Here is a 115,343-nt window from a genome sequence, read left to right on the forward strand (position 1 = left end):
ACTTTTGGGACACCTTTTTTGCCAACGGCGCATTTTTCAATAAAAACGCGCCACTTTTCAGGAGAATTGCGCCTTTTCCTGCTGCTTTACGTTACTTTGTCACACGGACGCTCCATTTCGAGAAGTCCGGGTTTTCTTTCTGAATCATTGACGCCGGGAAGACGAATGTCCATGGTTTTGTTGTATTGGCTTTTACTTCAAAATCGCCGACGTTGAATTGACCTTGTGCGACTAGTTCGCCTGTCGCATCAATAAGCTGCAACGGCAGCTTTTCAATGTTTACGTTCCGGTCGTATCCGTTACGGATTAACAAAGAAATCGTTAAATTTCCGTTTTCAAGCGTTGCTGCACTTAATCCAGTAAAGTTCAACTCGTTTTTAGCCGGGTCGCCAAGTTTTTCAACGATTTTTTTTAAATTTTCTTTTTGCTCATCTGGCAGTGTCTTTTCCCATTTTTCATCAAGCTCCAGCTTATGTTTGCGGGACGTTAAGTCAAACGCAATCGACCAGTTTTCTTTGCCAAGCTCTACTTGTTTGTTGAGTGACGCGGAAGGGAATAGGAACGTCCACGGGCGGCTTGAATCAGCCGGCAAGGAACCAAGTTCTTTCAGCATGAATGTATCCCGCGCTTTTAGTTCGTTTTTCTCATTTAGCAGCAGAAGGGGTACGTCTCCGAGTGTGATATCCCGTTCAACAGTATTGCGGACGAAAGCGGAAACTGCGATTCCGTTTGGCTGCTCGTTCCATTCAATGCCAGATAAAGAAAGCTGGTTCCGCTTTAATGGCGGCAATTCATTATTTAAAAAGCGCAGAACGTACATTTGCTCCTGTGAAACTGCTTGGGATGGGTGAAGAGACAAAGCTGTTGTCACTTCTTCCTGGCCCGCTTCCGCTTCCACGCCTGTTACTTCGCCGGCAGAAACAGCCGTTTCAAGCCCGTCATTTTTTAATGTATCATCATTTTTGCCTTTTCGTTTAAAGAAAGAAAACATAGGTTAATTCTCCTTTTTTGTTAGTTCCGTCATTAAAACGGCCGTTTTGGCAGAAATAGAACGAAGCAGGTCGCGGTAAGACGTTTGGAATAGCTGCAAGCCTTCACGTGCGTAAATACGCATCGGATCTTCCTGCTGGTAGTGGCGCAGGCCGATGCCTTCTTTTAAGCGGCTCATTTGTTCAAGGTGATGAACCCAAATGGCATCGATATCTGCCACCATAATCCGTTTCACCAATTCATCCCACTCCGGCTCATATTGGCTGTCGATCCATTCTACATAATCGAATAAAACGGGTTCGACTGCGTGATCGACCTCTTTTTGGCTTGATGCTTCTTCTGGGATCGGTACCGTGCGTCCGCCAAACATTGCCTGTAAATGTCCAGAAAGCCTGTCAAGCGGCCATTCTTCCGATGCGATGTCTTCCTGGCAATGATGATCAATTTCTTCACGGGAAGAACGCTTGATCATATCCGTGAGCCGTTCTTTTTGTGATTCAGCATCAATAATCGCATTGCGCAAACCGAAAATGACACCCCGCTGCTCGTTAATGACATCATCAAGTTTTAAATTATACTCACGCATGGCGTAATTGGAGCCTTCCACAATCCGCTGGACACGATCGACGAATTCATGCATTTTTTTATTTTTCACGAGTCCGTCGTCTGCTGTCTGCAATTTTTTCTCGAGCTTGGCAAGGTCATCTTTTGCAAATCGTTGAAACATCGTATCTTGAAGTGAAATCAAAAATTCGCTTGAACCCGGGTCACCTTGCCGTCCAGCCCGGCCTTTCAGCTGGTTGTCAATCCGTCTGGACTCATGGCGTTCAGTGCCGAGCACGTGAAGCCCACCGAGTTCTGGTATACCGTCACCAAGCAAAATATCGGTGCCGCGCCCGGCCATGTTTGTCGCAATCGTAATATGGCCTCGCTGGCCGGAACGGGAAATAAGCTCTATTTCCTGCTCGACACTTTTCGCGTTTAAAATTTCAAAAGACAAGCCGGCTTCTTTAAAGTAATCGGCGATCTTTTCAGACTGCAAAATAGAGGTTGTCCCGACTAAAACGGGCTGTCCTTTTGCGTGGCGCGCAGCAGTTTCTTTTGTCACGGCCGCGTATTTTTCTTCCGATGTCCGGTAAATCCGGTCCGGCATGTCCACACGCTGTACCGTTCGGTTCGTTGGTACTTTAATAACCTGCATATTGTACACATCAAGCAATTCTTTTTCTTCTGTTTTCGCTGTACCGGTCATGCCGGATAAAAATGGGTACATGCGGAAGTAGTTTTGAATCGTGATCGAGGCCTGCGTTTTATTTTCATCGGTTACTTCCAAGCCTTCTTTTGCTTCAATGGCTTGGTGCAGCCCGTCTGAAAGCGTCCGGCCTTCCATCGTCCGGCCGGTAAACATATCAACGAGTAAAATCGCCCCATCCTTTATGATGTAATCCACGTCCCGTTCGAACATGACGTGTGCCCGGACCGCCTGAATCATATAATGGTAAAGCGTCTGATGCTCAAGCTCATATAAATTGTCAACGCCAAATGCTTTTTCCACTTTTTCAATGCCGTCGTCTGTCAGGCTGACGGCTTTCGTTTCATCATCAAGGTGATAATCTTCATCACGGACAAACCGTTTAGCCACACGAGCACCAATATAATGAAGATCCGCTGCCGGCGGCATTTTGCCCGCGACAATAAGCGGTGTTTTCGCTTCATCAATTAACACGCTGTCTACTTCGTCGATAATCGCAAAATGATACGGGCGCTGGACGCGCTGCGTTGGGTGCCACACCATGTTGTCACGTAAATAGTCGAAGCCAAATTCCGTTCCGACCCCATATGTAATGTCCGCGTTGTACGCTGCTTGTTTTTCTTTTGAGTCCATCAGCGGCAAATTCAAGCCGACTGTTAAGCCAAGAAATTCATGAAGCGGTCCGATTGTGTCGCGGTCGCGGTTTGCCAGGTATTCATTGACCGTAATGACGTGAACGCCTTTGCCTTCGAGCGCACGCAAATAACTCGGAAGGGAAGCGACGAGTGTTTTTCCTTCACCGGTTGCCATTTCGGCAATATTTGCATCTGATAAAATAAGTCCGCCAATGAGCTGAACATCATAATGACGCATGCCAAGAATACGTTTTGCCGCTTCACGTACAACAGCAAACGCATCTATTTTTATATCATCAACGGATGCGCCGCCAGCAAGACGTTCTTTAAATTCGGCTGTTTTGGCACGCAATTGTTCATCTGTTAAAGATTCTATTGCTGCTTCCTGTTCATTAATAGAAGCGACTAGTTTTCGATATGTTTTTAGCTGCCGGTCAGCAGCATCTTTTTTTCGAAACAATGAGACCATTCTTTTCACTCCCCAGAATACGTTCCATGGGCCCGTCTTGGACGGTTCACAAAGGCATGATAACTGAATGCGGTGCATGCAGTCACCCATCTTTATCTTAACAGAAGATAGGATGAAAGAAAATATAACGTCTTTTTCATGTTTATGGTGGATATAATGATGGTTTGCCATTATAATGTTGAAGTTGAGAACAAATAAAATAATGACGTTCATCATATAAACTATGCTTCTGACTGACAGAGGGAGGATCTTATGGTTGTTGCTTTTATTATCTGTGTACTGGCTTCTTTAGCCCTTACGCCACTTGTGAAAAAATTTGCCATTGCCATTGGGGCCGTTGATAAACCGAATTATCGGAAAGTGCATATGCGGATTATGCCGCGCATGGGAGGTCTGGCGATTTTTATCAGCTTCCTGATCGGTATGCTGGTCTTGCAGCCGGCTGCTCCGTATGATTTGCCGCTGATGAATCCCGCGATTATTCTCGGAAGCTTTATTATTATTTTGACAGGTGTCTTTGATGACCGTTTTGAGCTTTCAGCGAAGGTCAAGCTGGCTGGGCAAATTGCCGCAGCGCTTGTTGTAGTCGTATACGGAGATGTCCGCTTGGATTTCTTTAACTTGCCGTTTGGCGGAACGATTGAATTCAACAGCTTTTTAAGTATTCCACTGACAATCATTTGGATTGTCGCGATTACAAATGCCATCAATTTAATTGATGGATTGGATGGATTAGCGGCAGGGGTATCAACAATTGCATTGTTTACCATTAGTTTTATGGCCTTTTTAAAAGGTGATGTGTACGTTATGAGCGTGGCGCTTATTGTCGCGGCGAGCACAATCGGCTTTTTAAAATACAATTTTCATCCTGCTAAAATTTTTATGGGCGATACTGGAGCGCTATTCCTCGGGTTTATTATTTCAGTCGTCTCACTCCTCGGCTTTAAAAATATTACCGTCGTGTCGTTGATTATTCCAATTATTATACTCGGTGTTCCGATTTCTGATACGATTTTTGCGATTATCCGCCGGAAGCTGAACAAGCAGCCTATTTCTGCACCAGATAAATCCCATCTTCACCATTGCCTGCTTCGGACTGGCTATACGCACAAACAAACTGTTTTAATCATTTATATGATTGCGCTGATGTTTGGTCTGGCGGCAATCATCTTCTCGATGGCGACCATTTGGGGTGCTCTTATTATGATGGCGGTTATTACGCTTGCGATCGAGCTCTTCGTCGAAAGTGTCGGCCTGATCAGCAATGACTACAAGCCGCTTTTAAACTTTGTGAGAAGCGGAACGAAAAAGAATCTATAGAATAAAAGAAATGCCGCTCCGTTACATCGGAGCGGCATTTCTTTGTTTTATTCACCTGTGCTGTACGATTCGTCTTCTGTATCACTTTCTTCTGATTCCGTGCTGCTATTTTCTTCATCAGAATATGAAGAGGATGTTTCAATACCAAGGTGTTTCTGTAATTTGCCTTTAATAACTTCAAGTTCTGTTTCATCCGCACGGTAAATGTAAGCGCCTGAGTTTAAGAAATCGTCCGTTCCGGGAAGGGTAAGAGATTCATAACTTAATCCTTTGTCATTTTTACCGTAGTCAATTAAAGACTTCATTTCGCTGAATGTCATATCAGTGCGGAGATTTTCACCGATTGCTTCTAATATTTCATCGTACTTCGTAACAGAATTCACAGAAAGAGCTTTTTTCACGACTTTCTGCAGTATTTGCTGTTGGCGTTTGCCTCGCTCAATATCACTATCGTTCATACGGGTGCGGGCAACTGCAAGTGCTTCTTGTCCATTCAGCACTTGGACACCTGGTTCCATATTAACGTAATGGACATCACTAGAGTCTTTTACTCTGAATTCATACGGTACATCAAACTTAATGCCGTTTAATGCATCTACTACATCTACAAATGCATAAAAGTTCATGCGGACATAGTAATCAACCGGCACGTCAAGTAATTCTTCAACCGATTCAATGGTAGCAGTTGGTCCGCCCACAACATGCGCGTGGTTAATTCTGTTGTAATCGTCTTCTGCTGGTATATATGCATACGTGTCACGCGGAATGCTGAGCATTTTAATTGTTTTATCTTTAATATTTAAAGTTGCTAAAATTAGCGCATCTGTACGAGTATTGTCTCCGTAATTACGTTTGAGGTTGTCATCAATCCCCATAAATAAAATAGACACGTTGTCTTCTAAAGGGTGAACGTCTGCATCACGCAAGTCCGACTTTTCACGTCCGTCATTCATATACGATTCGGAAAAAACGGTTTCGGCTTTTTTATACAAAAAAGCGCCGTAGCCTGCTCCTGTGAAAAGAACGAGCAGCAAGGGAAGGATGAGTGTGAAAAAAACAATCCGGCGCTTTTGCGTTTTTTTACGGCGCCGACCCGTGCGTTGAATGGGTGAACTCATATATTTATCTCCTTTAAATGTAATGTTCAAATTTCGAACCATTTATTATTTTACTATGAAAGGATCAATTCGTTCAAATTATTTTAAAATTCGACGTTTTTTTCCATATATAAGACGCCGCCTTCTGTAAAATCAGCTTGCCCATTTGTCAGGTCAATCATCCAGTCATGAAAGGTTTGTACATGTTCTTCTTCAACAAAGACATCCACGTCAACGTGTTCGCCGTAACGGATTTCTTTTATTTCATAAACCGATGCATGCAGCTCGTTTTCAATTTTGCCAAGCCATGTGTAATCAATCGAGGCCGTCACGACTTTCATCAGACGGCGTTCGACAATGCCGGCTGCGTTCAAGCCTTCGGATGCTGCTTTGCCGTAAGCACGGATCAATCCGCCCGCCCCGAGCTTAATGCCGCCGAAGTAACGTGTAACTACAATTACTGTATTCTTTAATTCCCGTTTTTTAATGACTTCAAGAATGGGCAGGCCGGCGGTGCCGGACGGCTCACCGTCATCATTTGCTTTTTGGATATTGTCGTGTTCACCAATGAGGTAAGCGGAGCAATTATGGGTAGCATCTTTATGTGCCTTTTTTATTTTTTCAATAAATGCGATCGCTTCTTCAGCTGTTTCTGCCCGAGAAACATGGGCGATAAAGCGGGATTTCTGAATGGTGATTTCGTTTTCACGGTTTATTTTAACTGTTTTATAATAAAGCAGCAATGATTTTTCCTCCTAAAGATAGGTTTAGCTTTCGAAAATTAGGGTAATCAGTAGTGATAATCATCGTAAAGGAAAAAAGTCTGAATGAAAAGAGACATGCTTCGAAATACTTTTAAACGAATCGTAAATAAACTTTAATATTCGTTCATTAATCTAATGATATAATGAAATAGTCCTTTCCGTGTGAGGTTTTCACCGGGTCTTTTTTGAGTTATTTAAAATGAACCATGTATTATTTCCACCATCGAAAGACACAGTAGTATGAAATATGAGCTGTACCTTTCGTATAGGTCCAGACCATCAAATTGGGAAGGAAATTGCTTATGTCGATACGAAATTCAGATACGAAACTTCTTGATACAATTTTGGATAAAATGGTGGAAACGGTCGATCAAAGCAAGGACCAGATTTTTTCAATTGCAGAACAAAGCAGAGTAGATTATGAAACACTTATGACAGAGCTTGAACTCATCAAACACCAGATTCATTTTGCCATTATTGAACAAGAAGAACTGGAACGGAAAGCAAAGATGGCCCGTAAGCGGTTATCAGAAGTGAGCCGTGACTTTTCGATTTATTCAGAAGAAGTTGTGCGTCAAGCATATGAACAGGCGCATGATTTGCAAATGAAGCTGCTCGTTTTGCGGCAAAATGAAAAACAGTTAAGCGAGCGCCGCAATGACCTCGATCGACGCTTGTTATCGGTACATAAAACGATTGAGCGGGCAGAGCATCTAGTCTCACAAACCGCGGTTGTTCTAAATTATTTAACACAGGATATGAAGGCATTTGGCCGTGCACTTGAAGATGCCCAATCAAAACAGGCATTTGGCCTGCAGGTGATGGAAGCGCAGGAAGAAGAAAGAAAACGCTTATCGCGTGAAATTCATGATGGACCCGCACAAATGATGGCGAACGTCCTTATGCGTTCTGATTTAATTGAAAAGTTGTACCGCGAGCGGGGCGTGGAAGCGGCATTTAACGAAATCCGCGATCTGAAAAAAATGGTTCGATCTGCGCTTTATGAAGTACGGCGTATCATTTACGATCTGCGTCCGATGGCGCTTGACGATCTCGGTTTGATCCCGACATTGAAAAAATATTTGGCCACTGTCAGTGAATACAGCCGCTCTAAATCGGCTGCACCTGATATGAAATTTGTAAATATTGGCCTTGAGAAGCGGCTTCCGTCCAATATGGAAGTAGCGTTATTCCGGCTTATTCAAGAGTCGGTCCAAAACGCACTAAAGCACTCGGATGCATCCGTCATTCAAGTGAAACTGGAAATTAAAAAAGAACAAGTATTAGCTGTCGTGAAAGATAACGGCAGAGGATTTGACGCAAACGAGAAAAAATCAGGCTCTTTTGGCATAATGGGAATGAAAGAGCGAATTGACCTACTGAGTGGAGATATTACCATTCATTCGAAACCAGGTGAAGGGACCGCTGTTTTAATTAGTGTCCCAATAATCAAGCAGCCATTGACTTAGAGGAGGAACAAGGATGACAACTAAAATTATTATTATTGATGATCATCAGTTATTTCGTGAAGGGGTAAAGCGTATTCTTGATTTTGAAGAAACGTTTGAAGTGCTTGCAGAGGGAGATGACGGAACAGAAGCGCTTACGCTCGTCGAAGAGCACAACCCGGACGTTGTCATTATGGACATTAATATGCCGGAAATGAATGGCGTTGAAGCAACGCGCAAGCTTGTTGACAAATACCCGGATACGAAAATCATTATTTTATCGATTCATGATGACGAAAACTATGTTACACATGCACTGCAGTCCGGTGCGCTTGGCTATCTGCTGAAAGAAATGGATGCGGAAGAACTAGTAGAAGCGGTTAAAGTAGTGGCAGATGGCGGTTCCTATTTGCATCCACGCGTCACACATAACTTAATCGCGGATTACCGCCGCTTGTCCAATGATGATGGCAAAGGAAAAGGATTCCAGCAAGCGGAAGTTGTACGTCCGCTTCATTTATTGACACGCCGCGAATGCGAAGTGCTTCAGCTGCTCGCTGACGGAAAAAGCAACCGTGGCATCGGCGAGGCATTGTACATTAGTGAAAAAACCGTCAAAAACCACGTGAGTAACATTTTGCAAAAAATGAACGTAAACGACCGGACGCAAGCCGTAGTCACAGCCATTAAAAAAGGCTGGGTGGAAGTTCGCTGATGCAAAAAGTCCCTTCAAGGGGCTTTTTTTTGAATGGACATAACGATGTGAAAATTAAAAAAAACGGTTCGCGCCGGTTGAGCGTGAACCGTTTTTCTTTTACAATGAAAGACATAATACAAAAAGGATCAAAGGCGGCAAACGCGACATCTTGTCGCACCGCCTTTGTGACCCGCATCATGCGGGCCCGAGAGGACGTGCAAAAACGTTGACATATAAATGGGTACCCGCGCTTCTTTTAATGGGTGCACTGCTGGGCGCCTGCGGGGAGGAAAAAAGCGACGAGGCCGCAAACTCCACATCAGATGGTGAAACGCAAAGCTCTACACAAGAAACGCATACGGCCGAAGAGGAAAAAGCAGGCGGAACATCAGTAAAAGCGCCGATTGAAGAAACGGAAAATGTACCGAAAGAGGAAAGAGAAGCGATTCTCGCCGCACTCAACCAACAAATTCAATCGTTTAACGAAAAAGACATCGATGCATACATGGCGACCATTTCTAAAACGCCGGAATCATTTGATTATGAAGAAGAAAAAGCATACATCGAAAAAGTGTTTCAAACATTTGATGCCACGATGACGCCAGAAAATACAAAAATTATTCAATACGATGAAGACAAAATGACGGCCAATGTATTCATGAATATGGAATCGACATCGAAAGACTTAAGTTCGGGCAAGGAAGTAAGCCAGAAGACCCGCCAGATTATGGTGTTTCAGAAAGAAAAGGACGGCTGGAAGCAAGTTTCCCTTTTTGCCATGGAATGATATAGTGAAAAGAAAAGAGGTTATTAAACATGACAAAAGAAATGAATGTAGAAAGCTTTAATTTAGACCATACGAAAGTAAAAGCACCGTACGTCCGTCTTGCGGGTGTAAAAGAAGGCCAAAATGGCGACAAAATTTTAAAATATGATATTCGTTTTTGCCAGCCGAACAAGGAGCACATGGAGATGCCGGCGCTTCATTCCCTGGAGCACATGATGGCGGAATTCAGCCGCAACCATTCAGATAAAATCGTTGATATCAGCCCAATGGGTTGTCAGACCGGCTACTATATTGCGGTGATCAATCACGAGGACTACGACGATATTTTAACCATCATTGAAAAAACATTAGAGGATGTCCTTGAAGCAACAGAAGTGCCAGCGTGCAACGAAGTGCAGTGCGGCTGGGCAGCGAGCCATAGTTTAGAAGGCGCGAAAGAGATCGCGCGCGATATGCTTGCGAAACGAAGTGAATGGACAGAAGTATTTGCCGGGTAAGCCATGTGCCGACAAGCGGATAAAAGCATTTGCCTTTTATCCGCTTTTTTTATTAGCTAAAAACGTATATGTTTTGGAGATTGTTCAGCTTCAGGCGGCCAGTCCCTCGGTCATAAGCCGTCACAGCTGTGTGGCAAAGAGCGCCACCCTGCTGTCCGTCTTACGCTTTTCTTACGATGTCCAGCTCCAGGCGCCGTCGGCTCGAGGTCATAAGCCAAGCCCTTCTGGAGGCAAAGAGCGCCTCCGTCAGTGCTCGTCTTATGCTTGTCGCCGATAGGCAGGCGCCTTGCGCTTTTCTAATAAAAAGGGGGCTTTTTTTGTGATGAATGAGGCAGTTAGGCGAAATGTATGGCAGCGGTTCGTGCGGGAGGGAGTCTTGGATGCAGCGCGGCTGCAAAAACGGATTGAAGAGTCATGGTACATGTGCCAGAAAAAAGGTGTCAATCCGTATGACGGCAAAGGAAGCGACATTTTAACGACCGATCAGCTGCACCAGCGGCTTGAAAAAAATGACCGGCTGACGTCTATTGCGGGACCGATTATGGATAAAGTGATCATGTCCATCCAACAGGCGAATACGATGATCTTGCTTGTAGATAAAGAAGGGTATATCTTGGCTGCATGCGGTCCGGACCCGACGTTAAAAAGGGCGTCGGAAATCAATTTTGTTGAAGGATCGAAATGGACGGAAGATGTTGTTGGGACGAATGCAGTTGGAACCGCTCTCAGAACTGGCGAAGCGATTACCGTTGTGGGCACCGAACATTATTCTGTCGCCTCACAGCACTTTTCTTGCTCCGCCGCCCCCATTCATGCGCCCGACAGGACACTTCTCGGCGTCCTCGACATGACGAGCGCACTGGCGGATTCCCGCCATGAGCATATGCTGGCCGCCGTCTGTACAGCAGCTTTTGCGATTGAGCAGCAATGGGCGTCACTCGAGAAAATGGACGAGCAGTCACTCATCATGGCTGCGTCTTTTTACCGTCAGCACACCGCTCCAATGGCTGCTGTGTCCATGTTAGGTTCTGTAGTCTGGATGAATGAAGCGATGAAAGAGAGATGCCAGATGACTGTACCGTTTTTGCTGCGTGAACTGCCGGAAAACGCCTGGAAGCAAGGTGTAATGCGGAATGTATTCGAGGAATCTGGTTCACTTCAGATTGGGCAGCTCATTCAGTTTTCCAATGTGAAAAAAACACCGGCCAGCTCCGGCTGGATTAATACGTTTCATTACAACGGGGTGATCGGCACAGCAGAATCGTTCCAGCACGTTCTTTGGCAGGCGGAACGTGTCGCAAAAACAGATGCGGCGGTGCACATATACGGTGAAACCGGCACGGGGAAAGAAATACTGGCCCGGGCGATTCATCGAAATAGCAGCCGTAAAAACGGTCCGTTCGTTGCAGTAAACTGCGGTGCCATTCCTGCTTCATTAATGGAAAGCGAGCTGTTTGGCTATGAAGGAGGCGCGTTTACCGGAGCAAGCCGGAGCGGCTATCAAGGGAAAATACGCGATGCGGATGGCGGAACGCTGTTTTTAGATGAGATTGGGGATATTCCGGAGCAGATGCAAATTTCGCTGCTGCGCGTGCTGCAGGAACAGGAAGTCATGCCGGTTGGCGCATCTAAGCCGATTCCGGTCAATCTCCGGATTATTACGGCGACTCACCGCAATTTAATTGAACTCGTTAACGAGCGAAAAATGCGGGAAGACTTGTTTTACAGAATTTATGTTTTTCCGATTGAATTGCCTCCGCTTCGTCAGCGGCTTTGTGACATGGAACGATTCATTGCGGATTATAAAAAACGAACGAATTGGAACGGCAGTGTGCCGGAATCATTGATTCGTGTCTTTAAGCAGCACTCGTTTCCGGGGAATTTCCGTGAGCTGTTCAATATTCTCGACCGCATCCGCATTTTGTACGGTGATCACGTACCGGCGGATGTAGCCGCTTCTGACTGTATGATCTCACTGGAACGGGAATGTGAGAAACAGTGGACAAGCCGCCAGGAAATGGAACGGGAAGAATTGATGCAGGCGCTTAAAGACGCAAAAGGCCATGCCCCAACCGCCGCTAAACAAATGGGTATGCCGCGCAGCACATTTTACCGGAAGCTGAAACAATATGAGATGAATTGAGACAGATCAGGATAATGATGAGAAAAGAAGACACGGAGAATCCATAAACCCTTTGTACAGCCTTCCTTTTAGGTTGGCACGCTGATTGCATTAAAGAAAAAGAAAGCGTTTTCTATTTAATCAATCAGTGAAAGGGAGAGGATGACGGTGTCACAAACGCAAACAAATCAAGCAGCGGTTTCAAAAGAAGAAGCGACATGGATGTTTCAAAAAATGCTTGAAATACGCCATTTTGAAGACCGGGTTCATGAGATATTTGGGACAGGGGTTTTGCCGGGATTTGTTCATTTGTATGCCGGAGAAGAAGCCATTGCGGTCGGTCTTTGCTCGCATCTGGATGACAACGACTACATTACGAGCACACACCGCGGCCACGGTCATTGTATTGCCAAAGGATGTGACTTGGATGGCATGATGGCGGAGATTTACGGGAGATCAACCGGGCTTTGTAAAGGAAAAGGCGGCTCCATGCACATTGCCGACATAGAAAAAGGGATGCTTGGTGCCAATGGCATTGTCGGCGGCGGATTCCCGCTGGCAGTCGGTGCCGGACTAACGCATAAATTAAAAAAAACAGGCGGCGTCGCGGTTTGCTTTTTCGGAGACGGTGCCAACAACCATGGAACGTTCCATGAAGGCATAAACATGGCGGCGATTTGGGATTTACCGGTCATTTTTGTTGCGGAAAACAATGGATTTGGAGAAGCGACGCCTTTTCATTACGCGTCCAGCTGTAAATCGATTGCAGACCGGGCGATCAGCTATGACATTCCGGGTGAAAGAGTGGATGGAAAAGATGTCATAGCGGTTCGGGAAGCAGCACAGCGGGCGGTCGAGCGGGCCCGCAACGGTGAAGGACCGACATTAATCGAATGTGTGACGTACCGGAATTATGGTCATTTTGAAGGAGACGCCCAGACGTATAAAGGCGAAGAAAAAGTGAAGCATTTAAGTGACTTAGACGCCATCAAGAAGTTTTACACGTATCTGACCGAGCAGGGCATTATGACAGAAGAAGAACTGGACCGGATGGATGAAGAGGTACGAGGTGCGGTGGATCGTGCCGTTGAATTTGCGGAAAAAAGCCCGCATCCGCTTCCGGAGCAGCTGCTTGAAGATGTCTATGTGTCGTACAAAACAGAGGGAGGTGCGGTATCATGACCCGTCAATTAACATTCTCACAAGCAGTGAATGAAGCAATGGCCATTTCAATGAGAGAAGATCAGGATGTGATTTTGCTCGGGGAAGATGTTGCAGGCGGGGCAGCCGTCGATCATTTGCAGAACGAGGAAGCATGGGGCGGCGTTATGGGTGTCACAAAAGGGCTCGTGCAGGAATTCGGGCGCGACCGGATCATTGATACGCCGATTTCGGAAGCGGGCTACGTCGGGGCAGCTGTCACAGCTGCGGCCACCGGCATGCGGCCGATTGCGGAGCTTATGTTTAACGACTTTATCGGCAGCTGTCTTGATGAAGTGATGAACCAGGGCGCCAAGCTGCGCTACATGTTTGGCGGCAAGGCGAAAGTACCGCTGACGATTCGGACGATGCACGGAGCCGGATTTCGCGCTGCTGCCCAGCATTCCCAAAGCTTGTATTCATTCTTCACTCATATACCAGGTATTAAAGTTGTTATCCCATCTACACCGTATGACGCAAAAGGACTTTTGCTCCAGTCCATTTTTGATGATGACCTCGTTGTCTTTTTTGAAGACAAAACGTTATATACGATGAAAGGCGACGTACCGGAAGGGTCTTACCGCATCCCGTTCGGAAAAGCGGATATTAAGCGAAGCGGGGAAGATGTGACGATCGTCGCGATCGGCAAAATGGTGCATACGGCAATAAAAGCGGCAGACGAGCTGTCGAAGAACGGAATAGAAGCGGAAATCGTTGATCCACGCACACTGTCTCCGCTTGATGAAGACACGATTTTATCGTCTGTGGAAAAAACGGGCCGGCTTGTTGTCGTGGATGAAGCGAATCCACGCTGCAGCGCGGCAACTGATATTGCTGCACTTGTGGCCGATAAAGGCTTTGACTACTTGGATGCGCCGGTGAAAATGGTAACGGCACCGCATACGCCGGTTCCATTTTCACCATCGCTTGAAGATATTTACTTGCCGACGCCGGATAAAATAGTGAAAGCCGTTCAGCAAATGACCGGCAGCGAACTTGTCATGTAAAAGGAGGAGTTATGATGGCTGTAAAAGTGATTATGCCGAAGCTTGGGATGGGGATGGAAGAGGGAACGGTTGTCGAATGGCTGAAGCAGGAAGGCGACGAAGTGAAAAAGGGAGATTCCGTTGCTGTCATCAGCTCCGATAAAATTGAAAAAGACGTCGAAGCACCGGAAGATGGGGTGCTGTTAAAAATTCAGGCTTCTTCAGATGATGTCGTAAAGGTGGGCGAGGCGATCGGGTTTGTCGGTGCCCCAGGAGAAGAACCGGATGCAACCGCTGCTCCGCAGGCTGAGCTTCACCAGGAAGCGCCGGATATGCCGACAGAAACGCCGCAGTCGATTCAGCAAACCCTGGAGCCAGTCGCTGCAAAAGCAGAGAAAAATGGCGGCAGAACCCACATTTCACCAGCAGCCCGCAAGCTGGCAAAAGGACATAACATTGATGTGACGGGGATTCCGGGCACGGGACCGAACGGCCGTATTACCCGGTCAGATGTGGAACGGCATATGAACCATGAACCACAGCCGGCTGCTATGGCGAACCCGGCACCGGAAGCAGATGTGGAGCCGATGTCATCTCGTTCCTCCGCAGTTGGAAAGCCGCTTGCTGGCATGCGTAAAGTCATTGCGGAGCGCATGCTTGACAGTCTGCAGACGACCGCTCAGCTGACTATTACGATGAAAGCGGACGTAACCGATTTAATGACAATCCGCAAACAAATGAATGAGTCACTGGAAGAAAGCGGCGTGAAGCTGACACTGACCGATTTTGTTGCCAAAGCTGTGATCGCGTCGCTGAAAAAACATCCGGCGATGAATGCGACACTCCAAAACGGACGGCTCGCGCTGCACGAACGCGTTCATCTTGGCATCGCGGTGGCGCTTGACGGAGGCTTAATGGTGCCGGTCATTAACGACGCATGCTGCTGGTCGATGAAGGACTTATCCGAACGGATTCGCTCAAATGCCGATGATGTCCGGAGCGGCCGCGTTCAGGCCGAAACATTAAAAGGATCAACATTTACCATTACGAACCTCGGAAACTACGAAGTCGAGTACTTTACACCGGTGCTCAATCCGCCAGAAATCGGTATTCTCGGCCTTGGACGTGTGATGCCGGAAGCTGTTTTTGTTGGGGATGACCTGCAAAAACGAATGATCCAGCCGCTCAGCCTGACATTTGACCACCGCGCAATCGACGGCGCGCCGGCTGCTGCCTTTTTACAGACAGTGAAAACATTGCTTGAGCAGCCGTATCGGATGCTTGCCGAATAGTGATGGAAGCCCGCTCTTTAAGCGGGTTTTTTTGAATGAAAGTCATAAAAATTGAGTAAAAACGGACAGGGCTGTTAAGGAATGATAAAAGTTAACTAAAACAAGACAGGATTGTAACGAATTAAAAAAATTACTTGGCTATAAATCAATTATTATTCCCCAGTGCTTACATCAACATTTCCCCTGCTTTTTCATACAAAGAACTCCACCGAGTAGCACACCTTTGCTATTTTAATTTTTTCCGGAAATGCGTCCCATTCAGAGTGGTCATACGAATAACTACTTTGCTTCCAAGAAGATTTAAATGATTAGTTGTCTTTTGTAAAAAGAAAATGCGTAAGGAAATCTAACAAATTTCCATTTAATATTTTAAAAATAAGTTATATTTTAAAAAATTAATCGATTTAACCAGTAATATTTTTTTGTTGATTACTATACAGTCTGGACGGTTAGTTAAAATAACATTTTGTAATAATTGTTTGAGAATGAGTTATTTTCAGAAAAAAGTTTATTTGTATATTTATCTTAAATTTTTTTAGTAATTACTATACAGTCTGGACGGTAATTTTTAAAAGAAAATTAAGAATTTTGTGATTATTAATTTTCTTTTTATATAAATCTAAATAATGGGAGGGATTTATTTGGTATCGAATAAGGAGATGACTCAAGAAAGAAAAGTCGAGGTTCGCGGAATTGATTTTATTCCTGAAAGTGAACGTAATTCTAATCCTCTGAATGTATTTTTTGCTATCGGCGGTGCTCAGCTTTGTTTTCCCCTTATGCTTATTGGTGCTCTTCCAGTAGCCTTTGGACTCGGCTGGTGGGATTCATTTTGGGCTCTCACTATAGGTTTAATAATAGGTTCTGTGTTAGTAGCTCCAATCGCTTTATTAGGGCAAAAAACTGGAACGAACGGAATTGTTAGCAGCGGTGCTCACTTTGGCATAAGAGGAAGAATGATAGGCGCTCTTTTAACCATCTTTGTAGCTCTTGGATTTTATGCTTTGACAGTTTGGACTGGTGCACAATCTATTGTATATGGTGGCAACCGATTGTTTGGATGGTCTGAAGGAAACGGAATCTTAGCCGTCGGGGCCTTACTCATAACAGTTATTACAAGTATAGTAGCAACCTATGGCCATTCAGTTGTTTTAATCATTGAAAAAGCCGGAACATGGATACTTGGTGCCATCCTTATATTAGCTGTCTTTGTATTTCTGCCCCAGTTTGATGCTTCCTACCAAGGCGGAAATTATCTTTTAGGAGGATTCTGGAGCACATGGTTTTTATCGGTCAGTATTGGCTTGTCGCTGCCGATTTCGTTAGTCCCTTTCATTAATGACTACGCCAGGTACATTCCAACTAAAACCAGTGCCCGATCTATTATGTTGGGAACCGGAGGAGGAATCTTTGTTGGCTGTTGGATTTCAATGGTTGGTGCATCATATTTAATGACAATGTTTAAAAGCATGGAAACCCCATTTGTACAAGGAATTATGGAGATTTCCCCTGTGTGGTTTATTTTCCCATTATTATTAGTCGGGTTAATTGGAAGCCTTACACAGGGAAGTTTTGCTTTATATGGTGCCGGCCTTGGATTAGAGACTCTCGGATGGGGGTTAAACCGGATTGTAACAACCATTATTATTAGTGCTGTAGCCATGTTATTAGTTTTCCTAGGGGTGTTTGTTTATGATATCTCCAATGTGGTGAATGCATTTGTTACGCTCATTATTGTGGCTATCTCACCGTGGCTTGCTATCAAATTAGTTGGATATTATTTATTCAAAGGCCAGTATTCCCCTTTGGAACTGCAACGTTCAGAAGGAGGAATTTACTGGTATTCTAATGGATTTAATATTCCTGCAACTGCCTCCTGGGTTGTGGCAGTAATTGTCGGTTTATTATTTACGAGCACAAGTGTTTTTGTCGGTCCATTTGTTAACTTAGTCGGTGGTATCGATGTTAGTTTCATTTCCTCTGCAATTGTTAGTGCAGTCTTGTATTTTATTTTTGTCAAAAACTCTCTCCCGAAAGAAGCAGAAGTTAATACTATTGAGCCAAGCACAAAAAAAACAATTTGAGAGGGGGGATTCAAAAAAGGAAAGGACTTTAACTGGAATTCACAGAAAAAGAAAAAGCAATTATAGCTAACTAACGAGGTGAATCATGGAAAAAATAAGATTAATGCCTAAAGATCATTGGGATTGGAGTATACCTGTTCCTTTCTCACAAGGATGGAAAGTTGGGAACATGGTTTTTGTAGGCGGACAAATCTCTGCTGATGCAAAAGGCAATATTATAGGTGTTGGAGATATTGAAGTTCAAACCCGAAATGTTTTTGAAAATATTCGCAAAGTGTTAAATGAAGCAGGGGCGGATATGAAAGACATCGTGAAGCTCAATACCTATTATGTTTTTGATGGAGACGAAAAGGAAACGACAGAGTTTTGGGAAAAGATGACCAAAGTGCGGATGGAGTACTTATCGGATCCTGGTCCAGCGGGGACAGGCATTCGGATTAAAGGATTAATGTGGGAAGACCTATTAATAGAAGTAGAAGCAATAGCGATCATAAAGGAGGAAAAATAAATGATTAAAAATCCGATTCCTTGGCCAAATGGCGCAAAATGTGCTGTAGCGATCACCTTTGATGTAGATACGGACAGCATTCTTCATCTAGACCACCCAGATTCTGCAGATACAAAAATTTCTTCGAATTCATGGCTGAAATATGACGAGATTGCTATCCCGCGTATTCTGGATATGTATAAAAAATACAATATCAAACAAACCTTTTTTATACCGGCCTGGTGCATTGAACAGTACCCTAATTATGTTGAAGCGATTTTAAAAGACGGACATGAAATAGCTCATCATGGGTATTTACATGAACACCCGAATGAAATGTCCATAGAAGAAGAATTGTATTGGCTTAAACGCAGCATAGAAGTAATCGAAAAACATACAGGGAAACGGCCAAGTGGCTGGCGGGCACCCTGGTGGAATTTCTCTAAACATTCCGTTGACTTATTAGCGCAGGAAGGATTCTTATATGACTCGTCATTGATGGCCGATGATATTCCGTATCTTTTAAAAGGCAAGTCGTCGAACGAAATCATTGAATTGCCCACTCATTGGGGAATGGACGATTGGCCTCAGTATGCCCATAACCCGGATTTTGGCTACTCCATGCCAATAGCCTCTCCGGACCGCGCAATGGAAGGATGGATCGCTGAATTTGAGGCAGCGTGGGAGTATGGCGGCATGTGGGTTTCTGTTTGGCATCCTTTCCTTTCAGGCAGGCTGGCACGTTGTGCCAGAATCGACAAGATGATTCAATATATGCAGGAAAAAGGCGGCGTCTGGTTTGCGACGATGGAGGAAATTGCTCTTCACGTGAAAAAGTGTGTCGATGATGGAACATACAATCCTCGTACGGTTCATCTTCCATATTACGATGGACGTATTCCTGAACTGCAATCAACTTTAGTGGAAGGGGCAAAAAAATGAGTGTAATTGCGACGACAAGTAAACTTATAGACGTATTGAGTAAGGGATCAGAGCCACATTTAATGACCGGAGAGCAATACAAAGAAAGCTTACGGGACGGCCGCCGGGTCATTGATGCTCAGGGAAATGAAATTGCAGATGTAACCACGCATCCCGCATTAAAGCGCGGAATTGACAATTTAGCGAAAATTTATGATTCACAATTTGACCCTGAAACGAGGGATATTACAACTTTTATCAGCCCGGAGGATGGAAAACGATACAGCACCGGCTGGCTGGTTCCGAAAACAAAAGAAGATTATCAAAAACGGCGTGAAATGCTGCGTTTAAGTACGTATAGCACTTTAGGTGTTTTTGGCCGCCCGAATGATTATGGTTCAATGATGGCAATGGGATTCCTTTCGATTATTGATAAAATCGAAAAAGAAAATGCAGAATATGCAGAAAATGTTCGCAGGTTCGTTGAATTCAGTCAAAAACACAACGTGATAAGTGCTGACTTGATTCCGGATGTACAAACCGATAAAAATTTACCGCCTGCGCAAAAAAAGGGCACGTTAAGAGTAGTGGAAGAACGCCCTGATGGAATCGTGCTTTGTGGCGCAAAACCAGTGGGATCTGTCGGTGTACAGGGCCACTTTGCGACCGTATCGACTGCTACTTCTGCTAATCTGGATCCTGATGCGGCACTCTGGTGTGCAGTCCCGATTAATTCACCGGGCCTGACTTTAGTGCTGCGGGAGCCCGTTACTTCTCCGGACTCTACATTTGAAGACCATCCCATTGATTCATTTGGTGAGGAGACAGACAATATGATGCTTTTTGATCATGTTTTTTTGCCCCGTGAATACGTTTTTAGTCTCGGTAATTTAAAAATGCTTGGATTGTACAGAGAATCCGGCGCCTTATTTCACTGGCATATACTAGGACGTCTCATGTACCGTTCTGAAATTTTTGTAGGGGCCGCGCAAACGATGGTTGACATTTTGGGCACGGATTCTTTCCAGGGAGTACGGGATGGGGTAGCAGAAATAATCACCTATTCTTCAACATTAAAAGCAGCAATTATAGCAGCAGAAGAAGAATCAGAGATGTGGAATGGAGTGCTGGTGCCGTCAACCAGATTTTTAACTGCTGGAAGATTATATTCAATCGAAAACTACCCGCGAATCATGCATATTCTCCGCGATTTAAGCGGGCAGGGATTAATCAGCCGCTTTCCAAGCAAGGTTTGGGATCATCCGGAAATTGGGGCTGTATTGGAAGAATATTTACCAGGAGCCGGTGTAAGCGCACGCGAGAAAAATAAATTCTTTAACTTCCTGTGGGATCTTTCATGCAGCAGTCATGCAAGCCGCGTAGCTTTATTTGAAAATACGAATGCTACAAACGGTCCGGTTATTCGTTCTGAACTTTACAGATCCTATGATCGGTCAGAACCTGTTAAATTTATTCGTGAATACCTCGATCTACCAGATGTAAACCGTGAAGTTAAACAACTTTATGTTCATGATTTAAAGTAAATTAATTGAAAAGTTTGAAAAATAATAGAGAGACAGGTCTATCACGATGAAGGATGACCTGTTTCCAAGATTTTTTATTTGTTAAGAAATAGAATATAGCGGAGGGTGATGATTGATGCAGAGGCATTTTTCGATTAATTTTATAAGTTTTCCCTTTTACTTAAGTCAAGCAAGGTTTCAAGAACTTGTTGGCGAGATGCTCCTTCTACTGGGGAAAACCCAAGCATATCGGTAAACCACAGTCCTTCACAAGCTAAGCGCACTATGGTTGCGATGATTAAATTGTCACTCTCTTTTTCGATGTTTTCAGTCCAACCATCATAGGTATTACGCCAGGTCTCGATTAACTCAGGATTAGCAAGCAATATAGACAATAAACCAGGACTGATTAAATCTTTTCGCCCGAATTCATCAAAGGTTGTATGTATGAACGCTTGAAACCATTGACTAGAATCAGCCGTGTCATCACTCAGCAGCTTTTCTTCGATTTCTTGATTCGATCTCTTCAACATGTCGTCGATCATTGCCTGTATTAAAGCTTCTTTTGATGAAAAGTGATATAGTAATCCGCCTTTGCTGATCTCGGCTTCTTTCGCTACCTTTTCAATCGTGAGATGTGTAACGCCTTCTCGTGCTACAAGCTCACGAGCTTTTATTAATATTTTTTCACGAGTTAATAATGCTCTACGGTTATTCATTCGTGTCCTCCATAACAATTGCCTATTTATTCGACTGTATTCTACATTATTTTACAAAAAAAGTCAAATGGTATGTTATTTTCTTTAAAGATTCCATAAAATTTGTTCTGAATATAAACCGATGAAATAAATAAAAATATTATTTTAATCCATTTTTATAAAATTATGTATTTTTTTATTGACAACTAAACAGTCTGGACGGTATAGTTTAATAGAAAATAATGAAATTTCAGATAATTTTAGTTAACTTGAAAGTAAACTACTAATTATTTAAAAGGAAGTGGTAAAGAAACAATAATGAGGTAATGAAAATTTAAATCGGATGATTAAAACAACAAAAAATCAATGAGGTGAATTTATGGAAAAGCAAAGAATTATGCCTAAAGAGCATTGGAATTGGAGTATGCCTGTTCCTTTCTCGCAAGGATGGAAAGCAGGAAATATGATTTTTGTAGGTGGACAAATTTCCACTGATGAAAATGGTAAAACAATCGGAGTTGGAGATATTGAAACTCAAACACGAAATTGTTTTGAAAATATACGTAAAGTATTAAACGAAGCAGGAGCCGATTTGAAAGATATCGTGAAACTCAATACTTATTATGTTTTTGATGGGGATGAGAAAGAAGCGACAGAGTTTTGGGAAAAGATGACCAAAGTGCGAATGGAATACTTATCGGATCCTGGTCCAGCCGGGACTGGAATTCGCATCTCGGGTTTTGCTTTCGAAGACCTATTAATAGAAATAGAAGCGATTGCTGTTATGCCAGATGAAAAATAATAAAGGAGGAAAAATAAATGATTAAAAATCCGATCTCTTGGCCAAATGGCGCAAAATGTGCTGTAGCGATCACCTTTGATATGGATACTGACAGCATCCTTCATCTGGATCATCCGGATACAGCCGATACAAAAGTATCAACAGCATCCTGGTTAAAGTATGATGAAGTGGCTATTCCTCGTATTCTGGATATGTACAAAAAACATGACATACAACAAACATTTTTTGTACCGGCCTGGTGCATTGAACGGTATCCGAAAACGGTGGAACTTATTCTTAAGGATGGGCATGAACTAGCCCACCATGGATATTTACATGAACACCCGAATGAATTATCTGCGGAAGAAGAGTTATATTGGCTTCGCCGAGGAATAGACGTCATTGAAAAATTTTCAGGGAAACGGCCAACTGGATGGAGAGCTCCTATGTATAATTTTTCTAAGCATTCCGTTGATTTGTTGGCGCAGGAAGGATTTTTATATGACTCGTCATTGATGGCCGATGATATTCCGTATCTTTTAAAAGGCAAGTCGTCGAACGAAATCATTGAATTGCCCACTCATTGGGGAATGGATGATTGGCCTCAATACACACACAATCCGGATTTTGGCTACTCCATGCCGATAGCCTCGCCGGACCGCGCGATGGAAGGATGGATCGCTGAATTTGAGGCAGCGTGGGAGTATGGCGGCATGTGGGTTTCTGTATGGCATCCTTTTACCTCAGGACGCTTAGCCAGGTGTTCTAGAATCGACAAGATGATTCAATATATGCAGGAAAAAGGCGGCGTCTGGTTTGCGACGATGGAGGAAATTGCTCTTCATGTGAAAAAGTGTGTGGATGACGGAACATACAATCCGCGTACGGTTCACCTTCCTTATTACGATGGACGCATTCCTGAATTACAATCAAATTTAGTAGAGGGGATAAAAAAATGAGTGTAATTGCGACGAAAAGTAAACTTATAGACGTATTGAGTAAGGGATCAGAGCCACATTTAATGACCGGAGAGCAATACAAAGAAAGCTTACGGGACGGCCGCCGGGTCATTGATGCTCAGGGAAATAAAATTGCAGATGTAACCACGCATCCCGCATTAAAGCGCGGAATTGACAATTTAGCGAAAATTTATGATTCACAATTTGACCCTGAAACGAGAGATATTACAACTTTTGTCAGTCCAGAGGATGGGAAACGATACAGCACGGGCTGGCTGGTTCCGAAAACGAAAGAGGATTTAAAACGTCGACGTGAAATGCTGCGTTTAAGTACGTATCATACTTTTGGTGTTTTTGGCCGCCCGAATGATTATGGTTCAATGATGGCAATGGGATTCCTTTCGATTATTGATAAAATCGAAAAAGAAAACGCAGAATATGCAGAAAATGTTCGCAGGTTCGTTGAATTCAGTCAAAAACACAACGTGATAAGTGCTGACTTGATTCCGGATGTACAAACCGATAAAAATTTACCGCCTGCGCAAAAAAAGGGCACATTAAGAGTAGTGGAAGAACGACCGGACGGGATTGTATTATCTGGAGCAAAACCGTGTGGATCTGTCGGTGTACAGGGCCACTTTGCGACCGTATCGACCGCTACTTCTGCTAATCTGGATCCTGATGCGGCACTCTGGTGTGCAGTCCCGATTAATTCACCGGGCCTGACTTTAGTGCTGCGGGAGCCCGTTACTTCTCCGGACTCTACATTTGAAGACCATCCTATCGATTCAAATGGCGAAGAATTAGATAATATGATGATCTTTGATCGTGTATTTATCCCGAATGAATATGTATTCAGCCTGAGAAACACGAAATTGTTAGGGTTATACAGAGAATCTTGTGCTCTATGTCATTGGCACATATTAGCCCGGTTGATGTACCGTTCTGAAATTTTTGTAGGGGCCGCGCAAACAATGGTCGACGTTCTAGGCACGGATTCTTTCCAGGGAGTACGGGATGGAGTAGCGGAAGTAATATCCTATTCTGCATCATTGAAAGCCCATATTCTAGCAGCTGAAGAAGAAGCAGAGCTGTGGAATGGGGTGTTGGTGCCATCTACAAAATTCATTACTGCAGGAAGATTACAGTCTATCGTTCATTATCCACGAATCATGCATATTCTCCGCGATTTAAGCGGGCAGGGATTAATCAGCCGCTTTCCAAGCAAGGTTTGGGATCATCCGGAAATTGGGGCTGTATTGGAAGAATATTTACCAGGAGCCGGTGTAAGCGCACGCGAGAAAAATAAATTCTTTAACTTCCTGTGGGATCTTTCATGTGGCGCTCATGCCAATCGTGTAGCTTTATTTGAAAATACAAACTCCACAAATGCACCGGTAGTTCAATCTGAACTTTACAGATCCTATGATCGATCAGAACCTGTTAAATTTATTCGTGAATATCTCGGTCTGCCAGAGGTAAATCGTGAAATCAAAAAGCTATACAAGGTTGATTTAAAATAATAATCCTTGAATGTCGCCACTATGATTTTAGTAAATAGAGGAGTGGAAAATATGCAGCAAGTTTCAGAATTATTTAAGGAAGCAATGGGACGTTTGGCTGCTGGAGTGACTTTGGTTACAACAGAAATAGAAGGACGGCCATGGGGACTGACTGTTAGCGCATGTTGTTCTGTATCGATGGAACCTCCATTGCTATTGGTTAGTTTGCTGACTAAAAATGCAAGTACAGAAGCGATTAAAAAGCAGCGGCGGTTCGGAGTCAGTCTATTAGCCAGTGATCAAACGGCAGCAGCAAAAGCAGGGGCTAAAGCTGGTGCGCCCAAGTTTTTTGAAGAATTTGTTGAATCTGATCCAATTGGAAAAACATATGTCGTCAAAGATGCGCTGGCACATGTTCATTGCCAGGTAGAAAATGTTGTTGAGGCTGGTGATCATACTATTTTTATTGGCCTGGTTGAGCATGTGACTGCAGGAGACTTAAAGCAGCCTTTGTTGTATTTCCACCGTCAATTTGGAAGCTTTACAAATGAGCTAGAGCAAAAAGAAATCGTTGTCTAAAATTATTATTTTTTGATTAAAGGGCAGAAGAAGAGCTTAATTTAAATCTTCTCTTGTCCTTTTCCTTTAAGAAGTTCCAAACGAAATTTAATAGAGATTTAATTCATTTCAAAATATATTGTAAGGGTGTGAGGAAAATGAAAGTACATTATTTGTCTTACCCTTTAGATTTATCAGCTGCTTATATCCCTTCTGCCATTTCCATAGGGTATTTTGATGGTGTTCATCTAGGCCATCAGGAAGTAATACAGACTGGAATTCAAGTTGCAAAAAACAAAAATTTAGCAAGTGCGGTTATGACTTTCCATCCTCATCCAAAAGAAATACTAGGTAAAGGAGATTATTCAAGTTACATAACCCCGTTAGAAGATAAGCTTGAAATCCTCAAAAATATGGATGTAGATATAGCATATATTGTCCAATTTAACCCTGCCCTTTCCAAAGTAAAACCTCATGATTTCATCGAATATTTTCTAGCTCCGTTAAAGATCAAGCACATTGTTGTAGGGTTTGATTACAAGTTTGGATTTAAAGGAACGGGTACTCCTGAATTTCTTAAATTGCAAAGTGAAAAGCGGTATGAAGTAGATGTACTAGAGCCGGTAAAGCGTTATGAATTTAAAGTGGGAAGTACGTTAATCCGTGATTATTTAAAGAAGGGGAAGATATCATTTGTTAATGAATTATTGGGAAGACCTTATTCTTTTAAAGCAGCGATAAAAGAAAATAAAAAGCTTCGTTCAGCTGGTTTGAAAATCAATGCACAAAAATCCTATTTATTGCCTAAAGAGGGGACATTTCAGGTCAATATTTATGCATTAGGAAAATTTTATACTGGATTACTGGTGATCAAGCCGGATGAAAAAGAAAATCTTCTATTGTATCTTGATGATTTTTATCAAATAAATTTAAACGATAGAGACATTAGAGACATTCGTGTTGAAATTCAAGCTTCTGTCAAAGGAGATCAATATCACAATCAGTTGAAAGAGTTGTCTGAATCACCGCTTATCATTTAACTCATATTTATAGACCCTTTGAATTATTAGCAACATATAAATAATTTATGAAAGAAAGGAGCATATTGCTATGAAAATAGAACAGTTATTTAAGAGGCTTGATGAAGTATACCCGGAGTTAGTGGAATTACGAAGAGATCTTCATATGTATCCAGAACTTTCATTTCAAGAAATAAATACTCCCAGAAAGATTGCAGATTATTTGAACGAACTCGGGCTTGAAGTGAAAACGGAAGTTGGAGGCAGAGGGGTTGTGGGGATTTTAACAGGGGGTAAGCCGGGTAAGACAGTGGCATTACGCGCTGATTTTGATGCATTGCCCATTCAAGATGAAAAGAGTGTGGAATACAAATCCCGCGTCCCCGGTGTGATGCATGCCTGTGGTCATGATATTCATACGGCGGCATTGCTTGGAGTAGCAAGAGTACTGAGCGAAGTAAGAGAAATGATTGAAGGAAATATTGTTTTTATTCATCAGTTTGCAGAAGAAAAGGTTCCTGGGGGAGCTAAATTAATGATAGAAGATGGCTGCCTGGAAGGAGTAGATGTTATTTATGGTGCTCATGTTTGGTCAACTGAACCAATTGGTACAGTAGGAATAGGTGAAGGGCCTATGATGGCTGCTTTAGATTCATTTGAAATAGTAGTCAACGGGAAAGGGGGACATGGTGCAACTCCTCATTTAACTGTTGATTCTTTAGTTGTAGGAAGTCAATTAGTTTTAAACCTGCAACAAATTGTCAGTCGCCGTGTAGACCCGCTGAAACCTGCAGTCGTAACGGTAGGCACTTTTACTTCAGGGGAGGCTTTTAACATCATTCCTGATACCGCAAAGATTACGGGAACAGTTCGAAGCTTTGACGAAAGTGTTCGCGCCCTAATTGAGGAATCTATTGAACAGATTGTAGACTCGACTTGTGCTGGAGCCGGTGCCAGCGCTAAATTTAATTACACTAGAGGTTATCCTGCTGTATGTAACAATCCTGAAGAAACAAAAAGGGTGGAAAATGCAGCGGAAAATCTTTTTGGAAAAAACAATGTAAAAGAGCTGGCTCCGATTATGGCGGGGGAAGATTTTTCTTATTATTTACAAAAAATTCCGGGTAATTTCTTCTTTGTGGGTGGGGGAAATCCAGAAATTCAGGCAATCTATCCTCACCACCACCCGAAATTTAATGTGGATGAACGTTCCATATTGCTAATAGGACAATTGTTCATTTCTCTTGTTTGTAATTACCTTTCACAAGAAAAGGCAAAGCCGATTAGAGAAGAAGGGATTTATTTAAACAGTTAAGTATGAAGAAAGTTATACAGATGTTAAGGTGTGCTGCGCAGAAAAAATAAACCTTGCGCAGTACGTCTGATTTCTAAAGTTCAATCGTGAACAGCGCTGCTCCAAGAATAAAAACAATTCCTATTACTTTCCACGCGGTCGCAACATCCCCGAATACAAACACACCGATCAAAATCGCCACAACCGGTTCCATTGTCGAAAGAATCACTGCGCGACCGGATTCAATTTTAGAAAGGCCCGCTGTGTAAAATATATAGGCAAAAATCGTGGAAAAAAGGACAAGTTCGGCTTCGTTTAATAAGACGTCTTATTCAAATGATTTCTCGTTTTTTTGAAACAGGCTGGAAAATGGCATGATGAACAGCGACGCAAACAGCATGGAATATGCTGTAATCGTAAAGGGGGGATAGCGGTTTACGATCCATTTACAGAAAATCGAATACAGCGCATAAAAAAAGCCGGACAAAAGCCCAATTAGCACGGTAATGGCAGATAGTTGAGAATTGCCGGATGGAATGAGCCTGACGGCAAGCGAATTAGACGAGCGCTCGATTACTGTAAAAAAGCATAAATTAAAAAATACGATGCTGACAATGCCTCAACTTGCAAAAAACGGCAGATCCCGCAGCCGGATTTTGAGCAAGTGCCACTTACAAAGTGCTAAAAAAGGAAATAAAACGAGCGCTGAACCCAATACCCGAAGTGCAACGACATCGATTGGTGTAAGTCCTTCTTTATAAAGTCCCTGTACAAATATGCCGATCATGCCCCATAGGGAAGCACCGGCTAAAACAACCGATGGCGCTTTCGCATTTATCTCTCCTGCTTCTCAATCTTATCGAAAAAAGATGCAAAATAACCTGTATTGAGATAAAATGTAAGAAACATGAGAAAAAGAGAAGGCAGGTATAAGCAGATGAAGACGGCCATTTTGACCGACAGCACAGCTTATCTTCCAAAAGCGCTGCGCGATGAACTGAATATTTTTATGATCCCGCTCAGCGTGATTTTTGGCGAGGATGCGTACCGTGAAGAATTTGACATCACGATGAAAGAGTTTTATGGAAAAATCAATGAGGGGGGCAAGCTGCCTACGACGTCCCAGCCGGTCATCGGTCACTTCGTTGACATGTACGAGCAAATTGCCAAGGAATATGATGCAGTGATTGGCATTTATTTATCAAGTGGTATTAGCGGCACGTATCAATCGTCGATGACGGCGGCCGATATGGTTGAGGGACTTGACGTTTATTCATTTGATACGGAACTGAGCTGCACGCCGCAGGCATTTTACGTCCTTCGTGCGGTTGAAATGGTGAAACAGGGCAAAATGCCAAGCGAGATTCTGGCCGAGCTGACAGAAATGAAGAAGTGGACGAAAGCGTATTTTATGGTGGACGATTTAAACCATTTAAAACGAGGCGGCCGGTTAAGCGGGGCACAGGCACTGATTGGCAGCTTGCTGCAGGTAAAACCGATATTGCATTTTGAAGACAAAGTGATTGTGCCGTTTGAAAAAATCCGGACGAGCAAAAAAGCGCTGAAGCGAATCGGCGACTTGTTTGAAGAAGAGTATAACGAAGGGGGCAAGTTTCAGGCTGTCATTATCCACGCCAACCGGGAAGATGGAGCGCGCATGTGGATGACAGAGCTGAAAAAACGGTTCCCGAACGCGGAATTCGGCATCTCAAGCTTCGGTCCGGTCATTGCGACGCATTTAGGTGAAGGCGCCCTTGCGATGGGCTGGACGAAAAAAAGTTCATAGATTTTAAAGTTGGTCACGAAACACGTCAATTGGCCGCGAACAGCGCTGATTGGTCACGAAAAAACAGAGTTGGTCACGAAATCAGCGGCGTCACAATATAAAAAAGCGCTCCGGCTGTTAACCGGAACGCTTTTTTTATTGCGGAACAGAGTTAAGTACGTCTGTAATCATCTGCATTTCTTCTGCATCAATGCGGTCTGTGCTTGCAGCCCTTGTACCGCTGATTAAGTCACCGAAGCCTTGTTCATTCAGCTTTTTAATGACTTCGTTAATGAATGGACGGTTGTTTTGGACGAGATACGTTGTTTTCGTCCGGATCATTTGATCGAAAATCGCACTGCGCTGCATGCCGATCCGCTCAAGTGATTCCTGGTTTAGCAGCAAATCCAACAGCGTCAGAAGCTCATAGTCGCCACCGGCGAATGTTAAGTCCGGATTCACCTGATACCAAAGGTCGCCGTTTGAACGAACCCATTCCGGATACAAGTTTTCAATACCGGCTTTTAGTTCGCGCATCGTTTTCAAATACTTTTCGTCGCCCGTTTGTTCATACGCGACGATCAAGAAGCGCATGCCGCCGAGCACGTGGTTAAGCGAAGAGTGTGTTTTAGCAGAGCTAGACTTATAGTAATCTGAAATCACGTAGCTTGAAGACGTAACCGGAATGGTGTTGCCGAGCGCTTTTTGATTCACAAGGAAGTTGGCATACGATAAGTTGTCATCTTTCAATGACTCAATGCCAAGCGCTTCACCGGTATTTTTCAAAAACATCGCCGCGTTTTCATTTAAACGTGTATCGACATATGGTGCTGTTGTGCCGTATGCGTTTTTCAGCCATGTGCTCGTATATTCTGTATTAAGGAGCGGCTGTGTTCCTTTTGTCACTTCACCGCCGGAAAAGACATCCAGATCCGCAACCGAATTCAATACGATATCGTATAAATACCGGTCGTTATGCTGCTGATACGCGGTTAAATAAATACCGCCCTGCATCCGGTTAATGCTGCGGCCATAACCCATCTTATAGCCCGGCTCAATCGACCACGGCAGTTTTGTATACGCGCCATCCGCCGTCAGCCAGTTATTAATGGAAATGTACTCCGCAATCGTGCGTTTAAACCACTCATTTCGTGTTGACTCGCTTTTAAATAATGACTGGTCCGAAACAAGTGCCCATGAATCGGAAATAGCTTTGCCGCGCACCGTCATGTTCATGCTTGCGGTTACGGTATTGTCTGCTTGGGCAATATCATAGCCTGCATACTCTTTGTCAAGCACATGAAGGCGGGAAACCGTTCCGTTTGAATAGGTTTGCTGCTTTGGAAGTGACACATAGTTTTTACCCATCATGACTTCGTTTGTCACAGTGGAGCCCTTTTTCACAGACAACACGCCAATCGGATGACTTGTTTCATCAATACCAAATACATCGTGATGTTCTTGAACGACTGTCCCTTGATCACTATATTTGGCTAATGAATAGCTATCAGACTGTGAAAATGGCAATGAAACTGTTGCGGAATATGTATTGTCCGCATTGTGAGTGAATTTCGTAAATACGAACGTATCGCCATTTTCAAGCTTGCGAAGCGTGACACGAAGGGAGCCAAGCGGATTCGACGCATAGCCCATATGATAGTAATAGTGATAATCAGTGGACAAAATATGTTTCTCGGTTTCATTGCGGATATAGGAAAGTGGTACACCGCGTGAATTCATTCGGACTTTTACATACTGAGATTCGTTTACCGGAACCATCACTTCTTGATTATCTGCCGGCTTCGGAATCTCAATCGGATCCTTGTCTTCACCAAGTAATCCAAGCTTTGTCATCATCCGGTGAATGAACACCGCAGATTCGCCGCGTGTCGCGACTTTAGACGGCAAAAATGCATTCTCAGCTGTCCCGTAAATTAATCCATAATGCGTCATTCGTTCAACAGCCGCATACGCATATCCGCCAATCTCTTTTGCATCTGTAAATGTAAGAGGTGACCGGTCTGTGTAACCGCCATCGAGACGCATAGCCCGATCAAGCATAACCGCTACATCTGACCGCGTAATCGCTTCATTTGGAAGCGCAAGGCCATCTGTTGTACCTGCAATAATACCTGCTTTTTTCGCTGCGGCAATTTCAGTATACAGCGTGCTGCCCGGGCCAACGTCTTTAAACGCAGTATCGCCGTCAGGCAGCTTAAGAGCCCGGACAAGATACGCCAAAAACTGGCCTCTTGTTACATTCGTATAAGGACGAAATGTTCCATCATCATAACCTGCAATGACACCTTCTGACACGAGTTCGTCAATTTCTGACTTTGCCCAGTGGCTCGATGTATCGCTGAAGCTCTGTGCCGACACGTGAAACACGAATGTGAATACGAGTAAAAATGCCGTCAGGCTTCCTCCAATTTTTCTCATAAAATCCCCTTTCTTTTTAACCACATATTACAAATAAAAGTATACCATATCAAAAAAATGCCCTAATGTTAAATTCCGATGACAATATGACAATGATTGTCATATTTAGATAAGACGCTGTATACTGAAGGCGAAAGGACGTGACCTATGACAAATTTTTCGTTTTTTTCCGGACGTGAATTAACAGATGAAGAAATACCGACAATTTCTGACCTTCATCTTTTTGCGGCCCGCCCCGGTTTATCTGACTTGCCACACTGCCACCGCTGCGGCAATACGTCAACTTTCTCCTCTCATCCATGCGCCCGCTGCGGCAAACGCTGTACATACTGCCGAAACTGTATTGAAATGGGCAAAATTTCATCGTGTACGACTCTTTATCGCTGGACCGGGCCCGAACCGGAGCATCCGGAAAAAGCTGGAACGCTGCATTGGTCCGGTATATTATCAACCGGACAAAAAACCGCTTCTGACAATGTATGGCGCGCTATACAAAACGGGAGCGAGCATACCATCTGGGCAGTCGCCGGTGCCGGTAAAACGGAAGTGCTGTTTGAAGGAATCGCGGCGGCACTGTCTGATGGAAAACGCGTCTGCATTGCCGCCCCGAGAGCAGATGTTGTCCGGGAGCTGGCACCGCGTCTTGAAAAGGTGTTTCCAGACACATCGCCTGCCGCATTGTACGGAGGCAGCCCGGACCGCCACATATACAGCCCGCTTGTCATCTCCACCACTCATCAGCTGTTCCGCTTTTATGAAGCGTTTGACGTCATGATCGTTGATGAAGTCGATGCTTTTCCGTACACGTTTGACCAATCTCTTCAATACGCCGTTCAAAAAGCACGCAAGCCGGATTCGTCGCTCATTTATTTAACCGCCACCCCAGAAACGTCGTGGCAGTCAGAAATCCAATCCGGCAGACGCGATGCGACGCTTATCCCAGCCCGCTATCATCGTAAGCCGCTTCCGGTGCCGAACATGGTCTGGTGCGGAAACTGGAAAAAATCAATCGTTCCGGCATCTGTTTTAAATTGGGTCAAAGAAAAAGAAAAAGAAAAAGCGCTTATCTTTTATCCGCATATCGACACGATGAATAAAGCACTGCCGATTTTTAAAAACATAAACCCGCGCATTGAAAGTGTCCATGCGGCCGATCCGCTCCGAAAAGAAAAAGTCGAAGCGATGCGCCGGGGTGACGTGCCCATTCTGCTCACCACAACGATTTTGGAACGGGGAGTCACGTTTCCGGGTATTGATGTGGCTGTTGTCGGTTCGGAAGACCGGGTGTTTACCGAAAGCGCCCTCGTTCAAATTGCCGGGCGGGCCGGGCGCAGCGCCGATTGTCCGACAGGTAACATTGTATTTTTTCATTACGGAAAAACGGGAGCGATGGTGCGGGCGATCAAGCAAATCAATGAAATGAATACGCTTGGACAAAAAAGGGGGCTTTTGGATCCGTGAGCCAATGTCTGCTATGCGAAAACGACACAGCGGTCCAGTCGTGGCGTGGTTTTTTTGGTGCCAAAGCCCCGGTTCTTTGCAACATCTGCCTCAATCAATTTGAAAAAATAGACGGTCCAACGTGTGAAGTGTGTTCAAGACCTATGGATCAAAAAGGGATATGTCCCGATTGTGCTGCGTGGGAGAAAAATATTTTTATTTCAAATCAATCTTTGTATCATTACAACGAGGCCATGAAAGCACTGATCGCCCGGTTTAAATATCGGGGCGATTATGCATTGGCGGAAATGTTTGCAGAAGATGTCCGAGCGATGGCTAAAAAAGCCGCATGTGACCTTGTTTGTGCAGTGCCGCTCCCGCCGTCACGCCTCGCTGAACGGCGCTTTAACCAGTCGGAAGCGCTTATTGAAATGGCTGGACTTCCCCATACGCCGCTTCTTGCCCGGCATGAATCGGACAAGCAATCCAAAAAATCGCGTGCTGAACGAATAGAGGCGGAGCAGACATTTTATCCGATTGGCAATGCTGCCGGTAAATCTATCCTTGTTATTGACGATATATATACGACAGGCGCGACCATTCGGCTCGTGGCGGAAGCACTTGGACAGGCAGGAGCGGTCTCTGTTAAAAGTATAACCATTGCGCGAAGCGGTTCTTGACATTTTGACATTCCGCTATGAGAATAGAACTACAGATTAAAGACTTGAGGTGAATGGGATGAATGAAATCGTTGACTGTCCACGGTGTGGCGCACTGTATGCGCAAAATGCATTTCGTGATGTCTGTCCAAAATGTTCTCGGTCGGAAGAAGAACTTTATCAAGCCACCTACACATTTTTACGGAAACGGGAAAACCGCGCGGCGACAATTGAACGGATTATAGAAGTAACAGGCGCCACTGAAGGCATGATTCATAAGTGGGTGAGAAAAGGCCGTCTGCAGGCGGCACAGTTTCCGAACCTTGGTTACCCGTGTGATCGCTGTGGCACTGTGATTCAAAAAGGAAAAATGTGCAGCAGCTGCCTGCAGGAAATTGAAACAGGTTTGAAGCTGCACGACCAGCAGCAGGAATTCACCCGGGAGCGCAGCAAGCAGAACCAAAGAGCATATTTAGGAAAACGCTCAGACTAAACCCGCCATTTGGCGGGTTTTTTGCGCTAAAAAAATATGCAAAATTCCTCATTAAACATTTTCACCGTAAAGACGATATAATAAGCACAGGAATAAAAAAGAAAGCGAGGATACGGAGATGAAAATCAATCAGACACCCGGATTAAACGGGATCAATCCGTATCAGAAGCAGCTGAAACAAGCGGATGCGGCCAAAGCCGCCAGCCCGGCAGCCGGCGACAAGCTCGAAATTTCGAGCGCCGCCAAAGAGATGCAAGACTCATCAAGAATACTAGCTGAACGCCGCGAAAAAATCGCGCTTCTGAAAGAAAAGGTCGAGAGTGGCACATACAAACCGGATGCAAACGCAACCGCTAAAGCCATGCTCGACTTTTACGGAAAGCTGTAACCGTAACCGGATCGCCCACGAGATTTCTTTGGGCGATCTTTCTTTATGTACATACACAGGAAAAGGAGCCCGACTAATGAAAATTCAGCCACAAGCGACACTAACGCCCATTCAGCCGGCTGCTGCATCTACACAAGGAGAAAGTGCCGCAGCGTCTATTGAATCCATGGCGGGAACGGCACCAAAAACGGAAAAACAGCCGCCCGAACTTACCGTTTTTTCTGAAAAAGGGATGACGCTCACAAAAGAAGCCACGCAGGCTGTGAAGACGTTTATGGAAACAACCCCAGGAACAGAAGCGGACAAGCTTGCCACGGTGAAGGCGCTTGCCGACAAAGGCATTATGCCTTCTGAATCTTCGCTAAAAGCGGTACACGCTGCTTTGACAGGAACGCCCTTTGGCAAGCAGGCGGCTGAGTGGCTGACACAGTCGGGCATCGAATTTCCGGAAAATACACGGGCTTTGATCGAAAAAGCTCTTCAGTTCGGACGGGCACAAGAAGCATTGCAGTTGATCAAAAACAGTGACCTTGTCAAGGCGGTTGAAGCCATTGTGAAGCAGCAAATGCCATCAAGTGCTGTGAAGGACGTAATGAAAGCGTTAGAGCCGATTTTAAAGCAGGCAGATAAAATGACCCAAATTGAGATGCAAAAAGCGGTCGAATCCGCATTAAAGCCTTTTCAAATCAGTCCAGAAGCAGCCAAACAGATTCAAGCGGTAGTAGCGGACACGTCCGTAACAGACGCGGAAAAGCTGTTGAAAACAGCCATCAGCAAAATAGAAGCGGCGATTCAAACACTTCTGAAGCAGCAGCCAAACGATCCGCTGCTACAGCAATTAAACCAAAAAATTCAAAACGGTGAGCCGATTCAAATGATCGTCCAGGCGATTCGTACGTTGTTTACAGGGGACAGAGCTGTTGCGATCAAGCCGCTCGCCGAAGCACTACAGCTGGCAGACTTGGCACAGGCGAAAATGACCGCTTCTCTTCCTGCGTCCAGGATTATCATTCCGGAAACAAACGAAACTGAACCGTCACTGCCGCAAAAAGCAGCGGTCATGATTCAAAAAGAGCCATCATTTGAACGGATTGCCTCTTTTATGAAAGATGCAATGCCAGAACTCGGGGGCACGATTGAAAAAGCGGAAGCCTTTATGGCCTCAGGCAAAGAACTGGCGGCGCGCGGTGAACTGATGAAAGCGGTCGAGCCGCTTATCCCGCCGCCGGTACAAGAAAGCGCGCCGGTCGTGCCGGATGAACTATTCGCTCACGTGCCGCCAGCTTCGAAAAACGTCATCATGACGACGATTACGGAAAAAATGTCGCAGTCAGCGATTGATTTTAAACAATTTAAGCGTGACATTATGCGCAATTTACAGACTGCTGAACTGCTGATCAAAACGCCGCAGCAGGCAAAACCCGTTGTAGAAACCGCCATCAAGACACTCGACAATGCCATTTTAAAAGGCGATTTTATGTTGTATACCGATATGAAAACAGAAAAGCAGCTGATGCAGGCTTCCCAGCAGTTAGCGGATGCACGCAAGCTTCTCGCAAAAGGCGATACGCCGTCCGCCGCCCGGATTGTCGCGGACGTTAAAGCGTTGATCGACAAAGTGACATTTAAACCATCCGACTCACGCGTCATACACATGATTACACAGGAACTTGCGGATACACCGCAGCGTAACCTTGCTGGTGCGATGGGCGGCCTTTATGATACGCCGTCCGCCCGAAACGCATTTGAACTCGTCCGGGCAGCGGGCTTGAACTATGAGCAGGAGCAGGCAGCCGCACTTTTAAAAGGAAAAGCAGAAATGCCTAACGCAGTCAAACAAGCGCTTCTTGCATCAATGGGCCAGCAGCAACAAGGAAACTCCGGTGAACAAGCGGCGGCCAATTTGACGGGTCAGCAGCTGTTAAGCAAATCAGATTCCGGCCTTCAATCGATGATGATGTCATTGCCCTTTTTACTTGGCGGGCAGGCGGACAACGTCAACGTTTTTATCCGCTCCAAAAGCGGCGGCCAGCAGGTGGACTGGGAAAACTGTTCGATTCACTTTTTATTTGAAACGAAAAAACTCGGTCCCGTCGGCATGACCATTTCATCCGCAGACCGGAATTTGTCCGTTAAAGTACAGAACGACCAGGAAAACTTTCAACAAAAAATGGAGCCGCTCACACTCGTTTTAAAAGATCGGCTCTCAGACATAGGCTACCGGGTTGGTTCCGTCCAGTTTGGGACATTTGCGAGACAAGAAGAGCAGGCAGAAGCTAAAGCAAGCGGCACCGCGTCATCTTCTTCGAAAGGGTTTGATTTTACGATATGAACTATTATAATCAGATCAACCGCCGCAAGGTCAATGGACCGTCGGCAGCTGTTATCCGGTATGAGGAAGGAAGCGCACCAACTGTCGTTGCGCAGGGAAAAGGTGCACTCGCCGCGAAAATTTTGGAGCTCGCCGGCCAGCATGGCGTCCCGATGGAGCAGGACTCATCGCTTTTGTCGGAGCTGCTTGACATCGACCTTGGTGATTCCATTCCGCCTCAACTGTATTCCGTCATCGCGGAAATGCTTATTTTAATCGAAGAAATGGAATCTACGTATTAAAATCCGGCAAATTTTGCCGATACATACAAATGAGGTGACAAATGTGATCACAAAAGAAATGATTTATCAAAAAACACCCCAGCAAATTACGGCGCTCTTATATGAAGCAGGGCTCAATCAATTTGATCGGGCAAACTCATTTTTAAATGAAGGAAAGTATGCAGAAGCCAATGAGGCGATGCAGAAAATTAACGATATTACCGAGCGGCTCGGCGCCGGCCTTAACTATGAAGCCGGCATTATCGCCGATCAGCTCGACCACGTATACAACTTTATCGCTGACACCGTCATTCAAGCGAACATTCATAAAGATGTGGAACGGCTCGCTGACGCTCAGCGGCTGTTTCAAACCATTGCGGACGCATGGAACGAGTCAATGAAACAGGCACCATCTAAACCGGCGGTCCGTAAACAAAATGCGTACGAACAAAGTATCTTCGTCGAAGAACTACCGAAAAATACATTGGAAACGGGGAAATAATCGATGAGAATCAACCACAACATCCAAGCACTAAATGCTTACCGGAATTTAAACAATACAAACAACGCTACATCAAAAAGTCTTGAGAAACTATCTTCCGGCCTTCGTATTAACCGTGCGGCAGATGATGCGGCGGGTCTTGCCATTTCTGAAAAAATGCGCTCGCAAATTCGTGGCCTTGATATGGCGGAACGAAACTCGCTTGATGCCATTTCACTCATCCAAACAGCGGAAGGTGCACTAGCATCCACACATGATATTTTACAGCGGATGAGAGAGTTGTCTGTGCAGGCGGCTAATGGAACACTTGAAGATACTGATCGCGAGTCTATTCAGGCGGAAGTAGATGAACTGATCGAAGAAATTGACCGTATAGCTCAAACGACACAATTTAATAATAAACAATTAATTTTTGAAGAAGGAGATCCATTCTTCTTCCAAATTGGTGCGAATACAGACCAGTCGCTTGAACTGGAGATTGCAGGAATGAAGGCGTCTGACCTAGAAGTAGATAGTTTATCACTCGACACTACAGAAGCATCGTCTGAAGCTATTACAACCATTGATGAAGCTATTAAAAAAGTGTCTGAACAACGCAGCAAGTTTGGTGCGATTCAAAACCGCTTAGAACATACGATTACGAATTTGCAGACAGCAAATGAGAATTTAACTGCCGCAGAATCCCGTATCCGTGACCTGGACATGGCGGAAGAGATGACGCAATTTACAAAAAATAACATTTTGAACCAGGCGGGGCAGGCGATGCTCGCACAAGCGAATCAGCTTCCGCAGGGCATTCTGCAGCTCCTTCAATAATGAAACGGGGTAACCGGACATGGAAGTACAGCGCGTAGGGAAAGTGACGCCGAATAAAATCGAGAAAAAAGAAGAAACCGCGAAAGCATCCGTGTCCTTCACGGATGTGATCACGTCTAAACGCCAAAATGCCGCACTTGAGAAAATGACTGGCATGATGAAAGACATTGAAACACAAGGAGAAAAGCTTGCCGAACATCGGACAATCGACGACTTGCGCAAATATAAAAAAATGGTGAAAGAATTTATGGAGGAAGCGGTTAACAGCGGTCTTCAGCTTGAAGAGCAGCGGGGATTTAACCGCCGCGGCCGGACGAAAGTATACAAAATCGTCAAGGAAGTCGACAGCCGCTTAACCCAGCTTGCCAATGACGTCATCAATAAAGAAAAATCACAGCTTGATATTTTGAGCAAGGTCGGCGAAATTCAAGGCTTGCTCATAAACATTTACACGTAAAGGGGGAGCGTCATGCTCATCGAAACGCTCGAAAAACAGCTGGCGCTTCATAAAAGCCTGCTGCAGCTGGCACATGCCAAAAAAGAGGCAATTAAAGAAAACAGAATGGACGAATTGAACCGGATTGTCCGTGACGAGCAAAAGCATATCAGCGCGATATCGATCTTAGAAAAACAGCGCACAGCCGGGTCAGAAGGGTCCGTCCTGGACCAGCTTCCGGCTCTTCCGGAAGAAGAACAGGTGCAGGCAGCAAGCCTTCGTGATGAGCTGATTAAGACCATGCTGCTGTTAAAAGCAGCCAATGACTTAAACGCCGAACTGCTGGACCAGTCGCTTCAATTCGTTCATTTACAGCTGGATTTATTAGCTCCGCCGGATGCGGGAAATTACGCGCCTGATGGAGAACATGACAACGGTCCTTCGACAGGTCCCGTTTTCGACTCGAAAGCTTAGGAGAGATAAATATGAGATCAACTTTTATGGGGCTTGAAACAGCGAAACGCGGCATGTCCACTCAGCAAAATGCGCTTTATGTAACAGGCCATAATATTTCCAATGCGAACACGCCCGGGTATTCCCGGCAGCGCGTAAATTTTGAAACGACTACGCCTTATCCAGCTATCGGCTTAAACCGTCCGAATATTCCGGGGCAGTTGGGAACAGGAGTAGAGGCGGGGGCCATTCAGCGGATGCGGGAATCGTTTCTAGACGTGCAGTACCGGAATGAAAACAATAAGCTTGGCTATTGGAATGCCCGTGCAGATGCACTCGTGAAAGTAGAAGACATTATTAATGAACCGACAGAAGAAGGCCTGGCGGCAACGATAAGCGAAATGTGGAAGTCGCTGCAGGTATTAGCGGGATCACCTGAAAATGAAGGAGCGCGCGGTGTGGTCCTTGAACGGATCCAGTCGATGACAGATACATTCAATTACATGTCGGATTCACTAAATACTATTAAAACTGATTTCGGCAGCCAGGTTGGCATTACGGTGGATGCGCTAAATTCAACCATTCGCCAGCTGTTTGATGTGAATCAGCAAATTGCGGAAATCGAGCCGAATGGGTATTTGCCAAATGATTTGTATGATAAGCGTGATTTGCTTGTAGATGAATTATCGCAGTATGTAAATGTCGAAGTGAGTACGTCCAAAAGCGGCGGAAATGCCCCGGCAGTTGCAGAGGGAATTTACAGTATTAAACTGCTGAATGCAGATGGGACGCCAGGACAAGAGCTCTTAAACAAAGACCACTATTTCCAGCTCGGCTTTGAAAACAGTGCTGGTACCATTGGGACGGATGTACAGGGAGACCACGTAGATGCGATCGAATTTGTTCAGTATGACCGCAGCAATGAAGCAGGTGCGTCAACCACCGTTCATGTGTCAGAAAACGGATCGATGACCTTTTCGCAAGGAAGCCTGCGCGGCTTAATCGAAGCGTTTGGCTACATAGGAACGAAAGACACAAACGGAGACGGAACAGCTGAAGCCGGTGTGGTGACCGGCATTTATCAGGATATGCTCGATAACCTGGACCGGCTTGCTTTCTCAATGGCAGAGCTGTTTAATACCGTCCATGAAAAAGGAATGGATTATAACGGCAGTGCGCCGACAAAAGACGTTATTGAATACGAAGTGGAAAATCCGCTTCCGACAGGTAAACCGTACGCAGGAGCGGCCGGGTCTATTGGGTTAAATGTGAATCTGACATCAAATGAACTGGCGGCGTCACTGACCGGATTTGTGGGCGATGGGAAAAATGCGCTGAATTTATCCAACGTCGGTGCGATGCTTTTGAATAATAATTCCGTCGAACTGCTTGGCGGCGGTACGCTGGACATTAGCAATTTAGATCTGCCAATTAAAAGCGGCTCGCTGAATTCGTTTTATGAATCGGTCATCGGCCGCCTCGGTGTAGATTCCCAGCAGGCGCAGCGAATGGAACAAAATGTGGAAGTGCTTCGTTCAACGGTTGTGACGAACCGAGAATCTGTTTCGTCTGTTTCCCTTGACGAAGAAATGACCAACTTAATTAAGTTTCAACACGCCTACAATGGTGCGGCGCGTATGATTACGATTGTTGATGAAATGCTGGATAAAATCATAAATGGCATGGGCGTAGCCGGCCGTTAATAGGAGGAGTTGAACTAATATGCGTGTGACACAATCTATGCTTTCGTCTAATATGATGAAAAACTTATCATCCAGCCTGAGTCGTCTTGATAAGCTGAATACACAAGTGGCCACCCAAAAGAAAATCACAAAGCCGTCTGATGATCCAGTCGTAGCGATGAAAGGAATGACGTACCGGCGAAATCTCGAGGAAGTGGAGCAGTTTCAGCGTAATTTTGGTGAAGCCTACAACTGGGTGGAAAACTCCGATTCAGCGCTTGATAAAGCGAAGCTGGCGCTTGATCGGATTCGGGAGCTCGTTGTTCAAACGTCCAACGACACATACGACAGCGAACAGCGTGAATCTGCCAAAGCGGAAGTGGAGCAGCTGAAGCAGCACATGATCGAAGTTGCCAACACAAAATTTGGCGAAAAATATTTGTTCAATGGCACAGATACCATCAACGCGCCGATTGGAACAGATGAAAATGGAAATATTATTGAAACGACGGATAACACAGGTAAAGTGGAGCTGGAGCTATCGAAGGGTGTTTATGTACAAGTCAATATTAATGCGGTCAAAGCGTTCCCGAAAGAGTTGTTCGAGACCATTGATAACGTCATTACAAAGCTCGGCGACGGATCACAAGGCGCTGATTTATCCAACCTGCTTAGTGACCTGGACACACATTTGGCGGCTAATTCCACTTCACGGGCCGACATTGGTGCACGGTTCAACCGAATTGAACTGATGGAAGCACGGGCAGCAGAGCAGGAGGTTATTTCTTCGCGGATTATGTCTGAGAATGAAGATGTAGACTTTGAAAAAGTGGTTACAGAGCTGACAGTACAGGAAACCGTCCATAAAGCGGCTCTGTCCATCGGCGCCCGGATTATTCAGCCATCACTCATGGACTTTCTTCGTTAATAAGGGGGTTCCATCATGAATATACCGGCCATTCAAATGAGCACCACTCCGGCAAAACTCGGCATTTCCTCCACGCCGGGACGGCTGTCCATTCAACAGCCGCCCGCAACAGTGGACTTGGAGCAGCCAAAAGCGGATATGCGCATTCAGACAACACCCGGCAAGCTGACAATTGACCAGCGCCAAGCGTGGGACGACATGGACCGGAAGCACATTTTTACCCGGATTAAAGATGCCGCAGCGAATGGACGCCAAAAAGCACTCGAAGGCACCGGCCGCCGGGCAGCGGAAGGACGCGAGCTGGCGGACATTCATAAAGGCGGCAATGCCATTGTGATGCAGGCGGCGCGCCGTGTGGACCGGACACACAAAATTGGCATTGCGTACATCCCGTCATACGGAAGCGTGAAAATCAACTACCAGCCGGGCGACGTTCAAATTGACGCGCAGGCCCGCCAGGTGGAAAACAACACGCGTACCAATAAGCCGATTATCAGCTATCAGCCAGGTGACGTCAGCTTTCAAATGAAACAATACCCGTCTATCCAATTTCAAGCGGTCAACAAAACGATTTAAAGGATGATCAACGTGAAGATTCAAACAAAATACCACGGCGAAAAAGAAATCGAACAAGAAGATATCATTACCTTTTCAACTGGCATTCCGGGCTTTGAAAATGAAAAGAAATTTGTCTTGCTGGAGTTTCCAGACAACAACGTCTTTTACGCGCTTCAGTCCGTTTCGACATCGGACTTAAGCTTTGTCGTCACCGATCCGTTTTCCTTTTTTATCGACTACAACGTAAAAGTCGACGATGCCACTATCGATGCTTTGGCTATTGAAAAAGAAGAGGACGTCACGCTTTTGAATATTTTGACCGTGCGCGACCCGTTTGAAGAAACGACCGCCAACCTGCAGGCCCCAATCGTCATTAACAAAAAAACGCACAGCGGGCGCCAGGTAATCTTAACCGGCACGCCATACGAAACACGCCACAACCTGTTTCAGGCAAAGGAGGCGTAATCCATGCTTGTCCTTACACGAAAACCAGGCGAATCGCTTATGATCGGTGATGACATCGAAATCACCGTCGTTGCCGTTTCCGGCGACCAAGTAAAGCTCGGCATTAATGCGCCGAAACACATTGATATCCACCGGAAAGAAATTTACGTCGCTATTGGTAACGAAAACAAATCGGCCTCTGCAGGCGTTACTGACTTATCGGGCCTCTTCAAACTCCCTCCGACGAAATAATGGACGGGAGTTTTTTTATTTAGCCTGCGATGAAATTGATACAAAAATAAACATTTCACAATTATTCCAAAAAAAATAATAAAAAATCTATTAAACATTTTTTAAACGTGTCGATAATACTAGTGTAAGCAAAACAAAACAGGGCGGCCGACCTGGAACGAATTGCTGAACAAATGGAATACTGTTCACACGGACGTGAACAGCCAAACTCAAGGAGGAACAACAAATGATTATCAATCACAATATTGCAGCACTTAACACACATCGTCAGTTATCAAGTGCTTCTACGGCACAAGCTAAAAACATGGAGAAATTGTCTTCAGGTCTTCGTATCAATAAAGCTGGAGATGACGCAGCCGGTCTTTCAATCTCTGAAAAAATGCGTGGACAAATTCGTGGATTAGATCAAGCTTCCCGTAATGGGCAAGACGGTATCTCATTAATTCAAACAGCTGAAGGTGCGTTAAATGAAACGCATTCTATGCTTCAACGTATGCGTGAATTGGCAGTACAAGCTTCTAATGATACTAATACGACTGAGGATCGTCTTGCAATTCAAGCTGAAGCTGACCAGTTAGGGAAAGATATTAACCGTGTCGCAAAAGATACTCAGTTCAACGGACAAGACCTGTTGACAGGTGGAGGCGGTCCAAATACTGATGGTTCATTTGCTTTTCAAGTTGGAGCAAATCAAGACCAACAGATTACTGTGAAAATTGGAGCAATGGATGCGGCTACCTTATTAGTTGCAACAGGAAGTACGGAAAGTGATACTGCGATTGATATTAGTTCAGCATCATCCGTGGCAACAGCTGCTATTACTATTATCAATGATGCAATTAAAACAGTATCTACTGAACGTTCAAATCTTGGAGCTAACCAAAACCGTTTAGAATATGCAATCAACAACTTGAATACTTCAAGTGAAAACTTAACTGCTGCTGAATCTCGTGTACGTGACGTAGACATGGCGAAAGAAATGATGAGCCAAACGAAGAACTCTATCCTTTCTCAAGCAGCGCAAGCAATGCTTTCTCAAGCAAACCAGGCGCCACAAGGTGTTCTTCAGTTACTTCGTTAATTTTAACTTTATTGGGAAGAGGCTCTTTTGGAGTCTCTTTCATTTGAGGTATAAATGGTAAAATTAACTAATTAATCAGTACTTTATTAATATAAATAGGGTGGGAATTATTAATGGGTTCAACTAAAAAGAAGTTATTAAATAAAACAGTTGCACTAGGGTTATCAGTAGCATTGGTTTCTCCTTTTGCTGTCTTATCAGATAAAGGGATTAAAGCTATAGCTGCAGATGCACCAACAACGGGAGCCATTGCATTTAGCTTGTTAGATGATGATGGCAAGAAGTTTGTAGCATCTGAGAACGTAGTATTCAACAATCTGTCCCAACTAACAGGTGGTCTTGTTGATCATACATCTGCATGGGGATATGGTGATGGCACTAGTGGGGTTGCTAACGCTGGAACTGCTGCAATAACAAAAGATACGCTTCAACCTGGTAAATACGCAGTAACTGCAAAAGTAAGTGATACATTAAGTGTTACCAGTTTTGTAGATGTTAAAGCAGGGACTAAAGCCACAAGTGTTAAAGCAATTGCTCTTCCTACAGCCGGAGACGTTGACAAGGCGAAATCCGGAAAAATCAGCAGTGTTGTTGCACCGAATGCAACGGTTGTTGTTAAAAATGCAACGACTGCATGGACAACAAAAGCTGATGCTAATGGTAAGTTCACTGTATACGTGCCTGCCGGTTCTTATGATGTCATTGTTGATTCAGATGCTGATAAGAAAAATACTAAATACTCGATCAAAGTCCAAGCAGGTCAAAACAACTTGCCGTTTGATGATTTAGCAGCTGATTCAGTTGCTGATGATACACTAGGCTATGTATTAGTAAACGATAATGCGGGTCAACCTAGCATAAATGCTGCCTCAAAGGAATACAAAGGGAAAGCGATTCAAAATTCAAAGGTACAGGCTTACTCTGTTGATGATAATGCAACTGCAGACGACACGACAGATGATGTGTACACACTGATTGGCGAAACCGTAACTAAGAAAGGAACTGGCACATCTACAATTGGAGATTTCTCCATTAAGCTAAAAGAAGCTCAGCCAGGTAAAAAGATTCAGCTTGTTGTAGAAGATGAGGCGCTTAATAGCTATTCACCTACTCTAGTTCCTTTGCCAGCAATTGATCCAGGATTTGCAGCTATGACAAACGCAGTAGTGGGTAAAGATGTTACTATTACTTTCACTGATAAATCAGGAGCATTGCTGACTTCTCAAGACTTAGCAGTATCATTAAAACTAGGCACAGGAGCCGCTGTTCCTTTAACAAAAGTGACAAAAGTTGGTACTGTAACAACTGGTGATTATACAATTACGAGTGGGAAACTTACAATCCTAAACAAAACTATTCTAGATAACATAACAGATTTTACACAAGATACAACTTTTACTATTAGTGTTACAGCTTCAAATTTTGAAGATTCAACTGTAAATCAAATTGTTAAAGCAGTGGCTGCACCATCACTAACTGCGTCTGTGGCAAAAGCTACAACTGAGGGTGTTAAACTAACTGCAGCAGCAACCAGAAATACAACAAATGAAATTCGCTACAAAATCTCTTCAACTTCAGTAGATACACCTAAATTGTATTCAACAGTTTCGGACACAACAGCATTACCAGCAAGCCCGACTGATGACATTACAGGTGTAGATGCAACAACAAATAAATATTTAGCTGTTTACGAGTTAAATGCAGATGATCAGATTGTGAAATTCAAACAGCTGACACTTACTGCAACGAATATTAAAGCAGTTACAGCAGTTACATTGGCGACTGGATCCCTAGGTACAGCTGGTAATAACGAAATTACTGGATTAACTTCAGCGAAAAAATACAAAGTAACTGAAGGAACTACAGTATCTTACGTTAAAGCTGATGGAACATTAGGTACATTAGCAGATGTTGCAGCATTAACAGGAACGAAAATTACCGGTTTAACAAACGGTAAAACTTACAAGGTAGAAGATGCTAATAGCGTACCAACAGTAGCTACTGCGATTACGGCTCAAACTGGAGCTGTAGGAACTGCAGTAACAGTGGATGCAACTAACACGTTTGCTGACGCTGATACAACAGATACGTTAACTTTAACCGCTGTTTCCGATACTACAGCTACAGCAACAGTAAATGTCACAGGTAAGACAATCACTATAACACCAGTAGCTGCAGGCACAGCAACTATCACATTAACCGCTGATGATGGGTTCGGTGGAAAAGTTTCAACCACATTTACAATTACGGTATCATAAAAAAGAGAAAGAGACTCTAGACATTCTAGGGTCTCTTTTTATGCACTCTTATTTTCTATCACAGGCTGTCTGTAAGGTATTTTATTCTTCATAATGCTAAACACTATGTTTACTAGCATTCTTTCTACATAGACCATAGCTTGGTTCTCTCCAGCATTTCGAAAGCCCATCTACTCGCCACCCCTGTACCTAGAAACTGCAAAAGTAATGGAAATCGGTGTCCGTCCTATTCGGCTAAAGTGTAGGCGGCAAAGAATGAAAAAACCAAAAAAATAAATAGATATTATAATTCTGAATCAATGATAAAGCCCTTATTCCCTTGCCGGAGTAAGGGCTATTTCTATTTGAGGAGGAGTTGTAATGAAAGAATACGGAATGAATGAGAAAGAGCAGCTGACTTTGTTTGAAATGCCCGTAGAAGGAAAAGGATATCTTTAATATGGATGTCATGAAATGGTTTGTCGAACAGTTGGAACAGATGACCGGTGAACGTGCGCTTCTAGAAGAAGTTGGATTTGAAGCGGTAGAACTGTACCACGATGAAATCGGGAATGAATTTATCCCGCTGGCCCATCTGGCGAAGCTCCCAGACCCGCTTCTCGTCGAAACGTTTGTGTACCACGACAGCGAAGGATGCGAGTGGATCGCGGGTATTGTTATAGGAGAGCATGGCGAAGGAGAGCTGTATACATTCTGGATGAGGAACGGCGAAAGCGTTAAGCGTGAATTCACAAAGGAAAAGAGGGAGTTATGATGGAAGAAAGATACCATCGCATTGTTGTAGACGGAGAAACGTATTATAGAGAGTACTGCGAAAGGATTGACCGGTACGGGAACGAACTGCTCACAGAAGAAGAGCTGATTGAAACGTTGCTTTGGGAAGTTGTTGAGGATGAAATTACAGTGGACCACCACAGAGTTGAAAATGCCCTTCGGCGCATGATGGACCAAACCGACCAGAACCTAATCCGAAACTACATTCTATTTCTTGAACGGCAGCTGAGTGATTGAGAGACTGCTCACGACATTACTAAGTACGACAAAGTATAACAGCGTAAAACTTAGTCATTCCATAGGTTTCTACCAAAAAGAAAACCGAAAAACTGACGACATTATTATAGTACTGGCGTGAGTGTGTAGCCTTGCGATTCGAAAAAAGGTGAACCTGGGGCGAGCTGCTTGTCGGCATTGTGCTCATTGCCGGGGTGCGTACAGTACCAGCGTTGATTGCGGGAGCGTTTATGAACTTGAACTTCTTGTGGGCCGGCACAGTCAGCACAAATCCGACATTACTTTTAGCAGCGGTTGTTCTATTGTTTGCGGCAAAAGGAGCAATGTCTTACGGTGGCGACCGGTTCTTGATGCCGGTGATGATGAAAAAAGTTCAGGCGTGGAAACAAAATCACCCGCGCAAGCATATGCCGAAAAGTGCATAACAAGAAAAAAGTATCTTTGAGCCCAAAGATGCTTTTTTTCGGTTCACAAGCATGTTTGTTAGATTATCTGACAATAAACATATAAAAATTAGATAATAAAGATAAAAATTAATTTATCTTTAGTGAAATTGAACAATGACTCTCTGTTATTTTCAGATTATACTGTAAATAGATTCATTAATGTTATGAAAAATAACATGAAGAGGTGAAGAGATGGAACTGGTTATTCAAGATGTAAAGAAAAGCTTTCGGCAGCAGCAAGTTTTAAGTGGAATTAATCTACATATAAAAACGCATGAATTCATTTGCGTGCTTGGTCACAGCGGCTGTGGGAAATCGACGTTATTGAATTTGCTGGCCGGGTTTACCCGCCCGGATTCCGGCAGCGTTGTGGTGGATGGCGAACCCGTGCAGAGTCCTTCGAAAGATCGGGGTGTTGTTTTTCAAGAGCACTCCTTATTTCCCTGGTATACGGTGCTTGAGAATGTTTTGTTTGGTCCGGAAGTTCAAGGTATCGATAAAAAGGAAGCAGAGCAAAAAGCGAGAAAGTATTTGAACATGACAGGGCTTGGTGAATATGCGGATCATTATCCCTCTCAGCTGTCTGGCGGGATGAAGCAGCGGGTTGGCATTGCTCGGGCGCTTGCGGCGGAACCGAAAATCTTATTAATGGATGAGCCGTTTGGCGCGCTTGATGTGTTCACAAAAGAAAATATGCGCAATGAACTGATCGATATTTGGTCCAAGCTGAAAACGACGATTATTTTTATTACGCACGATATATCTGAAGCCATTTATTTAGCCGACCGGATCATTGTGATGAAGGAAGGGTTTGTCGCAAGTGATATGAAGGTGGAGATTCCCCGGCCGCGCCAATATACCGATGACGGGTTTGCGGAGATGGCTGTGAAAATTGAACGCACGCTCGTGCAGTAAAGGAGGCAAAAAACATGGAACAAGTAAAAAATGTGGAAAAGCCGAAGCTGCCCGTGACGACTGTTCCATTGAAAATTAATACTGAAAAAAAAGAGCATTTTGCGAAACGGATGATTCCAATCCTTACGTTTTTTATTGTATGGGAAATCGTTTCAAGGGCGAACATGGCACTAGAACTGGCCAATCCAATGTTTTTCCCACCGCCAAGCCATATTGCGGTCCGGGCTGTGGAAATGATGCAGGAAGGCATTGTGTTTGTGAGTCTTCTGTCGAGTACGCTGCGCATTTTTGCTGGCTTTATTATCGGTGCAGCACTTGGCATTGGTCTAGCGCTTTGGATTGGAAAATCGAAGAAAATGGAAGAGTGGGCTACTCCTATTTTAAATATGATTGGTCCGATTCCTTCTCTGGCTCTCCTGCCGTTGTTTATTATCTGGTTTGGCATTGGCGAAGTGCCGAAAGTGATATTAATTGCCTGGACAGTGTTTTTCCCAGTGCTGACGAATACGGTGGAAGGAATTAAATCGGTTAATTCCAATTACATCCGCTCCGCGCTCAGCCTTGGGGCCAGTGAAAGACAGATTTACCGGAAAGTCATTTTGCCTTCTGTGCTGCCGAATATTTTATCCGGCTGCCAGATCAGCCTTGGCCTTGCGTTTTCGGCACTTATTGTTTCAGAAATGATGGGGGCAACATCGGGTCTCGGCTACATTATTGTGGATGCCCGTAACTTCTTTAAATTATCGGATATGTATGTCGCGATTATTTTAATCGGCATTGAATACAGCTTGTTTTCATTCATGTTAAAACAAGTGGATCGCCGGATGCTTTCCTGGAGACAGGGTGGTTTTTCCCAGGCAGTTGAAAAATAAACTAGAGAACCGTGGAGGAAGAGAAAATGAAAAAATGGTTTTTACTGCTTGTCTCATCAATTTTACTATTTGCGTTAGCGGCATGTGGAAATGAAACAGAAGATGCGGACGCAACAGATTCAGGATCAGGAACGGACGTGGAGTTAACTGATTTTACGCTAGTTGGTGTGCGTGATGCGCAAATTTCGTCCCAGCAAATTATCGCGGATAAAATGGGGTATTTTGAAGAAGAAGGCTTGAATGTAACGAATAACCTGGTGGAAAGCGGACCGGATATCGGGCCGATGGTTGCGGGAGGAAGCGCCCCGATCAGCTTGCAGACAAACTTCATGGATATTATTTTATCGTCAACAGGCGTTGGCGTGAAAATTGTAGCACCGCTTGCGCAAATTGCCGGAACACAGGCAGTGGTTGCGGGACCGGATGCTGGTATTAAGTCGCCGAAAGATTTGGAAGGCAAAACAATTGGTATCCCGACTGGCGCAGACGTTGTGATTGCGATCAACAACATGGCAGAAGAGTATGGCGTTGATATGGAGAAAGTGAAAGTGGCAAATTTAGCGCCGAGTGATGCGTTAATGGCACTTCAAAGCGGTGATATTGATGCGATGGCCGCTTGGGAGCCATTTATTACAAAAGGCATTGCAGCAGGAGGCACATTCTTATTCAGTGGCACATCGAATGCACTTGAAGGAGAAGCGAAGCCAGTGGACTGGATGAGTGTTCACACAACGCTTCAAGTAACGGATGATTTCCTTGAAGAAAATCCGAATACGGTGAAAGCAGTCATTCGCGCATTGAATAAAGCAACAGCGTATATTAATGATAACCGTGAAGAAGCTGTGGCGGTTTTAGCACCGGAACTTCATTTGTCAGAAGAAGAGCTGACGGAAATCATGAACCGGAACGTGTACGACATGACAGCAGACGAATCCTTTATCGACGGCAGCAACGGAACAGCTGTTACTGATTATTTAATGAGTGTCGGCAACATTAAATCCGTACCAGAGCAGTCCGACTATATTGACTTGTCTTTACTGAAAGAAGTCGATCCGACGCTCGTCACAGCAAAATAAAAAGTATGGCCTCCTGAAAAAAGGGGGCTCTTCTTTATTGGAGGAATCAGGAATGTATGAGTTGATTATTCGAAACGGCACTGTTGTTACGCCGGAAGCGGAACAAAAAGCAGATATTGGCATTCGAAATGGCGTGATAGAAGAGGTGGCAGCATCGATTCAGGCAAATGCTGAAAAAGAAATCGATGCGTCCGGCCTGCAAGTGTTTCCGGGAGCTGTTGATGTCCATGTTCATTTCAGCGAGCCGGGACGCGCAGAATGGGAAGGGTTTCGGACTGGTTCACGCATGCTTGCGTCCGGCGGGATTACGACGTTTGCGGATATGCCGCTGAACGGGATTCCGTCGACGGTGGATGAAGCGGCGCTCCTTCAAAAGGCAGCGATTGGAGAAGCACAGTCCCTTGTTGATTTTGCCTTCTGGGGCGGGCTGGTGCCGGGGAAACTGGGTGAGCTTGAAGGCTTGGCTGGCGCTGGGGCGATGGCGTTTAAGGCGTTTATGTCCCCGACCGGCAACGCGGAATTTGAAGCGGTGGGCGATGTTGATTTGCTGGAAGGAATGAAGCGGATAGCAGAGCTTGGGAAGGTACTGGCGCTTCATGCGGAAAGCGGACCGGTGACGACGTTTTTAGCGGAACAAAAACGCCGCAAAGGACTGACCGGTGCGGATGATTACCTGGCAACGCGGCCAATTTCGGCGGAAGTGGAAGCGGTGGAGCGAGCGATTTATTATGCGACGCTGACAGGATGCCCGCTTCATTTTGTTCATATCAGCAGTGCGGAGGCGGTGGCGGTGATTCAAAACGCACGCGCTGCTGGTGTGAATGTGACGCTTGAGACGTGCCCGCATTATTTGCTTTTGTCGCATGAAACGCTGAAGGAAAAGGGAGCAGTGGCAAAATGCGCGCCGCCGCTTCGGGAAAAGCCGGACCAATTAAAGCTTCGCGCTGCGCTGAAAGCAGGGCAGATTGATTTTCTAACGTCCGATCATTCGCCGTGTACACCTGATTTAAAAGAAATGAAAGATGGAAGCTTTTTAGATGCATGGGGCGGTATTAGCGGCGGCGGGCAGACACTTCTTGCGGCAATCCAGTTTGCGAAAGAAGAGAATGTTCCACTGACGACTGTCGCCAAATGGACCGCTGAAAAACCGGCGGAGCGATTCGGATTGGCGCACCGAAAAGGCCGGATTGCGCCGGGGATGGATGCAGATTTTGCGATCGTATCGATGGAACAGACGCACTTGGTGACACCGGACAATTTTTATGCCAAGCATCCGATCAGTGTGTATATGGGCGTAACCTTTCCGGCGTCGGTGCAGTCCGTTTATATTCGCGGACGGGAAGTGTTCACAAAGGAAAAAGGACCTGCTGAGGGGGCAGCTGGAAAATGGCAGCTTGATAGTGTCCGCCCCCCGGTTCTTTAAGAGGGCACTGTATGATATGCTTGTTCAAAAAGGAGTTTATCTACATGATCTACCTCGTCCGCCACGGAGAATCAGAATGGAACGCGCTTGGACGTCTGCAGGGGCAGATGGACATTGGCTTAAGTGAAGAAGGCAGAAAGCAGGCAGCACTGCTTGGCGCTTATTTTAAGCAGGAAGGCATTTCGTTTGAGTATGTGTTTTCAAGTGACTTGGACCGGGCCTTTCAAACGGCAAAGCTTGCGACGGCCTGGCTGCCGGTTGAATCCATTACGGCGAGCCGTCTTTTGCGGGAACGGTTTTACGGCGAGCTGCAAGGTCAGCTGCTGACAGAAATTCTCGAACACGTGCCGAATTACGCGGACAATTTTGGTGTGCCGATGACGCACGGAATGGAATCGATTGAAGAAATGCAGGAGCGGATGGTGGAGGTCCTTTCGTCGATTTCAAAAGAAACCAACGGGGCTCTGGCGCTTGTTGTGGCGCATGGGGGCGCAATTAACGCACTCATTCATAAATTGACGAATGGACAGGCAGGAACAGGCCGCGGAAAGATTGACAATACATCGATCACACGGCTGTCCTGGGACGGAGAAAAATTAGCGATTGTATCTGTAAATGAAACGCCGCATTTGAACCATGTAAAGGATACATTTGAAGGATAAGTGACCGGTGAAAACAACGATTTAACTGATAACACGAGAAATCTGACTGATAAAAGCTGTTTATCGGCCGGATCGCTTCTTTTTATCGGTCACTTCTATCCGTAACGCAGGTCAAAAAGGATGCCAGTCAAAAAGGCATCCTTTTTATTTCGTTATTTCAAGTCTTTTAGACTACTATTATGTCATTGTAAAGCAAATTATAGTATAATTTGGATGTAAAAAGATAGGGGCGGAAAGATGGGAATTGGACGGATAGCGGGAAAAGGAGCGGGCTGGGCAGCTGGATCTGTACTTGGCGGCGCAGTGAAATTAGCGGGAAAAGCGACAAAACAGGACTGGCTGGAAGAAGCGGGGACGAGCGTGAAAAATGCTTCGACATCTGCTCTTGAAACAGCCGGCCAATTGATCGACGGCGGCGTAGGACTAACAGCGGGTGCGATTCGAAAAGATGAAGAGCAGAAAAAGCGGGCAATGAACGATGTAAAAGAATCGGCAGGGCGTACGGTGAAAGGAGTCGCGGGAACAGTGAAATATTCTGCTGTGAATGCGGCGGAAGTCGTAAAAGGGGCTGCTTCCGGTGATCGTGATCAAGCCATCAGCGGATTAAAAAATCTCGGCAAAGTCGTTGTTACAGCAACCGTGGCAGTTGGTGTCATTGATTTAATGGATGGGATGGATACCGCGGAAGCGATTGAGACGCGGAATGATCATTTAAATGGATTTGACCACGCAGAGACAGGTGTGCCGTTTGTTGAAAAAACGGTTGAGATGCCTGATGGACAAGTAGTAGAGGGGACATTCCCCGTGTTTTCATCTGTTTTTGATGTGTATATTGCTGAAGAATCCTATTTACAAAGTGATGCGGCTCATTTTGGTACAGCGAACGAAGCGCTTTATGCAGAAATCGTCCGTGATCCGGGCGTCGCCACGCAAATGGGCTTTGGACCGCAAGAAGTCGGTCAGCTGTCACAGGGCGAAACACCGGACGGCTATACGTGGCATCACAGTGAAGAACCGGGCCTGCTGCAGCTCGTCGACCAGGAAACGCATCATGAAACAGGCCACACCGGCGGCCGTGAGCTTTGGGGCGGCGGAGAAGCACATCGATAAAATAAAAGGAGGGTGTTCAGGTTGAAAAAGTATTCATTTATCATGATGATTTTGGCTTTATTATTTAGTTTTTCTGCCCCACAGGCGGATGCGGCTACATTTTCAGATGTGCCGTCAACACATTGGGCGGCGAAAGAGATTTCCTATCTGAGTGACCGCGGTATTATTAAAGGTGGGTCGAACGGGAAATACAACAAAGATGCGTCTGTCACAAAAGCGCAGGCAGCAGCGATTTTAGTACGGGCAAAAAAACTGCCGCTTACAAACCTGCCAAACCCGGGCTTTTCAGATGTCCCGACGTCACACCCATTTTATAAAGAAATTGCGGCCGCGGTGAACGCCGGCTGGTTTTCAAAAGGAGCTAAATTTCAGCCGGACAACCAGTTAAAGCGGATTGAAATGGCAAAAATTACGCAGCTGGCGTTTGGCATTAAAGGATCTGTCCCGGTTCAATGGGAAGATATGAACTCATCGTATTCTGGCAATGCATACGTCACACCGCTGTTAGCGAGCGGGATCACGTCCGGTTATACAGCGACCACATTTAATCCATCTGCCAAAGTGACACGTGCACAGTTTGCGGTGTTTACCGCCCGTGCGATAGATGCAAATTTCCGCTTAAAAGTAGTGAATTACCCAAAGAGAGCAGCGGAAGGCATTTATTATCCACAATTTGTCGATACAACCAGCCAGAATGATTTGGCTTATTTAAACGACTATTTCCGTGAGGTCGGCTCTGGGCTTGTGGCGGAGCGGAACAGCATTATGGAACTGGCTCAAGAAGACGACTGGATGGGTGAATACTATGACTTTGTCGTTGATTATTCAGTGCCGCGTGCGGATTTAAGCTATATTAGCGTTTTGTTTGAAAGCTATCAGTACACTGGTGGAGCGCACGGGTATGAAATGCTGTTTGCGGATAATTATGATGTGAAAAATGACTATTTTATGAGCTTAGATGATTTAGCGCTGAAATCGGATTATGAGTGGTCTGTTATTAATCGAATTAATCAGCAGAATAAAGAAAACTATCAATACTTTGGCGGCCCGGATAGCCTTGATGAATTACAGCATCAGTTTTATATGACACCATCAGGTTTTGTCATGTTCCTTAATCCGTATGAATATGCACCATATGCAGCAGGCATTCGTGAATTTTTAATGCCATACTCAATGATACGATAAACAAAAAGCGTTCAAGGGAGTAGTTCTCTGGACGCTTTTTTATGTTAAACTCTAGCCCATTTTGCAATCGTTTGGATATCCGATGGCTTCGTGCGGCAGCACCCGCCCATCAGTTGGACCGGTGGAGGGTATGTTGGCTGTCCACCTCCATATCCGGCGCACCGGACTATGTTTTTGTTTCCACGTTGTACAATTCGCCAATATTCGGGTATACGACAATTTAGTTTGTTGTCCCGGCTTTTATTCCTTGAATAAGCTCAGAAATGTACTATGGATAAATTTTGAACTTTTAGAGAGTGGAAAGAAGTGGAGAATAATACTTGAAAATTGTTAGAAAGAGTCGATACATACCTTATAAAGATCATGATGGAGGAGTAATGAGATTGGGAAAAACAAAAAGCATTGCATGGAAGTTGTCGGCATTAATTATTGGGTTGTTTCTCCTTTTGTTTGCGGTGTATGCCATTATGACGAATGTGATGCTTTACAATAAAAGCATGGAAGACTCTGAAGCTTATACGGTTCGGAATGCACAGCTGTCGGCGTCAAAAATTGGCGACCGTGTGGATGAAACGGCAGAGATGCTGCGCACGACAAAAACGGTACTTGAATCGCTTCATACTGAAGGGCGGTTGACCGCTGCGGATGCGCTGCGTATTTTACAGGCCAATTTAGCGGAAAATGAGCATTTATTTGGTGTGGCGGTCATTATGGAACCGGGAGAAGTGGCAATTGGGGAAAATATGGACCGGGCGCTTATAGATGGAGATCGGCGTTTTATTCCGTATGTATACAAAGGGGAAAAGGGTCTGGTGACAGAAGGCGTTACAGGATACGAGGAAGAGAGCACCGACTGGTACCACATTCCGAAAACGGAGCAGCGGACCATTTTAACAGAACCATATGAATATGAGACAGGGGGCGAGACGGTCAACATGACGACACTTTCTGTCCCGCTGCTTGATGAATCCGGAACATTTATTGGTGTTCTGACAGCGGATTTTTCGGTGGATTTTATGAAGGAGCTCGCGGCTGAAAATGCACCGGCCAAAGGATATGCGCGCATTTTAACCGATCAGGGGGCGATTGTGGCAGACAGTAAGGATCAGGAACAAGTTGGCCAAAACATCGCGGAAACGAGTAATTGGGACGCGATTAAGCCGGAAATTGATAAAGGACAGGAATGGACGCTGTACGAGGAATCACGGCTGCTCGGCGAGAATGCATTTAATGTGTTTGCACCCGTATTGGTAAGCGGAGTGGATGATGAAACGTGGTCTGTTCAAACCGTTATCCCGAAATCGAGCATTCTTGAAACATTTAACCAAACACTTTTGTTCACGATTATCTCGGCGATTGTCATGATTTTGATTATGGTAGTGGCGACGGTTCTGTTTATTCACCGCCAGCTGAAACCGCTTGTGTTTTTACGGTCATCGATTGAAACAGCGGCGACAGGGGATTTGACGCAAAAAGTGGATGAAAAACATTTGCGTAACGATGAAATCGGCGCGGTTGCTTTTGCGTTTAACAATATGCTGGACCGGGTGAGCAGTGTCTTGCAGACGGTTCGCTCTTCGACATCAAATTTAAATGAGTCGGCTGGCCATGTGCATCATGTTTTTGAAGAAGTCGTCGCATCCAGCAATGAAGTATCGGTGGCTGTGGATGAAATTGCGCAAGGGGCATCGAAGCAGTCAGAGGATACAGAAGATACCGGGAACCAAATGGCACATTTGTCAGACCGGATTGATGCGCTGTCCGAGCTGTCTGGACAAATGAACGAATTGTCACAGCAGGCGGGCGAGCGGGCGCAGGGCGGCATGGCGCAAGTGAAGCAGCTGCGCGAACACAATGCGGCAGCTAACGACATGAATGTGCAGGTAAAAGATCAAATGCAAGGATTATCCGGGAAAATTAGTGAGATTGAGACCGTGATTGAGTCCATTCATAGCATTACCGCACAAACAAATTTGCTGGCGCTGAATGCGTCGATTGAAGCAGCAAGGGCAGGCGAGCATGGGAAAGGCTTCGCGGTTGTGGCAGAGGAAGTGAGGAAACTAGCGGAGCAGTCACGCCGTGAAACAGAAGTCATCCAAAAAACGGTGCAGGATATTTTGCAGGCGTCGACTCAAACATCTATCGTAGTAGACGAAAACTTATCCTTAATGGAAGGGCAAAATGAATCAGTTTCCGATACGCAGGAAGCGTTTGAGATGCAGGCGGAAATTGCTGATCGCACCACACAGACAGTTGGAGAGCTGACGGAAAAATTAACTGAAATGATCGGCCAAAAAGAACAGGCACTGCTGTCGATTCAAAGCGTATCGGCGATTTCTGAAGAAACGGCGGCATCAGCCGAGCAAGTCAGCGCGTCGGCGGCCGAGCAGCAAAATGAACTTCAGCGTGTCGCAGAAGCAACGGAAAACGTGAATCGAATTGCCGGTGAACTGCAGGAAGCAGTAGACCGCTTTCGTATATAACCAAAAAGGCTGCCAGTTACGGCAGCCTTTTTGGTGTCCAATCAATGAAATGAATGCTCAGCACGGATTTTTTTCAAAAGGGCCGCGCATCCATCCGACACAAGGTCATATGTTTCTTGGAAGTCACCCGTATAATACGGGTCTGGCACGTCTTTTTGATGATCGGTCAAATCAAGAAACCGGATAATTTTCGGATGATCCGGCTGGCCGAGCATCTCGCGGATGTTGGAGATGTTGCTTTCATCCATGCCGATAATGTAGTCGAATTTTTCAAAATCTGCTGCATCCAATTGCCGTCCGGACAGTCCTTCCGAAGAAATGTTATACTCTTTCAGTTTAGCCAGTGTGCCTTTATGCGGCGGTGATCCAATATGCCACGAGCTTGTTGCGGCGGAATCAACTGTAATGCGCCCGCTTAAGTTTTCCTTTTCCACTACATCACGGAACATTGATTCGGCCATAGGCGACCGGCAAATGTTGCCGAGGCAGACGAATAAAACATGAATCATGGCTTTCACTCACTCCTTTTCCACTCATTATACATCAATGAAGGTCCCGCTTCATAAGCTGCAAATCGATATAAAGCTGACAGCGTGTGTTAAAGTCATCAAAGTCAATCGATGTCAGTTCATCAATTTGGTTCAGCCGGTATTTGAGTGTATTGGTGTGAATAAACAGTCCTTCTGCGGTCGGCTTTATCCGGCAGTTATTCATTAAATACACGTCTATCGTTCGCAGCAGTTCAGAGTGGCCGTCCGTATCTTTTTGACGGATCTTCAGCAAATCTTCGTTCACATAATGGGTTTTAAAATGGTAGTCGGAAATCGTTTCCAAATAGCGAAGAATGCCAAGGCGGCTGTATTCGACCGGGACCTCACCATTGCCATGCAAAAATTGGGCGGTCCGGCACACTTCAAGCGCTTCAAGATAGCTTTTTCGGAGCATCGCCATCGATGAATAGCTGTTGCCGATTCCAGCATAAAGCTGATGATCTTGAAACTGGCTTTTCACGGTTCGGACGAGCACACGCGCACTTGAAAGCAGTACATCCGATGGCCCGCCAAGCATGACGGTTACCTGCAAATGATCGGTAAATACATGCGCCGGCTGATCCAGCGTATTGGCAAAAAGCAAAATCGTTTCATGCAGGTCATCAATCGTCTCTTCCTCAATCGAATCAAGTGTAAACACAGCCACGATAAACGAAGAAGGCAGCGCAATATTTAATTGCGCCGCTTCCCATTTCATTTCACTGTCGGTCCGGTACGACTGGTGAATCAATTTCCTGAAAAAATCATTTTTCTTTTCATCACGCCGTCGCGCCAGCCCATTTTTTTTATGCAGCAGCTTGCCGATATGAAACGAAACGTCATGTAAAAAAGTAAGCTCATGATCCGTCAAAAGCGGTTCGGTTTCCTGTACCCAAATGTAGCCGAGAATTTGTTCTTTGTATTGGGCGCTGACAACAACACGCTGATTCAGCCCGATTTCTTTCATTTCCTTCACACGAAACGGCTTCGAAATAGATTTCAGCTGATCGACAATACCTTCGTCCATAAACATTTTCAAAATGGAGGTTGTCCAGCTTTTTGAAAAAATCGTCTGTTGATTCGCCTGGTCAAACTGTTCGATGTAATACGAGCTGTACGCCAAAAGAGAAAATTGCTCGTTTTCAACCACGACCGGTTTTTTTAACACACTGCTGAGGACATCGGTCATTTCATTTAAATCGTTCAGCGAGAGAATTTTTTCAAGCGGCTGGTTTAAATCCATAACGGATTCGCCTCCTTATTTTGATTCTTTTAACGTCTGTTCAAACTCTTCAAACTGCTGCGCTGTTTCCACAGACGGTTTTGTCAGCAAGCTGACGATGACAATTGCAAGCAAGCTGGCCGCAAAACCGGGAATCATTTCGTACACTGTGTCTGCGAAAGGTGTTTTCGTCCATAGAACAACGGTCACAGCACCGACAATCATGCCGGCAAGCGCTCCCCATTGGGTCATCCGCTTCCAATACAGGCTAAGCAAAATCGCCGGGCCAAATGATGAACCGAAGCCTGCCCATGCATAGCCGACAAGGTCTAAAATTGTTTTGTTTTGTTCCCACGATAAAATAAGCGCAACGATCGAGACAATTAAAACGGCCAGGCGGCCCAAGAATACAAGCTCCCGGTCCGAAGCATCGCGACGGAAAAACGTTTTATATAAATCTTCTGTGAGCGAGCTTGATGTAACCAATAGCTGAGACGAAATCGTACTCATAATGGCAGCCAAAATCGCGGAAATAAGGAAGCCGGTAATGATCGGATGAAACAAAATATCACCGAGTTCAATAAAAATCGTTTCCGGATCGGCAATTTTCATATTATTGTTTGTGTAATAAGCAAGGCCGACAAAGCCGGTTACCATAGCACCGACTACAGAGAAAATCATCCAGCTCATGCCAATGCGGCGCGCTTTTTTAATTTCTTTTACCGACGTTATAGCCATAAATCGAACGATAATGTGCGGCTGGCCGAAGTAGCCAAGTCCCCAGGCAAAAAGGGACACGATGCCGATAAAGCTTGTACCTGTAAAAATGTTTAAAAGAGCCGGGTCCACAGAACGAACGGTATCAATCGAAGGACCGATCCCGCCAACATGCATAACCGTCACAATCGGGACTAATACGAGTGCTAACACCATAATAATTCCCTGTACAAAGTCGGTCCAGCTGACCGCCAAAAATCCGCCGAACAGCGTATACGCAATGACAACACCGGCAACAATCCATAAACCGATATGGTAATCGAGGCCAAACGTAGTCTCGAACAAAACGCCTCCGGATACCATGCCGGATGAAATGTAAAATGTGAAAAAGACAATAATAACGAGACTGGAAACGAGACGGATAATTTTTGACCGGTCTTGAAACCGATTCTCAAGGTAAGCTGGAATCGTAATCGAATCTCCAGCAATTTCCGTATACATACGCAGGCGGGGTGCCACATACAGCCAGTTCGCCCAGGCACCGAGCGTTAAGCCGATGGCGATCCACGAAGCGCTGATGCCGCTTGCGTACATGGCACCGGGCAAGCCCATCATCAGCCAGCCGCTCATATCGGAAGCACCTGCGGAAAGAGCTGTAACAGCAGGGCCAAGTCCACGTCCGCCGAGCATGTAATCTGATAAGTTCGATGTTCGTTTGTACGCATAGTAGCCGATTAAGAGCATACCGGACATGTATACAACGATCGAGACAATTAATGAAGTATCGACCAAATAAATCCCTTCTTTCAATTGGTTTTTAGAGTAAGAAAAAGGAAAAGGCTGCTTCAATATAAATGCATATGGATGGAGGGGCGCGATAACCAAAAAAGCGGCGCATTTTTTAACGCGAATGATGCGATCTGGTTATATCTAGGATGTATAACGCCGTTCATTTGTTGTATCGCACTGGAATGAGTGGGAAATACGCCGGAAATCTGAGGAATTGCGCCTTCCATTTAAACAAGAGGCGTCTCTTAAGCCGGCGATGGCAGCGTAAGAGACAGCCTCCTTTTTTAAAGCATTTCTGATGTTGTTTTTGCCTGCATGTGAAGCTGGAGGTAATCAGGACCGCCGGCTTTTGAATCAGTGCCGGACATATTGAAGCCGCCAAAAGGCTGATAACCGACAATCGCACCGGTACAGCCACGGTTAAAGTACAGGTTGCCGACATGAAACTCCTCGCGCGCTTTTTCCATGTTAAACCGGTTCTTTGTAATAACTGCACCTGTTAAGCCATACTCGGTGTTGTTGGCGATATCGATTGCTTCATCGAAATCCTTCGCTTTTGCAAATGCGACGACCGGGCCGAAAATCTCTTCCTGCATTAAACGGGCATCCGGTGCTACATCCGCGACAATCGTTGGCTGAATAAAATAACCGGTTGTGCTGTCACCGGTTCCTCCAGTCACAATACGCCCTTCTTCCCCTCCAATTTTAACATAACTTATGATTTTGTCATATGCCACCTGATCAATAACTGGACCAACAAAATGATTATCGGCCGGGTTGCCGACCGTTAGTTTATTGGTCAGAGCGATTGCTTTTTCGAGCACGGTATCATATACATCTTCCACAATCACCGCGCGGGAGCAGGCGGAGCATTTTTGGCCGGCAAAGCCAAAAGCGGACTGGACGATCGACTCGGCAGCAAGATCAAGGTCCGCTTCTTTATCGACAACAATCGTATCTTTGCCGCCCATTTCCGCGATGAGGCGCTTCATCCAAATTTGGCCTTCGCTTATTTTCGATGATCGTTCAAAAATGCGCAGTCCGACGTCACGTGAGCCGGTAAACGTAATAAATCGTGTTTTCGGATGGTCAACCAGGTAATCGCCGACTTCTGCGCCGCTGCCGGGAACAAAGTTAACAACACCTGGCGGAAGTCCCGCTTCTTCTAGTACTTCTACAAACCGCGCTGCGACAATCGGTGTCGTGGAAGCCGGTTTTAATAAAACGGTGTTGCCAGTGACAATCGATGCAACCGTTGTCCCGGCCATAATCGCAAACGGGAAATTCCACGGTGAAATAACGATGCCGACGCCGAGCGGAATGTAGCTGTATCGGTTAAATTCACCCGGACGGCTGAGCACCGGCGCGCCGTTTTTTAGTTCCAGCATTTGGCGTGCGTAATACTCCATAAAGTCGATTGCTTCTGCGGTATCAATATCCGCTTCACGCCACGGCTTGCCCGCTTCTTTTGTCATGAGCGCTGAAAATTCGTGACGGCGTCTGCGAACGATTGCCGCTGCTTTAAATAACACATCTGCCCGGACGTCCGGCGAGACTTTTTTCCACATTTGAAAAGCGTCGGACGCGGCCTGCATCGCTTTTTCGGCCAGCTGCTGGTTCGCTTTTGACACCGAGCCGATGACTTCTTGTTTATCTGCCGGGTTGAAGGAAACGATTTTTTCTTCGGTTGTAATGCGCTCGCCGCCAATTACGAGCGGGTAATGTCCGCCGAGGCCGCTTTCCACTTTTTTAATCGCTTTTTTATAAGCGGATTGATTAGCTTCTTTTGAAAAATCAGTAAATGGTTCATGTTTGTATGGAATCATGGAATTCACTCCTCATTATTTTTGGGTTATGCCTTTAAACGCAAAGGCGATATTTGCCGGCCGTTCCGCGAGCCGTCTCATAAAGTAGCCGTACCAGTCCATGCCGTAGGGTACGTATACGCGGACACGGTAGCCTTGTTTGACAAGCGCTTGCTGTAAGTTCGTGCGCATGCCGTACAGCATTTGAAATTCAAACTGGTCCATCGGAATTCGATGCTTCCGCTGCATCGCTTTTGTAAACTCGATCATGTTTTCATCATGCGTCGCAATGCCAGTATAGTTGCCGGCAAGCAAGCTTTGTTCAATGAGCTTCATATAGTTGGTATCCACGTCCGCTTTTTCTGGAAAGGCATGCTTTGGGCTTTCTTTATAAGCGCCTTTGACGAGCCTCAAAAAAGGCTTCATATGGCTAAGCGCTGCGAGGTCCTGTTCTGTCCGATATAAATACGCCTGGAGCACCGTGCTGACGTTTTCGTACTTTTCTTTGAATTGTTTAAATAAATCGATTGTCGCCTGGCAGCGTGTGACGTCTTCCATATCAATCGTCACCATAATGCCGTATTTTTCTGCAGTCTCTAAAATCCGTGTCATGTTCTGTACGACAAGATCCCAGTCAATATCAAGACCAAGTGATGTCATTTTCAGCGACACGTGGGAGTCGAGCTTTTCATTGTGAATCATTTTAATCGTTTCGATGCATTCCTCGGTCCGTTCGGCTGCTACTTCAGGAGAGCCCACAAATTCACCAAGATGGTCAACTGTGACAGATAAGCCTTGTGTGTTTAATGCTTTAATACAGGCAATGGAACTCGCAAAATCAGTTCCGCCAATAATTTTACCGGTGGCGAAGTGGCTGCCTCTGCTTTTTGCCAATTGGTTTAGTGTTTTGTTTTTAGAAAGAAATAAGAAAAAATCTCTCGTCACCGCTTCCATGAAAAGTACCTCCTAAACGGAATAATGTTCTTATTCTTACTGTATGACCATTCCAATTTGTTTACAATGTTCCTGGAAACTAAAAATGTAAGCGGTCTATTGTGAGTAAGTGACAATCGCTTTGCATTTTTCTCACGAAATCCAGCTTCAGACGGCTTATGTCTGCCGGGACTGAACGGCCGCCTTGCGCTTTTTTATGCTAAAATAAAAGAAAAACTAGAGAGGTGTTTTCATGCTGGATCAGGCACGCAGTTTTTTGCAGTCGCACTTCGGCTATGATTCATTCCGGACAGGCCAGGAACAGGCGATTTCACAAGTGCTGGGCGGCGAAAATACGATATGCGTCATGCCGACAGGCGGAGGGAAGTCGATCTGCTACCAAATTCCGGCGCTCGTGTTAGAAGGTACAACGATTGTCGTGTCACCGCTCATTTCTTTAATGAAGGACCAGGTGGATACGCTGCTTGAGGCAGGCATTCCGGCGGCATACATAAACAGCTCGCTAAGCAGCGCGGATTTATATGAAACGATGAAATCTGCACGAAATGGAGAATATAAGCTTCTTTATATTGCGCCCGAGCGGCTTGAATCGTACTCGTTTGTAGAACAGCTAAAGCAGTTGACGGTTCCGCTTATTGCGGTGGATGAGGCTCATTGTATTTCCCAATGGGGACATGACTTCCGGCCGAGCTATCGTCACATTCAGCGCATGACGGATCTTTTTCCGAACGATCCGACGGTATTGGCACTGACAGCAACCGCGACGCCGCACGTACGCGAAGACATATGCCGCCTTCTTTCGATCGAAGAAAAAAATACGGTCATTACCGGCTTTGAACGGAAAAATCTATCATTTTCTGTTATTCAAGGCCAAGATCGCAATGGCTTTTTAAAAGACTATTTAAAGAAAAATGAAAAAGAATCCGGGATTATTTATGCGGCAACACGCAAAACAGTTGACCAGCTGTATGAACGTCTACAAAGAAGTGGTATTTCTGTGGCGCGTTATCACGGCGGCATGAGCGACAGCGACCGGGTTGACGAGCAGGATCGCTTTTTAACGGACGAAGCGACTGTGATGGTGGCGACAAATGCGTTTGGAATGGGGATCGACAAGTCGAACATCCGCTATGTCATTCATTTTCAGCTGCCGAAAAACATGGAAAGCTATTATCAGGAAGCGGGACGTGCCGGGCGTGATGGACTCGAAAGTGAATGTATCGTACTATATTCGTCGCAGGACGTGCAGACGCAGCGTTTTTTGATTGACCAGGCGCTTGAACGGGACCGTATTCCGCAAGAGCTAGAGAAATTGCAGGGAATGGTTGACTATTGCCATACCGAAAAATGCCTGCAGCAGTTTATCGTCTCGTACTTTGGTGATCCGTATCCAAAGCCGTGCGGACGGTGCGGCAACTGTACGGATTCCAGGGACAGCGTCGATGTGACAAAAGAAGCGCAAATGGTGCTCTCGTGTGTCATCCGGATGGGGCAGCGATTCGGCAAAGCAATGACCGCCCAGGTGCTGACAGGATCGCGGAATAAAAAGCTCATTGAATTCGGTTTTGATGGGCTTTCCACGTATGGGATTTTGAAAAAACAAAGCGTGAAAGATGTGACCAGTTTTATTGAATTTTTAATTTCGCAGGAACTGATCGGGGTGGAGCAAAAGCAATTTCCGACCATTTTTGTGACTGAACAGGGACGGGATGTTTTGCTCGGTAAACAAGCCGTCATGCGAAAAGAAGCGGTCCGGACGAAAAAGATTGCAACAGACGATCCATTGTTTGATGTGCTGCGAGCACTGAGAAAAGAGATTGCAGAAGACGCAGGTGTGCCGCCGTTTGTTATTTTTTCCGATAACACGCTTCACGACATGTGCGCCAAGCTGCCGATGGATGAAGAAGATTTCTTAACGGTGAGCGGCGTTGGCGAAAGCAAAATGGCGAAATACGGCGAAGCTTTTTTGCAGGAAATTAAAGCGTATAGTGAAGCGAATCCAGAGCGGCAAAAAGATCTGACTGCGGAGCCGGTGGCCGCAGCCCCGAAGAAAAAGTCCGTGAATTCGTACCTGGATACGCTGGAACTGCACCAAAAAGGGATGTCTGCTGAGGCAATCGCGGTTGAGCGGGAACTAACGGTCAGCACCGTAGAAAATCACTTAATTCAGTGTATGGAAGAAGGACTGAATGTGAATCTCGACCTGCTTGTGCCGTCAACGTATCACGAAGCGCTCCAAAAAGCGGTTAAGGAAGCGGGTGCGGACCGGCTGAAGCCGATTAAAGAGCTGGTGCCGGAAGATGTGACGTATGGCATGATTAAAGTCTTTTTGGAAATGCGGAGACGGAACCATGTTTGAGGTGAAAGAATTCCCTGAGTTTTCCTGGTCGTTCTCGCGCCATAAAACATTGATGACGTGCGCCAAGAAATATGGATACGACTATTACGCGGGGCATAACGGCTGGCTGTATGACGCCGATGAATCTGTGAAGCACGTGTACCGGCTGAAAAAGCTGAAAAACGTGCCGATCGCCTTTGGGCAAATTGTGCATGAACTCGCCGAAAAAGCGGTCCGTCTTTTTCTGGAGCACGGCTATGTCATGACGGAAGCGGAATTGATCGGACAAGCAAGGGAGATGCTGAACCTTGCTTATACCGACTCGCGCGACCGAAAGCCGCAATGGACGCAAAAGCCAGCTCGGTTTCATATGCTGTACGACATGTATTATGGCGGCGAATTAAACCGGATGGAAGCGGAAGAATACAGACGCCGTCTGCATATTGTTTTTCAAAACCTGCTTTGGAGCGGATCGTTTCGCGACATAACCGAACGCCCGCAGACGATGCAGTTTCAGCAAGCCGAAGAATTTCGCTTTATGACGGTTGACGGCGTAAAAATCTTTGTTGTTATGGATTTGCTGTACCGTGATTTGGAAGCGGGCAAATGGGTGATCGTCGATTGGAAAACCGGCAAAGAAGCAGACGATGACCGGAGCCAGCTGGCTTTGTACGCGTATTACATCATGCAAAAATACGGCGCAAGTGTGGAAGAAATTGAAATCCGCAACGAATACGTGCTGACCGGCGTGCAAAGGTCGTACCAATTAAGTGAGGCGGACATTGATTTCATGCTCCAAAAAATGAAGCAAAGTGTTCACATGATGCGCCGCTACCAGCTTGATATGATTTCCAATGAGCCGGTCGAGTTGGAGGACTTTACGAGAACCGAGCACGAACGTCGCTGTGAAACGTGTAACTATAAAGAAATTTGTCTGGCATCGTCTTAAGGGCGATGTCTTTTTTTATTTTAAAAAGAGTGTACAGGCGACAGCCACGTGAGAGAAGTGACTGATAAAATAGCAGATTCGACCGATAAAGCAATGGATCTGACCGGTAAACTGATTTTATCGGTCAGATCGTCAGGTTTATTAGTCACTTCAAAAGATTTATCGGTCAGATCAACAAGTCCCGGTCTTAAAAAGAGTGAGCTTTTTTGTTGCGCAGTTATCAGTTTAGTATTAAACTGATATCATCAACAACGCAAAGGAAGTGAGCCGGATGCAGAAGAGAGAGCGGATGATCAGTATTCTGGCCTGGTTTCGGCTGTCGCGGTTTTACAATGAAAGCATTCGCCAGTCGAACCAATATTTAAAAAAGTGTGGGCTGTCGATCGCCCAGTTTGACATATTGGCGCAAGTCGGAGCGAACGAGCGCATCTGCCAGCAGGACCTGGCTGAAAAGCTGCTCGTCACAAAAGGCAACATGACCCATATGCTGTCGAAAATGGAGCAGATCGGCTGGATTCAGCGGGAGCGTGAGTGGAAAACGAAATACATTACACTCACAGAAGAAGGGCGTACATTGCTGGATAACGTACTGCCGGCGCAGGAACAGTTTCAAGCGGATCAGTTTGGAAAACTTTCAATAGACGAAAAAAAGCAGCTGCTTTTTTTGCTGAAAAAATTACAATCTTGAGGAGTGAATCACATGGAATTTAAAGGAATTCATCACGTGTCGGCGATTACAGCGAATGCGGCGGAAAACGTGAAGTTTTATACAGAAGTTTTAGGAATGCGGTTAATTAAGAAAACGGTCAACCAAGATTCCACATCTATGTATCACTTATTTTATGGTGATGAAAAAGGAAATCCGGGCACGGAATTAACCTTTTTTGAAATTCCGATGGCAGCAAGAAATCACAATGGCAACAACTCTATTTCAGGATTGTCACTCCGTGTGCCGAATGATGCAGCACTTGAATACTGGAAAAATCGGTTTAATGAATTTGGCGTAACGTATCAGGATGTCATTGATCAGGGAGGGCGCAAAGCAATGCCATTCCAGGACTTTGAAGGACAGCGCTTTTTCTTAATTTCAGATGAAACAAATGATGGCGTTCAAGGCGGTTCACCTTGGAAAAAAAGCCCGGTTCCAGCTGAATTCAGCATAATCGGTCTCGGGCCTGTTCATTTAACCGTTCCTTCTTTCAATCCAACCGCGGATACGTTAACGCAAGTGATGGGCTTCCGGGAAGTAAACCGTTATCCGTCACCAGTAGAAGGACAGCCGGATGTAATCGTATTTGAAACAGGCGAGGGCGGTACCGGGGCGGAAGTGCATGTGGAAGAGCGCAACGACCTGGCGCCTGAACGGCAGGGGCGCGGCGGCGTTCACCACGTGGCATTCCGCGTGGAGGATGAAGAAGAACTGCACAAATGGATCGCGCGCCTGCGCGAGGCACGCATCGGCAATTCCGGCTTCGTGGACCGGTTTTACTTTAAATCACTGTATTTCCGTGAAGCAAACCGTATTTTGTTTGAAGTAGCGACAGATGGACCTGGCTTTGACACGGATGAAGAGCTGGAGCATCTCGGTGAATCGCTCGCGCTTCCGCCATTTTTAGAGCCAAAACGTGAGCAGATTGAAGCCCGTTTAAAACCGCTGCCAACAAGTTTTAAATAAACATAAATGACACAACAAATGATGGCATCAAATAGATTTAAAAAGCCCGGCGGTGCAGCAAAAATCAACGAATTTGCAAAGGAAATTCCCTAGAGATTCAGGCATCTCCAGAAAGTAAGTCAATCTTCCGCTTAGCCGGTTTAAAGGATGGCTTACTTTTTTTTTATACCAAAGTAAAAATCGATACAGCAAGCAAACCTGCATAAAATGTATGCAAGACTATAAAAACACGAGAGTAGCTCGTATAGACAGCAATAAAGAAAAATAGTATAATCCTATAGTTCAGAATTTTCAAAAAAGGGGTGTTGGGATGATTAAAAGTGAGTATTACACACAAGAAATCCATGGGCCTTATGAAAGTTATGATTTAGGTGATTTTCAGTTAGAAGAAGGTGGTGCCATTCAAAATGGCAAGCTTGCGTATGTGACGTTTGGTGAATTAAATAAAACAAAAGACAATGCCATTCTAATTCCCACATGGTTTTCCGGTACCAGCAAAATAATGGAGACCTACATAGGAAACGGAAGAGCGCTGGATCCAGAAAAGTATTTTATTATCATCGTTAATCAATTAGGAAATGGGCTTTCAAGCTCTCCACACAATACGCCGGCCCCATTGAACATGGCAAACTTCCCCAAAGTACGGATTAGTGATGATGTCCGTGCCCAGCACAAGCTTATTACTGAAAAATTTGGAATCGAAGAATTAGCTCTCGTTGTAGGCGGGTCAATGGGAGCCCAGCAAACTTATGAATGGGCAGTTCGTTATCATGATATGGTTAAACGGGCTGCGCCGATTGCAGGAACCGCCAAAAATACGATTCATGATTTTTTATATGCGGAAACATTAATCGAAGCCATTACATCTGATCCAAATTGGAATGAGGGTAACTATCAATCCTGTAAAGACGTTTCAGCCGGGCTGAAAAGACATGCTAAATTATGGAGTGTCATGGGACTGAGCACTGAATTTTATAAACAAGAAGCCTGGCGCTTATTTGGTGTGAACTCTTTAAATGAATTTATATATGACTTTCTTGAACCCTTATTTTGTGAAATGGATCCGAATGCTCTTCTTTGGATGGCATGGAAATGGCAGCGGGGCGATGTGAGTAGAATGACAGGTGGCGATCTTCAAGAAGCACTTGGGAGAATCAAAGCAAAAGTCTTTGTTATGCCTATTGATTCGGATATGTTTTTTCCGCCAAAAGATTGTGAAGATGAGCAAACATTAATTCCAAATAGTGAATTTAGAGTCATTAAAAGTATCTGTGGCCACTACGCTTTGTTTGGAGCAGAAGGAACAGCTTATTCCGAGCAGATAGATAAACACCTTTCTGAACTTTTGGCCATAAAGATTTAACATTCAGAGTTATTTTGTAACCGCTTTCTTTTTTAATTAGGTGTGGGATTTTTTAGTATAGCTTGATACTCTAAAACATCGACAAGTACGGCCGGATACGAACCTGAACAGCAACATTCCTACTTTAAAGGGGGAAAACCTTTGAATGCTACGCTTTCATGGCAGCAGTTTGTACTTCACGGAGAAACGGATAAAGACATTAGGAAAGAAATTTTAGATTCATGGAGAAAGTGTAAACAATTAGGTATTTCTCATGAATTGGATCAAGTAGTAAGTCATATCAGCAATAATGAATTTGCAAAAAGGCGTGAAAAAAACGAAGATCTGTTATCAGCGGCCGCTCCGGTTATGAGAGAATTATACAGTTGTTTAAAAGGCGGCGGCTACTTGCTTTTACTCGCTGATGCGGATGGGTATTTAATTGAGATGATGGCGGATGCAAAAGCGCAGCGAATATGCGATCCCGGGGGGATTTACCCTGGCGCAAGATGGATGGAAGATAGTGTCGGTTCTACAGGACTTTCTATCGCTCTTAGAACCCGCACCGCTATGGCCACATCAGCGATGGAACATTATTGCACAGCTTTTCGAGTGTGGGATTGTTCGGCATGCCCTATTTTTGTAGATGGCGAGTTTGTAGGTGTGTTCGATGTGTGTCGGGTAGGCCCTGGAAATGATATACGTGAACTGTACACATTAGCGATTTCGGGGGCACGGGCTATAGCGGAAAGAATGCATCATGAGAAAAATAGAATAGAGGCAGAAGTATTATCCCAAATTCTCACTCACTCCGGGGATATTAATTTACAGTCCACTGGTATTCTTTCATTTGATAAATGGGGCAGGATGATATACAAAAATAAGTTAGCGTTTCAATTTATCCAATTACTCCAGCAGGAACATTTTTCGAATAGAAGGAACGAGCACTCTATATTTAATTATTTGAAAAATCATGTAAAAGAGAAGAACGAAGAAATTGTTTTGAAGGGGAAAAGATACCTCGTAGAATCAAAACAATTAACGAAATGGAATCAAGACATAGCCACAATCATTCTAATCAAACCCGAAGTTAATAAGCAAATTTTCTATTCTACAGCAAAAAACACACAACAGGGCCAATCACACATTCATAATACCTTTCAAACAAAGAATACTGTTTTTAATAAAACCTTAAATAGAATAGTGAAAATTTCCAAAAGCAATGCGAGTGTTCTTCTTAAAGGGGAAAGCGGTACCGGTAAAGATTTCATGGCGCGGGCAATACATCAGGAAAGCAGCAGGTATAACAAACCTTTTATAGCGTTAAATTGTGCTTCTTTACCGAAAGAACTAATTGCTTCTGAGCTATTTGGCTATGCTCCAGGGGCTTTTACAGGAGCAAACAAGAAAGGGAACATCGGAAAAATAGAAGCAGCAAATGGAGGTACTTTATTTTTGGATGAGATTGCTGATATGCCTCTTGACCTTCAAGCGATTCTTCTCCGTACATTGGAAGAAAAACAATTAACAAGAATCGGAAGTACCATTCCTGTCCCTGTAGATGTACGATTCATTGCAGCATCCCATAAGTCTTTGCCATTATTAGTTGAAAAGGGGGAATTTAGGGAAGACCTGTTTTATCGTCTTAATGTATTTACTGTTCAGCTTCCTCCATTACGAGAACGGCCGGAGGATTTAGAGTCATTGATTAATAGCATGATTTCCTCATCTTGTAAAGAAGCTCATCGTAAAATCATAACCTTCACTCCACAAGCAATTGAACTTCTTAAAAGCTATCAATGGCCCGGTAATTTACGTGAGCTTCGGAATTTTATTGAGCGAATTACTTATCTTCATGACCAAGACCAATTTGACACATTACAAATACAAGACTTTTTGGATGTAGATGAAACATCCATATTCTCTTTAAATGAACGTGAACAGATCCAATTGGCATTAAGAAAAACAAAAGGAAATCGGGCACAAGCTGCCAAAGAGCTAAATATTTCACGAAGTGCTTTATACCGTAAATTAGAAAAGTACAGCATGTAATTGCTAGCAGTATTATTGTCTGTGCAAAAGTCAGTGACTGCTGATTTTGCACAGACTTTTTTCTTTTATCGTTTTTATAACATGTCCCGATGCCCGGACACTGATCGCGCTGCGGAACAGGTACTGCATATAAATTAAAGGGGCAAAACAATAAAAGAAGCTGTAATATCCTTCTATTAAACTCTTCATCATTTTGGCACACATATTGCATTATAAAAAGTAGTAGAGGAATAAAAGCACTCTACTAAAGCATAGTTAAAAGGAGGAATTAATTATGGCAGTTGCTGCAGAGTACGAATGGTCCACTCGTTTTCAAGAAGAGAACGATAGAAATGAAGAATTAAGTGCACACGGAAAGTTTTTTACCTGCTCCTATTTATTGGACATGGAAACAAAAAAGATTCTTATTCGAACACATTCAGGGAAAATTGACACAATTAACGTTGATCCTGGTCCACTTGATCATTATCAATTCGCCATTCGTGCCAGTGCAGATACATGGAGAAAGTTTGCGATGCCTACACCACCTCCAATGTATCATGGTATTTGGGCAGCAAGCTTCCAGGGTGATATGAAATTGGAAGGTGACCTGCTTGTTTTAATGCAAAATCTTCGGTGTCTCACAGCTCAACTAGAAATTCTTCGAGTTGTTGGTGCACCAGTTTAAATATAATAGATGAGGAGGAAATAATAATGCCAAAAGCTAAGTTTTCACCTGTTACAGGCCGTTATGTCACTATTGAGGTTGAGGGAGATGAATACAAAGTATTTTATTTGGAAAATGGGAGCGGTCAGCCCATTGTTTGTCAGCACACGGCGGGTTGTCACAATCATCAGTGGCGGGGGCTTCTTGAAGATGAAGAGTTCACTCAAAACTATCGCGTTATTGCCTATGACCTTCCTCGGCATGGAAAATCCGATCCGCCGCTTAACCAGGAGTGGTGGAAAGAGGAGTATAAATTAACTGCTGATTTCTATACGAAATTTATCGTCACTCTTTGCGATGCACTTGAGCTGGAAAACCCTATTTTTATGGGGTCATCTTTTGGCGGAAACGTGGCTCTTCAGTTGGCCCTTTACTATCCTGACCGATTTGACGCTGTAATTCCTGTAGAAGCTGCTGACCATTCCCCAGGGTTTTATTTGGATTGGTGGCAGCATCCACATGCGAACGCTGCTCAAGTGTGTGCAAGTGGCGTATGGGACCTCATGGCTCCACAATCGCCGGATAAAGATCGCTGGGCAACATGGTTTTATTACTCTCAAGGATCAGAGGCTTTTAAGGGTGACTTGTATTTTTACTCCGTTGATCATGATCTAAGAGGAAAACTTGATCAAATACAAGGGGATAAGATAAAAGTAGTAATGCTTACAGGGGATTATGATTATTTAACTACACCTGAAGATGGACGGCGTACTGCCAGCCAAATAAAAAACGCGGAATTTATTGAAATGGTTGGTATTGGCCATTTTCCGATGAGTGAAAATCATGAATTATTTCGAAGCTATTTAAAAGAAGCATTGGAAATTATTAGCGCAGCAAATAAAGCAAAAGCGTAAAATACATGTATCGGATTACTAGCACAAACCATGACGTTGGTTTGTGCTAGTCTTTTTTTATTTTACCGCAGATTCAATTTCATTAAATGCCCAATGACTAACCGGGACATCCGTGAATGTGGCGCTGTTTTTATCCAGCGTATCACGGCTGAATAATTGATGAAGTACTTTTACTGCTTCAGCACGGGTGACCGTTTTTTCAGGACGGAATTCCCCGTTGCCATACCCGTTCATTAAGCCAGCGGAAGACACTGCGTAAATCGCTTCATTTGTCCAGTGATCTTCCGCAACATCACTATATGATACGGTTGATGGCTGAGGTGAACAGTAAGAAGCAAATGCTGCATCTTCACAAACAGAATTCATATAACGGTTTGCAATCATCGCAAATTGAGCGCGGGTCATTGGGGCAGCAGCCCCGAACGTGCCATCGGATTTTCCACTGATTAGTCCCAAGGCAGAAACCGCCGCAATGGAATCTGCAAAGCGGCTGCCGGCCGGTACATCTTTAAACAGTGATCCAGAGCCGGAAATGTCAAGGTTGTCTGCTAAAAAGGCGGTTAATTCTCCTCGTGTAACAGGCTGGTTCGGCCGAAACGTTCTATCTGTAAATCCATCTATAAATGCTTTTTTGCCAATGGATGAAGTGCCGCGGTATTCAAGGGCGGATACGGTGCCGCTCACCTCGTTGCCGACAAGCAGGATCGGCTTTTTCGTCGGGCTGTTCTCGGTCGGTATAAAGTCAAAGCCTTCCGGCGCCACGTCGCCGGCTATCTTCTCGCTAAAATCACGCGTGTTTGTATAATTTAAAAAAACGGGCTTTTCAGGATTGGAAATATCGTATGTCATAACGCCGCCGATGCGCTCAAGCCCGATCATGGCCACCAGTTTTCCGTCTATCATGCCGGTTTTGATTTCTTCCGGTTCCGGGCCTTTTTTGGCGCTGCGCTTGTCCATTTCATCGTCATCGTTTGACCAGTTAAAGTAATCCGGCAAACGTTCCGCGGTAATTGTTTCAAAATCGCTGCCGCTGTCAAAGACCTGCTCCATCGTGTCTGCCTTCCAGATCGAGAACGAACGGCTTCCTAATGTATAAATAGCATCCGTGCCGCGGTCCGTCAGCACTTCAAGCTTGTCGTATTTGTTCGTTTGAGCCAGCGCGCTATCCGGTACATTTTCTTTCCAATCGCCAAAGTCCGCTACATTTACGAACTCTTCCCATTCCGTTGCGTCTCCTTCATTGGCCGTTAGTAAATAATCTTCTCCGTTGACCGTCACAGTGGAAATGGCATCTGGCATATAGGCACCGAGCACAGGGGTGGGCTCAATGTTAATGTCGCCGTCGCGGGCCGCATCAAGCGCGTTTTCTTCTTTGGAATGATCCTTGTAGCCAAGTGAACGGACGGATTCAACGGTTCCATTCGCCATATTTATGGCTGCCACCGCGTTATTTTCCTGCAGCGTCACATATGCTGTCGAGCCGTCACTGGACAAAGCGATGTACTCCGGTTCAAGGTCTGTTGCGGCTGAACCTGTCCGGATATGAACATCGTCCGCAATAACCGATTCATCTGTGAACGATACTTGCTTTGCCGAGCCGTCTATTGTATTCACAATCGTGACTGAGCCTGCCGGGTCCACGCCGTTTTGGAGTCCCATACGCGGCTCGCCTTCATTGGCACTTAAAAGATGCTGCCCGTCTTCAGTAAATGTTACCATATCGGGTTGTATGCCGGCTTCATATGTATGAAGAACTTTGCCATTAAGATCCATGACGATAATTTTTCCATTTTTCGTGTAGTCTTCGTGCTGCACGGCCGCCGCAATATGGTCGCCGTGAATCGAAATGCTCGTAATGTCTCCGTATGTAAAGGAATTAGAGTTGACGAGCGCCGGCACGTTAATTTCTTTCTTTTTCGTCATCGTCCCTTTTTGGAGCGTCACAACATCAATTTTTTGATTTTTGCCGTTGATCACATAAAAAGTATTAGAGCCGGCATGGTATTTCATAATTTCCGCAACGCCGCCGTCTTCATCTGCCGCCCCCGACGTGTACGAAGCGATTTTTTTCACGGTGACATCGTTTTTGTAGGCAGCATCCGCCATTGCTGGCGCGAATAATGAAGCCGTCAATACGGCAGGAGCCGTCCATTTGATCCAATTTTTCAATGGTATTCCCTCACTTTTTTCTTTTTAGCATAGCGTTTTCATATAGCGTCCGTGTGAACACAATGTAAACGTTTTGTAAAATAAGACGAATTGTCCAGATTTTGCTTAACAAAAAAAAGAACAAACCGATATAAATAGAAGAAAAAGTGTGCGGAGGAGGCAAAACGATGGTTGATCGTATAGGAGAAAGTGCAGCGCCGGCAATCGCCAAACCAATTGGAACAAAAGAAGTAAAAGAAGTGGAAGTGGAGCAGAAGCCTGTCACAGAGCCGGCAAAACAAAGCACTCCATTAAAAGAAGAGGAGCTGCAGAAATTCGCCGACCAGGTCAACACATTTTTGCAGCCGAGCCAGACACACGTTCAATTTGAATACCATGAAGATCTGCAAGAATATTATGCGGTCATTGTGGACAACAACTCAGAAGAAATCATTAAAGAAATTCCATCGAAAAAAATATTGGACATGTACGCGGCAATGACAGAATTCATGGGGTTATTTGTCGATAAAAAAGCGTAAGGAGGACAACGATTATGGCGCTTCGCATAGGCGGAATGGCAAGTGGAATGGACACAGAGTCCATTGTTAAAGATTTAATGAAAGCAGAGCGGATGCCGCTTGATAAGTTAAAGCAGAAAAAACAAACATTGGAATGGCAGCGGGATCAGTATCGGGAAATGAATATCCTGTTGCAGGATTTTCGTAACTTAACATCTTCTACGGGAATGAAAAAAACACAAAACTACCGGGCTAGTGCAGTGACAACTTCGAATGAAGCGCTCGTAACAGCAACAGCCTCTACTGCTGCTTCACAAGGTTCATACAATATTTCGAGTGTTACAAAGCTTGCGACAGCAGAGACGTGGGTAACTGTGAAATTAAACGGTGGTACAAGTACGCTTGATGCATCGAAAGCTTTAAATGATGCCACTAATAATTCATTCTCCTCAGGCTTCGCATGGGTGCCGGGAAAAGTGGAAAGCAAAACCCTTTCAAATGTTGCTGGCGGAAACAGTGTAAGCCTAGGAGTTACAGCGGGCTCAATTCAAGCTGCGGATGCTGTAAAGATGTCTGTTAAAGTAAATGGTGTCGATTATAATGTGGTCGCAGCAGGAGCGACTTTTGACACATCAAAGAATCAGGCGAAAATTGATGCTGGTGGAAATATTACGTTCAGTAATTCTATTGGTGCCGGTTCTACAGTGAAAGTGGACTACATTTCTGTTGCACAAAATAACGAAAAATATGCTGATTTCTCGATTACTGCTCAATCGTCAAAAGGCGAAATAGAAGAAAACATTTTAATTAGTTCAACAGATACACTTAATCAAGTTGTTTCTAAAGTGAATGATTCAAACGCCGGCGTTTCAATGTTTTTTGATACAGCAACAAATAAAATTTCTTTAATGCAAAAAGAAACAGGCGATTTCACAAAAGATGCAAACGGTGATTATAAATTAAATACAGCAGCTAACCTGTCTATTGCCGGCGACTTTGCTAAGAATATTTTAAAGTTAGATTCAGCTGATACGACTAAGACTACAATTTCAAAAGGTTCGGATGCAGAGTTGGTAATTAATGGTCTTGCGACAACTAGAAAATCCAACACATTCGACATGAACGGTGTTTCTATAACGTTAAAGGGAACATTTGATTCGACGAAGGCTGTTTCCTTATCTGTCTCAAAAGACACCGACGCTGTGTACAACAACATCAAAGACTTCGTCGAAAAATACAACACATTAATTGCGGCAATCAGCACAAAAACGTCAGAAGAACGGTATCGTTCTTATACGCCATTGACAGATGATCAGCGTGAACAGTTATCGGACAAGCAGCAGGAACAGTGGGAAGAAAAAGCGAAAAGTGGCTTACTGCGCCGGGATACAGCTTTGACAGGAGTACTTTCCGCTATGAGAAGCAACTTTTCTCAGCCGGTGACAAACAGCAATACAAATGCTAATTATAACCAACTGGCTGAAATTGGCATTACAACTTCGAAGAATTATCTAGAAGGCGGCAAGCTTGAAATTGATGAAACAAAGCTGAAAAAAGCGCTCGCTGAAAATCCAGATGCGGTCGAAGCGTTATTTATCGGAGGATCAGGCTCAACGGCAGTCGGTGAACAAGGAATCATTCACCGCTTATACGACACAGCAGGAAAAACGATGGATCAGTTAAAAGAACGGGCAGGAAGCATGGGTGCTACGAATCAGAAATTTGCCATTGGGCGTCAGCTTTCAGGTATCGACAGCAGCATCATCCGCTTCGAGAACAGATTAACGCAAGTGGAAGACAGGTACTGGAAACAGTTTACGGCAATGGAAAAAGCGATGCAAAATGCAAACTCGCAGTCTTCCTATTTAATGCAGCAATTCAGCATGTAAGATCATATTAAAAAAGGAGTGTCTTTCTTTGGCAATCACTAATCCACAGCAGGCATATGCGAACAACTCAGTCAATACAGCGTCCCCAGGTGAACTGACACTAATGCTTTATAACGGGTGTATTAAATTTATCCGCTACGCAGAAAAAGCAATGATAGAAAACAATATTGAGCAAAAAAATACTAATGTGCAAAAAGCGCAGGCGATTATCCGGGAGTTAAGTATTACATTGAAAACCGATACGGACTTGGCTAAAAACATGCTGTCACTTTATGAATTTCTTCACGAACGCCTTGTTGAAGCAAATATCAAAAATGATCCAACGATCTTAAAAGAAGTGGAAGAGTTTGTCACGGAATTCCGGGATACATGGAAGCAGGTTATTCAGGAGAACCGCCGCATCCAGCAAGTCGGTGCAGGCGGACGGGTGTAATGACGCCCGTTCATGACTGTCACAAAATGACGAAACGGCTGCTTGATCTGCTTGAAGCGGCTAATCAAGATCGTGACAGTCAAATTGAGCAGGCGGAAAAGCTGCTTGATCAGCGGGGGGAGATTCTTCCGAAGGTTCAGCCCCCTTTCACCGAAGAAGAGCAGCAGCTTGGCCGGGAAATTAATTTAATGAACCAGGAAATTGAAGCGCATCTTCAAAAGCTGAGCCAGGCGGTAAAAGAGGATTTGCGTGAAGTCAGTGTGAAAAAGCAGTCCATGGGCAAATATTCAAATCCGTACGAGGCTTTACAGACAGACGGTGTTTTTTACGACAAACGCAACTGAGTGATCCGGTGCTGAAAGAGCCCGGATTTTTTTGTGCAGAAAATTATTTGAAAATTCGACAAATTATTTTGTGGATTAAGAAGGATTATGAAGGGTATGTAAAGAATAGTTAGAGTATAGCAATTAGTTGAAGGAGGAGTTCCGCATGATGAACTATAACATTCGTGGTGAAAATATTGAAGTGACTCCGGCAATCCGTGAGCACGTAGAGAAGAAGATTAGCAAGCTGGAGCGTTATTTCACCGAAACTCCTAATGCGAATGTACATGTCAATTTAAAAACGTATCCTAACACGAATGCAAAAGTAGAAGTTACGATCCCGATGAAAAATCTTGTTCTTCGTGCTGAAGAGCGAAATCCGGATTTGTATGCGGCCGTTGATTTGATTACTGATAAACTTGAGCGCCAAATCCGCAAACATAAAACAAAAGTAAACCGTAAATTCCGTGAAAAAGGCGAGCCGCAAGATTATTTTGCGGTGCAGGCTGATAGTGCGGTAGCAGTGGAAGAAGAAACGGATGATATGCAAGTAGTCCGGACAAAACAATTTGACTTAAAACCGATGGATTCTGAAGAAGCTGTCCTTCAAATGAACCTGCTCGGCCACAGCTTCTTTATTTACACAGATGCTGAAACGAATGGCACAAACATCGTGTACAAACGAAGCGATGGAAAATACGGCTTGATTGAAACAAACTAAATGAATAGACGAGAAGCCTGCAGCAGACGCGGGCTTCTTTTTTGTGTCTGCGATTCATGATATGATAAAGAGCGTGATTTTGCACGAGGAGGAAAATATACATGTCAATTAGACGAAATGATCCGTGCCTGTGCGGCAGCGGAAAAAAATATAAAAAATGCTGCGGGAAAACGGAAGGCACGGCAATTACAGCGGTTCTTGTTGAAGAATCAAGCACGATCCAGCGGGAATTAATAGATTATGCGATGGAACATCATTCCGCCATGCTGAAAAAAGAATTCCAGCCGCTGCTGCAGTCAAATGAAACACTTCGGCAAAATGAGCAGGTCTTTTTAGTGACGTTTGAAATTTGGGCCATTTTAACCCGTACGATCAAAGGGAATGAAACGATTTTAACAGAGTTCGTCAAGCGGCGTGTGCCTTCGATCCCACGCCAGCGTACAGCGGAGATTGTCTCATCTTGGATCGACTACCGCTTTATGGCGGGTGTCATTGAATCATGTGATGGCCCGATGTATGAAGTGCGCGACATTTTAACGGATGAGACGTACTCCATTCGCGCGCTGAAAAGCGTGGACCTTGTGGGGGCTTTTGTGACCGGGGCACTTTTGCCGCATGAATCGGACTACACATTCTTTATGACCGATTTTCATTTTGAAGCGGCGCATGCGCAGGCGATGACAAAAGTGATTGGAGAGATGTATAAATCTTCTTCGTTCGATGATACGCAAGCCTTTTTCACACACGATTTCGCGGCAGTGATGGATACATTGTTTGCGGTTTATGAAAAAGGACATGCAGCGGTTGATTTGACGACACTGACATGGACAAAAGAGGCACACCGGGAGACGGCTGAACATATTGAATCGTCGTTTGAACAAGAACAATTCGGACAGTCTGTTGCACAAATGGCCGTGCTGCTTTGGAATTATTATTGTGCAAAAGAAGATCCTGCGGTTCGGAAGCCGGAAGTGTTTACGGCTGCCTTGATTGGTCTTCTTCAAGCGCACGGTTTATTAGAAGTAAAAGAATCAAAAGCAGCGATTGCCGGACGGTATTCCATTTCCGCGTCAACACTTTCGAAACGACAGAAAGAAATGGAGACAGTGCTTGAAGAGAAGCTGCAGGCAGCCGACAGCGGGCGGAAATAAACCATATAAGTATACGCTCACCTTTAGAAATGGTACTATTAACTAGGAAAAATGCGAAGGTTTTGCCCTGTTGAACCTGAAAAGGAGCGTTTGAAATGGGTTTATTAGATAAAGTATTTGATGCAAATAAAAAAGAAGTAAAAAAGCTTGAAAAAATGGCAGGAAAAGTTGAAGCGCTAGCGGATGAAACAGCGGCGCTCTCTGATATGGCATTAAAAGCGAAAACGGAAGAATTTAAAAAGCGCTATCAAAAAGGTGAGTCACTGGATGACTTGCTGAATGAAGCGTTTGCGGTTGTACGGGAAGCAGCGAAACGAGTACTTGGGCTTTATCCGTACCGCGTGCAGCTTATGGGGGGGATTGCCCTTCATGAAGGCAATATTTCCGAGATGAAAACGGGTGAAGGAAAAACGCTGACGGCGACGATGCCGGTTTATTTAAACGCGATTTCCGGAAAAGGTGTTCATGTTATCACGGTCAATGAATACTTGGCGTCCCGTGATGCGGAAGAAATGGGCCATCTTTATGAGTTTCTTGGCTTAACGGTTGGCTTGAACTTAAACAGCTTATCAAAAGAGCAGAAAAAAGAAGCATACGAATCCGATATTACGTACGGAACGAACAACGAATTTGGCTTCGACTATTTGCGTGACAACATGGTGCTGTACAAAGAACATAAAGTGCAGCGGCCGCTTCACTTCGCGGTTATTGATGAAGTTGACTCCATTTTAGTCGATGAAGCGCGGACCCCGCTCATTATTTCCGGCCAGGCCGCCAAATCAACGCAGCTTTACATTCACGCGTTTTCATTTGTCCGCACGTTAAAAGAAGAAGAAGATTTTACCGTTGACATTAAAACGAAAAGCGTGCTGTTGACAGAAGAAGGGATGACGAAAGCGGAGAAAGCGTTCGGCATCGAAAACTTGTTTGACTTAAAACACGTTGGCTTAAATCATCACATTACGCAGGCGTTAAAAGCTCGCATTACGATGCACCGGGATGTTGATTACGTCGTACAGGACGGCGAAGTGGTCATTGTTGACCAGTTTACCGGCCGTTTAATGAAAGGACGCCGCTACTCAGACGGGCTTCATCAGGCGATTGAAGCAAAAGAAGGCGTCAATATTCAGAACGAAAGCATGACGATGGCAACCATTACGTTCCAGAACTACTTCCGTATGTATGAAAAGCTGTCCGGAATGACCGGTACGGCGAAAACGGAAGAAGAAGAGTTCCGGAATATTTACAACATGCGGGTTATCGCGATTCCGACCAACCGTCCGGTTGCCCGTGATGATCGCGCAGATTTAATTTACGCGACGATGAACGGCAAGTTTATGGCGGTTGCGGAAGACATTTATGAACGTTACCAGAAAAAGCAGCCTGTCCTTGTCGGCACAGTTGCGATTGAAACATCTGAACTTATTTCAGCTCACTTAAAGAAAAAAGGGGTTCCGCATAGCGTATTGAATGCGAAAAACCATGAAAGTGAAGCGGAAATCATTTTAAATGCCGGTCAGCCGGGCGCGGTCACGATTGCGACGAACATGGCCGGGCGCGGGACCGATATTAAACTCGGCGACGGCGTAAAAGACCTCGGCGGCTTGGCAGTCATCGGGACCGAGCGCCACGAATCACGCCGGATTGACAATCAGCTCCGTGGACGTTCCGGACGGCAGGGCGATCCGGGTGTGACGCAGTTTTATTTATCGATGGAAGATGAATTAATGCGCCGTTTTGGCTCAGATAACATGAAATCGATGATGGCGAAGCTCGGCATGGATGATACACAGCCCATTCAAAGTAAAATGGTTTCCCGTGCAGTCGAGTCTGCGCAAAAACGCGTGGAAGGGAATAACTTTGACGCACGGAAGCGGCTTCTTGAATATGATGATGTATTACGCCAGCAGCGTGAAATTATTTACAAGCAGCGTGATGAAGTGCTGGAGTCCGAAAACTTGCGCAGCATTTTAGAGGACATGGTAACAAAAGCAATTGCAGCGACCATTGCGGCACATGCGAACGACGATGAGGCAGCGGAACCGTTTAACGCAGAAGGCATTGCAGATACTGTGAATGCGAACCTGCTTGAAGAAGGTGCTGTTTCAGCAGATGAACTTCGCGGACAGGACCTCGATACAATCAGTGGCATCATTACTGAAAAAGTGATGGCGCGCTACAACAACCGTGAAGAACAGCTTGGTGCTGAGCAAATGCGTGAATTTGAAAAAGTCGTTCTGCTTCGTGCAGTCGATTCAAAATGGATTAACCATATCGATGCGATGGACCAGCTTCGCCAAGGCATTCATTTACGTGCATACGGCCAAATTGATCCGCTTCGCGAGTATCAAAATGAAGGCTTTGCGATGTTTGAGCAAATGATCATAGCGATTAATGAAGAAGCATCTAAATACGTCATGAAAGCGGAAATCCGCAGCAATCTTGAGCGGCAGGAAGTCGCAAAAGGCCAGGCGGTCAACCCGAAAGAAGACGAAGGCGCTAAAAAGAAAAAACCGCTTCGTAAAGCACCGGAGATCGGCCGCAATGAACTATGCCCGTGCGGCAGCGGCAAGAAATTCAAAAGCTGTCACGGTCTTCAGGAGTAATCTCGCACCAAACGTGGCGAAAACCGCATAAGACGCAGATGAGTCGCACAACAACGCGAGCAAATCGCACAAAGCGCAGCCGATTCGCACAACCAATTGAGAAAGTCGCACTAAATGCGGCCGAATTGTACCAAACTTTTAAAACTAACCCGAGGTGGATCACATGGAACTATTTGAAATTCGCAACACGCTTGACAATTCAGCCGAAAAACTGGCGGACTTCAGGGGGTCTCTTTGACTTAGAAAACAAAGAGGCTCGAATGGCGGAACTTGAAGACCGCATGCTTGACCCTGAATTTTGGAACGACCAGAATGGTGCCCAAACGGTCATCAATGAATCGAATGCATTGAAAGAGATGGTCAATGAATATAAGGACCTTGTGGAGACACAGGAAAACCTTGAAATGACTCATGAGTTATTAAAAGAAGAAGATGATAAGGATTTGCATGAAGAACTTACTGCGGAAATGAAAAAATTCAGTACACGTCTTGAAAATTATGAGCTGCAGATGCTGCTTAGCGAGCAGCATGATAAAAACAATGCGATCCTTGAGCTGCATCCGGGCGCCGGCGGAACCGAGTCACAGGACTGGGCATCGCTGTTGCTTCGCATGTATACACGCTGGGCGGAAAAACGCGGCTTCAAAGTGGAAACAATGGATTACTTACCGGGCGATGAGGCGGGCGTAAAAAGCGTCACCCTGCTTATTAAAGGCCACAACGCATACGGCTATTTAAAAGCGGAAAAAGGTGTTCACCGCCTCGTACGGATTTCACCATTTGATTCATCAGGCCGCCGTCATACGTCTTTCGTATCGTGTGAAGTGATGCCGGAATTCAATGAGGAAATCGAAATTGACATCCGGACGGAAGATTTGAAAGTTGATACGTACCGGGCGAGTGGCGCCGGCGGTCAGCATATTAATACGACGGACTCCGCTGTCCGGATTACCCACATCCCGACAGGTGTCGTTGTGACGTGCCAAACTGAGCGTTCGCAAATTAAAAACCGTGAACACGCGATGAAAATGCTCAAAGGTAAATTGTATCAGCGCCGGTTGGAAGAGCAGGAAGCCGAGCTTCTTGAGATTCGCGGCGAGCAAAAAGAAATCGGCTGGGGAAGCCAAATCCGTTCATACGTCTTCCATCCATATTCCATGGTGAAAGACCACCGGACAAACGAAGAAACAGGGAACATTCAAGCGGTTATGGATGGCGATATTAGTGCATTCATTAACGCCTATCTTCGCTCCCGCTTATAATAAAATGAAAAACCACCTGAGCCATTTCGGTTCGGTGGTTTTTTTTCTGTCATTGTGATTGCCGATCCTGCTGCTCCCAATGCGCGAGCGATGGGTACGGATCAAATGCCCACTCGGTTCGGCCGTTGTATTTGTACATGCCGTAGTGAAGATGAGGAGGGAATAAGCCGGATGTGCCCTGCTTGCCATAGCCCGAACTGCCGACATATCCAATGACAGTACCAGGCTTCACAATCATGCCTTCCTTAATGTTTTCTGCAAAGCCGGATAAATGGGCAAAGTAATGGTACACATTTTGAGCGTCACGTATGCCGATTCGCCACCCGCCATAATCGTTCCACCCTTTTATTTCAATGACTCCATATGTTGTCGCTTGGACAGGAACACCATAAGAAGCGAAAAGATCCGTTCCTTCATGAATGCGCCGTCCGCCCCAGCCCCGATTATCGCCCCATGTGCTCCTGTAGCTATAATTATGCCCAATCGGCAGCGGAAATGAGTGATCATCAAGCTGAATCGTATCAAAGCGGTGATAAAGCCTGGCAATCGTCATAATCTGCTTGACGGTTTCGTCTTTTTTATAATAGCTCTTTAACGATTTCTGAATGTCTTTTTCTGTGAAGCCGTTTTTCGTTAATACATGTGCCATTGTATAAAAGACATCGTCGGGATCATCGGGGTCAGCTTTCCCATCGCGGTTTCCATCCTGACCGTTTCCGCCAAAAAAAGAAATAAGCGCCGGTATTGTCGTCTCTTTTACCGGATTCAGTTTTCCCGACCAAAACGATTTTGAAAAATGAATGGCAGCCGGTCCATCTTTATCTGGAATGTCATCGCGAACGGCTTGAATATTTCGCTCGTATTGATCAATAGCGGCTAAATAATACCCTGGGAGCATCGTCATTCGTTCAATTTTTTCATAATAGGCAGCTCGTTCATTCAGCTGTTTTTCCGCCGAAACGGGTACCGCACAGAAAAAATAAAGGATGAGGCAGGCCATTGGCAGCCGGCTCCACTTTGACATCTACATCCCTCCGTTCTTTTACCCCTATTATCGTACCCATTTGCCCGTCAACATTTCCTGTTACTTCTTGGATGAATAAACATGGCTTTTTTTTGCCACGCTACAAGTGTTCAGATAAAAAAGGAGGGATAAACATGACCGTTATTAATGACGTAAAACAAACGATGGCCGGTCTTAAAACGGTGCACGCGAGCTTTGAAACATTCTCGCTCAGCACAGATAACCAGCAGGTGAAAAAGCTGTATGAGGATGCGTCAAAGCAAACGCAAATGATTATCGATCAAATTGGTCCGCGCATTGACCAGATTATGCAGGAAGAACCGCAGTACCGACAATCGTAAGGATGTGAAAACATGGCAAATAATAAAAAAAAGACGCTGACGCCTGTTCAGCAGGAATACCAGGAGCTGCAAAAACAGCGGGAAACAAAGCGGCCAGTTGTTCGAAACTGTGTGAATGCCTTTTTAGTTGGCGGCTTGATCTGTGCCATCGGCCAGGCGATTCAATACTTTTATATTTTCTTTTTTGATTTTACTGAACGAACGGCAGGCAATCCAACAGCCGGAACAATGATTTTCATTGCGATGATTTTGACTGGATTCGGGGTGTATGACCGGATTGCCCAATTTGCGGGCGCAGGCTCTGCTGTTCCGCTGACCGGATTCGGCAATGCCGTGATTTCGGCAGCGATTGAGCACCGATCGGAAGGATTTGTGCTTGGGGTTGGCGGAAACATGTTTAAGCTGGCTGGTTCGGTGATTTTATTCGGGGTGTTTTCTGCATTTATTGTGGCGACAATTAAAACACTGTTGACCCAATGGGGTGGACTCTAATGCTGGCGGGTCATCGTACATGGATATTTGACCAGAAGCCGGTGATTACAGCAACGGGGACGGTTGGCGGACCATTCGAAGCAAATGGCATGCTGGCAGACGATTTTGATCTTCTGCATGAAGATTTATGGATCGGGCAGGACTCGTATGAAAAAGCGCACCAGCTTCTGTTTGAAGAAGCGTGCCAAAAAGCGATGGAAAAAGGGGGCCTCCGAAAAGACCAAGTCCAGTTTATTTTAGGCGGCGATCTTATCAACCAAATCACGCCGACGAGCCTCGCCTGTCGGACGCTTGGGGCGCCGTATCTTGGCTTATTCGGTGCCTGTTCTACTTCTATGGAAGGACTTGCTCTTGGAGCGATGATTATCAATGCAAAAGGAGCGAATCATGTACTGACCGGCGCATCCAGCCACAATGCGGCGGTGGAAAAGCAGTTTCGCTATCCGACTGAATACGGCGGACAAAAACCGCCGACATCCCAATGGACCGTAACTGGTGCTGGTGCAGCATTATTAAGCGGTGATGGAAAAGGTCCGCGTGTGACGTCTGCAACGATCGGGCGTGTTGTCGATATGGGACTGACGGACCCGTTTAATATGGGCGGGGCAATGGCGCCGGCTGCTGTCGATACAATCGAAGCACATTTCATAGACCGAAATATCGAGCCTTCCTACTACGATTTGATTGTCACGGGGGATTTAGGCGAAATCGGCCATGCCGTTTCACTTGATTTATTCAAAAAACACCAGACTCCTATTCATGAAACACAATATAAAGACTGCGGCATAATGATTTATCGAAAAGGCCAGCCGGTTTATTCAGGAGGCAGCGGTGCGGGTTGTTCAGCCGTCGTCACATACGGCCATTTACTGAATCAAATGAAAAAAGGCGAAATAAAGCGTATGCTTGTTGTCGCCACAGGTGCCCTTTTATCGCCGCTCACCTTTCAGCAGGGCGAATCGATTCCATGCATTGCTCATGCTGTATCGATTGAAGCAGAAGAGGGGGGCTCATAATGACCGTTGCGTCAGAAGTAAACCAATGTCTTGCCAGCTTGAAAAGCATTGAATCAAGTCTTTCAGCGCTTGCAATGCTGTCCCAAAATAACGAATCACGCCTAACGCTGCACGAGGCGATGATGACTGTAAGTGAAACAGCAGCGGACGTACAAAAGCGGGCTGGTGAACTCGAACGGGAAGAACAGTATAAAGGATATTAACAGCCAGGAGGGGTCCTGTGCCGGAATGAATTGAAGTTGGACTGTGCATCCCGCAGGAGTCTTCGCCTGGACGGCTTCACCAGGTGTTTAGAAAAGCAGCGATGGAGAGCGGGTCTTTATATAGGGCAATTCTTTCACAATCGTGGGACGTTTCTATGTATTCTTTCACTGCTGCTGCGAAAGAATACGGATCCTTCAGACGATGCTGTTTTGTCCAAAAGCACAGGCGGAGGGCGCGCGGCGGAGACGAGCTCAGCGCCTGCCCCATGGAAAGCGAAGCCGTGCGTCCCCCGCCTTTTCGGCTCCCATTAAAAAAGCTCATATGAAAAGAAGCAAAGAGATATTCTGGTAAAAAATTCAATTTGTCTACACGCTGAAAGCGGCTGTTTCAGCTGCTTTTTTTTGAATTTGTGACAGGAATCACTGTTGAGAGCTGCAGCGTAAGTCGTAACGGAGATGAAACGGAATAGTTTCCTCGGCTTGGTGGGCATCGTTATTTTTACGCTTATCCCTTTCCTTGTCGGATGGAAGACGTGAATTTTGCGGTGTTGGAGGTGTCCGGTGATTGCTGTCATGCCGCTTTTAAAAAGCCAGCCTGTACGTTTGTTTTTATCCGAAGAAGGGAACAAAAGAGCTAGAAACTAATCTTGCGTTTTTCGTCACGGGCAATCTGTTTTTCAACGGGCGGAGTTTGGTATACTAACGGTGGATTTTCATCCAGATCAAGAGGGGGAACAGCAAATGGAATGGAAAAAATCATTATTAGCGCTCATGCTTGGGTCGTCAGTTGCGCTTGCAGCGTGCGGCGGCGGGGAAGAAGAGGATGCGGCAGATAATACGGCGGTAGAAGATACTGAAACAGAAACTGAAACAGAAGCGCCGGCAACAGATGAAGGCACAGAAGAGACGACGGCTTCCGCCGGTGAAGAAGTGTATCAGCAAAGCTGCTTAAGCTGCCACGGAGGCAACCTTGAAGGCGGATTTGGCCCGGCACTTGAAAAAATAGGCGCAGAATACAGTAAAGATGAGATTTTAGACATTATTCATAACGGAAAAGGCCAAATGCCGGCAAACGTTGTAGAAGGTGAAGAAGCTGAAGCTGTAGCCTCATGGCTGGCAGAAAAAAAATAACCAAGAGACAAAAGAGCTGACTCGGTCGGCTCTTTTTTTCGTGCATAAAAATCTCCAGTCTTCCCATGCTATAGAAAAAAAGGGGGACGAAGAGTATGTCATTTTGGCGTGACAAAAATGGAGTGTTTTCTCTGTCGGCTGCTGATAATACAAAGCGTCTTACCGAGATGCTTGGCAATTCAAGCGATGTTAAAGAGAGACAGTTTTCGTTTGGAAAAACACAAGGAATCGTTTTGTATATAACAACGCTTGTTGATTCAATATTAGTAGAGGAGCATATTTTAAAGCCGCTTGTAGAAAATAGGTCGAAAAGTCCGGAAGATTCAATTACAGTGCTTGACCGTACAGAGGCAGCTGACTTTAACGATGCGTTAGATGGACTTTTGACGGGGAAAACGCTGCTGTTTTTTGAGGGGCAGTCAGCTTGTTTTATATGCGGCACAGAAAGAACGGCTCTTCGTACCATTATGGAGCCCCAAAATGAAAAAATAGTTCGCGGAGCACATGATGGATTTGTTGAAAATCTAAATACAAATATTTTTCTTCTCCGCAGACGTGTGGAAAGCAAGGAACTCGTTGTTGAGTTTATGGAAAAAGGTAAAAGAGTAAAGAAACAAATCGCCATCGTATATGAAAAGAAAATTGCCAATCCAGAGCTTATTAAAGAATTAAAGCGCAGAATGGAGTCCATTAACACAGAAATGATCTACAGCGCAGGGCATATTGAACAATTAATAGAGGATTCTTCGCTGTCGCCATTCCCACAGTTTCTCGTTACCGAACGGCCGGACCGGGCTGCAGCGAACATTATGGAAGGGCGTATTGCCATATTAAACGATGGCACGCCAACAGTTATCCTTGCGCCAACGACATTTTTTGCTTTTTACCAGTCACCGGATGATTACACAAGCCGTATGTGGGCTGGTTCTTTTTACCGGCTGCTCCGTCTTCTTGGTTTTTTTATCGCGTTTCTTCTGCCGGCACTGTATATTGCCGTGGTGGCCTATCATCCAGAAGTAATACCGGGGGATTTAATTGTGCAGATGAAAGGATCAGTTGAAAACATTCCGTATCCGCCGCTTGTAGAAGCCCTGTTTATGGAGCTGACGATTGAATTAATTCGGGAAGCGGGGATAAGGCTGCCTAGTCCTATTGGGCAGACCATTGGCGTTGTCGGCGGGCTTGTTATTGGGCAATCCGTTGTTAGTGCGGGTCTCGTTTCCAATCTGACGGTTATTGTTGTTGCACTTACCGCAATAGCCGCGTACGTTGTGCCATCTACAGAAATGGGGATGTCCATCCGGCTGATCCGTTTCCCGGTTATGGTGGCGGCGTCGCTGTTCGGATTTTACGGGCTTGTTTTCGCTATGATGGTGCTGGCTATTCATTTGTGTAAATTGAATTCACTCAATACCCCGTATTTTGCACCGTTCGCGCCGCTTCGCTGGAAAGACTTAAAAGATACCGTTATCCGCCGGTCGGTCTGGAAACAAAAAACGCGGCCAAGCGACAGCATGCCGCTTGATAAAACGAAAGAAGATGGTTCCAGAGAGTGGGTGAAAGAGTGAAAGAACACGCAACAATTAGCAAACAGCAGCTTTTTTTTATGCTATTACAAACACATGTGGGCGTTGGCATTTTATCGCTTCCATACATCGTTCACAAGGAATCGGGCAAGGATGGCTGGATATCGATTCTTCTCGCCGGTATCCTTGTACAAGCAGGGATCGCGATTATCTGGCTGCTGTCTTCCCGTTTTCCAAACAAAACATTGTATGATTTTGCGCCGCTGATTCTTGGCCGCGTATTGGGGTTCTTGTTGAATGCACTTTATGTCGTGTTCTTTTTTATTGTCGCCTGCTATACCTTGGCGATTTTTCTTTCCGTATCCGCCGATTGGGTATTTCATTACACGCCGCGCAGCGTATTTGCAGTTATCGTTATTGGAATCACTGTGTATCTTATCAAGGAAAATATACGCATCATTGCCCGTTTTTCCACACTTACATCGTTTTTGCTTGCAGGAGTGTTCCTGCTGTTTTTATTTATTATACATGATTTAAAAGTGCGCTACCTGCTGCCGGTCGGATCTGCAGGAGGACCCGCTATCTTAAGGGGATCGGAACAGGCTCTTTTTTCGTTTGCAGGATTCGAAACACTTCTTTTATTGTTTCCTTTAACGAAAGCTTCGGGAAAAGCGAAGTGGAAAGCAGCGGCAGGCGCAGGTGCATTGGTAGCGATTTTGTATGCGTTGCTTGCGGCTTTTTCATATATGTATTTCAGCACAGACAAATTAAAACATGTACCGGAGCCGGTACTTTACCTGGTTAGGTCAGTCGAATTGGGTGTCATTGAGCGCGTTGATCTCTTGTTTTTGTCGGTTTGGGCCGTATTTGCTATTACAACTTTTATGAGCTACTTATATGCCGCAGCTTCGGGCGCTGCTCATCTTGTAAAGGCGGAGAATCACCGGAAAGCCGTTTATTGGCTTGCCGCGCTCGTTTTGCCGGTTTCGCTTTATGCGGAGAACTCCAATGAGCTGGAACGAATCAGTGGAACCATTGGTACGTGGTCATCGCTCTTTTTATTTGTACTGCCGGTATTCTTGCTTGTTATGGCGATGATGAGGAAAAAACGGGAGGAATCATCATGAAAAAATGGTGGTTGGCTGCCCCAATCTGCCTGCTTCTTTCAGGGTGTTGGGACCAAAGGATGTTAAAAGACCTGAATCTCATATTTGGTGTAGGGCTGGACGTACCGAAAGAGGACCATGTAGCATTGACACTTGAAGTTCCTGAAGAGGGTAGCGCCGGCGGCAGCAGCGGAGGCAGCAGTGGCGGCAGCCAGCAGGAACAAGTATCGGCGAGCCAGATCGTTACTGAAAACGCGAGAACGGTAAGGGAAAGCACCTACCAGCTGGATCGCAGGCTGGGAGGCATTCTTGATATTTCAAAATTACGTGTTGTGCTTGTAGGCCGGGAAAGTGCCGAAAAAGACATCTATCCGCTTCTCGATCCTTTTTATCGAGAACCAGTGAGTCCTCTCAATGCCAAAATTGCGGTCGTGGAAGGCAAAGCGGAAACGTTTTTCCAAAATCAATTTAAGGGACACAAGATATACAGTGAATATTTCTTTAAAATGATCGAAACCGCTGAGCAAGAATCGATCGCGCCGATAACCGATTTGCAGCTCGCCTGCATCCTTCTGCTTGATGACGCCACTGATGCGGTGCTTCCGCTCATGTCTTATGATAAAAAGGATCAGGCTGCCAAGATGGATGGCGCGGCACTGTTTAATGATCGGAAAATGGCAGGGACGCTAAAACCGCTGGAAACGTCGGCCTTTTTGCTGCTCGCGGGACAAAAGGGCAGAGAGCTGCCATTTACCATTCAGACTGAGAATGGGTATATGATGACCGTCTTAGTGGAGGATTCAAAGCGAAAGATGAAGGTTCATGTGTCGGAGCAGGGAAAAGCATCAGTGGATATTTCACTCCGACTGGAGGCAGGGGTTATTGAATACCCGCCTAACGACCTGGACGATCCAAAAAAGCTCGCCAGGTTAAGCAAAAATTTATCCCATGAAATGAACAAGTATCTCGTTAAAACGATGAAAAAAATGCAAAAAGCAAACTCTGACGCCCTTGGGATTGGCCGCCGTGTCCTCTCAAAGAACCCGGCGCAATTCAAACAAATGGATTGGAAAAAAACGTATCCAGAAATCGAAGTGAAAATTGACACTAAAGTAGAAATAACGGGAAGCGGGAGTATATTATAAACTTTATTTTCTGTTTGTATTATGAATCAATAAACGAGAAAAAACGTCCACAAGGGCGTTTTTTTCTCGTTATGTCAAAACATATCGAAATAATATTACACAATGAAATGAATCTGTAATATATTCTTTTCATTATGACAAAACGAAGAGTGCTATAATGTTTTTTAGACAGCAAAAGAGGGTAATAAGCGCCTCGAATTAAAGAAACAAGGTGATGGAATGATAGACATGCAAGGCGTGACAAAAAAATACCCAAACGGAGTCACAGCACTATCAGGCGTTGATGTCACGATAAAGCAAGGAGAGTTCGTGTATATTGTCGGCCCAAGCGGTGCCGGAAAATCGACCTTTATTAAATTAATATATCGAGAAGAAAAGCCAACTGGCGGCACAGTTATGGTTGGCGGAATGAATACGGCAACATTAAAACAGCGATCTATTCCAGCGCTGCGACGGAAAGTCGGGGTCGTCTTCCAGGATTTTAAGCTCCTGCCGCTTTTAAATGTATATGAAAATGTGGCATTTGCGCTTGAAGTGATTGAGGAAGAGCCGGCTGTCATTCGCAAGCGGGTGATGGAAGTGCTCGATTTGGTTGGGCTTAAGCATAAAGCGCGTATGCTGCCGACAGAGTTGTCCGGCGGCGAACAGCAGCGAATCGCGATTGCCCGTTCGATCGTCAATAATCCGAAAGTGGTCATTGCCGATGAACCGACAGGCAATCTGGATCCCGACACATCTTGGGATATTATGAGGTTATTTGAGACCATTAACAAACGCGGGACCACGATTGTCATGGCGACGCACAATAAAGACATTGTGAATAAGATCCGCCGACGCGTCATTGCGATTGAAAACGGACGAATTGTCCGGGATGAACAGCGGGGTGATTACGGTTATGAAGCCTAGAACATTCCGCCGTCACTTTAGAGAAAGCTTTAAAAATCTGCGCCGTAATGGATGGATGACATTCGCGGCCGTCTCGGCAGTTACGGTCACACTTCTGTTAACCGGTATTTTTCTTGTCATTATGCTTAATTTAAACAAAATAGGCACAGACATTGAAAAAGATGTAGAAGTACGAGTTCATGTAAAGCTGGATTTAACTGAAGCCGATAAAGAACAGCTGAGAGCGCAAATTGAAAATCTACCTGAAGTTGAAAATGTCGAATACTCATCAAAGGAACAAGAGCTGCAAAACATTATTAAGGATATGGGCAGCGACTTTACCTTATTTGAGCAAAGCAATCCGCTGTATGATGTGTTTATCGTGAAAACAGCGCGTCCGCAGGATACACCGGATGCGGCGCGGAAAATCGAGCAGTTTGCACAGACCGAAACCGCCATATATGGAGAAGAAAAGGTTGAAAACTTATTCAGCTTTATGAAAACAGCCCGCAATGTCGGCATTGTCCTCGTAGCAGGTCTTTTGTTTACTGCCATGTTTTTAATCTCTAACACAATTAAAATCACCATCTTTGCCCGCCGGAAAGAAATTGAGATTATGAAACTCGTCGGAGCAACAAACTGGTTTATTCGCTGGCCATTTTTATTGGAAGGATTATGGATCGGGTTACTCGGTTCGATCATCCCGGTCACAGCAGTTGCGGTCGGTTATTATTATGCGGAACAAGCACTTTCAGCTAAGCTAGCCGCACATTTCGTTGAATTTATTGGCTACATTCCACTAGTTGTGCCAGTGACAGTTCTTATGCTTGCAATCGCTGTTTTTATCGGCATTTGGGGCAGCTTTATTTCAGTCAGACGCTTTTTGAATGTATAAAGAAAAATGGATACAGGGACGAGAGGGGTCAATCAGTTGAAAAGACGTTCATACATGGCGCTTGCAGTCGCAGCGTCACTCGGATTCAGCCTTGCAGGGGGGGCTTCTGCGGAGAGTTTATCTGACCTCCAAAAGCGTCAACAGCAAATTCAGTCGCAAAAATCCGGACTTGAAAATAATATTAGCGAAAAAGACCAAACGATTTCCGAACTTCAGCAGCAGCAGGACAGCGTAACGGCTGAGATCCGTAAGCTGGACAGCGCCATTACAGAGTCTGAATCAAAGATTAGAGCGAAAGAACAAGAGATTGCCAAAACGAAAGCAGAGATTGAGCGGCTTCGTGCGGAAATTGAGGAATTAAAGATTCGTATTGCGGAACGGACTGTCGTTTTAGAAGACCGTGCCCGCTCGATCCAGCAAAACGGCGGCTCGGCCAGCTACATTGACGTTTTGCTTGGTGCAGAAAGTTTTAGTGATTTTGTCAATCGTGCAACAGCAGTAACGACTCTTGTGAATGCAGATAAAGATATTTTGCAAGAGCAGGAAAACGATAAAAAACAGCTTGAAGCAAACGAACAAAAAGTAAAAGAGCAGCTTGTCAGTTTAGAAGAGATGCTTGCAGAACTGGAAAAAATGAATGCGGAGCTCCAAAAGCAGCGTACCGCTAAAAACAATGTCATGAAAGGGCTCGTGGCAGATGAACACGAAGCACATGAACAAAAGCTGAGCCTGGAAGAAGAACAAAGCCTGCTTTCTTCCCAGGAAGCGTCCATTCAAGCAGCGATTCAAGCGGAACAAGCACGTATTGCGGAGCAGGAGCGTTTAGCGGCGGAAGCGGCGAAAAAGAAAGCAGAGCAAGAAGCGGCAGCTGCAAAAGCGGCCGAGGCAGCAAAAGCGTCTAAAGCAGCCCCAGTTCAAGAAGCATCTGTTTCCGAAGCTGCACCAGAGCCGGCTGTTGTCCGTTCAACCGTTCAACCATCTGATTCAGGCGGCATGTTTATGCGTCCGGCTCAAGGGACATTTACGTCAGGATACGGGCAGCGCTCACTGGGCGACCATAAAGGCGTCGACATTGCCAATAGCGCAAGTGTGCCAATTGTTGCTGCTGCAGATGGCGTTGTAAGCCGTTCCTATTATTCAGATACATATGGAAATGCGATATTAATTTCACATTCTATTAATGGCCAGGTATATACGACAGTATATGCTCATATGTCTGAGCGTCTCGTCAATGGTGGAAGCGTATCAAAGGGCCAGACAATCGGCTATATGGGGAACACGGGCCGCTCGTATGGACAGCATTTACACTTTGAGATTCACAAAGGTCCATGGACAGTTGGAAAAGAAAACTCTATAGATCCGGCGCAATATATTAATTTCTAATGACTAGTGCCTGTTCCTCGCCGCTTTAATGCAGTGGGGAACAGGTACTTTTTTATCGTTATAGGCGGTTGTTCTTCCGCTTTCCTTCTCCGTGCATGTAACGAGCAGGGAGGAAGCTTTTTTGTTTTATACCCATATATGTATATAATGAACGAAAAAGGATCATATGATATGATTGAAAGGATAAAATATGGACCATTGGTTACGGCTTATATCATCATGTGGAGGAAAAAGAAATGAGTAAAAAGTGGTTTGGCATCTTGCTGATTGCTTTCTTAATTGGCATTGCCGGCTTTAATTTGTACAATGACCGTAAAGACGTTACAGATATCGGAGAAGCAGGCATAGCAGTTAATAACGACCAAACAGGGATTGCTGTCGGTGACAAAGCGCCTGATTTTACAGTCGGAAAAATGGATGGAAACGAAGTAAAGCTGTCAGACTACAAAGGGAAAAAAGTCTTTTTAAATTTCTGGGCGACGTGGTGCCCTCCGTGTAAAGCGGAAATGCCGCATATGCAGTCTTTTTATGAAGAAAAACCAGAAAACGTTGAAATTTTAGCAGTCAATTTAGAAGAAAGCAATAGAAAAGCGAAGGATTTCGCCGATCAATATAAATTAACGTTTCCCATTTTAATGGACGAAGACGGCACGGTGGGAGAAGCGTACGAAGTATATACGATTCCGACTACTTATGTTCTAAATGAAGATGGGACGGTGCATCAAAAAATTGTTGGACCGATGGACGTGCCAATGATGAAAGAGCTTATAAAGTAATCCGTCTTTAAAAAGGCGGATTTGTTTTTGTACAATTTTCGGAATATAATGAACAGGTGAAAAGGAGTGGGGATAGTGGATTCATTTAATACAAAAGCGGTGCATGGCGAAAAATTGCCAAAGCATATTCAAAGCAAAGTGACGCCGATTTATCAGACATCGGTGTTTTCATTTGATAGTTTAGAAGAAATGGAAGGCTATTATAACGGCGAAGCACCATACTTGTATACGCGTGTCGGCAATCCGAACGCAGACGAGCTGGCTAATACCACGGCACGCCTTGAAGGCGCGCCCGCGGGTGTTGCTGCGTCTTCAGGACTTGGGGCGATTATGGCGGCAGTGCTTGCTGTAGCCAAAAGCGGCGATCATCTTGTGGCAGCACATGATGTATATGGCGGCACCTTTTACATGCTGAAAGAAGAATTGGCGCGGATGGGCATTGATACATCTTTTGTCAATTTTGAAGATGAGAAGGCCATTGAAGCAGCGATTCGCCCGGAGACTGTTATTTTATATACAGAATCCATTACAAATCCGTTTTTGCGCGTGGAGAATTTGAGCCGTATGTCAGCACTTGCCCAGGAAAAAGAACTTGTGCTTATTGTGGACAATACGTTTGCGACCCCTTATCTAGTTAAACCATTTGAACTGGGCGCGGACATGGTCGTTCATTCTGCCACAAAATACATTGGCGGACATAGCGACGTTTCAGCTGGTGTTGTCGTAGGAAAAGAAGAATACATAGCTGCCGCACGCAGCCGCGTTGTGAACATCGGCTTGAATTTGAGTCCGTTTGAGTCATGGCTTGCTTGCCGAGGAGCAAAGACACTCGGTTTACGGATGGAACGCCAATCAGCGAATGCGCAGAAAGTGTCAGACTGGCTCAGCACGCAGCCGAATGTAAAAGGAGTATTTTATCCAAAAGGCGTATCCGAAAAAGGCAACGGCGCAATTGTCACGATTGAGTTAGCGGATCACACAGATGAAGCGGTCTTTTTCCGTTCGCTTGGCTGGATTCAAATTGTACCGTCACTCGCTGGTGTGGAGACGACGGTTTCGTGGCCCTTTGGCACGTCCCATCGTTCACTGAATGCAGAAGAAAAAGCAGCAGTTGGCGTATCGGAAAAAATGGTCCGCATTTCGATCGGTATTGAAGAAGCAGAAGATATTATCAGTGAGCTTGAAAAGGCGCTGAACGAAGCTTGACGAAAAAACGCCGCAAGTCTGTTAACGATTGCACAGGCTTTCTGATACAATAGAGAGAAAGATTTTTGTGCAACGCTCTGGAGGGACTTTTATGGCTTTGGACTGGCTTATGCAGCTCGGTGCTGCAGCAGGAAGATTATTGCTTCATCCTATCTTTTATTTTTCATTTGTTCTGGCTTTTATCGTTGGCATGTTTCGCGTCACACGTGAGCGCAAGGACTTTGACACGCGCGTGTATGACATATATCAGGAAATTCGGTTTATTTTGCCGTCCAGCTTAGCGGTTGGTTTCATGTTATCGTTAGTTGGGCTCACACTTGGGCTGGCGCTCCCAGCTGACCTATTAAGTTTTATGGCTGCATTGTTCATTATCTTCAGTATCGGCGGTTTTTTTCTCCTGTCGCCCGCATGGACATTAACAGCAGCTTACGCCGTATTTGTGCTGTCTGAACAGCTTGGTTATTCGTTCATTTTATATAAGCCTCTTCAAATGAGCGCTATCTTGACCATATTGGCGATCTTAACAGCTCTTCTCGTCATAGCAGAAGGCGTACTCATCCGTAAGCGGGGTCATCAAGGGACATCTCCCCGTATTGAAATAAGCAAGCGGGGGCAAAAAACAGCGGTTCATCTTGCCCGCCGCCTTTGGCTCGTGCCCGTATTTTTGCCAGTGCCTGCAAGCCGCCCGCTTGAGGCGTTTGGGGACTGGTGGCCGGTCATTCCGATTGGAGCAGAAAGCTACTATCTTGTGTTGTTTCCGTTTTTAATCGGCTTTTCAATGATTGTCCGCAGTACACTTCCGGCTCTCGCTGTGCAGTCAACGGGAAAAAGTGTTATTTGGGCAGGCATATTCGCTTTGATAATAGCAGCAAGTTCTTATTGGGTATGGCAGCTTTCGGCTTTGGCCGTTCTGTTTGCTGCTGCCGCCCGGCTTGCGATTACCCGTCGCCACTACGGCTATGAAAAGCACCGTCCTTACTTTTTTACAACGCAATCTAAAGGGATTATGATTGTTGGGGTATTGCCTGCAGCGCCTGCTCGAAAGATGGGGCTCGGCATCGGCGAGATCATCACAAAAGTAAACGATGTACCGGTCCAAACAGAGCCGGAATTTTACAAAGCGCTCCAAAAAAATGCGGCGTATTGCAAGCTTGAAGTCATTGGCTTAAACGGCCAGCTTCGATTTGTACAAGGCTCTATTTATGAAAATGAACATCACGAACTTGGACTGTTATTCGCACCTGAAGAAAAAGAATATATGGATGACTCTGTGTTTTCCGATTAAACGTCCTCAATCAGGAGGACGTTTCATTCTGTTGAAATAAGAGTTTGTCAATAAAGAATAGGTGACAAGTTCCTTCTTTTTGAACCACTGTGCTTGCGCCTCGTCTAGCAGGGCGGCTTCTGCAGGACTGCGCGTTCCTGGGGGCGGGTGGTGAGCTAACCTTTGCCGCTGATCCCCATGGAGTCTCCGTCCTGCGCCAGCCGCCTTAGTGGGGAGGAGAAGCAGCGATCAAAAACGTTACATTCCCCTTCTTTATTGGCAAGAAAAGCGGTCCGAAAGTAAAGGAAAGAATGCTTTTTCAGAAGAAGACATTCTGTGTAAATCATAGAAGGCTTCCGCTTTTAGGACGATATGATTTCCCAAAAAGAATAGGGGATTCAAAGCAGGTCTTGTTCGCATATTTTCTGCTTTTTTAGAATCACAACGGCGGAGGGCTGCCGGCGGAGACTTCCGCTGGACGAGCGGACAGGGTGAAACAGTCGGCACGAAGTGCGGGCTGGTTCACCGTTCGCCCAGCAGAAAAGCGGAACCGGCAGACCGCAGCCCCTCACGCCTCTTTTCCAAACAAACAGTCGATTTCTCGCTTGAAAAAATGGAAGATTTAAGCAAAAAATAATAAATCTTCTTGATACCTTTCTTTTTCAACACTATGAAACGTCCTCAATCAGGAGGACGTTTTTTTTATTTTTTAAAAAATTATTATATAACAGTAGTTGACTTATTTTATCTGTTATAATACAATAGGTTTAACAGCAATACATTATCTAAAAATTTAGAGGAGGTCATCAACATGATGCCATTAGAATTTTACCGTAACATTCCAGGAAAAGAGTGCTGCCAGTGCGGTGCGCAGATGGTGGAGCAGCACGAATCGTATCATGCAGAGTGTGAACGCTGCTTAAGCAAAATGGAGGAATAAACAATATTGGACAATGTAACCGAACTCATCTGAAAAATCTGCCTGTTTATTCAATAACAGAGCGGATTTTTCTTTTTTTTCTGTCTATTTGTCGGTACAATAGGCATCATAGCTTATACAAGAAGAGCACTTATACAAGAAGTATTGGCTTCTTCGTTATGCATAAGGACGTGCATGTTCTTAGAAGAAGTTCACTTATACAGGAAGTATTGACTTCTTCGTTATGCACAGGACGTGCATGTTCTTAGAAGAAGTTCATTAATTGATAAAAAAGGAGTGGATATCATGGGGGTTCATACATATTTTAAAACGTTGTCAGATCTTGAACATTTATATCGCCTGCCGGGGAAATTTAAATTTCAATCGCATAACGTGGCGGCTCATTCATTTAAAGTGGCGAAAATCGCGCAGTTTTTAGGGACAGTCGAAGAAATGAACGGAGAAACAGTCAACTGGCGGTCGCTTTACGAAAAAGCACTCAATCACGACTATGCGGAATTGTTTACCGGTGACATTAAAACACCCGTCAAATATGCGACAACGGAATTAAAAGAGCTGTTTTCGCAAGTAGAAGAACAAATGGCGCGCCGTTTTATTGAAGCGGAATTTCCGACAGAATTTCACGAAGCATACTTTCGCCGTCTGAAGGAAGGGAAAGACAGCACGCTTGAAGGACGTATTTTATCGGTAGCGGATAAAGTAGATTTGTTATATGAAGCGTATGGTGAAATTTTGAAGCGTAATCCGGACCCGCTCTTTTTTGAAATTTATGAAGAAGCACTTAATACAATCTTGAAATTTCAGGATCTTCATTGCGTACAATATTTTATTGATCATATTATGCCTGATATGCTTGCAGAAAAATTCATGCCCCATAGTGAGCTTCGCGATTTAACAGAGCGCATTATCAGCCGGTCTGAATAAATCCGGTCTTTTCGAATTCGCAAAAATCCAGTATGATAAAAGAAAACAGCTGGGAGGAAGATGATGGTTGATAAGATGATTCTGGCGCTGCTTATGCCTGCTTTGCTCGTTTTGCTTTTTTCACGCGTAACGTACAACCAGTTTCTCGGTCTTATTTTAACAGTCGCACTTATTGCCGCATCCGCCTATAAAGGATATACCCATACGTGGGAATTAATTATTATTGATGCTTTTTCACTAACAGCTGGTCTTTGGTTATCTAACCGGATGATGAAGCAGTTAAAAGTAAAGCTCAACTGACACCGAAAAATACTTCGGTGTTTTTTTGTTGTGTTTTAATAGGGATTGGATATGATTGAAGGCCGCTTAATAAGCATGTTTTCAATAAATGGCTGGCCGCTGGACTCGCTTTCTTCCTTGGTATCGGCTCAGGGATTGTCGGAGCAGCTGGCGCATTTTTACTTGTACCGATTATGCTGGTCATCGCGAGCTTAATTGCGTCTCCACTTGGTGCAAAAGACGGACAAAAAATGAACGTCAAAATTTCACAAGGGCTGTTGACGATCTTAATCGCTGGAACAGCGGTGAAAATTTGGCTGGATATTCTTTAAAAGGCAGCAATGGCATGTACTCCGAACAAGTGTGTGCTTTTTGTTGGCTTTTTTTGTTTCGATCGTGTTAAAATGGGAAGTATAGTAGTAAGAAGAACGGATATGAGACAGAGGAGGCCTATGCGTTGGCGCAGGAATTTAACTTAGTTTCTAAATATAAACCGGAAGGCGACCAGCCGGCTGCAATCGCGGAACTTGTTACAGGGATCCGCAGCGGCAAAAAGCAGCAAACGCTGCTCGGTGCGACCGGTACAGGAAAAACATTTACGATCTCTAACGTGATACAAGAAATAAAAAAGCCGACGCTTGTCATTGCGCACAACAAGACGCTCGCCGGCCAGCTTTACAGCGAATTTAAAGAATTTTTTCCGGATAATGCAGTCGAGTATTTTGTCAGCTATTACGATTATTATCAACCGGAAGCGTATGTACCGCAGACGGATACATTTATTGAGAAAGACGCAAGCATTAATGAGGAGATTGATAAGCTCCGTCACTCGGCGACGTCTTCCTTATTTGAACGCGATGATGTGATTATTATCGCGTCTGTTTCGTGTATTTACGGCCTCGGTTCACCGGAAGAATATAAAGAAATGGTCATTTCGCTCCGGAACGGGATGGAAATCGCACGCAATGAACTGCTGCGGCGTCTTGTGGACATTCAATACGCACGAAATGACATTGATTTTAAGCGCGGGACATTTCGCGTGCGCGGTGATGTTGTAGAAATTTTTCCGGCATCACGGGATGAGCAATGCATCCGTGTTGAATTTTTCGGAGATGACATTGACCGGATCCGCGAGGTCGATGCGTTGACTGGTGAAATTCTTGGCGACCGCGATCACGTGGCCATTTTCCCCGCAAGTCATTTTGTTACACGGGAAGAAAAAATGAATATCGCCATCGGTAATATTGAACAAGAGCTGGAAGAGCGGCTGGCGGAACTGCGGGCCGAAGAAAAGCTGCTTGAAGCACAGCGTTTAGAGCAGCGGACGCGTTACGATTTGGAAATGATGCGGGAAATGGGCTTTTGTTCAGGTATTGAAAACTATTCTCGTCATTTGACTCTTCGACCACCTGGTTCAACGCCCTATACATTGATTGATTATTTCCCGAAAGACTTCTTAATGGTCATTGATGAGTCACATGTAACACTGCCGCAAGTGCGTGGTATGTACAACGGAGATCAGGCCCGCAAGCAGGTGCTGGTGGATCATGGCTTCCGCCTGCCATCCGCGAAAGATAACCGTCCGCTGACATTTACCGAATTTGAAGATCACATTAATCAAGTTGTCTACGTTTCGGCTACACCTGGTCCATATGAGCTTGATCTTACCCCGAAGATGACCCAGCAGATTATTCGTCCAACCGGCCTGCTTGATCCGACGATCGAAGTACGGCCGATTGAAGGGCAGATTGATGACTTGATCGGTGAAATTAATGAAAGGGTTGAGAAAAATGAGCGGGTGCTTGTGACGACATTAACGAAAAAAATGTCGGAAGACTTAACCGATTATTTGAAAGAAATCGGCATCAAAGTCCAGTATTTGCATTCGGAAATTAAAACGCTCGAACGGATTGAAATTATCCGGGACTTGCGCCTCGGCAAATACGATGTACTTATCGGCATTAACTTGCTGCGTGAAGGACTCGATATCCCGGAAGTCTCGCTTGTAACCATTTTGGACGCGGATAAAGAAGGCTTCCTGCGTTCTGAGCGGTCTTTGATTCAGACGATGGGCCGCGCGGCGCGTAATTCAGAAGGAAGAGTTATTATGTACGCGGACAAAATGACCGACTCCATGATAAAAGCCATTAGCGAGACGAAACGGCGCCGGGAAATTCAAGAAGCCTACAATAAAAAGCATGGCGTGACGCCAATGACGATTCAAAAAGATATTCGCGATGTAATCCGCGCGACACAAGCAGCGGAAGACACTGAAACATACACGTCAAAAACAACTGGTAAAAAAATGTCGAAGCAGGAAAGACAAAAACTTATTATGAATCTCGAAGCGGAAATGAAAGAAGCAGCCAAAGCACTCGATTTCGAGAGAGCCGCGGACCTTCGCGACGCATTGTTTGAATTGAAATCAGAATAGAGGTGCTCATATGGCCATTGATCATATATCGGTAAAAGGGGCACGTGCCCACAATTTAAAAAACATTGACATTACGATTCCCCGCGACCAGCTTGTCGTATTAACGGGGCTGTCCGGCTCTGGAAAATCATCACTCGCGTTCGATACCATTTACGCGGAAGGACAGCGGCGCTACGTGGAGTCACTTTCCGCTTACGCCCGTCAGTTTTTAGGCCAAATGGATAAACCGGACGTTGATTCGATCGAAGGGCTGTCGCCGGCGATTTCAATTGACCAGAAAACAACGAGCCGCAATCCGCGATCGACTGTCGGAACCGTAACTGAAATTTATGATTACTTGCGGCTTTTATATGCACGGGTCGGACGTCCCGTCTGCCCGATTCACGGCATCGAAATTACGTCACAAACGATCGGCCAGATGGTAGACCGTGTCATGGAGCTCGACGAACGGACGAAGATCCAAGTGCTTGCTCCAATCGTTTCCGGACGCAAAGGCACACATGCGAAAGTATTTGAAGATGTGAAGCGCCAAGGCTACGTCCGTGTCCGTGTCAACGGTGAGATGCGCGATTTAGAAGAAGAAATAGAGCTGGAAAAAAATAAAAAACATTCTATTGAAGTCATTATTGACCGGATTGCCATAAAAGAAGACGTGGGAGCACGCTTAGCTGACTCGCTTGAAACAGCACTTCGTCTTGGAGAAGGAAACGTTATTATCGATGTCATTGGCGAAGAAGAAATGCTCTTCAGTGAACATCACGCCTGTCCGCACTGTGGATTTTCGGTCGGTGAACTTGAACCGCGCATGTTTTCATTTAACAGCCCGTTTGGCGCCTGCCCGACATGCGATGGTCTTGGCATGAAGAAAAAAGTGGACGTGGATCTCGTTATTCCAGACAAAGATCTTTCATTAAATGAAAATGCGGTTGCCCCGTGGGAACCAATCAGTTCTCAATATTACCCGCAGCTGTTAAAAGCTGTTTGCACACATTACAAGATTGATATGGATACGCCGTGGAATGACTTGCCGGTTGAACAGACGGATAAATTATTAAATGGTTCCGGAAGGGATAAAATTCGCTTCCGTTATGAAAATGATTTTGGCCAAATCCGGGATAACCACATTCAATTTGAAGGTGTGCTCAGCAACATTGAGCGCCGCTATAAAGAAACAAGCTCTGACTACATCCGTGACCAAATGGAAAAATACATGGGTGAATCTAACTGTCCGGCATGTAAAGGCCAGCGCCTGAAAAAAGAAAGCCTTGCTGTGAAAATTGACAGCTTGAATATATCCGAAGTGACCGCTTTTTCCATTCAAGAAGCATCGGATTTCTTTAAAGACATCGTTCTGACGGAAAAAGAAATGCAGATTGCCCGTCTCGTTTTGCGAGAAATCTGCGAACGTCTCGGCTTTTTAATCAATGTCGGTCTTGATTATTTAACGTTGAGCCGCGCGGCGGGCACATTATCGGGCGGTGAGGCGCAGCGGATTCGGCTCGCCACGCAAATCGGTTCACGCCTGACAGGCGTTTTGTACATTTTGGATGAACCATCGATTGGTCTTCATCAGCGTGATAATGATCGATTGATTAAGACGATGCAAAATATGCGCGACATCGGCAATACGCTCATTGTCGTGGAGCACGATGAAGACACGATGATCGCAGCTGATTATTTAATTGATATCGGACCGGGTGCTGGTGTCCATGGAGGAGAAGTGATCGCGGCTGGAACACCAAAAGAAGTGATGGAGAATAAAAAATCGCTTACCGGCCAATATTTATCCGGTGAAAAATACATTCCATTGCCGGAAGAACGACGCAAACCGGATGGACGCTGGATTGAAGTGACAGGTGCGAAAGAAAATAACTTAAAAAATGTCAAAGCTAAATTTCCACTCGGTTTGTTTACTGCTGTAACCGGTGTATCAGGTTCCGGAAAAAGTACATTGATTAACGAAATTTTGTATAAGACGCTCGCCCAAAAGCTCAATAAAGCAAAAGCGCGTCCGGGTGTCCACAAAGAAGTAAAAGGGATTGACCAGCTGGAGAAAGTCATTGATATTGACCAATCACCAATTGGGCGGACGCCTCGTTCCAACCCGGCCACATACACAGGCGTTTTTGACGATATTCGTGACGTATTTGCACAGACAAATGAAGCGAAAGTACGCGGATATAAAAAAGGACGCTTTAGCTTTAATGTAAAAGGCGGCCGCTGTGAAGCGTGCCGGGGTGACGGGATTATTAAAATCGAAATGCACTTTCTGCCCGATGTGTATGTGCCGTGTGAAGTATGCCACGGCAAACGGTATAACCGTGAAACACTTGAAGTGAAATACAAAGGCCAAAATATTTCAGATGTACTTGAAATGACGGTAGACGATGCACTTATTTTCTTTGAAAACATTCCAAAAATCAGCCGAAAGCTCCAAACGATTGCAGACGTTGGCCTTGGGTATATTACGCTCGGACAGCCTGCCACGACGTTATCAGGGGGAGAAGCGCAGCGTGTTAAGCTCGCATCTGAATTGCACCGTCGTTCCAATGGCCGCTCGTTTTATATTTTGGATGAGCCGACTACCGGTCTTCATACCGACGATATTGCCCGGCTGCTCGAAGTATTGCAGCGCCTCGTAGAAAATGGGGATACTGTGCTTGTCATCGAACATAATCTCGATGTAATAAAAGCGGCTGACTACCTGGTCGATCTTGGTCCTGAAGGCGGGGATAAAGGCGGAACCATTGTGGCATTCGGTACACCGGAAGAAATTGCGGACACAAAAGAATCATATACCGGCTATTATTTGAAGAAAATTTTAGAGCGTGACAGGGAACGGATGGCTGTCCAGGCAAAATAAAAAATGAAACCTTTTGACAATGGATTCGTATAAACGAATAGGATATAAAAACGGGAGGTTCACATTTATGAGCGAAGAAAAGCTGCGAATTTTGAAAATGTTGGAGTCGGGGATTATTTCAGCAGATGAAGCAGTGAAATTGATTGAAGCATTAGAGAAAAGCAGCACAGCGACAAACACTGGTGCGGGTTCTTCGGCTAAATCAACGGAAAGCTTGAAAGGATTTGGCAGCATTTTTGAAGAGCTTGAGAAGTTTGGACAAAAAATAGCCGGTCAGCGCCCGAAAACTGAAACTGTCACCCAGTCAAAAGAGAAATTGTTTGAATTCATGCAGTCTGCTATGCAGCGCTTAAAAGATGTCGAGGTGCCATTTGTTGGTAAAGGTGCTGAGTTCACCCACGTTTTTCATGAGCAAGGCATTGAACCGCGGCGCTTAAAGCTTGAAACAGCAAATGGTGCGGTAGCCATTCGTCCGTGGGATGGAGAAGGTGTTAAAGCGGAGTGCCGTGTGAAAGTGTATGGTGCTGCAACAGAAGAGGAAGCACGAGAGTCATTCCTGAAAAACAGCATTTTTTATGCGCGTGAAGATAAGTTGTCCTTCTCTGTCGGTTTAAAATTGATGAAAACGGATGTTACGCTTTATGTACCATCTAGTGAGTTAGAGGATGTAACGGTCAAACTATTTAACGGCGCATTCGACATGCGTGATGTGCAGGCGGAGAAGCTTGAAGTTCGTTCCGGAAACGGAAAAATCGAATTAAAAAACAGTACAATCGCTGCACTTGAAGCGGAAACAGGCAATGGACCGATCCGTATTATCGACTGCGAAGGCGAACGGGCTGAATTAAACACGTTTAATGGCGCGATTCATATTGTCGGTACGTACCGTTTTGCTGATTTGCAGTCATTTAACGGAAATGTTCTATATGATGCAAAAACGGATAAAGCGGAAGCGGTTCGTGCAGAATCGATGACGGGCAATATTGAATTGTATGTACCGCAGGAATTGGCTGTAAGAGGCGAAATGCGGACAACAGCGGGACGGCTTACATTGCCGGAAACCGGTATGGCCAACGTAACAGAAAAAGACGAGCGCATTCAAAAATCATTAAAGTTTGAGAGTGATAACCTGCTTGATGGGCGCCAGCTCGTTGTGGATGCAGAAACAAAAACAGGCTCTGTTACACTGCGGATGGCGTCCTTGCGCCAGACACCGCCGGACGATTCATTTGGGGCAGGCATTTAATTTTAAAAGTAAGGGAGCGTTTTGATGATGGGCTGGCTGATTAGCGTGCTCATTAACGCAGTATTGTTTGTGGCACTGGCCGGTTATTTTCCGGGGCTGCATGTTAACAGTTTTTTAGATGCGATTATTGCCAGTCTCGTTTTGTCAATTTTAAATTTGATCGTCCGGCCAGTACTCGTTATTTTGACGCTGCCGATCACAATGATTTCACTTGGTTTTTTCCTGTTTGTGATAAACGCGATTACACTGCTTATGACAGACAGCATTATGGGTTATGCGTTCGACATTGAAAGCTTCGGCCTTGCCCTCGTAATTGCGATCATTATGTCACTCGTCAATATTGTACTGCAAATGACCATTATACGAAAAAAGTAAAAGCAGGAAGCGGCCGCTTCCTGCTTTTTGCTATGGGTCAATCCATTTTTTGAAGGGCGGATGCAATGGCATGTGCACATGTTTTTCGGTATGCTTTTGTTTTTAACAAAGCTGCTTCAGTTTGGTTGGTCATAAAACCAGCTTCGATTAAAATCGCCGGCATTTTTGTTTTGCGCAGTACATAAAAATTCGCTGTTTTTACGCCGCGGTCGTGCCGCCCTGTCGCCATAATGAGTTCACGCTGTACCGTATTTGCGACGGAAAGCGCCTTCACCGGCCGGGACGAGTGCACGTATGTTTCGATGCCATGCGGTTTTGTCCAGCCGATCCCAAATGCATTTGCGTGAATCGAAATGTATAAATCAGCATACGCCTCGTTTGCTTTTTGGACTCGTTCAGCAAGCGGTACATCACGTTCGTCTTCATGAACAAACAGTATGTCAAACGTTAATTCCCTTCGCAAAAACAAAGCTGTTTCATGGTTAAACTCATATTCTTTCATCCCATCCGGTGTTTGTTTTCCAGGTGTTGTCCATCCGTGCCCCGCATCAATCACTATTTTCATTTTTTTCCTCCTTTTTTTCGTTAAGTACAGAAGGATAGAGAAAATCGAAACCGAAACAGCAGTTTTTCAATGGAAACATGATACAATGGAGGCAATTCGTTTTGTGTGAAGAGGGAGGGAATAACAATGCCAAAAGTGCGTGCAGTAGATCTTTTGGAGAAATTCGATTTAGAGCTTGTCAGTGGTGAAGAAGGGCTTCATCGTCCGATAAAATTAAGTGACTTGTCACGACCGGGTCTTGAAATTGCTGGTTTTTTTGATTACTATCCAGCGGAGCGTGTTCAGTTAATCGGGATGACCGAGCTGTCATTTTTTCAGCGGCTCAGCCCGGGTGAAAAAAAAGAACGCATGGATAAGCTATGTGATTATGAAACGCCGGCCATTATTGTATCACGTAATTTGAGTGTTCCGGTTGAATTGATTGAAGCATCGGAAGCGTATTCGGTGCCGGTGATGCGGTCAAAAATGACGACAACGAAATTTTCGAGCCAGCTCACAAACTATTTAGAGTCCATGCTTGCGCCAACAACGGCCATTCACGGTGTATTGGTTGATATTTATGGCATTGGTGTGCTCATTACCGGCCAAAGCGGCGTTGGTAAAAGTGAGACGGCACTGGAACTTGTAAAGCGCGGCCATCGTCTTGTTGCAGATGATTGTGTCGAAATTCGCCAAGAAGACATTGGGCGTCTCGTCGGCAATTCCCCTGAACTGATTGAGCATTTACTTGAAATTCGCGGACTGGGCATTATTAATGTGATGACATTGTTTGGAGCGGGTGCAGTCCGTTCACATAAAATCATTACGTTAAATGTCAATCTTGAGTTATGGGACCCGGAAAAGCAATATGACCGCCTCGGCATTGAAGAAGACAAGCTGCCGATTTTAGATTCGGAAATCACAAAAATTACGCTGCCGGTTCGTCCAGGCCGAAATTTAGCCGTCATTATTGAAGTAGCAGCAATGAATTTCCGGCTGAAACGGATGGGTGTCAATGCAGCACAGGACTTTACAGATAAACTGGCCGGTGCAATTAACGATGCCGGTATTACTGAGAAGCAATAAGGGGTGGGGATGTTTTGGATTATCCGTTAAATCCGATCGCTTTTGAACTTGGCAATTTTCAGGTTCATTGGTATGGCATCATTATTGGGATCGGCATTGCGCTCGGTTTTTATTTGGCTTCAAAAGAAGGCGACAGAATCGGTCTGCCGCAGGAAACATTTTCAGATTTGCTTATTTGGGCAATTCCGATTGCTCTAATCTCGGCACGCATGTATTATGTGCTGTTTCAATGGGACTACTATTCACAAAATCCCGGCACGATCATTCAGATTTGGAATGGCGGCATTGCCATTCATGGTGCATTGATCGGTTCTGTCATTACGGCGATTGTGTTTTCAAGAAAGCGCGGCATTTCGTTTTGGAAGCTCGCAGACATTGCGGCGCCATCGATTATTTTAGGGCAGGCGATCGGCCGCTGGGGCAACTTTGTGAACCAGGAAGCCCATGGGGGAGAAGTAACCCGGTCTTTCCTTCAAAACTTGCATCTCCCGGACTTTATTGTCAATCAAATGTATATTGACGGCGCATATTATCATCCGACGTTTTTATATGAATCCGTCTGGAATATTTTTGGATTGGCACTGCTGCTTTTCTTGCGCAAAGTTAATCCGAAACGCGGGGAACTGTTTTTGTCGTATGTGATCTGGTATTCCATCGGCCGCTTTTTTATCGAAGGCATGCGCACGGACAGCTTAATGCTGCCGGGTGACTTTTTGCGGATTGCGCAAGTGTTGTCACTGTCGCTTATCGTCATAGCGGCTGCCATTCTTATATACCGCCGCGCGAAATACACACTGCCACGTTATGCGGATCAGACCAATCAAGGGAAGGCCGCATAATGAAGCAGACAGTTTTAAAAGGATTGCAGACTGGCCTGAATACAACATGGAAGCTCGGAAAGGTTATTTTTCCGATCACACTGATTGTGACCATTTTGCAGTTTACACCGGTACTGCCTTGGATTATCAGTTTGATCAGTCCGATTATGGGTCTTTTCGGTTTATCAGGCGACGCGGCCATTCCATTGGTCATCGGAAATGCCTTGAATTTATACGCGGCGATCGGAGCGATTTTGTCGCTGGAGTTGACGGTGAAAGAAGTATTTATTCTTGCGATGATGCTGTCGTTTTCGCATAACCTATTTGTTGAATCAACTGTCGCAATGAAAGTCGGCGTGAAAATGTGGATTATTTTAGCGGTGCGTATCGGACTTGCGCTGACGGCTGGGATCGTCATTAACCTAGTCTGGCAGGGAGGCGGCGACATTGCTCAATATGGCATGGTCCCTGAAGTGACGGCTCAGCCGGAAACATGGGGCGCGATTTTGCTGCTTGGTTTGCAAAAAGCGGTTTTCGGCGTTTTACAGCTTGCCATGATTGTTATTCCACTTATGGTCATGATTCAAATTGCGAAAGATTTAAAATGGCTTGATGCGTTTTCAAAAGCAGTGGCACCAGTCACACGTTTTCTCGGCATGAAAGAAAATACATCTATGACATTGGCATCCGGACTCCTTATCGGTTTGGCAATGGGGTCCGCTGTGATGATTCAAGCGGTGGAAGAAGATGGTGTCAGCCGGCGTGACGTGACGCTCGCGTTTATTTTTCTCGTCGCCTGCCATGCTGTTATTGAAGATACGCTTATTTTTATTCCACTTGGAATTCCGGTTTGGCCGCTTTTTCTCATTCGAATCGTCACCGCCGTCATTTTAACGATTGTGGTAGCGCGTCTCTGGGATCGGCCTGAACGGGCAAGAAGAAAGGAAGCTGCACATACATGAAAAACATTACGACTTTATTATTTGATTTAGATGGTACGTTAATTAATACAAATGAGTTGATCGTTGAATCATTTCTTCATACGTTAAATCATTATTTTCCAGGGCAATATGAGCGTGAAGACGTGTATCCGTTTATGGGACCGCCGCTTATTGATACGTTTGAAGCACTTGATAAAGAGCGCACGCCGGAAATGGTTGCCCATTACCGCGCCTTTAATCATGAAAAGCACGATTCGCTCGTCACTGAATTTCAAGGTGTGTATGAGACGATTCGTACGCTGCATGAAAACGGCTTTAAAATGGCGATCGTATCAACGAAAATACGTGAAACGATTATCAAAGGACTGAAGCTGACGCATCTTGATCCGTTTTTCGATGTAATTGTCGGGCTTGATGATGTGGAAAATGCAAAACCGCATCCGGAGCCGGTGGAAAAAGCGCTTGCCGCCCTTGGCGTTTCACAGGAAGAAGCGATCATGATTGGCGACAATTATCATGATATCGAAGGCGGACAAAATGCCGGCGTGAAAACAGCCGGTGTTGCCTGGTCGCTGAAAGGACGCGACTTTTTGAATACGTACAATCCGGATTACATGCTCCAATCAATGTCAGATTTACTCGACATTTTACAGGTCGGGGCAAAGCAGAAATGAGACGGACGAAACGGTATACATTAGAAGGCGGAGCCAACCCGCTTTTCCATTTATATAAAACCGTTTCTTTCTGGAAAACTTTCAAAAACATCATAGTTATTGAAGCCGGACGCTTTGTGCCATTTGCCGGTTGGAAAAACGCTTTGTACCGGCGGCTCCTCGGTATGAAGATTGGCTATGGGACCGCTTTTGCGTATAAGGTCGTGCCGGATATTATATTTCCGGAACAGATATCGGTTGGCCGGAACACAATCATCGGCTATAATACGACCATTTTAGCTCATGAATATTTAACAAGTGAATACCGGATTGGGCCGGTTGTCATTGGCAATAACGTAATGATCGGCGCCAACTGCACCATTTTACCCGGAATCGAAATCGGTGACGGAGCCGTTGTATCCGCGATGACGCTTGTGAATAAAGATGTGCCGCCTGGAGCGTTCGCCGGCGGAAATCCAATGATCATTAAACCTGTTTCAGCAAAAAGCTGAAACAGGTTTTTTTGATATAGTTCTTGCTGACGGTTCACGATTTTGGAACTATTTCCATGTTCATTCGTATACGAGGGAAATGAAAATCAGGAGGAATTGCGATGAATGTCACGATGCTGGAGCAAAATACAGACATGCTGCGCCGAACAGCGGGGAAGTGGGTCGATAAGCGGCTTGTTTTATTGACGGCGGCCCAATTTGCGGCAAAGCAGGAGCAGATTGATGTGGAAGAATATACAGTACTCTCAAACAAATTGAAAAAATCAGGCTCGCTTTTTTCACCGCTGCGAACGATTCATTTTCCAATGGCGGGGCTATTAATAGCAAAAGAAGGCGATAAGAACGAAATGATTGCAGAGCTGCACCAAAAATATGAAACGCTTCGTTCAGCTGGGCTCCGTGCTTCCTCGTACACATACATTGCCGCTTTTTTGCTGGACCCTTCTACACGACCGGAACGGATTAAAGAGATCTATGATGAGATGAGGCGGTATCATTCATTTTTAACATCATACGAAGATTATCCGGCTGCTGTTGTCATGGCAAACCGTTCAGAAAGTGTGACAGAGCTGGTGGATACGTCTGAACACTATTATCGCTTTTTGAATGAAAACGGCTTTTGGAAAGGAAATGATCTTCAGTTTTTGGCCAATATGCTTGTGATGAATGGCATGTATAAAGAAGAAATTGCCCAGGCTGTTTTGAAAGTGAAAGATGGACTTGAAAAAAATGGATTGAAAATAAAAGGCATGCATTACCCATCGCTCGGCATCATAGCGTTATCCGGGAATATCGAGGAACACGTACAAACAGCGCTCGAATTAAAAGAGTCTTCTGCGTTAAAATGGTCAAAAGATATGGCGATCACGCTGGCATCCATCTTTGCTTCTCAAGCGATGATTGAATCTTCTGCCAGCTTGACGGCCGCTGTCCAGGCGATGATTCAAGCGCAGCAAGCGGTCATTGCGGCATCCACGGCCAGTTTGGTAGCTGCATCGTCATCATCAAGTGACTGAACCGGGCCTGCCCGGTTTTTTATAAAGATTAAGAAAGTATAGGTTTTTGAACGATGTCTAGCTCCAAGCGGTCAGTTCCTCGAGGCCCACACGATGTGGGTCACAAAAGCGTTGCAGCAGGAAGCTGCGTTCTTAGCTTTTGTACCAAAAAGCCGTCACAGCTGTGTGGCAAAGAGCGCCACTTCTCTGGTCCGTCTTACGCCTGCCGGGGCCTTCCGCTTGGGCCCGCAGGATGCGGGTCATAAAGGCGTTGCGGCACGACGCCGCGTTCTTAGTCTTTGATCCTTTAGTACTTGACGTGAATTGTCAGAACCGTTAAACTACAAATAATAAACCTTTAGTACATTAGCGAACTAAAGCGAAAATACATGTGATCGGGTGATAAAAGATATGTCGAAGCTGTTAATGTTTGAAAAGCCAGTTGGAATGCGGGACACATTGCCGCACATTTATGAAACGAAACGAAAGTTAAAAGAAGCGGCTGAAAGTGCCATGAGAAGCTGGGGATACCGTTTTATTGAGACACCGGCGCTTGAATATTATGAAACAGTCGGGGATGCATCGGCGATTTTAGACCGCCAGTTGTTTAAGCTTCTTGATCAGCAAGGAAATACGCTCGTCTTGCGTCCGGATATGACAGCACCAATTGCTCGTGTGGCCGCAGCGAAATTATTAAAAGAACGTGTGCCGCTCAGATTAGCTTATTCAGCAAGTGTCTACCGTGCCCAGCAGCGTGAAGGCGGCCGTGCCGCTGAATTTGAACAGATTGGCGTCGAAATGATCGGCGACGATACAATTAGTGCCGATGCGGAAGTGATTGCACTGCTTGTATCGGTCATGAAGCAGGCAGGTCTTGAAAAATTCCAGCTCTCCCTTGGCCATATCCGGTTTATAGATGAACTGTTTCGTCAAATTCTTGGGACAGAAGAGCGGTCCGAGCAGCTGCGCCGGTTTTTATATGAAAAAAATTACGTCGGCTACCGTGAACATGTGAAAAGCCTGCCTCTGTCATCGATCGATAAGCAGCGCCTTCTTCAATTTTTAAGCTTGTCAGGCGGCATAGAGTGCCTCGATGAAGCGGTAAAATTGGTCGAAGGAAGTACGGGTATTGAAGCGCTTGATGAATTAAAATCGGTGTTCAGCCGCTTGCAGGAATACGGCGTGGATCAATACGTCACATTCGATTTGCCGCTTGTCAGTCATATGAGCTACTATACGGGTCTTGTCTTTGAAGTGTATACAGATGGTGTCGGAGCACCTGTCGGAAACGGCGGCCGTTATGATGATCTGCTTCAAAAGTTCGGCCGTCCGGCTGGTGCAACCGGCTTTGGCCTGCGTGTTGACTTTTTGCTGGAAGCACTGGAAGAATTAGAAGAGGAAACGGGCGTTCATTGTGTGCTATTCAGCAATGAACGGCGCGTTGAAGCCATACAGGAAGCCCAAAAACGCCGTGCGGCAGGAGAGTGTGTTTTGCTTCAAGACGTGGCGGGCGTAAAAGATGTCGATAAATTCACCGAAACGTGCAAAAGCGTAACGTTTTTTGTCGGGAAATCAACAGGAGGGAACGCATAAATGTCGATGTTA

General features: G+C 45.1%; 108 protein-coding genes and 2 pseudogenes (1 of these 110 running past the window's edge). 94 read left to right on the plus strand and 16 right to left on the minus strand.

Translation table 11 applies throughout. The features are described 5' to 3' along the window. Positions 1-91: 91 nt before the first annotated feature. Together VQ00_RS00005 and secA2 are read right to left on the minus strand one after the other, a co-directional pair. Complete coding sequence (locus VQ00_RS00005) at positions 92-991, minus strand: accessory Sec system S-layer assembly protein (protein ID WP_046178109.1); 900 nt, start codon at positions 989-991, stop codon at positions 92-94. A 3-nt stretch (positions 992-994) separates the two neighbouring features. Continuing rightward, positions 995-3,346, minus strand: a complete 2,352-nt coding sequence (gene secA2 / locus VQ00_RS00010) for an accessory Sec system translocase SecA2 (protein WP_046178110.1) — start codon at positions 3,344-3,346, stop codon at positions 995-997. Between the two features lie 252 nt (positions 3,347-3,598). Here secA2 and VQ00_RS00015 point away from each other — a divergent pair, with 252 nt between their 5' ends. Further along, complete coding sequence (locus VQ00_RS00015) at positions 3,599-4,666, plus strand: glycosyltransferase family 4 protein (protein ID WP_046178111.1); 1,068 nt, start codon at positions 3,599-3,601, stop codon at positions 4,664-4,666. A 47-nt stretch (positions 4,667-4,713) separates the two neighbouring features. Here VQ00_RS00015 and VQ00_RS00020 read toward each other — a convergent pair whose 3' ends face one another. Beyond that, positions 4,714-5,784 (minus strand): LCP family protein, encoded by a 1,071-nt coding sequence (locus tag VQ00_RS00020; RefSeq protein ID WP_046178112.1) that lies wholly within the window; start codon positions 5,782-5,784, stop codon positions 4,714-4,716. An 83-nt stretch (positions 5,785-5,867) separates the two neighbouring features. Then, a complete protein-coding gene (locus tag VQ00_RS00025) occupies positions 5,868-6,506 on the minus strand; it encodes a YigZ family protein (protein ID WP_046178113.1) in 639 nt (212 codons plus the stop codon). A gap of 323 nt (positions 6,507-6,829) precedes the next feature. Between VQ00_RS00025 and VQ00_RS00030 the strand changes: the two genes are divergently transcribed. The 12 genes from VQ00_RS00030 (at position 6,830) to VQ00_RS00090 (ending at position 20,592) form a co-directional block, all read left to right on the plus strand. Beyond that, positions 6,830-7,996: a sensor histidine kinase gene (locus VQ00_RS00030; protein WP_046178114.1), complete on the plus strand. Its 1,167-nt coding sequence runs from the start codon at positions 6,830-6,832 to the stop codon at positions 7,994-7,996. Between the two features lie 13 nt (positions 7,997-8,009). After that, on the plus strand, positions 8,010-8,690 hold the full coding sequence (locus VQ00_RS00035; protein ID WP_046178115.1) for a response regulator: 681 nt from the start codon (positions 8,010-8,012) through the stop codon (positions 8,688-8,690). 208 nt (positions 8,691-8,898) lie between these two features. After that, complete coding sequence (locus VQ00_RS00045; RefSeq protein ID WP_052728211.1) at positions 8,899-9,459, plus strand: YybH family protein; 561 nt, start codon at positions 8,899-8,901, stop codon at positions 9,457-9,459. 29 nt (positions 9,460-9,488) lie between these two features. Further along, positions 9,489-9,956 carry an S-ribosylhomocysteine lyase gene (locus tag VQ00_RS00050; protein WP_046178117.1) on the plus strand — a complete coding sequence of 156 codons (468 nt, stop codon included), beginning with the start codon at positions 9,489-9,491 and terminating at the stop codon, positions 9,954-9,956. Positions 9,957-10,278: 322 nt separating this feature from the next. Continuing rightward, positions 10,279-12,099: a sigma-54-dependent Fis family transcriptional regulator gene (locus VQ00_RS00055; RefSeq protein ID WP_046178852.1), complete on the plus strand. Its 1,821-nt coding sequence runs from the start codon at positions 10,279-10,281 to the stop codon at positions 12,097-12,099. 141 nt (positions 12,100-12,240) lie between these two features. Further along, positions 12,241-13,260, plus strand: a complete 1,020-nt coding sequence (locus VQ00_RS00060) for a thiamine pyrophosphate-dependent dehydrogenase E1 component subunit alpha (protein ID WP_046178118.1) — start codon at positions 12,241-12,243, stop codon at positions 13,258-13,260. Continuing rightward, positions 13,257-14,285 (plus strand): alpha-ketoacid dehydrogenase subunit beta, encoded by a 1,029-nt coding sequence (locus VQ00_RS00065; RefSeq protein WP_046178119.1) that lies wholly within the window; start codon positions 13,257-13,259, stop codon positions 14,283-14,285. The genes VQ00_RS00060 and VQ00_RS00065 overlap by 4 nt, the downstream gene beginning before the upstream one ends. Positions 14,286-14,296: 11 nt before the next feature. After that, complete coding sequence (locus tag VQ00_RS00070) at positions 14,297-15,556, plus strand: dihydrolipoamide acetyltransferase family protein (RefSeq protein WP_342666975.1); 1,260 nt, start codon at positions 14,297-14,299, stop codon at positions 15,554-15,556. 641 nt (positions 15,557-16,197) lie between these two features. Beyond that, positions 16,198-17,640: a purine-cytosine permease family protein gene (locus tag VQ00_RS00075; protein ID WP_052728215.1), complete on the plus strand. Its 1,443-nt coding sequence runs from the start codon at positions 16,198-16,200 to the stop codon at positions 17,638-17,640. An 85-nt stretch (positions 17,641-17,725) separates the two neighbouring features. Beyond that, complete coding sequence (locus VQ00_RS00080) at positions 17,726-18,148, plus strand: RidA family protein (RefSeq protein ID WP_046178121.1); 423 nt, start codon at positions 17,726-17,728, stop codon at positions 18,146-18,148. Further along, positions 18,149-19,069 carry a polysaccharide deacetylase family protein gene (locus tag VQ00_RS00085; protein ID WP_046178122.1) on the plus strand — a complete coding sequence of 307 codons (921 nt, stop codon included), beginning with the start codon at positions 18,149-18,151 and terminating at the stop codon, positions 19,067-19,069. It abuts the gene before it with no gap. Continuing rightward, positions 19,066-20,592, plus strand: a complete 1,527-nt coding sequence (locus VQ00_RS00090) for a 4-hydroxyphenylacetate 3-hydroxylase N-terminal domain-containing protein (RefSeq protein ID WP_046178123.1) — start codon at positions 19,066-19,068, stop codon at positions 20,590-20,592. The genes VQ00_RS00085 and VQ00_RS00090 overlap by 4 nt, the downstream gene beginning before the upstream one ends. A 140-nt stretch (positions 20,593-20,732) precedes the next feature. On the opposite strand, the gene VQ00_RS00095 is transcribed toward VQ00_RS00090, so the two are convergent. Further along, on the minus strand, positions 20,733-21,290 hold the full coding sequence (locus VQ00_RS00095) for a TetR/AcrR family transcriptional regulator (RefSeq protein ID WP_046178124.1): 558 nt from the start codon (positions 21,288-21,290) through the stop codon (positions 20,733-20,735). A gap of 358 nt (positions 21,291-21,648) precedes the next feature. Between VQ00_RS00095 and VQ00_RS00100 the strand changes: the two genes are divergently transcribed. The 6 genes from VQ00_RS00100 to VQ00_RS00125 all read left to right on the plus strand — a co-directional run bounded on the left by VQ00_RS00100 (position 21,649) and on the right by VQ00_RS00125 (position 27,403). Further along, positions 21,649-22,071 (plus strand): RidA family protein, encoded by a 423-nt coding sequence (locus tag VQ00_RS00100; RefSeq protein ID WP_052728219.1) that lies wholly within the window; start codon positions 21,649-21,651, stop codon positions 22,069-22,071. A 17-nt stretch (positions 22,072-22,088) separates the two neighbouring features. Continuing rightward, entirely contained in the window at positions 22,089-23,009 is a 921-nt protein-coding gene (locus tag VQ00_RS00105; protein WP_046178125.1) for a polysaccharide deacetylase family protein, read from the plus strand. Next, positions 23,006-24,532 carry a 4-hydroxyphenylacetate 3-hydroxylase N-terminal domain-containing protein gene (locus tag VQ00_RS00110; protein ID WP_046178126.1) on the plus strand — a complete coding sequence of 509 codons (1,527 nt, stop codon included), beginning with the start codon at positions 23,006-23,008 and terminating at the stop codon, positions 24,530-24,532. The genes VQ00_RS00105 and VQ00_RS00110 overlap by 4 nt, the downstream gene beginning before the upstream one ends. A 51-nt stretch (positions 24,533-24,583) precedes the next feature. Then, positions 24,584-25,090, plus strand: a complete 507-nt coding sequence (locus tag VQ00_RS00115) for a flavin reductase family protein (protein ID WP_046178127.1) — start codon at positions 24,584-24,586, stop codon at positions 25,088-25,090. Between the two features lie 137 nt (positions 25,091-25,227). Beyond that, positions 25,228-26,109, plus strand: coding sequence for an FAD synthetase family protein (locus VQ00_RS00120; RefSeq protein WP_052728225.1), 882 nt, complete (start codon positions 25,228-25,230; stop codon positions 26,107-26,109). Between the two features lie 70 nt (positions 26,110-26,179). Continuing rightward, positions 26,180-27,403, plus strand: coding sequence for a M20 metallopeptidase family protein (locus VQ00_RS00125; RefSeq protein WP_046178128.1), 1,224 nt, complete (start codon positions 26,180-26,182; stop codon positions 27,401-27,403). Positions 27,404-27,476: 73 nt separating this feature from the next. Here VQ00_RS00125 and VQ00_RS18985 read toward each other — a convergent pair. Together VQ00_RS18985 and VQ00_RS18350 are read right to left on the minus strand one after the other, a co-directional pair. Further along, positions 27,477-27,884, minus strand: a pseudogene (locus VQ00_RS18985) (EamA family transporter). Between the two features lie 117 nt (positions 27,885-28,001). After that, positions 28,002-28,169: a hypothetical protein gene (locus tag VQ00_RS18350; protein WP_156153930.1), complete on the minus strand. Its 168-nt coding sequence runs from the start codon at positions 28,167-28,169 to the stop codon at positions 28,002-28,004. Positions 28,170-28,319: 150 nt separating this feature from the next. Between VQ00_RS18350 and VQ00_RS00135 the strand changes: the two genes are divergently transcribed. Further along, the gene (locus VQ00_RS00135) at positions 28,320-29,168 is read left to right on the plus strand and encodes a DegV family protein (RefSeq protein ID WP_046178129.1); all 849 of its coding nucleotides are present in this window, start codon (positions 28,320-28,322) and stop codon (positions 29,166-29,168) included. 135 nt (positions 29,169-29,303) lie between these two features. Here the strand turns inward: VQ00_RS00135 and VQ00_RS00140 are convergent, their stop codons facing one another. Beyond that, positions 29,304-31,586 (minus strand): S-layer homology domain-containing protein, encoded by a 2,283-nt coding sequence (locus VQ00_RS00140; protein WP_046178130.1) that lies wholly within the window; start codon positions 31,584-31,586, stop codon positions 29,304-29,306. 147 nt (positions 31,587-31,733) lie between these two features. Here VQ00_RS00140 and VQ00_RS00145 point away from each other — a divergent pair, with 147 nt between their 5' ends. The 28 genes from VQ00_RS00145 to VQ00_RS00280 all read left to right on the plus strand — a co-directional run bounded on the left by VQ00_RS00145 (position 31,734) and on the right by VQ00_RS00280 (position 57,751). Beyond that, a complete protein-coding gene (locus VQ00_RS00145; RefSeq protein ID WP_046178131.1) occupies positions 31,734-33,047 on the plus strand; it encodes an ATP-dependent helicase ComFA in 1,314 nt (437 codons plus the stop codon). Further along, positions 33,044-33,706 carry a ComFC family protein gene (locus VQ00_RS00150; RefSeq protein ID WP_052728232.1) on the plus strand — a complete coding sequence of 221 codons (663 nt, stop codon included), beginning with the start codon at positions 33,044-33,046 and terminating at the stop codon, positions 33,704-33,706. Before VQ00_RS00145 ends, VQ00_RS00150 begins: the two co-directional genes overlap by 4 nt. Positions 33,707-33,764: 58 nt before the next feature. Next, positions 33,765-34,178 (plus strand): TIGR03826 family flagellar region protein, encoded by a 414-nt coding sequence (locus VQ00_RS00155; protein WP_046178132.1) that lies wholly within the window; start codon positions 33,765-33,767, stop codon positions 34,176-34,178. 118 nt (positions 34,179-34,296) lie between these two features. Further along, positions 34,297-34,566, plus strand: a complete 270-nt coding sequence (flgM, locus tag VQ00_RS00160) for a flagellar biosynthesis anti-sigma factor FlgM (RefSeq protein WP_046178133.1) — start codon at positions 34,297-34,299, stop codon at positions 34,564-34,566. 76 nt (positions 34,567-34,642) lie between these two features. After that, the gene (locus VQ00_RS17560; protein ID WP_052728233.1) at positions 34,643-36,898 is read left to right on the plus strand and encodes a hypothetical protein; all 2,256 of its coding nucleotides are present in this window, start codon (positions 34,643-34,645) and stop codon (positions 36,896-36,898) included. Beyond that, positions 36,895-37,179, plus strand: coding sequence for an EscU/YscU/HrcU family type III secretion system export apparatus switch protein (locus VQ00_RS00170; protein WP_046178134.1), 285 nt, complete (start codon positions 36,895-36,897; stop codon positions 37,177-37,179). The genes VQ00_RS17560 and VQ00_RS00170 overlap by 4 nt, the downstream gene beginning before the upstream one ends. Positions 37,180-37,222: 43 nt before the next feature. Beyond that, complete coding sequence (gene fliS, locus VQ00_RS00175; protein ID WP_052728235.1) at positions 37,223-37,660, plus strand: flagellar export chaperone FliS; 438 nt, start codon at positions 37,223-37,225, stop codon at positions 37,658-37,660. Positions 37,661-37,663: 3 nt separating this feature from the next. Continuing rightward, the gene (locus VQ00_RS00180) at positions 37,664-38,476 is read left to right on the plus strand and encodes a flagellin N-terminal helical domain-containing protein (RefSeq protein ID WP_046178135.1); all 813 of its coding nucleotides are present in this window, start codon (positions 37,664-37,666) and stop codon (positions 38,474-38,476) included. 19 nt (positions 38,477-38,495) lie between these two features. Beyond that, positions 38,496-38,933, plus strand: coding sequence for a YaaR family protein (locus VQ00_RS00185; RefSeq protein WP_046178136.1), 438 nt, complete (start codon positions 38,496-38,498; stop codon positions 38,931-38,933). 12 nt (positions 38,934-38,945) lie between these two features. After that, positions 38,946-39,386 (plus strand): flagellar protein FlgN, encoded by a 441-nt coding sequence (locus VQ00_RS00190; protein WP_052728236.1) that lies wholly within the window; start codon positions 38,946-38,948, stop codon positions 39,384-39,386. Between the two features lie 11 nt (positions 39,387-39,397). After that, the gene (flgK, locus tag VQ00_RS00195) at positions 39,398-41,068 is read left to right on the plus strand and encodes a flagellar hook-associated protein FlgK (RefSeq protein WP_046178137.1); all 1,671 of its coding nucleotides are present in this window, start codon (positions 39,398-39,400) and stop codon (positions 41,066-41,068) included. Positions 41,069-41,087: 19 nt separating this feature from the next. After that, the gene (gene flgL / locus VQ00_RS00200) at positions 41,088-41,975 is read left to right on the plus strand and encodes a flagellar hook-associated protein FlgL (RefSeq protein ID WP_046178138.1); all 888 of its coding nucleotides are present in this window, start codon (positions 41,088-41,090) and stop codon (positions 41,973-41,975) included. Between the two features lie 15 nt (positions 41,976-41,990). After that, a complete protein-coding gene (locus VQ00_RS00205) occupies positions 41,991-42,551 on the plus strand; it encodes a DUF6470 family protein (RefSeq protein ID WP_046178139.1) in 561 nt (186 codons plus the stop codon). Between the two features lie 12 nt (positions 42,552-42,563). Then, positions 42,564-42,998 carry a flagellar assembly protein FliW gene (fliW, locus tag VQ00_RS00210; RefSeq protein WP_172645521.1) on the plus strand — a complete coding sequence of 145 codons (435 nt, stop codon included), beginning with the start codon at positions 42,564-42,566 and terminating at the stop codon, positions 42,996-42,998. Between the two features lie 3 nt (positions 42,999-43,001). Continuing rightward, complete coding sequence (gene csrA, locus VQ00_RS00215; protein ID WP_046178141.1) at positions 43,002-43,229, plus strand: carbon storage regulator CsrA; 228 nt, start codon at positions 43,002-43,004, stop codon at positions 43,227-43,229. A gap of 226 nt (positions 43,230-43,455) precedes the next feature. Further along, entirely contained in the window at positions 43,456-44,310 is an 855-nt protein-coding gene (gene hag / locus VQ00_RS00220; RefSeq protein WP_046178142.1) for a flagellin Hag, read from the plus strand. Between the two features lie 113 nt (positions 44,311-44,423). Further along, positions 44,424-46,568: a hemoblobin-interacting domain-containing protein gene (locus VQ00_RS00225; protein ID WP_046178143.1), complete on the plus strand. Its 2,145-nt coding sequence runs from the start codon at positions 44,424-44,426 to the stop codon at positions 46,566-46,568. Positions 46,569-47,007: 439 nt separating this feature from the next. Beyond that, positions 47,008-47,322, plus strand: coding sequence for a hypothetical protein (locus tag VQ00_RS00230; protein ID WP_046178144.1), 315 nt, complete (start codon positions 47,008-47,010; stop codon positions 47,320-47,322). Further along, complete coding sequence (locus VQ00_RS00235) at positions 47,319-47,579, plus strand: hypothetical protein (RefSeq protein ID WP_245617975.1); 261 nt, start codon at positions 47,319-47,321, stop codon at positions 47,577-47,579. Before VQ00_RS00230 ends, VQ00_RS00235 begins: the two co-directional genes overlap by 4 nt. Positions 47,580-47,815: 236 nt before the next feature. Then, positions 47,816-48,004 carry a hypothetical protein gene (locus VQ00_RS00240; protein ID WP_156153931.1) on the plus strand — a complete coding sequence of 63 codons (189 nt, stop codon included), beginning with the start codon at positions 47,816-47,818 and terminating at the stop codon, positions 48,002-48,004. A 213-nt stretch (positions 48,005-48,217) separates the two neighbouring features. Next, a complete protein-coding gene (locus VQ00_RS00245) occupies positions 48,218-48,940 on the plus strand; it encodes an ABC transporter ATP-binding protein (RefSeq protein ID WP_046178146.1) in 723 nt (240 codons plus the stop codon). Positions 48,941-48,954: 14 nt separating this feature from the next. Further along, positions 48,955-49,812, plus strand: a complete 858-nt coding sequence (locus VQ00_RS00250) for an ABC transporter permease (RefSeq protein WP_052728238.1) — start codon at positions 48,955-48,957, stop codon at positions 49,810-49,812. A gap of 26 nt (positions 49,813-49,838) precedes the next feature. Further along, entirely contained in the window at positions 49,839-50,888 is a 1,050-nt protein-coding gene (locus tag VQ00_RS00255) for an ABC transporter substrate-binding protein (RefSeq protein WP_046178147.1), read from the plus strand. 52 nt (positions 50,889-50,940) lie between these two features. Then, entirely contained in the window at positions 50,941-52,311 is a 1,371-nt protein-coding gene (gene allB, locus VQ00_RS00260; protein WP_046178148.1) for an allantoinase AllB, read from the plus strand. A gap of 44 nt (positions 52,312-52,355) precedes the next feature. Beyond that, the gene (locus VQ00_RS00265) at positions 52,356-52,973 is read left to right on the plus strand and encodes a histidine phosphatase family protein (RefSeq protein WP_046178149.1); all 618 of its coding nucleotides are present in this window, start codon (positions 52,356-52,358) and stop codon (positions 52,971-52,973) included. A gap of 237 nt (positions 52,974-53,210) precedes the next feature. Then, positions 53,211-54,083: an HNH endonuclease gene (locus VQ00_RS17565; RefSeq protein ID WP_052728240.1), complete on the plus strand. Its 873-nt coding sequence runs from the start codon at positions 53,211-53,213 to the stop codon at positions 54,081-54,083. Between the two features lie 21 nt (positions 54,084-54,104). Beyond that, positions 54,105-55,268: an S-layer homology domain-containing protein gene (locus tag VQ00_RS00275; RefSeq protein WP_046178150.1), complete on the plus strand. Its 1,164-nt coding sequence runs from the start codon at positions 54,105-54,107 to the stop codon at positions 55,266-55,268. A gap of 377 nt (positions 55,269-55,645) precedes the next feature. Then, positions 55,646-57,751, plus strand: a complete 2,106-nt coding sequence (locus tag VQ00_RS00280) for a methyl-accepting chemotaxis protein (RefSeq protein ID WP_245617976.1) — start codon at positions 55,646-55,648, stop codon at positions 57,749-57,751. Positions 57,752-57,792: 41 nt separating this feature from the next. Here the strand turns inward: VQ00_RS00280 and VQ00_RS00285 are convergent, their stop codons facing one another. The 5 genes from VQ00_RS00285 to VQ00_RS00305 form a co-directional block, all read right to left on the minus strand. Then, positions 57,793-58,260: a low molecular weight protein-tyrosine-phosphatase gene (locus tag VQ00_RS00285; RefSeq protein ID WP_046178152.1), complete on the minus strand. Its 468-nt coding sequence runs from the start codon at positions 58,258-58,260 to the stop codon at positions 57,793-57,795. Between the two features lie 34 nt (positions 58,261-58,294). Next, positions 58,295-59,524, minus strand: coding sequence for a PucR family transcriptional regulator (locus VQ00_RS00290; protein WP_046178153.1), 1,230 nt, complete (start codon positions 59,522-59,524; stop codon positions 58,295-58,297). 15 nt (positions 59,525-59,539) lie between these two features. Continuing rightward, entirely contained in the window at positions 59,540-61,012 is a 1,473-nt protein-coding gene (gene putP, locus VQ00_RS00295) for a sodium/proline symporter PutP (protein ID WP_082091405.1), read from the minus strand. A gap of 281 nt (positions 61,013-61,293) precedes the next feature. Then, positions 61,294-62,835 (minus strand): L-glutamate gamma-semialdehyde dehydrogenase, encoded by a 1,542-nt coding sequence (gene pruA / locus VQ00_RS00300; protein WP_046178154.1) that lies wholly within the window; start codon positions 62,833-62,835, stop codon positions 61,294-61,296. A 15-nt stretch (positions 62,836-62,850) separates the two neighbouring features. Then, positions 62,851-63,768 carry a proline dehydrogenase family protein gene (locus VQ00_RS00305; protein ID WP_046178155.1) on the minus strand — a complete coding sequence of 306 codons (918 nt, stop codon included), beginning with the start codon at positions 63,766-63,768 and terminating at the stop codon, positions 62,851-62,853. 232 nt (positions 63,769-64,000) lie between these two features. Here VQ00_RS00305 and recQ point away from each other — a divergent pair, with 232 nt between their 5' ends. The 8 genes from recQ to VQ00_RS00345 all read left to right on the plus strand — a co-directional run bounded on the left by recQ (position 64,001) and on the right by VQ00_RS00345 (position 73,684). Further along, a complete protein-coding gene (gene recQ, locus VQ00_RS00310) occupies positions 64,001-66,127 on the plus strand; it encodes a DNA helicase RecQ (protein ID WP_046178156.1) in 2,127 nt (708 codons plus the stop codon). Continuing rightward, positions 66,120-67,055, plus strand: coding sequence for a RecB family exonuclease (locus VQ00_RS00315; protein ID WP_052728241.1), 936 nt, complete (start codon positions 66,120-66,122; stop codon positions 67,053-67,055). The genes recQ and VQ00_RS00315 overlap by 8 nt, the downstream gene beginning before the upstream one ends. Positions 67,056-67,326: 271 nt before the next feature. Next, positions 67,327-67,743, plus strand: coding sequence for a MarR family winged helix-turn-helix transcriptional regulator (locus VQ00_RS00320; protein ID WP_046178157.1), 417 nt, complete (start codon positions 67,327-67,329; stop codon positions 67,741-67,743). Between the two features lie 12 nt (positions 67,744-67,755). Beyond that, positions 67,756-68,730, plus strand: a complete 975-nt coding sequence (locus VQ00_RS00325) for a ring-cleaving dioxygenase (protein WP_046178158.1) — start codon at positions 67,756-67,758, stop codon at positions 68,728-68,730. 310 nt (positions 68,731-69,040) lie between these two features. Continuing rightward, positions 69,041-70,093 carry an alpha/beta fold hydrolase gene (locus VQ00_RS00330; RefSeq protein ID WP_046178159.1) on the plus strand — a complete coding sequence of 351 codons (1,053 nt, stop codon included), beginning with the start codon at positions 69,041-69,043 and terminating at the stop codon, positions 70,091-70,093. Between the two features lie 141 nt (positions 70,094-70,234). Then, complete coding sequence (locus VQ00_RS00335) at positions 70,235-72,124, plus strand: sigma-54-dependent Fis family transcriptional regulator (RefSeq protein ID WP_046178160.1); 1,890 nt, start codon at positions 70,235-70,237, stop codon at positions 72,122-72,124. 274 nt (positions 72,125-72,398) lie between these two features. Next, a complete protein-coding gene (locus VQ00_RS00340) occupies positions 72,399-72,791 on the plus strand; it encodes a hypothetical protein (protein WP_046178161.1) in 393 nt (130 codons plus the stop codon). Positions 72,792-72,817: 26 nt separating this feature from the next. Further along, positions 72,818-73,684, plus strand: coding sequence for an alpha/beta fold hydrolase (locus VQ00_RS00345; RefSeq protein ID WP_046178162.1), 867 nt, complete (start codon positions 72,818-72,820; stop codon positions 73,682-73,684). Positions 73,685-73,741: 57 nt separating this feature from the next. Here the strand turns inward: VQ00_RS00345 and VQ00_RS00350 are convergent, their stop codons facing one another. After that, positions 73,742-75,853, minus strand: coding sequence for a choice-of-anchor I family protein (locus tag VQ00_RS00350; RefSeq protein WP_082091406.1), 2,112 nt, complete (start codon positions 75,851-75,853; stop codon positions 73,742-73,744). A gap of 167 nt (positions 75,854-76,020) precedes the next feature. On the opposite strand from VQ00_RS00350, the gene flaG reads away from it, so the two are divergent. From flaG to prfB, 8 genes are all read left to right on the plus strand, one after another. Further along, positions 76,021-76,371: a flagellar protein FlaG gene (gene flaG / locus VQ00_RS00355; protein ID WP_046178163.1), complete on the plus strand. Its 351-nt coding sequence runs from the start codon at positions 76,021-76,023 to the stop codon at positions 76,369-76,371. Between the two features lie 14 nt (positions 76,372-76,385). Then, positions 76,386-78,239: a flagellar filament capping protein FliD gene (gene fliD / locus VQ00_RS00360; protein WP_046178164.1), complete on the plus strand. Its 1,854-nt coding sequence runs from the start codon at positions 76,386-76,388 to the stop codon at positions 78,237-78,239. Positions 78,240-78,267: 28 nt separating this feature from the next. Beyond that, the gene (fliS, locus tag VQ00_RS00365) at positions 78,268-78,672 is read left to right on the plus strand and encodes a flagellar export chaperone FliS (RefSeq protein WP_046178165.1); all 405 of its coding nucleotides are present in this window, start codon (positions 78,268-78,270) and stop codon (positions 78,670-78,672) included. After that, complete coding sequence (fliT, locus tag VQ00_RS00370; RefSeq protein ID WP_046178166.1) at positions 78,672-79,016, plus strand: flagellar protein FliT; 345 nt, start codon at positions 78,672-78,674, stop codon at positions 79,014-79,016. Before fliS (VQ00_RS00365) ends, fliT begins: the two co-directional genes overlap by 1 nt. A 145-nt stretch (positions 79,017-79,161) precedes the next feature. Next, positions 79,162-79,716 carry a ribosome hibernation-promoting factor, HPF/YfiA family gene (gene hpf, locus VQ00_RS00375; RefSeq protein ID WP_046178167.1) on the plus strand — a complete coding sequence of 185 codons (555 nt, stop codon included), beginning with the start codon at positions 79,162-79,164 and terminating at the stop codon, positions 79,714-79,716. A 101-nt stretch (positions 79,717-79,817) separates the two neighbouring features. Continuing rightward, a complete protein-coding gene (locus VQ00_RS00380; protein ID WP_046178168.1) occupies positions 79,818-80,867 on the plus strand; it encodes an SEC-C metal-binding domain-containing protein in 1,050 nt (349 codons plus the stop codon). Positions 80,868-80,962: 95 nt separating this feature from the next. Further along, complete coding sequence (gene secA / locus VQ00_RS00385; protein WP_046178169.1) at positions 80,963-83,473, plus strand: preprotein translocase subunit SecA; 2,511 nt, start codon at positions 80,963-80,965, stop codon at positions 83,471-83,473. A 163-nt stretch (positions 83,474-83,636) separates the two neighbouring features. Further along, positions 83,637-84,735, plus strand: a protein-coding gene (gene prfB, locus VQ00_RS00390) for a peptide chain release factor 2 (protein WP_156153932.1) whose coding sequence is annotated in 2 segments (ribosomal slippage) — positions 83,637-83,708 and positions 83,710-84,735 — 1,098 coding nt in all. Because the reading frame shifts where the segments join, the coding sequence is not laid out codon by codon here. Positions 84,736-84,784: 49 nt separating this feature from the next. Here prfB and VQ00_RS00395 read toward each other — a convergent pair. Then, entirely contained in the window at positions 84,785-85,759 is a 975-nt protein-coding gene (locus VQ00_RS00395) for a M23 family metallopeptidase (RefSeq protein WP_052728242.1), read from the minus strand. 134 nt (positions 85,760-85,893) lie between these two features. Here VQ00_RS00395 and VQ00_RS00400 point away from each other — a divergent pair, with 134 nt between their 5' ends. The 22 genes and pseudogenes from VQ00_RS00400 (at position 85,894) to VQ00_RS00500 (ending at position 108,189) form a co-directional block, all read left to right on the plus strand. Next, positions 85,894-86,100, plus strand: coding sequence for a DUF1657 domain-containing protein (locus tag VQ00_RS00400; RefSeq protein ID WP_046178170.1), 207 nt, complete (start codon positions 85,894-85,896; stop codon positions 86,098-86,100). Between the two features lie 12 nt (positions 86,101-86,112). Further along, positions 86,113-86,592 carry a stage V sporulation protein AC gene (gene spoVAC / locus VQ00_RS00405; protein ID WP_046178171.1) on the plus strand — a complete coding sequence of 160 codons (480 nt, stop codon included), beginning with the start codon at positions 86,113-86,115 and terminating at the stop codon, positions 86,590-86,592. Beyond that, positions 86,592-87,608: a stage V sporulation protein AD gene (spoVAD, locus tag VQ00_RS00410; protein WP_046178172.1), complete on the plus strand. Its 1,017-nt coding sequence runs from the start codon at positions 86,592-86,594 to the stop codon at positions 87,606-87,608. Before spoVAC ends, spoVAD begins: the two co-directional genes overlap by 1 nt. Then, positions 87,608-87,811 (plus strand): DUF1657 domain-containing protein, encoded by a 204-nt coding sequence (locus VQ00_RS00415; protein ID WP_046178173.1) that lies wholly within the window; start codon positions 87,608-87,610, stop codon positions 87,809-87,811. Before spoVAD ends, VQ00_RS00415 begins: the two co-directional genes overlap by 1 nt. Positions 87,812-88,552: 741 nt before the next feature. Continuing rightward, positions 88,553-88,942 (plus strand): cytochrome c551, encoded by a 390-nt coding sequence (gene cccB, locus VQ00_RS00420; protein WP_046178174.1) that lies wholly within the window; start codon positions 88,553-88,555, stop codon positions 88,940-88,942. Between the two features lie 95 nt (positions 88,943-89,037). Next, the gene (locus tag VQ00_RS00425) at positions 89,038-90,510 is read left to right on the plus strand and encodes a spore germination protein (protein ID WP_046178175.1); all 1,473 of its coding nucleotides are present in this window, start codon (positions 89,038-89,040) and stop codon (positions 90,508-90,510) included. After that, positions 90,507-91,595, plus strand: a complete 1,089-nt coding sequence (locus tag VQ00_RS00430; protein ID WP_046178176.1) for a GerAB/ArcD/ProY family transporter — start codon at positions 90,507-90,509, stop codon at positions 91,593-91,595. Before VQ00_RS00425 ends, VQ00_RS00430 begins: the two co-directional genes overlap by 4 nt. Further along, on the plus strand, positions 91,592-92,719 hold the full coding sequence (locus tag VQ00_RS00435) for a Ger(x)C family spore germination protein (protein ID WP_046178177.1): 1,128 nt from the start codon (positions 91,592-91,594) through the stop codon (positions 92,717-92,719). Before VQ00_RS00430 ends, VQ00_RS00435 begins: the two co-directional genes overlap by 4 nt. A gap of 219 nt (positions 92,720-92,938) precedes the next feature. Continuing rightward, complete coding sequence (gene ftsE, locus VQ00_RS00440) at positions 92,939-93,625, plus strand: cell division ATP-binding protein FtsE (protein ID WP_046178178.1); 687 nt, start codon at positions 92,939-92,941, stop codon at positions 93,623-93,625. Further along, positions 93,615-94,499 (plus strand): permease-like cell division protein FtsX, encoded by an 885-nt coding sequence (gene ftsX, locus VQ00_RS00445; RefSeq protein WP_046178179.1) that lies wholly within the window; start codon positions 93,615-93,617, stop codon positions 94,497-94,499. Before ftsE ends, ftsX begins: the two co-directional genes overlap by 11 nt. A gap of 36 nt (positions 94,500-94,535) precedes the next feature. After that, positions 94,536-95,882: a murein hydrolase activator EnvC family protein gene (locus VQ00_RS00450; protein WP_082091407.1), complete on the plus strand. Its 1,347-nt coding sequence runs from the start codon at positions 94,536-94,538 to the stop codon at positions 95,880-95,882. Between the two features lie 236 nt (positions 95,883-96,118). Beyond that, positions 96,119-96,658, plus strand: a complete 540-nt coding sequence (locus tag VQ00_RS00455) for a redoxin domain-containing protein (RefSeq protein WP_046178181.1) — start codon at positions 96,119-96,121, stop codon at positions 96,656-96,658. Positions 96,659-96,733: 75 nt separating this feature from the next. Continuing rightward, entirely contained in the window at positions 96,734-97,864 is a 1,131-nt protein-coding gene (locus VQ00_RS00460; protein ID WP_046178182.1) for a trans-sulfuration enzyme family protein, read from the plus strand. Positions 97,865-97,955: 91 nt separating this feature from the next. Beyond that, a complete protein-coding gene (locus VQ00_RS00465) occupies positions 97,956-99,149 on the plus strand; it encodes a PDZ domain-containing protein (RefSeq protein WP_046178183.1) in 1,194 nt (397 codons plus the stop codon). A gap of 790 nt (positions 99,150-99,939) precedes the next feature. Further along, on the plus strand, positions 99,940-100,068 hold the full coding sequence (gene yhfH, locus VQ00_RS17870; RefSeq protein ID WP_082091408.1) for a protein YhfH: 129 nt from the start codon (positions 99,940-99,942) through the stop codon (positions 100,066-100,068). Between the two features lie 285 nt (positions 100,069-100,353). Next, positions 100,354-100,992, plus strand: a complete 639-nt coding sequence (locus VQ00_RS00470) for a YfbR-like 5'-deoxynucleotidase (RefSeq protein ID WP_046178184.1) — start codon at positions 100,354-100,356, stop codon at positions 100,990-100,992. 63 nt (positions 100,993-101,055) lie between these two features. Beyond that, the gene (locus VQ00_RS00475) at positions 101,056-101,292 is read left to right on the plus strand and encodes a CsbA family protein (protein ID WP_046178185.1); all 237 of its coding nucleotides are present in this window, start codon (positions 101,056-101,058) and stop codon (positions 101,290-101,292) included. Positions 101,293-101,354: 62 nt separating this feature from the next. Then, a pseudogene (locus VQ00_RS17875) lies at positions 101,355-101,603 on the plus strand (sulfite exporter TauE/SafE family protein); the annotation flags it as partial. A gap of 125 nt (positions 101,604-101,728) precedes the next feature. Next, the gene (gene uvrB, locus VQ00_RS00485; protein WP_046178186.1) at positions 101,729-103,705 is read left to right on the plus strand and encodes an excinuclease ABC subunit UvrB; all 1,977 of its coding nucleotides are present in this window, start codon (positions 101,729-101,731) and stop codon (positions 103,703-103,705) included. 10 nt (positions 103,706-103,715) lie between these two features. Next, positions 103,716-106,568 carry an excinuclease ABC subunit UvrA gene (gene uvrA, locus VQ00_RS00490; RefSeq protein ID WP_046178187.1) on the plus strand — a complete coding sequence of 951 codons (2,853 nt, stop codon included), beginning with the start codon at positions 103,716-103,718 and terminating at the stop codon, positions 106,566-106,568. 67 nt (positions 106,569-106,635) lie between these two features. Continuing rightward, positions 106,636-107,814 carry a DUF4097 family beta strand repeat-containing protein gene (locus VQ00_RS00495; RefSeq protein WP_046178188.1) on the plus strand — a complete coding sequence of 393 codons (1,179 nt, stop codon included), beginning with the start codon at positions 106,636-106,638 and terminating at the stop codon, positions 107,812-107,814. Between the two features lie 27 nt (positions 107,815-107,841). Beyond that, positions 107,842-108,189, plus strand: a complete 348-nt coding sequence (locus VQ00_RS00500) for a phage holin family protein (protein ID WP_046178868.1) — start codon at positions 107,842-107,844, stop codon at positions 108,187-108,189. Positions 108,190-108,226: 37 nt separating this feature from the next. On the opposite strand, the gene VQ00_RS00505 is transcribed toward VQ00_RS00500, so the two are convergent. Beyond that, positions 108,227-108,754, minus strand: coding sequence for an N-acetylmuramoyl-L-alanine amidase family protein (locus VQ00_RS00505; RefSeq protein ID WP_046178189.1), 528 nt, complete (start codon positions 108,752-108,754; stop codon positions 108,227-108,229). 126 nt (positions 108,755-108,880) lie between these two features. Here VQ00_RS00505 and hprK point away from each other — a divergent pair, with 126 nt between their 5' ends. The 8 genes from hprK to hisG form a co-directional block, all read left to right on the plus strand. Next, complete coding sequence (gene hprK / locus VQ00_RS00510; protein ID WP_046178190.1) at positions 108,881-109,819, plus strand: HPr(Ser) kinase/phosphatase; 939 nt, start codon at positions 108,881-108,883, stop codon at positions 109,817-109,819. Between the two features lie 14 nt (positions 109,820-109,833). Beyond that, a complete protein-coding gene (gene lgt / locus VQ00_RS00515; RefSeq protein ID WP_046178191.1) occupies positions 109,834-110,658 on the plus strand; it encodes a prolipoprotein diacylglyceryl transferase in 825 nt (274 codons plus the stop codon). Beyond that, complete coding sequence (locus VQ00_RS00520) at positions 110,658-111,599, plus strand: nucleoside recognition domain-containing protein (RefSeq protein WP_046178192.1); 942 nt, start codon at positions 110,658-110,660, stop codon at positions 111,597-111,599. Before lgt ends, VQ00_RS00520 begins: the two co-directional genes overlap by 1 nt. Further along, positions 111,596-112,252 (plus strand): pyrophosphatase PpaX, encoded by a 657-nt coding sequence (gene ppaX, locus VQ00_RS00525; RefSeq protein WP_046178193.1) that lies wholly within the window; start codon positions 111,596-111,598, stop codon positions 112,250-112,252. Before VQ00_RS00520 ends, ppaX begins: the two co-directional genes overlap by 4 nt. Beyond that, complete coding sequence (locus VQ00_RS00530) at positions 112,249-112,743, plus strand: acyltransferase (RefSeq protein ID WP_046178194.1); 495 nt, start codon at positions 112,249-112,251, stop codon at positions 112,741-112,743. The genes ppaX and VQ00_RS00530 overlap by 4 nt, the downstream gene beginning before the upstream one ends. Positions 112,744-112,844: 101 nt before the next feature. Further along, complete coding sequence (locus tag VQ00_RS00535; RefSeq protein WP_046178195.1) at positions 112,845-113,759, plus strand: DUF4003 family protein; 915 nt, start codon at positions 112,845-112,847, stop codon at positions 113,757-113,759. 390 nt (positions 113,760-114,149) lie between these two features. Beyond that, positions 114,150-115,331 (plus strand): ATP phosphoribosyltransferase regulatory subunit, encoded by a 1,182-nt coding sequence (locus VQ00_RS00545; RefSeq protein WP_046178197.1) that lies wholly within the window; start codon positions 114,150-114,152, stop codon positions 115,329-115,331. After that, positions 115,332-115,343, plus strand: partial view of an ATP phosphoribosyltransferase gene (gene hisG / locus VQ00_RS00550; protein ID WP_046178198.1) — the beginning only. The gene runs 627 nt beyond the window's last position; the window shows 12 of its 639 coding nt (coding positions 1-12); its start codon is at positions 115,332-115,334; its stop codon lies beyond the right edge, outside the window.

Source organism: Domibacillus tundrae, assembly GCF_000970675.1.
GTDB lineage: Bacteria > Bacillota > Bacilli > Bacillales > Domibacillaceae > Domibacillus > Domibacillus tundrae.

What these genes read in the sequence shown, in the direction of transcription:
- VQ00_RS00140 (WP_046178130.1), bottom strand. Translation starts at nt 31,586, where the DNA reads ATGAGAAAAATTGGAGGAAGCCTGACGGCATTTTTACTCGTATTCACA.
- VQ00_RS00305 (WP_046178155.1), bottom strand. Translation starts at nt 63,768, where the DNA reads ATGGAAGCGGTGACGAGAGATTTTTTCTTATTTCTTTCTAAAAACAAA.
- VQ00_RS00090 (WP_046178123.1), top strand. Translation starts at nt 19,066, where the DNA reads ATGAGTGTAATTGCGACGACAAGTAAACTTATAGACGTATTGAGTAAG.
- VQ00_RS00320 (WP_046178157.1), top strand. Translation starts at nt 67,327, where the DNA reads ATGCAGAAGAGAGAGCGGATGATCAGTATTCTGGCCTGGTTTCGGCTG.
- VQ00_RS18350 (WP_156153930.1), bottom strand. Translation starts at nt 28,169, where the DNA reads ATGATCGGCATATTTGTACAGGGACTTTATAAAGAAGGACTTACACCA.
- VQ00_RS00330 (WP_046178159.1), top strand. Translation starts at nt 69,041, where the DNA reads ATGATTAAAAGTGAGTATTACACACAAGAAATCCATGGGCCTTATGAA.
- VQ00_RS17560 (WP_052728233.1), top strand. Translation starts at nt 34,643, where the DNA reads ATGAAAATTCAGCCACAAGCGACACTAACGCCCATTCAGCCGGCTGCT.
- VQ00_RS00065 (WP_046178119.1), top strand. Translation starts at nt 13,257, where the DNA reads ATGACCCGTCAATTAACATTCTCACAAGCAGTGAATGAAGCAATGGCC.
- VQ00_RS00475 (WP_046178185.1), top strand. Translation starts at nt 101,056, where the DNA reads ATGGTTGATAAGATGATTCTGGCGCTGCTTATGCCTGCTTTGCTCGTT.
- hag (WP_046178142.1), top strand. Translation starts at nt 43,456, where the DNA reads ATGATTATCAATCACAATATTGCAGCACTTAACACACATCGTCAGTTA.
- VQ00_RS00085 (WP_046178122.1), top strand. Translation starts at nt 18,149, where the DNA reads ATGATTAAAAATCCGATTCCTTGGCCAAATGGCGCAAAATGTGCTGTA.
- VQ00_RS00325 (WP_046178158.1), top strand. Translation starts at nt 67,756, where the DNA reads ATGGAATTTAAAGGAATTCATCACGTGTCGGCGATTACAGCGAATGCG.
- VQ00_RS00145 (WP_046178131.1), top strand. Translation starts at nt 31,734, where the DNA reads ATGACAAATTTTTCGTTTTTTTCCGGACGTGAATTAACAGATGAAGAA.
- fliT (WP_046178166.1), top strand. Translation starts at nt 78,672, where the DNA reads ATGACGCCCGTTCATGACTGTCACAAAATGACGAAACGGCTGCTTGAT.
- VQ00_RS00245 (WP_046178146.1), top strand. Translation starts at nt 48,218, where the DNA reads ATGGAACTGGTTATTCAAGATGTAAAGAAAAGCTTTCGGCAGCAGCAA.
- VQ00_RS00180 (WP_046178135.1), top strand. Translation starts at nt 37,664, where the DNA reads ATGAGAATCAACCACAACATCCAAGCACTAAATGCTTACCGGAATTTA.
- VQ00_RS00190 (WP_052728236.1), top strand. Translation starts at nt 38,946, where the DNA reads ATGCTCATCGAAACGCTCGAAAAACAGCTGGCGCTTCATAAAAGCCTG.
- VQ00_RS00280 (WP_245617976.1), top strand. Translation starts at nt 55,646, where the DNA reads ATGAGATTGGGAAAAACAAAAAGCATTGCATGGAAGTTGTCGGCATTA.
- ftsX (WP_046178179.1), top strand. Translation starts at nt 93,615, where the DNA reads ATGAAGCCTAGAACATTCCGCCGTCACTTTAGAGAAAGCTTTAAAAAT.
- allB (WP_046178148.1), top strand. Translation starts at nt 50,941, where the DNA reads ATGTATGAGTTGATTATTCGAAACGGCACTGTTGTTACGCCGGAAGCG.
- fliD (WP_046178164.1), top strand. Translation starts at nt 76,386, where the DNA reads ATGGCGCTTCGCATAGGCGGAATGGCAAGTGGAATGGACACAGAGTCC.
- VQ00_RS00050 (WP_046178117.1), top strand. Translation starts at nt 9,489, where the DNA reads ATGACAAAAGAAATGAATGTAGAAAGCTTTAATTTAGACCATACGAAA.
- VQ00_RS00125 (WP_046178128.1), top strand. Translation starts at nt 26,180, where the DNA reads ATGAAAATAGAACAGTTATTTAAGAGGCTTGATGAAGTATACCCGGAG.
- VQ00_RS00520 (WP_046178192.1), top strand. Translation starts at nt 110,658, where the DNA reads ATGAAGCAGACAGTTTTAAAAGGATTGCAGACTGGCCTGAATACAACA.
- VQ00_RS00535 (WP_046178195.1), top strand. Translation starts at nt 112,845, where the DNA reads ATGAATGTCACGATGCTGGAGCAAAATACAGACATGCTGCGCCGAACA.
- VQ00_RS00290 (WP_046178153.1), bottom strand. Translation starts at nt 59,524, where the DNA reads ATGGATTTAAACCAGCCGCTTGAAAAAATTCTCTCGCTGAACGATTTA.
- VQ00_RS00115 (WP_046178127.1), top strand. Translation starts at nt 24,584, where the DNA reads ATGCAGCAAGTTTCAGAATTATTTAAGGAAGCAATGGGACGTTTGGCT.
- ppaX (WP_046178193.1), top strand. Translation starts at nt 111,596, where the DNA reads ATGAAAAACATTACGACTTTATTATTTGATTTAGATGGTACGTTAATT.
- VQ00_RS00110 (WP_046178126.1), top strand. Translation starts at nt 23,006, where the DNA reads ATGAGTGTAATTGCGACGAAAAGTAAACTTATAGACGTATTGAGTAAG.
- VQ00_RS00020 (WP_046178112.1), bottom strand. Translation starts at nt 5,784, where the DNA reads ATGAGTTCACCCATTCAACGCACGGGTCGGCGCCGTAAAAAAACGCAA.
- pruA (WP_046178154.1), bottom strand. Translation starts at nt 62,835, where the DNA reads ATGATTCCATACAAACATGAACCATTTACTGATTTTTCAAAAGAAGCT.
- VQ00_RS00465 (WP_046178183.1), top strand. Translation starts at nt 97,956, where the DNA reads ATGGCTTTGGACTGGCTTATGCAGCTCGGTGCTGCAGCAGGAAGATTA.
- yhfH (WP_082091408.1), top strand. Translation starts at nt 99,940, where the DNA reads ATGATGCCATTAGAATTTTACCGTAACATTCCAGGAAAAGAGTGCTGC.
- recQ (WP_046178156.1), top strand. Translation starts at nt 64,001, where the DNA reads ATGCTGGATCAGGCACGCAGTTTTTTGCAGTCGCACTTCGGCTATGAT.
- VQ00_RS00250 (WP_052728238.1), top strand. Translation starts at nt 48,955, where the DNA reads ATGGAACAAGTAAAAAATGTGGAAAAGCCGAAGCTGCCCGTGACGACT.
- VQ00_RS00495 (WP_046178188.1), top strand. Translation starts at nt 106,636, where the DNA reads ATGAGCGAAGAAAAGCTGCGAATTTTGAAAATGTTGGAGTCGGGGATT.
- VQ00_RS17565 (WP_052728240.1), top strand. Translation starts at nt 53,211, where the DNA reads ATGGGAATTGGACGGATAGCGGGAAAAGGAGCGGGCTGGGCAGCTGGA.
- VQ00_RS00120 (WP_052728225.1), top strand. Translation starts at nt 25,228, where the DNA reads ATGAAAGTACATTATTTGTCTTACCCTTTAGATTTATCAGCTGCTTAT.
- VQ00_RS00340 (WP_046178161.1), top strand. Translation starts at nt 72,399, where the DNA reads ATGGCAGTTGCTGCAGAGTACGAATGGTCCACTCGTTTTCAAGAAGAG.
- hprK (WP_046178190.1), top strand. Translation starts at nt 108,881, where the DNA reads ATGCCAAAAGTGCGTGCAGTAGATCTTTTGGAGAAATTCGATTTAGAG.
- VQ00_RS00185 (WP_046178136.1), top strand. Translation starts at nt 38,496, where the DNA reads ATGGAAGTACAGCGCGTAGGGAAAGTGACGCCGAATAAAATCGAGAAA.
- VQ00_RS00055 (WP_046178852.1), top strand. Translation starts at nt 10,279, where the DNA reads ATGAATGAGGCAGTTAGGCGAAATGTATGGCAGCGGTTCGTGCGGGAG.
- VQ00_RS00170 (WP_046178134.1), top strand. Translation starts at nt 36,895, where the DNA reads ATGAACTATTATAATCAGATCAACCGCCGCAAGGTCAATGGACCGTCG.
- VQ00_RS00135 (WP_046178129.1), top strand. Translation starts at nt 28,320, where the DNA reads ATGAAGACGGCCATTTTGACCGACAGCACAGCTTATCTTCCAAAAGCG.
- VQ00_RS00435 (WP_046178177.1), top strand. Translation starts at nt 91,592, where the DNA reads ATGAAAAAATGGTGGTTGGCTGCCCCAATCTGCCTGCTTCTTTCAGGG.
- VQ00_RS00425 (WP_046178175.1), top strand. Translation starts at nt 89,038, where the DNA reads ATGTCATTTTGGCGTGACAAAAATGGAGTGTTTTCTCTGTCGGCTGCT.
- VQ00_RS00060 (WP_046178118.1), top strand. Translation starts at nt 12,241, where the DNA reads ATGACGGTGTCACAAACGCAAACAAATCAAGCAGCGGTTTCAAAAGAA.
- VQ00_RS00315 (WP_052728241.1), top strand. Translation starts at nt 66,120, where the DNA reads ATGTTTGAGGTGAAAGAATTCCCTGAGTTTTCCTGGTCGTTCTCGCGC.
- VQ00_RS00015 (WP_046178111.1), top strand. Translation starts at nt 3,599, where the DNA reads ATGGTTGTTGCTTTTATTATCTGTGTACTGGCTTCTTTAGCCCTTACG.
- VQ00_RS00070 (WP_342666975.1), top strand. Translation starts at nt 14,297, where the DNA reads ATGATGGCTGTAAAAGTGATTATGCCGAAGCTTGGGATGGGGATGGAA.
- VQ00_RS00470 (WP_046178184.1), top strand. Translation starts at nt 100,354, where the DNA reads ATGGGGGTTCATACATATTTTAAAACGTTGTCAGATCTTGAACATTTA.
- VQ00_RS00455 (WP_046178181.1), top strand. Translation starts at nt 96,119, where the DNA reads ATGAGTAAAAAGTGGTTTGGCATCTTGCTGATTGCTTTCTTAATTGGC.
- VQ00_RS00380 (WP_046178168.1), top strand. Translation starts at nt 79,818, where the DNA reads ATGTCAATTAGACGAAATGATCCGTGCCTGTGCGGCAGCGGAAAAAAA.
- VQ00_RS00415 (WP_046178173.1), top strand. Translation starts at nt 87,608, where the DNA reads ATGACCGTTGCGTCAGAAGTAAACCAATGTCTTGCCAGCTTGAAAAGC.
- spoVAC (WP_046178171.1), top strand. Translation starts at nt 86,113, where the DNA reads ATGGCAAATAATAAAAAAAAGACGCTGACGCCTGTTCAGCAGGAATAC.
- secA2 (WP_046178110.1), bottom strand. Translation starts at nt 3,346, where the DNA reads ATGGTCTCATTGTTTCGAAAAAAAGATGCTGCTGACCGGCAGCTAAAA.
- VQ00_RS00255 (WP_046178147.1), top strand. Translation starts at nt 49,839, where the DNA reads ATGAAAAAATGGTTTTTACTGCTTGTCTCATCAATTTTACTATTTGCG.
- secA (WP_046178169.1), top strand. Translation starts at nt 80,963, where the DNA reads ATGGGTTTATTAGATAAAGTATTTGATGCAAATAAAAAAGAAGTAAAA.
- VQ00_RS00005 (WP_046178109.1), bottom strand. Translation starts at nt 991, where the DNA reads ATGTTTTCTTTCTTTAAACGAAAAGGCAAAAATGATGATACATTAAAA.
- VQ00_RS00505 (WP_046178189.1), bottom strand. Translation starts at nt 108,754, where the DNA reads ATGAAAATAGTGATTGATGCGGGGCACGGATGGACAACACCTGGAAAA.
- VQ00_RS00105 (WP_046178125.1), top strand. Translation starts at nt 22,089, where the DNA reads ATGATTAAAAATCCGATCTCTTGGCCAAATGGCGCAAAATGTGCTGTA.
- hpf (WP_046178167.1), top strand. Translation starts at nt 79,162, where the DNA reads ATGATGAACTATAACATTCGTGGTGAAAATATTGAAGTGACTCCGGCA.
- VQ00_RS00035 (WP_046178115.1), top strand. Translation starts at nt 8,010, where the DNA reads ATGACAACTAAAATTATTATTATTGATGATCATCAGTTATTTCGTGAA.
- VQ00_RS00225 (WP_046178143.1), top strand. Translation starts at nt 44,424, where the DNA reads ATGGGTTCAACTAAAAAGAAGTTATTAAATAAAACAGTTGCACTAGGG.
- VQ00_RS00545 (WP_046178197.1), top strand. Translation starts at nt 114,150, where the DNA reads ATGTCGAAGCTGTTAATGTTTGAAAAGCCAGTTGGAATGCGGGACACA.
- VQ00_RS00100 (WP_052728219.1), top strand. Translation starts at nt 21,649, where the DNA reads ATGGAAAAGCAAAGAATTATGCCTAAAGAGCATTGGAATTGGAGTATG.
- flaG (WP_046178163.1), top strand. Translation starts at nt 76,021, where the DNA reads ATGGTTGATCGTATAGGAGAAAGTGCAGCGCCGGCAATCGCCAAACCA.
- VQ00_RS00235 (WP_245617975.1), top strand. Translation starts at nt 47,319, where the DNA reads ATGATGGAAGAAAGATACCATCGCATTGTTGTAGACGGAGAAACGTAT.
- cccB (WP_046178174.1), top strand. Translation starts at nt 88,553, where the DNA reads ATGGAATGGAAAAAATCATTATTAGCGCTCATGCTTGGGTCGTCAGTT.
- VQ00_RS00395 (WP_052728242.1), bottom strand. Translation starts at nt 85,759, where the DNA reads ATGTCAAAGTGGAGCCGGCTGCCAATGGCCTGCCTCATCCTTTATTTT.
- VQ00_RS00230 (WP_046178144.1), top strand. Translation starts at nt 47,008, where the DNA reads ATGGATGTCATGAAATGGTTTGTCGAACAGTTGGAACAGATGACCGGT.
- flgM (WP_046178133.1), top strand. Translation starts at nt 34,297, where the DNA reads ATGAAAATCAATCAGACACCCGGATTAAACGGGATCAATCCGTATCAG.
- VQ00_RS00095 (WP_046178124.1), bottom strand. Translation starts at nt 21,290, where the DNA reads ATGAATAACCGTAGAGCATTATTAACTCGTGAAAAAATATTAATAAAA.
- ftsE (WP_046178178.1), top strand. Translation starts at nt 92,939, where the DNA reads ATGATAGACATGCAAGGCGTGACAAAAAAATACCCAAACGGAGTCACA.
- spoVAD (WP_046178172.1), top strand. Translation starts at nt 86,592, where the DNA reads ATGCTGGCGGGTCATCGTACATGGATATTTGACCAGAAGCCGGTGATT.
- VQ00_RS00030 (WP_046178114.1), top strand. Translation starts at nt 6,830, where the DNA reads ATGTCGATACGAAATTCAGATACGAAACTTCTTGATACAATTTTGGAT.
- VQ00_RS00155 (WP_046178132.1), top strand. Translation starts at nt 33,765, where the DNA reads ATGAATGAAATCGTTGACTGTCCACGGTGTGGCGCACTGTATGCGCAA.
- VQ00_RS00265 (WP_046178149.1), top strand. Translation starts at nt 52,356, where the DNA reads ATGATCTACCTCGTCCGCCACGGAGAATCAGAATGGAACGCGCTTGGA.
- VQ00_RS00345 (WP_046178162.1), top strand. Translation starts at nt 72,818, where the DNA reads ATGCCAAAAGCTAAGTTTTCACCTGTTACAGGCCGTTATGTCACTATT.
- VQ00_RS00500 (WP_046178868.1), top strand. Translation starts at nt 107,842, where the DNA reads ATGGGCTGGCTGATTAGCGTGCTCATTAACGCAGTATTGTTTGTGGCA.
- VQ00_RS00400 (WP_046178170.1), top strand. Translation starts at nt 85,894, where the DNA reads ATGACCGTTATTAATGACGTAAAACAAACGATGGCCGGTCTTAAAACG.
- csrA (WP_046178141.1), top strand. Translation starts at nt 43,002, where the DNA reads ATGCTTGTCCTTACACGAAAACCAGGCGAATCGCTTATGATCGGTGAT.
- VQ00_RS00285 (WP_046178152.1), bottom strand. Translation starts at nt 58,260, where the DNA reads ATGATTCATGTTTTATTCGTCTGCCTCGGCAACATTTGCCGGTCGCCT.
- flgL (WP_046178138.1), top strand. Translation starts at nt 41,088, where the DNA reads ATGCGTGTGACACAATCTATGCTTTCGTCTAATATGATGAAAAACTTA.
- VQ00_RS00080 (WP_046178121.1), top strand. Translation starts at nt 17,726, where the DNA reads ATGGAAAAAATAAGATTAATGCCTAAAGATCATTGGGATTGGAGTATA.
- VQ00_RS00530 (WP_046178194.1), top strand. Translation starts at nt 112,249, where the DNA reads ATGAGACGGACGAAACGGTATACATTAGAAGGCGGAGCCAACCCGCTT.
- VQ00_RS00205 (WP_046178139.1), top strand. Translation starts at nt 41,991, where the DNA reads ATGAATATACCGGCCATTCAAATGAGCACCACTCCGGCAAAACTCGGC.
- flgK (WP_046178137.1), top strand. Translation starts at nt 39,398, where the DNA reads ATGAGATCAACTTTTATGGGGCTTGAAACAGCGAAACGCGGCATGTCC.
- uvrA (WP_046178187.1), top strand. Translation starts at nt 103,716, where the DNA reads ATGGCCATTGATCATATATCGGTAAAAGGGGCACGTGCCCACAATTTA.